At 59.2% G+C, this 114,063-nt stretch carries 106 protein-coding genes, 1 pseudogene and 1 riboswitch (2 of these 108 cut by a window edge); of the genes and pseudogenes, 55 read left to right on the top strand and 52 right to left on the bottom strand.

The features are described 5' to 3' along the window. The 3 genes from macB to ACLH1U_RS15380 all read right to left on the bottom strand — a co-directional run. Positions 1-923: the start of a macrolide ABC transporter ATP-binding protein/permease MacB gene (gene macB, locus ACLH1U_RS15390; protein ID WP_023289005.1), read on the bottom strand. The gene continues 1,018 nt to the left of window position 1, outside the view; the window shows 923 of its 1,941 coding nt (coding positions 1-923); it begins with the start codon at positions 921-923; its stop codon lies off the left edge, out of view. After that, positions 920-2,035, bottom strand: a complete 1,116-nt coding sequence (macA, locus tag ACLH1U_RS15385) for a macrolide transporter subunit MacA (RefSeq protein WP_023289004.1) — start codon at positions 2,033-2,035, stop codon at positions 920-922. Before macA ends, macB begins: the two co-directional genes overlap by 4 nt. Before the next feature lie 146 nt (positions 2,036-2,181). Beyond that, the gene (locus tag ACLH1U_RS15380) at positions 2,182-3,840 is read right to left on the bottom strand and encodes an ATP-dependent endonuclease (protein WP_023289003.1); all 1,659 of its coding nucleotides are present in this window, start codon (positions 3,838-3,840) and stop codon (positions 2,182-2,184) included. Positions 3,841-4,258: 418 nt separating this feature from the next. On the opposite strand from ACLH1U_RS15380, the gene aqpZ reads away from it, so the two are divergent. From aqpZ to hcr, 4 genes are all read left to right on the top strand, one after another. Then, positions 4,259-4,954, top strand: coding sequence for an aquaporin Z (gene aqpZ / locus ACLH1U_RS15375; RefSeq protein WP_004201355.1), 696 nt, complete (start codon positions 4,259-4,261; stop codon positions 4,952-4,954). A gap of 115 nt (positions 4,955-5,069) precedes the next feature. Beyond that, a complete protein-coding gene (locus ACLH1U_RS15370; RefSeq protein WP_023289001.1) occupies positions 5,070-5,969 on the top strand; it encodes a lysine exporter LysO family protein in 900 nt (299 codons plus the stop codon). 143 nt (positions 5,970-6,112) lie between these two features. Beyond that, positions 6,113-7,765 carry a hydroxylamine reductase gene (gene hcp, locus ACLH1U_RS15365; RefSeq protein WP_032455260.1) on the top strand — a complete coding sequence of 551 codons (1,653 nt, stop codon included), beginning with the start codon at positions 6,113-6,115 and terminating at the stop codon, positions 7,763-7,765. Positions 7,766-7,775: 10 nt separating this feature from the next. Continuing rightward, positions 7,776-8,744, top strand: coding sequence for an NADH oxidoreductase (hcr, locus tag ACLH1U_RS15360; protein WP_032455254.1), 969 nt, complete (start codon positions 7,776-7,778; stop codon positions 8,742-8,744). 86 nt (positions 8,745-8,830) lie between these two features. Here the strand turns inward: hcr and ACLH1U_RS15355 are convergent, their stop codons facing one another. Next, complete coding sequence (locus ACLH1U_RS15355) at positions 8,831-9,265, bottom strand: DoxX family protein (protein ID WP_032455253.1); 435 nt, start codon at positions 9,263-9,265, stop codon at positions 8,831-8,833. Positions 9,266-9,416: 151 nt separating this feature from the next. Here ACLH1U_RS15355 and poxB point away from each other — a divergent pair, with 151 nt between their 5' ends. The 4 genes from poxB (at position 9,417) to ACLH1U_RS15335 (ending at position 14,729) form a co-directional block, all read left to right on the top strand. Beyond that, positions 9,417-11,135 (top strand): ubiquinone-dependent pyruvate dehydrogenase, encoded by a 1,719-nt coding sequence (poxB, locus tag ACLH1U_RS15350; RefSeq protein ID WP_023288997.1) that lies wholly within the window; start codon positions 9,417-9,419, stop codon positions 11,133-11,135. A 38-nt stretch (positions 11,136-11,173) separates the two neighbouring features. Then, complete coding sequence (ltaE, locus tag ACLH1U_RS15345) at positions 11,174-12,175, top strand: low-specificity L-threonine aldolase (RefSeq protein ID WP_023288996.1); 1,002 nt, start codon at positions 11,174-11,176, stop codon at positions 12,173-12,175. A gap of 10 nt (positions 12,176-12,185) precedes the next feature. Beyond that, positions 12,186-13,628, top strand: a complete 1,443-nt coding sequence (locus ACLH1U_RS15340) for an SDR family oxidoreductase (protein ID WP_072421365.1) — start codon at positions 12,186-12,188, stop codon at positions 13,626-13,628. An 87-nt stretch (positions 13,629-13,715) separates the two neighbouring features. Further along, positions 13,716-14,729: an NAD-dependent epimerase/dehydratase family protein gene (locus tag ACLH1U_RS15335; protein WP_065881864.1), complete on the top strand. Its 1,014-nt coding sequence runs from the start codon at positions 13,716-13,718 to the stop codon at positions 14,727-14,729. On the opposite strand, the gene ACLH1U_RS15330 is transcribed toward ACLH1U_RS15335, so the two are convergent. Next, on the bottom strand, positions 14,726-15,556 hold the full coding sequence (locus ACLH1U_RS15330; protein WP_049014687.1) for an N-acetylmuramoyl-L-alanine amidase: 831 nt from the start codon (positions 15,554-15,556) through the stop codon (positions 14,726-14,728). The two genes, ACLH1U_RS15335 and ACLH1U_RS15330, sit on opposite strands and share 4 nt — an antisense overlap. Before the next feature lie 31 nt (positions 15,557-15,587). Continuing rightward, positions 15,588-16,727: a GGDEF domain-containing protein gene (locus tag ACLH1U_RS15325; protein WP_023288993.1), complete on the bottom strand. Its 1,140-nt coding sequence runs from the start codon at positions 16,725-16,727 to the stop codon at positions 15,588-15,590. Positions 16,728-17,088: 361 nt separating this feature from the next. Between ACLH1U_RS15325 and yahO the strand changes: the two genes are divergently transcribed. From yahO to artJ, 7 genes are all read left to right on the top strand, one after another. Then, positions 17,089-17,361 carry a DUF1471 family periplasmic protein YahO gene (gene yahO / locus ACLH1U_RS15320; RefSeq protein WP_023288992.1) on the top strand — a complete coding sequence of 91 codons (273 nt, stop codon included), beginning with the start codon at positions 17,089-17,091 and terminating at the stop codon, positions 17,359-17,361. Between the two features lie 254 nt (positions 17,362-17,615). Beyond that, a complete protein-coding gene (locus tag ACLH1U_RS15315) occupies positions 17,616-18,131 on the top strand; it encodes a lipoprotein (protein WP_023288991.1) in 516 nt (171 codons plus the stop codon). A gap of 226 nt (positions 18,132-18,357) precedes the next feature. Continuing rightward, positions 18,358-19,086: an arginine ABC transporter ATP-binding protein ArtP gene (gene artP, locus ACLH1U_RS15310; RefSeq protein WP_032428704.1), complete on the top strand. Its 729-nt coding sequence runs from the start codon at positions 18,358-18,360 to the stop codon at positions 19,084-19,086. A 20-nt stretch (positions 19,087-19,106) separates the two neighbouring features. Beyond that, a complete protein-coding gene (gene artI, locus ACLH1U_RS15305) occupies positions 19,107-19,838 on the top strand; it encodes an arginine ABC transporter substrate-binding protein ArtI (protein WP_002896390.1) in 732 nt (243 codons plus the stop codon). 6 nt (positions 19,839-19,844) lie between these two features. Then, entirely contained in the window at positions 19,845-20,561 is a 717-nt protein-coding gene (artQ, locus tag ACLH1U_RS15300) for an arginine ABC transporter permease ArtQ (protein WP_023288989.1), read from the top strand. Then, positions 20,561-21,229, top strand: a complete 669-nt coding sequence (gene artM / locus ACLH1U_RS15295; protein WP_004201338.1) for an arginine ABC transporter permease ArtM — start codon at positions 20,561-20,563, stop codon at positions 21,227-21,229. The genes artQ and artM overlap by 1 nt, the downstream gene beginning before the upstream one ends. A 183-nt stretch (positions 21,230-21,412) precedes the next feature. Further along, on the top strand, positions 21,413-22,144 hold the full coding sequence (gene artJ / locus ACLH1U_RS15290) for an arginine ABC transporter substrate-binding protein ArtJ (RefSeq protein WP_032455247.1): 732 nt from the start codon (positions 21,413-21,415) through the stop codon (positions 22,142-22,144). A gap of 84 nt (positions 22,145-22,228) precedes the next feature. On the opposite strand, the gene ACLH1U_RS15285 is transcribed toward artJ, so the two are convergent. The 12 genes from ACLH1U_RS15285 to ACLH1U_RS15230 form a co-directional block, all read right to left on the bottom strand. Then, entirely contained in the window at positions 22,229-23,701 is a 1,473-nt protein-coding gene (locus tag ACLH1U_RS15285; RefSeq protein ID WP_411299330.1) for a sensor histidine kinase, read from the bottom strand. Then, positions 23,698-24,414: a response regulator transcription factor gene (locus ACLH1U_RS15280; protein ID WP_335893743.1), complete on the bottom strand. Its 717-nt coding sequence runs from the start codon at positions 24,412-24,414 to the stop codon at positions 23,698-23,700. Before ACLH1U_RS15280 ends, ACLH1U_RS15285 begins: the two co-directional genes overlap by 4 nt. Positions 24,415-24,492: 78 nt before the next feature. Further along, complete coding sequence (rlmC, locus tag ACLH1U_RS15275; protein ID WP_411299329.1) at positions 24,493-25,620, bottom strand: 23S rRNA (uracil(747)-C(5))-methyltransferase RlmC; 1,128 nt, start codon at positions 25,618-25,620, stop codon at positions 24,493-24,495. Between the two features lie 41 nt (positions 25,621-25,661). Continuing rightward, positions 25,662-26,150, bottom strand: coding sequence for a YbjO family protein (locus tag ACLH1U_RS15270; protein ID WP_023288985.1), 489 nt, complete (start codon positions 26,148-26,150; stop codon positions 25,662-25,664). Positions 26,151-26,207: 57 nt separating this feature from the next. Further along, positions 26,208-27,053 carry a putrescine ABC transporter permease PotI gene (gene potI, locus ACLH1U_RS15265; RefSeq protein WP_023288984.1) on the bottom strand — a complete coding sequence of 282 codons (846 nt, stop codon included), beginning with the start codon at positions 27,051-27,053 and terminating at the stop codon, positions 26,208-26,210. Further along, complete coding sequence (gene potH, locus ACLH1U_RS15260) at positions 27,050-28,003, bottom strand: putrescine ABC transporter permease PotH (protein WP_004201331.1); 954 nt, start codon at positions 28,001-28,003, stop codon at positions 27,050-27,052. Before potH ends, potI begins: the two co-directional genes overlap by 4 nt. 10 nt (positions 28,004-28,013) lie before the next feature. Then, the gene (gene potG / locus ACLH1U_RS15255) at positions 28,014-29,147 is read right to left on the bottom strand and encodes a putrescine ABC transporter ATP-binding subunit PotG (RefSeq protein WP_044521950.1); all 1,134 of its coding nucleotides are present in this window, start codon (positions 29,145-29,147) and stop codon (positions 28,014-28,016) included. A 161-nt stretch (positions 29,148-29,308) separates the two neighbouring features. Further along, complete coding sequence (gene potF / locus ACLH1U_RS15250; protein WP_085550636.1) at positions 29,309-30,421, bottom strand: spermidine/putrescine ABC transporter substrate-binding protein PotF; 1,113 nt, start codon at positions 30,419-30,421, stop codon at positions 29,309-29,311. 348 nt (positions 30,422-30,769) lie between these two features. Further along, positions 30,770-31,249 carry a YbjN domain-containing protein gene (locus ACLH1U_RS15245; RefSeq protein ID WP_002896365.1) on the bottom strand — a complete coding sequence of 160 codons (480 nt, stop codon included), beginning with the start codon at positions 31,247-31,249 and terminating at the stop codon, positions 30,770-30,772. Between the two features lie 88 nt (positions 31,250-31,337). After that, positions 31,338-32,240, bottom strand: coding sequence for a 30S ribosomal protein S6--L-glutamate ligase (gene rimK / locus ACLH1U_RS15240; RefSeq protein WP_023288981.1), 903 nt, complete (start codon positions 32,238-32,240; stop codon positions 31,338-31,340). 114 nt (positions 32,241-32,354) lie between these two features. Continuing rightward, complete coding sequence (nfsA, locus tag ACLH1U_RS15235; RefSeq protein WP_032455244.1) at positions 32,355-33,077, bottom strand: nitroreductase NfsA; 723 nt, start codon at positions 33,075-33,077, stop codon at positions 32,355-32,357. Further along, positions 33,061-33,348 carry a YbjC family protein gene (locus tag ACLH1U_RS15230; protein ID WP_032455259.1) on the bottom strand — a complete coding sequence of 96 codons (288 nt, stop codon included), beginning with the start codon at positions 33,346-33,348 and terminating at the stop codon, positions 33,061-33,063. Before ACLH1U_RS15230 ends, nfsA begins: the two co-directional genes overlap by 17 nt. A 202-nt stretch (positions 33,349-33,550) precedes the next feature. On the opposite strand from ACLH1U_RS15230, the gene ACLH1U_RS15225 reads away from it, so the two are divergent. Continuing rightward, positions 33,551-33,814 (top strand): GrxA family glutaredoxin, encoded by a 264-nt coding sequence (locus ACLH1U_RS15225; RefSeq protein ID WP_002896352.1) that lies wholly within the window; start codon positions 33,551-33,553, stop codon positions 33,812-33,814. Positions 33,815-33,820: 6 nt separating this feature from the next. Here ACLH1U_RS15225 and ybjM read toward each other — a convergent pair whose 3' ends face one another. Further along, positions 33,821-34,204 carry an inner membrane protein YbjM gene (ybjM, locus tag ACLH1U_RS15220; RefSeq protein ID WP_002896351.1) on the bottom strand — a complete coding sequence of 128 codons (384 nt, stop codon included), beginning with the start codon at positions 34,202-34,204 and terminating at the stop codon, positions 33,821-33,823. A gap of 267 nt (positions 34,205-34,471) precedes the next feature. Between ybjM and ACLH1U_RS15215 the strand changes: the two genes are divergently transcribed. Beyond that, positions 34,472-36,157 carry an aspartate:alanine antiporter gene (locus ACLH1U_RS15215; RefSeq protein ID WP_004179131.1) on the top strand — a complete coding sequence of 562 codons (1,686 nt, stop codon included), beginning with the start codon at positions 34,472-34,474 and terminating at the stop codon, positions 36,155-36,157. Positions 36,158-36,335: 178 nt separating this feature from the next. Here the strand turns inward: ACLH1U_RS15215 and ACLH1U_RS15210 are convergent, their stop codons facing one another. Further along, entirely contained in the window at positions 36,336-36,899 is a 564-nt protein-coding gene (locus ACLH1U_RS15210) for a TetR/AcrR family transcriptional regulator (RefSeq protein ID WP_044521890.1), read from the bottom strand. Between the two features lie 82 nt (positions 36,900-36,981). Here ACLH1U_RS15210 and ACLH1U_RS15205 point away from each other — a divergent pair, with 82 nt between their 5' ends. Both ACLH1U_RS15205 and ACLH1U_RS15200 read left to right on the top strand, forming a co-directional pair. Next, positions 36,982-38,184, top strand: coding sequence for an MFS transporter (locus tag ACLH1U_RS15205; protein WP_044521889.1), 1,203 nt, complete (start codon positions 36,982-36,984; stop codon positions 38,182-38,184). Next, positions 38,184-38,996 (top strand): Cof-type HAD-IIB family hydrolase, encoded by an 813-nt coding sequence (locus ACLH1U_RS15200; RefSeq protein ID WP_023288977.1) that lies wholly within the window; start codon positions 38,184-38,186, stop codon positions 38,994-38,996. The genes ACLH1U_RS15205 and ACLH1U_RS15200 overlap by 1 nt, the downstream gene beginning before the upstream one ends. A gap of 38 nt (positions 38,997-39,034) precedes the next feature. Here ACLH1U_RS15200 and kdeA read toward each other — a convergent pair whose 3' ends face one another. Continuing rightward, a complete protein-coding gene (gene kdeA, locus ACLH1U_RS15195; protein WP_004201293.1) occupies positions 39,035-40,267 on the bottom strand; it encodes a multidrug efflux MFS transporter KdeA in 1,233 nt (410 codons plus the stop codon). Between the two features lie 326 nt (positions 40,268-40,593). On the opposite strand from kdeA, the gene ybjG reads away from it, so the two are divergent. Next, positions 40,594-41,187 (top strand): undecaprenyl-diphosphate phosphatase, encoded by a 594-nt coding sequence (ybjG, locus tag ACLH1U_RS15190; RefSeq protein ID WP_032455240.1) that lies wholly within the window; start codon positions 40,594-40,596, stop codon positions 41,185-41,187. Positions 41,188-41,289: 102 nt separating this feature from the next. Then, positions 41,290-42,048 (top strand): DNA-binding transcriptional repressor DeoR, encoded by a 759-nt coding sequence (gene deoR / locus ACLH1U_RS15185; RefSeq protein WP_023288975.1) that lies wholly within the window; start codon positions 41,290-41,292, stop codon positions 42,046-42,048. 39 nt (positions 42,049-42,087) lie between these two features. Here deoR and dacC read toward each other — a convergent pair whose 3' ends face one another. Continuing rightward, the gene (dacC, locus tag ACLH1U_RS15180; RefSeq protein WP_004201290.1) at positions 42,088-43,290 is read right to left on the bottom strand and encodes a serine-type D-Ala-D-Ala carboxypeptidase; all 1,203 of its coding nucleotides are present in this window, start codon (positions 43,288-43,290) and stop codon (positions 42,088-42,090) included. 255 nt (positions 43,291-43,545) lie between these two features. Between dacC and ACLH1U_RS15175 the strand changes: the two genes are divergently transcribed. Continuing rightward, the gene (locus ACLH1U_RS15175) at positions 43,546-44,172 is read left to right on the top strand and encodes a glutathione S-transferase family protein (RefSeq protein ID WP_032455238.1); all 627 of its coding nucleotides are present in this window, start codon (positions 43,546-43,548) and stop codon (positions 44,170-44,172) included. Positions 44,173-44,174: 2 nt separating this feature from the next. On the opposite strand, the gene ACLH1U_RS15170 is transcribed toward ACLH1U_RS15175, so the two are convergent. Both ACLH1U_RS15170 and bssR read right to left on the bottom strand, forming a co-directional pair. Continuing rightward, positions 44,175-45,284 carry a PQQ-dependent sugar dehydrogenase gene (locus tag ACLH1U_RS15170; RefSeq protein ID WP_411299328.1) on the bottom strand — a complete coding sequence of 370 codons (1,110 nt, stop codon included), beginning with the start codon at positions 45,282-45,284 and terminating at the stop codon, positions 44,175-44,177. 115 nt (positions 45,285-45,399) lie between these two features. Further along, entirely contained in the window at positions 45,400-45,783 is a 384-nt protein-coding gene (bssR, locus tag ACLH1U_RS15165; RefSeq protein WP_023288972.1) for a biofilm formation regulator BssR, read from the bottom strand. Between the two features lie 371 nt (positions 45,784-46,154). On the opposite strand from bssR, the gene ACLH1U_RS15160 reads away from it, so the two are divergent. Further along, positions 46,155-47,396, top strand: a complete 1,242-nt coding sequence (locus ACLH1U_RS15160; protein WP_032455236.1) for an oligosaccharide MFS transporter — start codon at positions 46,155-46,157, stop codon at positions 47,394-47,396. A gap of 235 nt (positions 47,397-47,631) precedes the next feature. Next, positions 47,632-48,957 carry a 30S ribosomal protein S12 methylthiotransferase RimO gene (gene rimO / locus ACLH1U_RS15155; RefSeq protein WP_023288970.1) on the top strand — a complete coding sequence of 442 codons (1,326 nt, stop codon included), beginning with the start codon at positions 47,632-47,634 and terminating at the stop codon, positions 48,955-48,957. Between the two features lie 1,034 nt (positions 48,958-49,991). Here rimO and gsiD read toward each other — a convergent pair. From gsiD to iaaA, 5 genes are all read right to left on the bottom strand, one after another. Further along, entirely contained in the window at positions 49,992-50,903 is a 912-nt protein-coding gene (gene gsiD / locus ACLH1U_RS15150) for a glutathione ABC transporter permease GsiD (protein ID WP_023288969.1), read from the bottom strand. 1 nt (position 50,904) lies between these two features. After that, on the bottom strand, positions 50,905-51,825 hold the full coding sequence (gene gsiC, locus ACLH1U_RS15145; RefSeq protein ID WP_004886274.1) for a glutathione ABC transporter permease GsiC: 921 nt from the start codon (positions 51,823-51,825) through the stop codon (positions 50,905-50,907). Between the two features lie 72 nt (positions 51,826-51,897). Next, a complete protein-coding gene (gsiB, locus tag ACLH1U_RS15140) occupies positions 51,898-53,439 on the bottom strand; it encodes a glutathione ABC transporter substrate-binding protein GsiB (RefSeq protein ID WP_023288968.1) in 1,542 nt (513 codons plus the stop codon). 32 nt (positions 53,440-53,471) lie between these two features. Then, positions 53,472-55,331, bottom strand: a complete 1,860-nt coding sequence (gene gsiA / locus ACLH1U_RS15135) for a glutathione ABC transporter ATP-binding protein GsiA (RefSeq protein ID WP_411299327.1) — start codon at positions 55,329-55,331, stop codon at positions 53,472-53,474. A gap of 16 nt (positions 55,332-55,347) precedes the next feature. Next, complete coding sequence (iaaA, locus tag ACLH1U_RS15130; protein ID WP_023288966.1) at positions 55,348-56,289, bottom strand: beta-aspartyl-peptidase; 942 nt, start codon at positions 56,287-56,289, stop codon at positions 55,348-55,350. Between the two features lie 235 nt (positions 56,290-56,524). On the opposite strand from iaaA, the gene moeA reads away from it, so the two are divergent. The 6 genes from moeA to ACLH1U_RS15100 all read left to right on the top strand — a co-directional run bounded on the left by moeA (position 56,525) and on the right by ACLH1U_RS15100 (position 64,410). Beyond that, positions 56,525-57,760 (top strand): molybdopterin molybdotransferase MoeA, encoded by a 1,236-nt coding sequence (moeA, locus tag ACLH1U_RS15125; protein ID WP_050532939.1) that lies wholly within the window; start codon positions 56,525-56,527, stop codon positions 57,758-57,760. Further along, positions 57,760-58,515 carry a molybdopterin-synthase adenylyltransferase MoeB gene (gene moeB, locus ACLH1U_RS15120; RefSeq protein ID WP_411299326.1) on the top strand — a complete coding sequence of 252 codons (756 nt, stop codon included), beginning with the start codon at positions 57,760-57,762 and terminating at the stop codon, positions 58,513-58,515. The genes moeA and moeB overlap by 1 nt, the downstream gene beginning before the upstream one ends. 156 nt (positions 58,516-58,671) lie before the next feature. After that, a complete protein-coding gene (locus ACLH1U_RS15115) occupies positions 58,672-59,571 on the top strand; it encodes a glycyl-radical enzyme activating protein (RefSeq protein WP_032455231.1) in 900 nt (299 codons plus the stop codon). Positions 59,572-59,576: 5 nt separating this feature from the next. After that, positions 59,577-62,009, top strand: coding sequence for a formate C-acetyltransferase/glycerol dehydratase family glycyl radical enzyme (locus ACLH1U_RS15110; RefSeq protein WP_117132617.1), 2,433 nt, complete (start codon positions 59,577-59,579; stop codon positions 62,007-62,009). Positions 62,010-62,188: 179 nt separating this feature from the next. Further along, entirely contained in the window at positions 62,189-63,004 is an 816-nt protein-coding gene (locus ACLH1U_RS15105) for a Cof-type HAD-IIB family hydrolase (protein WP_023288961.1), read from the top strand. A 140-nt stretch (positions 63,005-63,144) separates the two neighbouring features. After that, complete coding sequence (locus ACLH1U_RS15100; RefSeq protein WP_032455228.1) at positions 63,145-64,410, top strand: DUF1479 domain-containing protein; 1,266 nt, start codon at positions 63,145-63,147, stop codon at positions 64,408-64,410. On the opposite strand, the gene ACLH1U_RS15095 is transcribed toward ACLH1U_RS15100, so the two are convergent. Beyond that, complete coding sequence (locus tag ACLH1U_RS15095) at positions 64,407-65,480, bottom strand: LacI family DNA-binding transcriptional regulator (RefSeq protein WP_032455235.1); 1,074 nt, start codon at positions 65,478-65,480, stop codon at positions 64,407-64,409. The two genes, ACLH1U_RS15100 and ACLH1U_RS15095, sit on opposite strands and share 4 nt — an antisense overlap. Positions 65,481-65,779: 299 nt before the next feature. On the opposite strand from ACLH1U_RS15095, the gene ACLH1U_RS15090 reads away from it, so the two are divergent. Beyond that, on the top strand, positions 65,780-67,081 hold the full coding sequence (locus ACLH1U_RS15090) for an MFS transporter (RefSeq protein WP_032455227.1): 1,302 nt from the start codon (positions 65,780-65,782) through the stop codon (positions 67,079-67,081). A 15-nt stretch (positions 67,082-67,096) separates the two neighbouring features. Beyond that, complete coding sequence (locus ACLH1U_RS15085; RefSeq protein WP_048297124.1) at positions 67,097-69,460, top strand: glycoside hydrolase family 31 protein; 2,364 nt, start codon at positions 67,097-67,099, stop codon at positions 69,458-69,460. Positions 69,461-69,835: 375 nt separating this feature from the next. Here the strand turns inward: ACLH1U_RS15085 and ACLH1U_RS15080 are convergent, their stop codons facing one another. Beyond that, positions 69,836-71,428 carry an ABC-F family ATPase gene (locus ACLH1U_RS15080; RefSeq protein WP_023288955.1) on the bottom strand — a complete coding sequence of 531 codons (1,593 nt, stop codon included), beginning with the start codon at positions 71,426-71,428 and terminating at the stop codon, positions 69,836-69,838. A 48-nt stretch (positions 71,429-71,476) separates the two neighbouring features. Here ACLH1U_RS15080 and ACLH1U_RS15075 point away from each other — a divergent pair. Together ACLH1U_RS15075 and ldtB are read left to right on the top strand one after the other, a co-directional pair. Continuing rightward, a pseudogene (locus ACLH1U_RS15075) lies at positions 71,477-72,392 on the top strand (tyrosine-protein phosphatase). Positions 72,393-72,569: 177 nt separating this feature from the next. Then, on the top strand, positions 72,570-73,484 hold the full coding sequence (gene ldtB / locus ACLH1U_RS15070; RefSeq protein WP_032428696.1) for a L,D-transpeptidase: 915 nt from the start codon (positions 72,570-72,572) through the stop codon (positions 73,482-73,484). A gap of 147 nt (positions 73,485-73,631) precedes the next feature. Here the strand turns inward: ldtB and ACLH1U_RS15065 are convergent, their stop codons facing one another. The 4 genes from ACLH1U_RS15065 to mntR all read right to left on the bottom strand — a co-directional run bounded on the left by ACLH1U_RS15065 (position 73,632) and on the right by mntR (position 77,546). Then, a complete protein-coding gene (locus tag ACLH1U_RS15065; protein ID WP_044521840.1) occupies positions 73,632-74,348 on the bottom strand; it encodes a GntR family transcriptional regulator in 717 nt (238 codons plus the stop codon). A 68-nt stretch (positions 74,349-74,416) separates the two neighbouring features. Continuing rightward, a complete protein-coding gene (locus ACLH1U_RS15060; RefSeq protein ID WP_032455223.1) occupies positions 74,417-75,793 on the bottom strand; it encodes a glycoside hydrolase family 1 protein in 1,377 nt (458 codons plus the stop codon). A gap of 170 nt (positions 75,794-75,963) precedes the next feature. Then, positions 75,964-77,076 carry an anion transporter gene (locus ACLH1U_RS15055; RefSeq protein ID WP_275257142.1) on the bottom strand — a complete coding sequence of 371 codons (1,113 nt, stop codon included), beginning with the start codon at positions 77,074-77,076 and terminating at the stop codon, positions 75,964-75,966. Continuing rightward, on the bottom strand, positions 77,073-77,546 hold the full coding sequence (mntR, locus tag ACLH1U_RS15050) for a manganese-binding transcriptional regulator MntR (RefSeq protein WP_004886216.1): 474 nt from the start codon (positions 77,544-77,546) through the stop codon (positions 77,073-77,075). The genes ACLH1U_RS15055 and mntR overlap by 4 nt, the downstream gene beginning before the upstream one ends. A 185-nt stretch (positions 77,547-77,731) precedes the next feature. On the opposite strand from mntR, the gene mntS reads away from it, so the two are divergent. Then, positions 77,732-77,857: a manganase accumulation protein MntS gene (gene mntS, locus ACLH1U_RS15045; RefSeq protein ID WP_023288948.1), complete on the top strand. Its 126-nt coding sequence runs from the start codon at positions 77,732-77,734 to the stop codon at positions 77,855-77,857. Positions 77,858-78,125: 268 nt separating this feature from the next. Then, positions 78,126-79,706 (top strand): phosphoethanolamine transferase, encoded by a 1,581-nt coding sequence (locus ACLH1U_RS15040; RefSeq protein ID WP_048334498.1) that lies wholly within the window; start codon positions 78,126-78,128, stop codon positions 79,704-79,706. Between the two features lie 97 nt (positions 79,707-79,803). Here the strand turns inward: ACLH1U_RS15040 and ompX are convergent, their stop codons facing one another. Beyond that, positions 79,804-80,316: an outer membrane protein OmpX gene (gene ompX, locus ACLH1U_RS15035; RefSeq protein ID WP_004886207.1), complete on the bottom strand. Its 513-nt coding sequence runs from the start codon at positions 80,314-80,316 to the stop codon at positions 79,804-79,806. A gap of 351 nt (positions 80,317-80,667) precedes the next feature. Here ompX and rhtA point away from each other — a divergent pair, with 351 nt between their 5' ends. The 6 genes from rhtA (at position 80,668) to ybiO (ending at position 87,269) form a co-directional block, all read left to right on the top strand. Continuing rightward, entirely contained in the window at positions 80,668-81,555 is an 888-nt protein-coding gene (rhtA, locus tag ACLH1U_RS15030) for a threonine/homoserine exporter RhtA (protein ID WP_411299325.1), read from the top strand. Positions 81,556-81,792: 237 nt separating this feature from the next. Further along, positions 81,793-82,296: a DNA starvation/stationary phase protection protein Dps gene (gene dps, locus ACLH1U_RS15025; RefSeq protein WP_004886200.1), complete on the top strand. Its 504-nt coding sequence runs from the start codon at positions 81,793-81,795 to the stop codon at positions 82,294-82,296. A gap of 416 nt (positions 82,297-82,712) precedes the next feature. Continuing rightward, positions 82,713-83,459 carry a glutamine ABC transporter substrate-binding protein GlnH gene (glnH, locus tag ACLH1U_RS15020; protein ID WP_411299324.1) on the top strand — a complete coding sequence of 249 codons (747 nt, stop codon included), beginning with the start codon at positions 82,713-82,715 and terminating at the stop codon, positions 83,457-83,459. A gap of 125 nt (positions 83,460-83,584) precedes the next feature. Next, positions 83,585-84,244 carry a glutamine ABC transporter permease GlnP gene (gene glnP, locus ACLH1U_RS15015; protein WP_002895837.1) on the top strand — a complete coding sequence of 220 codons (660 nt, stop codon included), beginning with the start codon at positions 83,585-83,587 and terminating at the stop codon, positions 84,242-84,244. Next, the gene (gene glnQ, locus ACLH1U_RS15010) at positions 84,241-84,963 is read left to right on the top strand and encodes a glutamine ABC transporter ATP-binding protein GlnQ (protein ID WP_004212183.1); all 723 of its coding nucleotides are present in this window, start codon (positions 84,241-84,243) and stop codon (positions 84,961-84,963) included. Before glnP ends, glnQ begins: the two co-directional genes overlap by 4 nt. Positions 84,964-85,073: 110 nt before the next feature. After that, entirely contained in the window at positions 85,074-87,269 is a 2,196-nt protein-coding gene (ybiO, locus tag ACLH1U_RS15005; protein WP_255893427.1) for a mechanosensitive channel protein, read from the top strand. Here ybiO and rlmF read toward each other — a convergent pair whose 3' ends face one another. Then, complete coding sequence (rlmF, locus tag ACLH1U_RS15000; protein ID WP_044521825.1) at positions 87,270-88,184, bottom strand: 23S rRNA (adenine(1618)-N(6))-methyltransferase RlmF; 915 nt, start codon at positions 88,182-88,184, stop codon at positions 87,270-87,272. It abuts the gene before it with no gap. Positions 88,185-88,280: 96 nt separating this feature from the next. Here rlmF and ACLH1U_RS14995 point away from each other — a divergent pair, with 96 nt between their 5' ends. From ACLH1U_RS14995 to ybiJ, 4 genes are all read left to right on the top strand, one after another. Beyond that, positions 88,281-88,895 (top strand): flavin reductase family protein, encoded by a 615-nt coding sequence (locus ACLH1U_RS14995; protein ID WP_023288943.1) that lies wholly within the window; start codon positions 88,281-88,283, stop codon positions 88,893-88,895. A gap of 141 nt (positions 88,896-89,036) precedes the next feature. Beyond that, positions 89,037-89,297, top strand: a complete 261-nt coding sequence (locus tag ACLH1U_RS14990; protein WP_032455234.1) for a DUF1471 domain-containing protein — start codon at positions 89,037-89,039, stop codon at positions 89,295-89,297. A gap of 21 nt (positions 89,298-89,318) precedes the next feature. Next, entirely contained in the window at positions 89,319-89,585 is a 267-nt protein-coding gene (locus ACLH1U_RS14985) for a DksA/TraR family C4-type zinc finger protein (protein WP_023288941.1), read from the top strand. Positions 89,586-89,870: 285 nt separating this feature from the next. Beyond that, complete coding sequence (gene ybiJ / locus ACLH1U_RS14980) at positions 89,871-90,131, top strand: DUF1471 family protein YbiJ (protein ID WP_411299323.1); 261 nt, start codon at positions 89,871-89,873, stop codon at positions 90,129-90,131. A 109-nt stretch (positions 90,132-90,240) separates the two neighbouring features. On the opposite strand, the gene ybiB is transcribed toward ybiJ, so the two are convergent. The 8 genes from ybiB to ACLH1U_RS14940 all read right to left on the bottom strand — a co-directional run bounded on the left by ybiB (position 90,241) and on the right by ACLH1U_RS14940 (position 99,570). Beyond that, positions 90,241-91,209 (bottom strand): DNA-binding protein YbiB, encoded by a 969-nt coding sequence (ybiB, locus tag ACLH1U_RS14975; protein ID WP_032455217.1) that lies wholly within the window; start codon positions 91,207-91,209, stop codon positions 90,241-90,243. Positions 91,210-91,238: 29 nt separating this feature from the next. Continuing rightward, on the bottom strand, positions 91,239-93,395 hold the full coding sequence (gene dinG, locus ACLH1U_RS14970) for an ATP-dependent DNA helicase DinG (protein WP_411299322.1): 2,157 nt from the start codon (positions 93,393-93,395) through the stop codon (positions 91,239-91,241). Between the two features lie 192 nt (positions 93,396-93,587). Next, positions 93,588-94,943: an ATP-dependent RNA helicase RhlE gene (rhlE, locus tag ACLH1U_RS14965; RefSeq protein ID WP_044521817.1), complete on the bottom strand. Its 1,356-nt coding sequence runs from the start codon at positions 94,941-94,943 to the stop codon at positions 93,588-93,590. Between the two features lie 215 nt (positions 94,944-95,158). After that, positions 95,159-96,151 carry a transketolase family protein gene (locus ACLH1U_RS14960; RefSeq protein ID WP_032455214.1) on the bottom strand — a complete coding sequence of 331 codons (993 nt, stop codon included), beginning with the start codon at positions 96,149-96,151 and terminating at the stop codon, positions 95,159-95,161. After that, positions 96,151-96,996, bottom strand: coding sequence for a transketolase (locus ACLH1U_RS14955; RefSeq protein WP_023288936.1), 846 nt, complete (start codon positions 96,994-96,996; stop codon positions 96,151-96,153). Before ACLH1U_RS14955 ends, ACLH1U_RS14960 begins: the two co-directional genes overlap by 1 nt. 13 nt (positions 96,997-97,009) lie before the next feature. Further along, complete coding sequence (locus tag ACLH1U_RS14950) at positions 97,010-97,759, bottom strand: SDR family NAD(P)-dependent oxidoreductase (protein ID WP_411299321.1); 750 nt, start codon at positions 97,757-97,759, stop codon at positions 97,010-97,012. Positions 97,760-97,809: 50 nt separating this feature from the next. Continuing rightward, positions 97,810-99,144 carry an MFS transporter gene (locus tag ACLH1U_RS14945; protein WP_048297113.1) on the bottom strand — a complete coding sequence of 445 codons (1,335 nt, stop codon included), beginning with the start codon at positions 99,142-99,144 and terminating at the stop codon, positions 97,810-97,812. 288 nt (positions 99,145-99,432) lie between these two features. Continuing rightward, positions 99,433-99,570 carry a hypothetical protein gene (locus tag ACLH1U_RS14940; protein WP_032428692.1) on the bottom strand — a complete coding sequence of 46 codons (138 nt, stop codon included), beginning with the start codon at positions 99,568-99,570 and terminating at the stop codon, positions 99,433-99,435. Between ACLH1U_RS14940 and ACLH1U_RS14935 the strand changes: the two genes are divergently transcribed. From ACLH1U_RS14935 to ACLH1U_RS14910, 6 genes are all read left to right on the top strand, one after another. Continuing rightward, positions 99,562-100,485, top strand: a complete 924-nt coding sequence (locus ACLH1U_RS14935; RefSeq protein WP_065804727.1) for a LysR substrate-binding domain-containing protein — start codon at positions 99,562-99,564, stop codon at positions 100,483-100,485. The genes ACLH1U_RS14940 and ACLH1U_RS14935 overlap by 9 nt on opposite strands. Before the next feature lie 73 nt (positions 100,486-100,558). Further along, positions 100,559-101,218: a transcriptional regulator CecR gene (gene cecR, locus ACLH1U_RS14930; protein WP_101861845.1), complete on the top strand. Its 660-nt coding sequence runs from the start codon at positions 100,559-100,561 to the stop codon at positions 101,216-101,218. Continuing rightward, positions 101,218-102,213 carry a secretion protein HlyD gene (gene hlyD, locus ACLH1U_RS14925; protein WP_023288931.1) on the top strand — a complete coding sequence of 332 codons (996 nt, stop codon included), beginning with the start codon at positions 101,218-101,220 and terminating at the stop codon, positions 102,211-102,213. Before cecR ends, hlyD begins: the two co-directional genes overlap by 1 nt. Next, positions 102,206-103,945: an ATP-binding cassette domain-containing protein gene (locus ACLH1U_RS14920; RefSeq protein ID WP_032455211.1), complete on the top strand. Its 1,740-nt coding sequence runs from the start codon at positions 102,206-102,208 to the stop codon at positions 103,943-103,945. The genes hlyD and ACLH1U_RS14920 overlap by 8 nt, the downstream gene beginning before the upstream one ends. Next, positions 103,935-105,068 (top strand): ABC transporter permease, encoded by a 1,134-nt coding sequence (locus tag ACLH1U_RS14915; protein WP_411299320.1) that lies wholly within the window; start codon positions 103,935-103,937, stop codon positions 105,066-105,068. Before ACLH1U_RS14920 ends, ACLH1U_RS14915 begins: the two co-directional genes overlap by 11 nt. A gap of 129 nt (positions 105,069-105,197) precedes the next feature. Further along, the gene (locus tag ACLH1U_RS14910) at positions 105,198-106,304 is read left to right on the top strand and encodes an ABC transporter permease (protein WP_023288928.1); all 1,107 of its coding nucleotides are present in this window, start codon (positions 105,198-105,200) and stop codon (positions 106,302-106,304) included. Here the strand turns inward: ACLH1U_RS14910 and ACLH1U_RS14905 are convergent. Next, positions 106,266-106,676, bottom strand: coding sequence for a YbhQ family protein (locus ACLH1U_RS14905; RefSeq protein WP_012542390.1), 411 nt, complete (start codon positions 106,674-106,676; stop codon positions 106,266-106,268). The genes ACLH1U_RS14910 and ACLH1U_RS14905 overlap by 39 nt on opposite strands. Before the next feature lie 131 nt (positions 106,677-106,807). Here ACLH1U_RS14905 and ACLH1U_RS14900 point away from each other — a divergent pair, with 131 nt between their 5' ends. From ACLH1U_RS14900 to ACLH1U_RS14890, 3 genes are read left to right on the top strand one after another with little or no spacing between them, the layout of a single operon-like run. Then, on the top strand, positions 106,808-107,569 hold the full coding sequence (locus tag ACLH1U_RS14900; protein ID WP_023288927.1) for an endonuclease/exonuclease/phosphatase family protein: 762 nt from the start codon (positions 106,808-106,810) through the stop codon (positions 107,567-107,569). Beyond that, the gene (gene clsB, locus ACLH1U_RS14895; protein ID WP_023288926.1) at positions 107,566-108,810 is read left to right on the top strand and encodes a cardiolipin synthase ClsB; all 1,245 of its coding nucleotides are present in this window, start codon (positions 107,566-107,568) and stop codon (positions 108,808-108,810) included. The genes ACLH1U_RS14900 and clsB overlap by 4 nt, the downstream gene beginning before the upstream one ends. Continuing rightward, positions 108,807-109,772 carry a lysylphosphatidylglycerol synthase domain-containing protein gene (locus ACLH1U_RS14890; protein WP_085550615.1) on the top strand — a complete coding sequence of 322 codons (966 nt, stop codon included), beginning with the start codon at positions 108,807-108,809 and terminating at the stop codon, positions 109,770-109,772. The genes clsB and ACLH1U_RS14890 overlap by 4 nt, the downstream gene beginning before the upstream one ends. 789 nt (positions 109,773-110,561) lie before the next feature. On the opposite strand, the gene ACLH1U_RS14885 is transcribed toward ACLH1U_RS14890, so the two are convergent. From ACLH1U_RS14885 to moaA, 6 genes are all read right to left on the bottom strand, one after another. Further along, positions 110,562-111,266 carry a Bax inhibitor-1 family protein gene (locus tag ACLH1U_RS14885; RefSeq protein ID WP_032455204.1) on the bottom strand — a complete coding sequence of 235 codons (705 nt, stop codon included), beginning with the start codon at positions 111,264-111,266 and terminating at the stop codon, positions 110,562-110,564. A 45-nt stretch (positions 111,267-111,311) separates the two neighbouring features. Continuing rightward, entirely contained in the window at positions 111,312-111,764 is a 453-nt protein-coding gene (moaE, locus tag ACLH1U_RS14880) for a molybdopterin synthase catalytic subunit MoaE (protein WP_023288923.1), read from the bottom strand. 1 nt (position 111,765) lies between these two features. Continuing rightward, positions 111,766-112,014 carry a molybdopterin synthase sulfur carrier subunit gene (gene moaD, locus ACLH1U_RS14875; protein ID WP_023288922.1) on the bottom strand — a complete coding sequence of 83 codons (249 nt, stop codon included), beginning with the start codon at positions 112,012-112,014 and terminating at the stop codon, positions 111,766-111,768. Continuing rightward, positions 112,007-112,495, bottom strand: a complete 489-nt coding sequence (gene moaC / locus ACLH1U_RS14870) for a cyclic pyranopterin monophosphate synthase MoaC (protein WP_004886142.1) — start codon at positions 112,493-112,495, stop codon at positions 112,007-112,009. The genes moaD and moaC overlap by 8 nt, the downstream gene beginning before the upstream one ends. Positions 112,496-112,498: 3 nt before the next feature. Then, positions 112,499-113,011, bottom strand: coding sequence for a molybdenum cofactor biosynthesis protein B (gene moaB / locus ACLH1U_RS14865; RefSeq protein ID WP_023288921.1), 513 nt, complete (start codon positions 113,009-113,011; stop codon positions 112,499-112,501). A gap of 23 nt (positions 113,012-113,034) precedes the next feature. Further along, complete coding sequence (moaA, locus tag ACLH1U_RS14860) at positions 113,035-114,024, bottom strand: GTP 3',8-cyclase MoaA (RefSeq protein WP_117132624.1); 990 nt, start codon at positions 114,022-114,024, stop codon at positions 113,035-113,037. Next, positions 114,012-114,063: riboswitch (molybdenum cofactor riboswitch) on the bottom strand (it continues 87 nt past the right edge of the window). It overlaps the preceding gene by 13 nt.

Raw genomic sequence — 114,063 nt, 5'->3', positions numbered from 1 at the left:
TTGGTGCCTATCGCGCGAATATCTGCCAGCACCATCTGTTTGGCGGCATCGCCCACCACGACGATCGACACCACCGAGGCAATCCCAATAATAATGCCGAGCATGGTCAGCAGGGTGCGCATTTTATTCGCCGCCATCGCCCGCCAGGCCATGACCAGCGCCTCGCGAAAGCCGCTGGTGAACTGACGCCACGCCGAGGGCTCCTCCTGCTGACGGGCGCGCAGCCCACCGCCCTGGCGGCTGGCGGAGGGGTTGCGGACGATTTCGCCATCGCGGATCTCGACGATCCGCTCCGCCTGAGCGGCGACCTGCGGATCGTGAGTGACAATGATGACCGTGTGCCCCTGCGCTTTCAGCTGGTGCAGGATCGCCATCACCTCTTCGCCGGAATGGCTGTCCAGCGCGCCGGTCGGCTCATCGGCGAGGATCACTTCCCCACCGTTCATCAGGGCGCGGGCGATACTGACCCGCTGCTGTTGGCCGCCGGACAGCTGCGACGGCTGATAGTCGGCGCGATCGCCAAGCCCCAGGCGCACCAGCAGCTCATGAGCGCGCGCCAGGCGCGCCCGCCGTTCACTGCCGGCATACACCGCCGGCACTTCGACGTTCTGCGCGGCGGTCAGATGCGACAGCAGGTGATAGCGTTGAAAGATAAAACCAAAGTGTTCCCGCCGCAGACGGGCCAGCGCATCGCCATCCAGCTGCGCAATATCGGTTCCCGCCACCCGATAGGTGCCGCTGGTGGGTTTATCAAGGCAGCCAAGGATGTTCATCAGTGTTGATTTACCCGAGCCGGAGGCGCCCACGATCGCCACCATCTCCCCGGCATGGATACTGAGGGTGATCCCCTTGAGGACCTCAACGCTGCCGTCGCCGGAAGGATAGCTGCGACGAATATCACGCAGCTCGAGCAGGGCCGTCATTTTGCCGCCCCGCTCGCGCTCTCGCCGACGATCACCTCATCCCCCTCTTCAAGTCCCTGCACCACCGCGACGTCGGTATCATTGCGCGCGCCAATGACAATCTCACGCTCTTTGACCTCGCCGGTACGCAACAGCCGGACGTGGTAGCGGTTATCACCGACCGCATCGCCCAGGGCGCTCAGCGGGATGGTGATCACGTTCTTCACCTCGGCCAGTTGAATATGCACCTGCGCGGTCATGTCGAGGCGCAGGATCCCCTGCGGGTTCGGGACCTCGAAGCGGGCATAATAGAAGATGGCGTCGTTGACTTTTTCCGGCGTCGGCAGAATGTCCTTCAGCTTGCCTTCATAGCGGGTTAACGGGTCGCCCAGCACGGTAAACCACGCCTTTTGACCCGGTCTGAGATGGATGACATCCGCTTCGGAGACCTGCGCTTTAACCAGCATGGTGCTGAGGTCCGCCAGGGTCAGAATGTTCGGCGCCTGCTGGGCAGCGATCACCGTCTGTCCCTGCAGGGTGGTAATTTGCGTCACTTCGCCAGCCATCGGCGCCAGGATCCGCGTGTAGTCGAGGTTGGTCTTCGCGGTGTCGAGCGTCGCCTGGTTGCGCTTAATTTGCGCTTCAATGGTGCCGATTTGCGCCTGTTTCACCGCCAGGTCGGTGGCCGCGGTATCGAGGTCCTGTCGCGAGACCAGCTGGCGCTGCGCCAGCTGCTGCTGACGGGCCAGGGTCACCTGCGCCAGCTTACTCTCCGCGCGCGCCTGATTGAGCTGGGCGCGCAGTTCCATCAACGTCGCTTCCACCTCTTTGATCTGGTTTTGCGCCTGCTCAGGATCGATAACCCCCAGCAGTTGGTCCTTTTTGACCTTATCGCCGATATTCACGTGCAGCGTCTTCAGCTGTCCGCTGACCTGGGCGCCGACGTCAACTTTTCGCAGGGCATCCAGCTTGCCGGTAGCCAGCACGCTCTGCTGGAGATCGCCTTTGCGCACCACCAGTGTCTGGTAGTGCGGCAGCGGCGCGTTGAGGATCCGCCATCCCCAGACAGCCAGACCCAGCACCACGATCGCCAACAGCCACCAGACGGTCCTGCGTTTTCCCTTCAATTTCATATTCCGATTCCTGCTGTTTCCCTGCCGATCCAGGCGGTGATTCTATCGAAACCCGTTGGCAACAGAACATCCATTTTTCGCGCCAATGACGTTTTGTTTAGCTGCCGGAGAGCTTTGCGCCGCCGAGCCCCCCGACGGCGAAGAGATTAATCGGCGCGACCGCGGGCCAGCCACAGTACCCGCGAGAACATTTTTTTCAGCAGCGTCGGCACTGCGTCCACCCCACGGCGGCCGGCTTCCATTGCCACCTCAATCGCCAGGTCCGGCTTGGATGAACGATGAATGGCCTTGGTGATCACCCGCCGCATATTCATGGGCACATTATCCGGGATCTGCGCCACCCGGTGGTAAACGTCATCAAATCCCTGACGATACATAAAGTGTTCCATATCCAGCGCCGGCAGAGTGGTCAGATGGTCGCGCTCCAGCTCGCGATCGTTATTCAGCAGGCCGCGTACGGTCGCAGCATATTTTTTCCCTGCCTCATCGCCGTCCACCAGCACGTGCCACTGGATCCCCATCCGGCGGGCGAATTTGATCAACGGCTTCAGGCCCGACTGGGCGAATTCAATGACTTTCACCCCTTCAGCATCAAAATGATGGCCGCACTGGCGGGCCAGTTCGTTGATAACCCAGGTTTCCGTCTCCCCCTCCACCAGCAGCCAACAGCGGGCGAAGAGCGATGAGGCGCGATTGAAGCGGATATGAAAGGCAATGCGCCGACTCTCTTCGGCATTCATTCCGCCGGGCCCCAGCCGCCATGCCGACACCCGCGCCGATTCACGCACCAGCCGACACACCTGCTCCACCGGCGTCAGGGACAGCAGCTCTCCGGAGTTGGTGGTGGTCACCCGCTGCAACGGCAGCAAATTCAGCAGATGCCAGGCGACGGAGAGCATGATCGGATGCAGGCGGGTCTCGGGATCTTCAATCAACAGCAGCGGCCGCGCGTCGCGATCGAGGCGCACCGTCCCTTTCGCCTGCAGCAGGGTGGCGAACAGCCCCAGCAGGATCACCCGATGGCTGCGCCCGCCGGGCTTGTCGATCATCCGGTTGATAATATCCAGATAACGCCAGCTACGCTGTTCATCATGGGAACGCCGCCGCATCAGGCGATGTCGCGTCTGGGCGCTGCTTTGCTCGGCAAAATAATGCTCCAGCAGCTGCACCATGGCCGACAACCCCTCGCGGATCTGACCGTCGGATAAATTTTGCGGGTGGCTGACCAGTTCGCGGGACAGAAAATCCAGCTGGCGGGCGGTGATCTCTATCTGCGGCGAGTGCGGTACCGTTCCGTTATGAATGCGCCGCATAAAGCGCGCGTCGCGCAGACGCAGCACCGGCATCAAACGCACCAGGTGTCTGGCCAGCTCATCGATATCCTCCAGCGCCAGCGCTTCGCCTTCGCCATCGATAAAACTGCGCAGGGTCATCACGCTGTCATCATCGGCGAGTTCGCCTTCCAGGCGGTAGAACACCCGGTGATACCCGTCATCACAGGGCACCCAACAGCGCTGAAGCGGACGGAAACGCCGCACCCGATGGCGTCCCGGCTCCGTTTCGCGGAAGGTCAGAATAATATGCAAATGGTGCTCGCGCCCCTGGATGTCGCCCGCGGGGAACCAAAAGTCATCGCGAACAAAGTGATAAAGATCGAACTCTGGCGACAAAAGCAGGGTCAGCGCATCAAGCAGACTGGACTTCCCCCACGCGTTCTCCCCGATCAGGACGTTATTTTGCTCGAGCATCAACGACAGACGATTGATACCGCGAAAACCGACGATTTCTACGCGCTCAAGAAGCATATCCCCTCCGCTACACCACCACTCTCCTTCAGTAATCAACAGTATAGCGAGGGCGGCGGCAAGATGACACTCCGCTTAGTCACCTCGCGCATCCTATTCAGGAGGTTAAATATATTCATAAAATTACACACTTACCGCCTATTAACCGCTGTTGATTATTCATCGAACAAAATAGTTTTATTTCAGACGTTATGTTCTACACTATTGATAATCTTGGATGGATATAGGAATAGTTAAACTGGCAAAAGCAATCCCTTCACCTTGCCCTAAATCAAATAATATCAATATATTTAACTGGCTCTGGGATGGCGATTATCTCTAGAATAACGCCGCTTTATTTTTATCGTCGTCCCTTATCACGATAAATAAAGAACGGCACGGTCCGCTCGTGCGCGTAAACATTTAAATTGAGGTGGTTATGTTCAGAAAATTAGCAGCCGAATGCTTCGGCACCTTCTGGCTTGTATTTGGCGGCTGCGGTAGCGCCGTCCTTGCCGCAGCATTTCCCGAGCTGGGTATCGGTTTTGCCGGCGTGGCGCTGGCATTTGGTTTAACCGTATTAACCATGGCGTATGCGGTTGGCCATATTTCCGGCGGTCATTTCAACCCGGCGGTGACCTTAGGCCTGTGGGCCGGCGGTCGTTTCCCGGCGAAAGAGGTCATTGGCTATATTATCGCCCAGGTGGTCGGCGGAATTATTGCCGCCGCGGTGCTGTACGTGGTGGCCAGCGGTAAAGCCGGCTTTGATGCCGCCGCCAGCGGTTTTGCCTCCAACGGCTATGGCGAACACTCCCCGGGCGGCTTCTCTATGCTGTCGGCTATCGTTATTGAAATCGTACTGACCTGCGGCTTCCTGCTGGTTATCCATGGCGCTACCGACAAACACGCGCCTGCGGGCTTCGCGCCGATCGCTATCGGCCTGGCGCTGACCCTCATCCATTTGATCAGCATTCCGGTCACCAACACCTCGGTCAACCCGGCGCGCAGCACCGCGGTGGCGATTTTCCAGGGCGGTTGGGCGCTGCAGCAGCTGTGGCTGTTCTGGGTCATGCCGATCGTCGGCGGGATCCTCGGCGGCGTGCTGTACCGCACTCTGCTGGAAAAACGCGATTAATCTTTTCTAAAGCCCGGGTCCCCGGGCTTTTTCTTTCTGGCGACAGCTTTACTCTGCCCGGCTATTTGGATAGTGTCATGAGCGCTATTCTCATCATGCAAGGGTTGCATCGTTCATGTTCTCGGGACTGTTCATCATTCTGTTGCCGCTGGTCGTCGGCTATTTACTGCCTCTTCGTCACTCCTCCGCGTTAAAACTGATTAACCGGATGCTGAGCTGGATTGTCTATGTGATCCTCTTTTTTATGGGTATCAGCCTGGCGTTTCTCGACAATCTGGCCAGCAATCTGCTGGCGATATTGCATTACGCCGCGGTGAGCGTGGTCATCATTTTACTGTGTAATATTACCGCTCTGCTGTGGCTGGAAAGAAAAATGCCCTGGCGCAGTCTGCATCGTCAGGAGAAATTACCCTCGCGCCTGGCCATGGCCCTGGAATCACTCCAGCTGTGCGGTGTGGTGGTGCTCGGTTTCTTGCTTGGCCTGACCGGCCTGTCTTTTTTACAACACGCCACCGAAGCCAGCGAATATACGCTGATCTTTCTCCTGTTCCTCGTCGGTATTCAATTACGCAATAATGGAATGAGTCTGCGACAAATAGTCCTTAACCGGCGGGGAATGATCGTCGCCGTGGTGGTCACGGCCAGTTCATTACTCGGCGGCATCCTCAACGCCTTTATTCTGGATTTGCCGCTAAAGACCGGTCTGGCGATGGCCAGCGGCTTCGGCTGGTATTCACTCTCCGGTATTTTACTGACCGAATCCTTTGGCCCGGTGATCGGCAGCGCGGCGTTCTTTAACGACCTGTGCCGCGAGCTGCTGGCCATCATGTTAATTCCGGGCCTGATTCGCCGTAGCCGCTCCACGGCGCTGGGGCTGTGCGGCGCCACCTCCATGGACTTCACCTTACCGGTGCTGCAGCGTTCCGGCGGCGTGGAGATCGTCCCTGCCGCCATCGTGCACGGTTTTCTGCTGAGCCTGCTGGTCCCGATCCTGATCGCCTTTTTTGCCGCCTGAGCAGGCGCTGGCGGCAGACTTCCTGCCGCCAATTTTGCGCTAAATCAATCTCCCTTTAAGTTGTATCAGAAATACCTTTTCTCCTCACGCGCTCGGGCATAACCTTAAACATGTATATCAAATATAACTTTAAAGGTGTGACCATGTTTTGTGTGCAATGTGAACAAACCATTCGTACCCCGGCCGGCAACGGCTGCTCATACGCGCAGGGGATGTGCGGTAAAACAGCGGAAACCTCCGATCTACAGGATCTGCTGATTGCGTCACTGCAAGGCCTCTCCGCCTGGGCGCTCAAGGCCCGCGAATATGGCATTATCGACCACGACGTCGATGGCTTTGCGCCGCGCGCTTTTTTCTCTACGCTGACTAACGTTAACTTCGACTCCCCGCGTATCGTTGGCTATGCGCGCCAGGCTATCGCCATGCGTGAAGCGCTTAAAGCGCAGTGCCTGAACATTGATGCCCACGCGACGGTTAACAATCCGATGGCCGCTCTGCAACTGGCTAGCGACGATCTCGGCGACCTGCAGCGTCAGGCGGCGGAATTTACTCCGAACAAAGACAAAGCGGCCATCGGCGACAACATTCTCGGCCTGCGCCTGCTGTGCCTGTACGGCCTGAAAGGCGCTGCGGCTTATATGGAGCACGCGCACGTTCTCGGCCAGTACGACAACGACATCTACGCCCAGTACCATAAAATCATGGCATGGCTGGGTACCTGGCCTGCCGATATGAACGCGCTGCTGGAGTGCTCAATGGAGATCGGCCAGATGAACTTCAAAGTCATGAGCATTCTGGACGCCGGTGAGACCAGCAAATACGGTCATCCGACCCCAACCCAGGTCAACGTTAAAGCGACCGAGGGCAAGTGCATCCTGATCTCCGGCCATGACCTGAAAGATCTCTATAACCTGCTGGAGCAGACCGAAGGCACCGGCGTTAACGTCTATACCCACGGGGAAATGCTGCCGGCGCACGGCTATCCGGAGCTGCGTAAATTCAAACACCTGATTGGGAACTACGGCAGCGGCTGGCAGAACCAGCAGGTGGAGTTCGCCCGCTTCCCGGGCCCCATCGTCATGACCTCTAACTGCATCATCGACCCCACCGTCGGCGCCTACGACGATCGTATCTGGACCCGCAGCATCGTCGGCTGGCCGGGCGTGAACCACCTGGAAGGTGAAGACTTCGCGCCGGTTATCGCCCAGGCGCAGCAGATGGCTGGCTTCCCGTACAGCGAAATCCCGCATCTGATCACCGTCGGCTTTGGCCGTCAGACCCTGCTCGGCGCGGCGGACACACTGATCGATCTGGTCAGCCGGGAAAAACTGCGTCACATTTTCCTCGTCGGCGGCTGCGATGGCGCCCGCGGGGAACGTAACTATTTCACCGATTTCGCCACCAGCGTGCCGGACGACTGCCTGATCCTGACCCTGGCCTGCGGTAAATACCGCTTCAACAAGCTGGACTTCGGCGATATCGAAGGCCTGCCGCGTCTGGTGGATGCCGGGCAGTGCAACGATGCCTACTCGGCGATTATTCTGGCGGTCACGCTGGCGGAAAAACTGGGCTGCGGCGTCAACGATCTGCCGCTGTCGCTGGTGCTTTCCTGGTTCGAGCAGAAAGCGATCGTCATCCTGCTGACGCTGCTGTCTCTCGGCGTGAAAAACATTGTCACCGGCCCGACGGCGCCTGGCTTCTTCACTCCGGATCTGCTGGCTATCCTCAATGAGAAGTTTGGTCTGCGTTCCGTGACCACCGTGGAACAAGATATGCAGCAGCTGCTGAGCGCGTAAGGAGTCCCTGATGACCATGCCAACCTCACAATGCCCGTGGCGAATGCAGGTGCATCACATCCATCAGGAAACGCCGGATGTGTGGACCGTTTCATTGCTCTGCCATGACTATTATCCGTACCGTGCCGGGCAGTACGCCCTGGTCAGCGTGCGTCATTCGGCAGAGACCCTGCGCGCTTACACTATTTCGTCCACGCCGGGCGTCAGCGAATATATTACGTTGACCGTTCGCCGTATTGACGATGGCGCGGGCTCACAGTGGCTCACCCGCGACGTAAAGCGCGGCGACTATATCTGGCTGTCCGACGCGATGGGGGATTTCACCTGCGAGGATAAAGCGGATGATAAGTTCCTGCTGCTGGCCGCTGGCTGCGGCGTCACGCCGATCATGTCGATGCGCCGCTGGCTGGCGAAGTACCGTCCGCAGGCCGACGTGCAGGTGATCTATAGCGTTCGTTCGCCGGAGGATGTGATCTTTGCCGAAGAGTGGCGCAACTATCCGGTTACCCTGGTGGCGGAGCACCACGCGACGCACGGTTTTGTCGCCGGCCGTCTGACCCCGGAACTACTGCAGAGCGTACCGGATATCGCCAGCCGCACCGTGATGACCTGCGGGCCAGCGCCGTATATGGAGAAAGTTGAACAGGACGTTGCCGCCCTGGGTGTTACCCGCTTCTTTAAGGAGAAGTTCTTCACCCCGGTGGCGGAGGCCGCCACCAGCGGGCTGAAATTCACCAAACTGCAGCCGGCGCGAGAATTTTACGCGCCGGTGGGCACCACCCTGCTCGATGCGCTGGAGAGCAATCAGGTGCCGGTGACCGTCGCCTGCCGCGCCGGCGTCTGCGGCTGCTGCAAAACCAGAGTCGTTTCCGGGGAGTATAGCGTCACCAGCACCATGACGCTGACCGACGGCGAAATCGCCGACGGCTATGTGCTGGCCTGCTCCTGTCACCCGCTGGGCGATCTGGTTCTGGCCTGACCTTAAAAGGCCGGATGACGCTATGCTTATCCGGCCTCTGTTTCTGCTTTACGTCGTACGCAGTTGTTCCGCCTTTCGGCGCATGGCTATCGCCAGACCGACTGACCGGCCAGCGAGTAACGCCCGGCGCCCAAAAGCGCAATCGCCAGCGCGCCAACAAAGAAATAGACCAGATTCTCAATCGCCCACGCGCCCACCGCATCAAGCGCAAACGTCTTGCCGAGACCGACCATCAGCCACGCCACTACCATGGTGAAAGCCAACACCAGCGCCGCTGGGCGCGTCAGGATGCCGACAATCAACAAACAGGGGGCAACCACTTCCCCCACCAGCACACCGTAGGCGATAAACCCCGGCAACCCCTTCGCCACCAGCATCCCGCTGATGCCGTCCACGCCATCCAGCAGCTTGTGCAAACCGTGAAACAGCATTAACCCGCCGACGGCGAGTCGTAACAAGAGTTTACCGGCATCTTCATGCGACAGCGTTCTGTTTACTGTGTTTAACAATCCCTTAACCATTTGATGTGCTTCCTGTTTTACACCCTGTGAGACCCCAGAGTATGCCCAATACTTCAGCAATAAAACCAGCGAAAAATTGAGGGAAATCGGCAACGTACGCTGCAGTTTCATCTAAGCTTGAAGGCGTTATCAAAAAAAGGAGATGGAGATCATGAAACAAACCGTGGCCGCATACATTGCCAAAACGCTGGAACAGGCCGGCGTGAAACGTATCTGGGGCGTCACCGGCGATTCCCTCAATGGATTGAGCGATAGCCTGAACCGCATGGGCACCATCGACTGGATGGCCACCCGGCACGAAGAGGTCGCTGCTTTCGCCGCCGGCGCGGAGGCGCAACTGACCGGCGAACTGGCGGTCTGCGCCGGTTCCTGCGGTCCGGGTAACCTGCACCTGATCAACGGTCTGTTTGACTGTCACCGCAACCATGTCCCGGTGTTGGCGATTGCCGCCCACATCCCTTCCAGCGAGATTGGCAGCGGCTATTTCCAGGAGACCCATCCCCAGGAGCTGTTCCGCGAATGCAGCCACTACTGCGAGCTGGTCTCCACCCCGGAGCAGATCCCGCAGGTGCTGGCGGTGGCGATGCGTAAGGCGGTGATTAACCGCGGCGTATCGGTGGTGGTTCTGCCCGGCGACGTGGCGCTGAAAGCCGCCCCGGAGAGCGCCAGCAGCCACTGGTACCATGCGCCGTTGCCGACGGTCTCCCCGGCCGACGAGGAGCTGCGCAAGCTGGCGCAGCTTATCCGCTACTCCAGCAATATCGCGCTCATGTGCGGTAGCGGCTGCGCCGGCGCCCACCAGGAGCTGGTGGAGTTCGCAGCAAAAATTAAAGCCCCCATCGTCCATGCGCTGCGCGGTAAAGAGCATGTGGAGTATGACAACCCGTATGATGTGGGCATGACCGGGCTGATTGGCTTCTCTTCTGGCTTCCACACCATGATGAATGCCGACACTCTGATCCTGCTCGGCACCCAGTTCCCCTATCGCGCCTTCTATCCGACCGACGCCAAAATTATTCAGATCGACATTAACCCCGGCAGCATCGGCGCGCACAGTAAGGTTGATATGGCGCTGGTGGGCGACATCAAATCAACGTTAAAGGCGCTGCTGCCGCTGCTGGAAGAGAAAACCGATCGCCGCTTCCTCGATAAGGCGCTGGAGCACTATCGCGACGCGCGAAAAGGACTCGACGATCTGGCGAAGCCCAGCGAGAAGGCGATCCACCCGCAATATCTGGCGCAGCAGATCAGCCATTTTGCCGATGAAGACGCCATTTTCACCTGCGATGTCGGCACCCCGACCGTCTGGGCGGCACGCTATCTCAAGATGAACGGCAAACGCCGCCTGCTGGGTTCATTCAACCACGGCTCCATGGCCAACGCCATGCCGCAGGCCATTGGCGCCAAGGCCACCGCGCCGGAGCGTCAGGTGGTGGCCATGTGCGGCGACGGCGGGTTTAGCATGCTGATGGGGGATTTTCTGTCGCTGGCGCAGATGAAGCTGCCGGTGAAAATTATCATCTTTAACAACAGCGTGCTGGGTTTCGTGGCGATGGAGATGAAGGCCGGGGGCTATCTCACCGACGGCACAGAGCTGCACGACACCAACTTCGCCCGCATCGCCGAAGCCTGCGGTATTAAAGGTATTCGCGTTGAGAAAGCCGCCGAGGTGGATGAAGCGCTGCAGACCGCCTTCCGCACCGACGGTCCGGTGCTGGTCGACGTCGTGGTCGCCAAAGAGGAGCTGGCGATCCCGCCGCAGATCAAGCTGGAGCAGGCGAAAGGCTTTAGCCTGTATATGCTGCGGGCGATCATCAGCGGGCGCGGCGATGAAGTCATCGAACTGGCGAAAACCAACTGGCTCAGGTAAAACAGAAGCAATACTCTGAACCAGAACAAGGAAAAGCCGTGATCGATCTGCGCAGTGATACCGTTACCCGTCCCGGGCGCGCCATGTTGGAAGCCATGATGGCCGCCCCGGTCGGGGACGATGTGTATGGCGACGACCCTACCGTCAATGAACTTCAGCGCTACGCCGCCGACCTGGCCGGCAAAGAGGCGGCGCTGTTTCTGCCCACCGGCACCCAGGCCAACCTCGTCGGCCTGCTCAGCCACTGCCAGCGCGGCGAAGAGTATATCGTCGGCCAGGGGGCGCATAACTATCTGTACGAAGCCGGCGGGGCGGCGGTTCTCGGCAGTATTCAGCCGCAGCCGATTGACGCCGCGGCGGACGGCTCGCTGCCGCTGGATAAAGTCGCAGCGAAAATCAAACCTGACGATATCCATTTTGCCCCGACCCGCCTGCTGAGCCTGGAAAACACCCATAACGGTAAGGTGCTGCCGCGCGACTATCTCCAGGAAGCCTGGGCGTTTACCCGCCAGCGCGATCTGGCGCTGCACGTCGACGGCGCGCGCATCTTTAACGCCGTGGTCGCCTACGGCTGTGAGCTGCGCGATATCGCCCAGTACTGCGACTCCTTCACCATCTGCCTGTCAAAGGGGCTTGGCGCCCCGGTTGGCTCGCTGCTGGTCGGCAGTGAGGCGTACATTCGCCGCGCCGTTCGCTGGCGGAAAATGGTCGGCGGCGGGATGCGCCAGGCGGGCATTCTGGCCGCCGCCGGGCTGTACGCGCTGAAAAATAACGTGCAGCGCCTGCAGGAGGATCATGATAACGCCGCGTGGATGGCGGATCAGCTGCGCGCCATCGGCGCCGACGTCACCCGTCACGATACCAACATGCTGTTCGTTCGCGTCGGTGATGAACAGGCCCGGGCGCTCGGCGAGTTTATGCAGGCGCGCGGCGTGCTGATCAACGCCTCGCCCATCGTCCGTCTGGTCACTCACCTGGATGTCAATCGTCAGCAGTTGAGCGAAGTGGTCGCCCACTGGCAGGCTTTTTTACAACGCTAAGGAGTCAGGCGTGTCGCAATCGGTTTTGGTGCTCGGCGCCAGCGGCTATATTGGTCAGCATTTAGTCCGCGAATTAAGCGCACGGGGTTATCCGGTGCTGGCGGCGGCGCGCCATACCGACCGACTGCAAAAACTCGCTTTGCCCGGCGTCACCTGCCGGTCAGTCGATCTCAATCAGCCGCAGGCTCTGCCTGCGCTGCTCACAGGTATCGATACCCTTTACTATCTGGTACACGGCATGGGCGAAGGCGGCGATTTTATCGCCCATGAGCGTCGGGTGGCGACGCATGTTCGCGATGCCCTGCGCCAGACGCCGGTGCGTCAGATTATCTTTCTCAGCTCGCTGCAGGCTCCAGCGCAGGAGCAGTCCGACCATCTGCGCGCTCGTCAGGTCACCGGCGATCTCCTGCGCGAGTCGGGCGTGCCGGTAACCGAGCTGAGGGCCGGAATTATCGTCGGCGCCGGCTCCGCCGCCTTCGAGGTGATGCGCGACATGGTCTATAACCTGCCGGTGCTGACCCCCCCGCGCTGGGTGCGTTCGCGTACCACCCCTGTCGCGCTGGAAAACCTGCTCGTTGACCTCGTTGAGCTACTGAATCACCCTTCCGACGCGCACCGCGTCTTCGAAGCCGCCGGTCCGGAGGTGTTAAGCTATCAGCAGCAGTTCATTCGCTTTATGGCCGTCAGCGGCAAACACCGCCCGCTCATTCCGATTCCCCTGCCGACGCGCTGGATCTCGGTGTGGTTCCTCAATGTCATCACCTCGGTGCCGCCGACCATCGCCAAAGCGCTAATTCAAGGGTTGAAGCACGATCTGATCGCCGATGACCGGGCGCTGCGGGCGCTGATCCCGCAAACGCTGGTCCCCTTCGATCAGGCGGTTCGCCGCACCCTGAAAGAAGAAGAGCAGCTGGTAAACTCCAGCGACTGGGGCTACGACGCCCAGGCTTTCGCCCGCTGGCGACCGGAGTATGGCTATTATCCGAAACAGGCAGGCTGCACCATCACCACTCAGGCGAGCCGCAAAGCCCTGTGGCAGGTCGTTAACCAAATCGGCGGTAAAGAGGGATATTTTTTCGGCAATCTGCTGTGGAAAACCCGCGGCGCGATGGATCTGCTGGTCGGCCACCGGCTGGCCAAAGGGCGACCGCAGCGCGACTATCTGCAGACCGGCGATACGGTCGACAGCTGGAAGGTGATTATCGTGGAGGAAGAAAAACAGCTCACTCTGCTGTTCGGCATGAAAGCGCCGGGACTGGGCCGGTTAAGCTTTACCATTAACGATAAAGGCGATCGTCGTGAACTGGACGTCCGCGCCTGGTGGCACCCGCACGGTATGCCGGGCCTGGTCTACTGGCTGCTGATGATCCCGGCGCACCTGTTTATTTTCCGCGGTATGGCGCAACGCATCGCCCGGTTGGCCGAACAAATCTCAGGCAGAGTCGAAGGATAAGCATTATTCTTTCATGATTCTCATTGCATAGTCGGGAGAATCACGGAAAAATGCGCACGAAATTCTTTTCTGGGACAGTAGAGTAATATGAAGGTACTGGTTACCGGTGCGACCAGCGGATTAGGCCGCAACGCAGTGGAATATCTGCGCAACAAGGGCATCAGCGTGCGAGCGACCGGGCGCAACGAAGCGATGGGTAAGCTTCTGAGCAAAATGGGGGCGGAATTCATCCCGGCAGATTTAACCGAGCTGGTCTCTTCGCAGGCTAAAGTGATGCTCGCCGGTATCGATACCCTGTGGCACTGCTCAAGTTTCACCTCGCCCTGGGGCACGCAACAGGCTTTCGATCTCGCTAACGTCCGCGCCACGCGCCGCCTCGGCGAATGGTCGGTAGCATGGGGCGTACGCAATTTCGTCCATATCTCTTCGCCCTCGCTCTATTTTGATTATCACCACCATCGCGATATTCAGGAAGATTTCCGCCCGCACCGCTTCGCCAATGAGTTTGCCCGCAGCAAGGCGGCCAGCGAAGAGGTGATCAACCTGCTGGCGCAGGCCAACCCGCACACCCGTTTTACCATTTTGCGCCCGCAGAGCCTGTTCGGGCCGCACGATAAAGTCTTTATTCCCCGGCTGGCGCAAATGATGCAGCACTACGGCAGCGTCCTGTTGCCGCGGGGCGGCAGCGCGCTGGTCGATATGACCTATTATGAAAATGCCGTCCACGCGATGTGGCTGGCGAGCCAGCCGACCTGCGATCATCTTCCCTCCGCCCGCGCGTGGAATATCAGCAATGGCGAACCGCGCACTCTGCGCAGCATCGTGCAGAAACTGATCGATGAGCTGGGCATCAAATGCCGGATCCGTTCAGTTCCCTACCCGATGCTGGATATTATCGCCCGCAGCATGGAGCGTTTTGGCGATAAAACGGCCAAAGAGCCGGCCTTTACCCACTACGGCGTCTCTAAACTTAATTTTGATTTTACGCTCGATATCACGCGCGCGCAGGATGAGCTGGGCTATCAGCCGGTGGTGACGCTGGACGACGGGATTGTGCGTACCGCCGCCTGGTTACGCGACCACGGTAAACTTCACCGCTAACCCTGGCCATATTTCTCTAACAGCGCCTCGGCTATCGCTTCGGTTTGCGCATCCGCTACGCCATCCCAGCGCTGGGGGCGGAAGTGCATCTGGAAGGCGATAATTACCCGTTTCTTCTGCGCGGGAGTCATCTCCGGCGTGACCTGATAGCCGTAGCGCGCCAGCAAATCCAGCACCTCCTCAGGGTCCACTGGCTCACTGGGCGGCCGCCCGTTCAGATAAAAAGCCACCCGCTGCTCGTCCGGCCAGGCGCCAATCCCCTGCTGCGCCAGCTGTTGCCAGGGGAACAACGGCCCCGGATCGTCTTTGCGCTGCGGGGCGATATCGGCATGGGCCACCACGTTCTGCGGCGCGATGTGGTAGCGGGTGATAATATCGCGCGCCAGCGGGATCAGGGCCGCGATCTGTTCCGGGTGAAAGGGGGTAAAGCTTTTACCTCCCGCGGTCTTCTGCCAGCCGCGGTTTTCCAGTTCAATACCGATGGAAGTATCGTTGATGCGCGTGCTGCCGCGCCAGTAGCTGACACCGGCATGCCAGGCCAGATCCTCTTCCGGCACCAGCTGCCAGATCCGCGGTTTATCATGGTGGCGCGGCGGCTGTTCAGGAATTAAATAGTGGGAGCTGACCTCTTTATCGGTCAGGGTCGCCAGAGAAGTATCAAAGTTGTCTGCCGTATAGTGGATCACCAGCACTTTTATTCGCGGATAGGCCGCCTGCGCCGGATGGCGGGTGTCCAGCTGGTATCCATCGCGATCGATAATCCCTTTTTCGCCGGCACAGCCGCTTAGCAGTAACGCCAGCAGCGCGATCAGCGCAATCCGTGTCATTCTTTCATCCTTGCCCGGCAGCGTCTCCGGGTTAATAAGACCATCGATTTCGTCCTTTATTTTTCGCCTGGTACAGCGCGCTGTCCGCCCGGGCGATCAGCGTCTCCATCGGAACCGTGCCGTCGGAGGCGACGACCCCCATACTGACGGTCACCACCGAGGCCACCGCCGAAGCCTCATGGGGGATCGCCGCCTCGCTAATTTTCTGCTGAATGCGCTCGGCAATGGAGGTGGCTCGCGCTAAGGAAACCCCCGGCAGGGCGATGACAAACTCTTCGCCGCCGTAGCGGGCGACCAGATCGCCCTCGGCCCGTACCGCCATTTTAAGCACCTGGGCGACAGTCGATAAGCAATCGTCGCCAGCCTGATGGCCATAGTGGTCGTTGTAACGCTTAAAGTAATCGACGTCGATCATCATCAGCGCCAACGGCGTTTTTTGCTGCCAAATCTCCGCCAGATAGGCATTCAGCGCCCGGCGATTCGCGGTCCCGGTTAATGCATCCTGGTTGGCAATGCTTTCCAGCCGCTGAATAAGCCGCATATTTTCCTGATGCGTATTCCAGGCCTCATCATACCAGCGCTTAAGAATACGCCTGCCATAGAGTAAAATCGCCGTAAAAATGCCCCACAGGATCAAAAAGCGGACCTCAGTGTGAGGGTGGATCTGTAGTCCCGCCAGCAGGGCGGTTCCCCATAGCGGAAGCAAAAAAGCGATAATGCCGGGCCAATGGTGATACAGCGCGGCGAGGCCGGTGGTCATTAATATCACCAGCAGCGGCCAGGCGAAGGGCAGTGTCCAGAAAAAGATGAAACAGTAATTACTCAGGGACCAGCACAGGCTGAGTGCCAGCTGCAGGCCGGTGATAATGCTCAACGTATAGCGCCCCTGCGCCAGGCGCGGCGTGACGGCAATAATGGCTAAAATTACCGAAATAATAATAACCGCGATCAGCGCGACTTCGACATAAGGAATAACCGCCTGGTGCGTTAACAGCTTCTTATCAAAATGAGTAAAGATAAAATTGCGGAAGAAAACCATTAACGCAAAAGCGATATTGACAAAGGCCAGCCAGGGCATACTCATGGATAGCGCATGGCGCTGGACATTATCTCTGGTGGCCCACAGCTCGGTTCGCAGCTGGCGGACGCCCTCTTGCTTATTTGTTAACATCTTATCTCCCTGGTGACCTGCATGACCATGGGCGCAGACCCTGCTTTGCTTTATGATAAACCATGTTTCCGGGAATGTCTGTCAACGCTGCCCCCCTTTCTGCCCCGGCGCCTTAAGCTGATTTTCTGCTAACGTCAGATGAAAAGGGTCTGGTCCTCTCCCTATGTGTATCCGGCAAAAAAAAGCAAGCATTATCAATGCGAAATACGTCATCTTTTCTTTAAAAAAGAGTTAACTAACCGTCATAAAATTGCAGTATTCCACTTGAAAAAAAAACGGTGTTAGTACAATCTGAAACCGCTCATTGGTGAGATAAAACAAGAGCATGATGATAGCAAGATAAACAATGGAGTCTAAAAATATGAAATATGCAGCTTTAGTGGCAGGTGCAGCATTGTTTTTAACGGCGAACGCCTTCTCTGCAGAAATTTTAACGAAAGAAGCCTTCGATAAGGTCCATACGCAATATACTAAAATCGGTACCATTTCTTCTACCGGTCAGACTGCACCCAGCGATGCCCGTGAAGAACTGATTAAAAAGGCCGATGAGAAAGGCGCAGACGTTATCGTGCTCTCTTCCGGTAATACCGATAAAAAACTGCACATCTCCGCTAACATCTATAAGAAGAAGTAATTAATCTTATATTTCAAGAAACATTATCATATTGCCCGGGTAATGTTTCTTGTTTGCCCAAAAAGTCTGTTTATTTTTAAACGGCCCCCAGATTTACCTGCCTTAATATCATACAGCGATCTTCCCTGTCGATGTCCTGCCCTAAGGCCGTAGTCACATCAAGGTCTTAGCTCTTTGCGTCAAGTACAATCCGCACGCTATACGCTATGCTTTAACGGAAACTGAAAACGTAGTTCGCTTATAAGGAAATCATCATGCGCTACAAACTTCTTGCAGCACTTCTCCCTTGCGCGCTGGCGCTCAGCGCCTGTACGACCGTCACCCCGGCCTATAAAGATAATGGCACCCGCAGCGGCCCCTGTGTCGAAGGCGGCCCTGACGACGTAGCGCAAAAATTCTACGACACCCAGCTCCAGAACCGTACGCAGGATCCGGCGGCGCTGCGCCCCTATCTCAGCGACGGCCTGGCGAAGTTACTCAATGACGCCCGTCAGGATCCGGCCAACAGCAAACTGCTGCAGGCTAACCTGTTCTCCAGCAGCAGCACCCCGGCGGACAGCGCCGTCGTCGCCAGCGCCTCAACCATCCCTAATCGCGATGCGCGCAACATTCCGCTGCGCGTGGAGCTGAAGCAGGGAACCCAGAGCTGGAAAGACGAAGTGCTGATGATCCAGGAAGGCCAGTGCTGGGCCGTCGATGACGTTCGCTATCTCGGCAACAACAGCCACGCGCCGGCCGGGACGTTGCGACAGAGTCTGGAGAAACGTTAGTTCCGGAGTTGAAGCGACGTCGCTGAAACGATAACCCCGGTAAAATGTCGGTATTCGCCCCGAGAATGCCGACATTTACTCCCCCCTCACCCACCAGGCAATATTTTGTGCTAACTTTAAAGCTAAACGTGGTTTAGATTTAACTTTTAACGCATAAATATTGCATAACTATTCTGCCAAAGGTAGTATTTGCGGCCTCAATAGCTATTCGTATCAGACTGCCCAGATGAGTATTAAACTAAACGGCATTAATTGCTTCTACGGCGCGCACCAGGCGCTGTTCGACATCACGCTGGATTGCCCGCAGGGGGAAACGCTGGTGCTGCTCGGCCCCAGCGGTGCCGGGAAGAGCTCGCTGCTGCGCGTACTCAACCTGCTGGAGATGCCGCGTTCCGGTTCATTAACCATCGCCGGTAACCATTTCGACTTCACCAGAGCGCCGTCCGATAAAGCGATTCGCGAACTGCGGCAGAACGTCGGCATGGTCTTTCAGCAGTACAACCTGTGGCCGCACCTGACGGTACAGCAGAACCTGATCGAGGCCCCCTGTCGCGTACTGGGGTTAAGCAAGGATCAGGCGCTGGCTCGCGCAGAGAAGCTGCTGGAGCGCCTGCGTCTGAAGCCCTACAGCGATCGTTACCCGCTGCATTTATCCGGCGGTCAGCAGCAGCGTGTGGCGATCGCCCGCGCGCTGATGATGGAGCCGCAGGTTCTGCTGTTCGATGAGCCTACCGCGGCGCTCGACCCGGAAATCACCGCCCAGATCGTTAGTATCATCCGCGAGCTGGCTGAAACCGGCATCACCCAGGTTATCGTCACCCATGAAGTTGAAGTGGCGCGCAAGACGGCCAGCCGGGTGGTGTATATGGAAAATGGCCATATCGTCGAGCAAGGGGATGCCTCCTGCTTCACGCATCCGCAAACTGACGCGTTTAAAAACTATCTTTCACACTGATGTTTTTCGGGGAAATGACGATGAAAAAAGTACTGATTGCCGCCCTGCTCGCAGGCATGAGCCTCTCCGCTTCCGCCGCGCAAACCATTCGTTTCGCCACCGAGGCCTCCTACCCTCCGTTTGAGCTGGTGGATGCCAACAACCAGATCGTCGGTTTCGATGTGGATCTGGCTAACGCGCTGTGTAAAGAGATCGACGCCACCTGTACCTTTACCAACCAGGCCTTTGACAGCCTGATCCCGGGCCTGAAATTCCGCCGTTTCGACGCGGTCATGGCCGGGATGGACATCACGCCTGAGCGTGAAAAGCAGGTCCTGTTCTCCACCCCGTATTATGACAACTCGGCGCTGTTCGTCGGTCAGCAGGGCAAGTTCACCAGCATTGACCAGCTGAAGGGCAAAAAAGTGGGCGTACAGAACGGCACCACCCACCAGAAATTTATCACGGATAAACATCCGGAAATCACCACCGTGCCTTACGACAGCTACCAGAATGCGAAGCTGGATCTGCAGAACGGTCGTATTGACGCGGTCTTCGGTGATACCGCCGTGGTCACCGAATGGCTGAAGAGCAATCCGAAGCTGGCGGCCGTGGGCGATAAAGTGACCGACAAAGCCTATTTCGGCACCGGGCTGGGCATTGCCGTGCGTCAGGGCAACACCGACCTGCAGCAGAAATTTAACGCTGCGCTGGAAAAAGTGAAGAAAGACGGCACTTACCAGACCATCTATAACAAATGGTTCCAGAAGTAAGACTGAATGAACGAAATTTTTCCATTAGCAAGCGCCGCCGGGATGACCGTCGGCCTTGCCGTTTGCGCGCTCGCCATCGGCCTCGTCCTGGCGATGCTCTTCGCGGTACTGGAGTCAGTGAAATGGCGCCCGGTAGCCTGGCTTGCAACCGGCATTGTGACCATTCTGCGCGGCCTACCGGAAATTCTGGTGGTGCTGTTTATCTATTTCGGCTCGTCCCAGCTGCTGCTGACGCTCTCTGACGGTTTCACCATCCCGCTCGGGTTCACGCAGATCCCGGTGCAGATGCAGATTGAGAACTTTGACGTCAGTCCGTTCCTCTGCGGGGCGATCGCCCTGTCGCTGCTGTATGCCGCCTACGCCTCGCAAACGCTGCGCGGCGCGCTGAAAGCCGTTCCGCAGGGTCAGTGGGAGTCCGGCCAGGCGCTGGGGCTGTCGAAAGCGGCCATTTTCTTCCGCCTGGTGATGCCGCAGATGTGGCGCCATGCCCTGCCCGGTCTCGGCAACCAGTGGCTGGTGCTGCTGAAGGACACCGCGCTGGTGAGCCTGATCAGCGTCAACGATCTGATGCTGCAGACCAAAAGCATCGCCACCCGCACTCAGGAGCCCTTTAACTGGTATATCATTGCCGCAGCAATCTATCTCGTCATCACCCTGTTGAGTCAATACATCCTTAAGCGGATTGACCAGCGTGCGACGCGCTTCGAACGGAGACCAGGCTGATGCTCGACTACTTACCCGAACTGCTGAAAGGCCTGCATACCAGCCTGACGCTGACCGTGGCGTCGATTATCGTGGCGCTGATCCTGTCGCTGATCTTTACCATTATCCTGACGCTGAAGACGCCGGGGCTGGTGTGGATAGTGCGCGGCTACATCACCCTGTTTACCGGTACGCCACTGCTGGTGCAGATCTTCCTGATCTACTATGGCCCCGGGCAGTTTCCTTCGCTGCAGGAATATCCATGGCTGTGGCATCTTATCTCCGAGCCGTGGCTGTGCGCCCTGATCGCCCTGTCGCTTAACAGCGCCGCCTATACCACCCAGCTGTTTTACGGCGCCATCCGGGCGATCCCCGACGGGCAATGGCAGTCGTGCAGCGCGCTGGGGATGAGTAAAAAGGATACCCTGGCGATCCTGCTGCCGTACGCCTTTAAACGCGCGCTGTCGTCCTACTCCAACGAAGTGGTGCTGGTGTTCAAAAGTACCTCTCTGGCCTACACCATCACCCTGATGGAAGTGATGGGTCACGGCCAGCTGCTGTACGGACGGACCTACGACGTGATGGTGTTCGGCGCCGCCGGGATTATTTATCTCATCGTCAACGGGTTGCTGACCCTGTTGATGCGCCTGGTGGAGCGCAAAGCGCTAGCTTTCGAACGACGTAACTAGCGCCTGGCGTATTTGCATAATAAGCGAACAACAAGACGGACAAGTCTAATACCTGTCCGTCTTTTTTTATATCAAATAAAATAGTTAATCATTTTTATTGAATACAAATTCATTTAATGGCATTGTCACCCTATGCCGCAGACACGGCGAATAATCATAAGATTGACAGACGGGAGTTCCACGATGAAAAAGTTAGTTCTGGCTGCACTGCTCACCACGTTCACCTTCGGCGCCGCCGCCGCGGAGAAAATCAGCTTCGGCGTGTCCGCGACCTATCCGCCGTTTGAATCGATGGACGCGAATAACCAGATTGTCGGCTTTGATATCGATCTGGCCCATGCGCTGTGCAAACAAATGCAGGCAGACTGCACCTTTACCAACCACGCGTTTGACAGCCTGATCCCGGCGCTGAAGTTTAAGAAGTATGACGCGGTGATTTCCGGAATGGATATTACGCCAGAACGCAGCAAGCAGGTGGCCTTCACCGACCCGTACTACGCCAACTCCGCGCTGGTGATCGCCAAAAAAGACGCGTTCCACTCGTTCGATGATTTGAAAGGCAAACGGATCGGCATGGAAAACGGCACCACCCACCAGAAATATCTGCAGGATAAACATCCTGAGGTGAAGACCGTCGCCTATGACAGCTACCAGAACGCGATTATCGACCTGAAAAATGGCCGTATCGACGGCGTGTTCGGCGACACGGCGGTGGTCAACGAGTGGCTGAAAACCAACCCGCAGCTGGGGGCAGCCACGCCGAAAGTAACCGATCCGCAATACTTTGGCACCGGCCTTGGGATTGCCGTGCGCCCGGATAACAAGGCGCTGCTGGAGAAACTGAACGCCGCGCTGAAGGCGATTAAAGCCGACGGTACCTACCAGAAAATCAGCAACCAGTGGTTCCCGGAGTAACTTTTTTGCCGGGGGGGCGCTGCGCTTACCCGGCCTGCTCCGTCCCCGTAGCCGGGTAAGGCGTAGCCGCCACCCGGCAATTTCTCAAAGTGGCACGAAGAACCTGAACCGCGCCCCGCTTACCGATTCCACCAGCCGGATCCCGCCCCCGTGCAGCTCCAGCATCCGTTTCACAATCAGCAGCCCTAACCCACCGCGATCCTCCCGCGACGCCTGGGTAGACAACGCCGACGGCCGCTGGAACAGATCATCGCGCAGCGCGGCATCGACGCCCGTTCCGTTGTCTGCCACTTCAACCTGGAGCTGTTGATTCTCCTGCCAGACCGCCAGACGGATCTCCCCGCCGACGGGAGTATGCCGCATCGCGTTATCGAGCAGGTTGGTCACCACCCTCTCAATCATCGACACATCGGCGTTGATCAGCGGCAACGGCCCCGGCACATCAATTTGCAGGTTCACCTCGCGCGTGCGGGCGGTGAGTTCAAACTTCTGCGCCACGTCGGAAATCAGCTCCGCCATCGCGAAACGCTCGCGCTGCGGCTTAATGCTCCCGTGCTCCAGTCGCGCCAGCTCAAACAGCTGCTGTGAAAGATGGCGCACCTTGTTGCCCTGGCGCAGGGCGATGGTGAGATACTGCCTGCGCTCCTCGGCGGTCAGCCTTTCGTCCTTCAGGGTCAGCGTTTCCAGATACCCCAGCAGCGAAGTCAGCGGTGTGCGCAAATCGTGGGAAATATTGGCCACAAATTCGCGGCGCTGGCGGTCGCTGTCGGCCAGCCGATCCCACTGACCGGCTATCTGCCGGGCAAGGTCAATAAAGCGGTTCTCAAGAACCGCTACCTCGTTACCGGGCTGTGGCTCCGGCGTGCGGGCCGCCAGGGTTTTGATGGCGCTGATGCTGTCCCGATCGTTCGCCGCCACCTGGGCGGTGAGCTGGCGGACAGGTCGGGTAACCCAGAACCATGCCAGGCCTCCCGCCAGCAGACCAAACAGGGCCACCAGCAGCAGGGTCCACAGAACAATGCTCCACAGCGTTTTTTGCCAGGCGTCGGCCGCCAGCTGATTAAAGGTCTCCCCCTGCAAAATGATATACAGGTAGCCGCGCAGCTGGCCGTCGACGCGCAGCGGGGCGGCGCTGAAGACTTTTCGCCCGTCGAGGCTGCGGGGATCGTCGCCATACACCGGCGACGTACTGCCGGTGAGAAAAACCTGTACCGGCGCCATGTCGATCCGCTGGCGCTGGATATGGCCCGGCGGCGCCGCATCGGCCAGCAGGTCGCCATCCGGCGACAGCAGATAGAGCTCCACGCTGGGATTAAAGGTCATCAGGCGGTCAAACAGCGACTTCAGGATTTGCCGGTTGACCTCGCCGTGGGCGTCCAGCAGCGGTTCGCGGGCCACAATTTGCTGAGCCAGCCCGGCGGAGAGGCGCTGCACCATGGCGTTGCCATACTGCGCGCTGCTGTGTAACTGAACGGCGCACACCGCCGCCGCGCACAGCATCAGCAGGGAGACCACCACCAGCGCCAGCCGCTGGCTGAGGCTCAGTCGGCGGATCACGGGGCGGCCTCCTGGGTCACCGGGGCGAACTTATAGCCTTTTCCCCAGACGGTCAGAATGATGTCCGGCTCGGCCGGGTCACGTTCGATTTTGCTGCGCAGGCGGTTGATATGGGTATTGACCGTGTGCTCATAGCCCTCATGCTGATATCCCCAAACCTGCTCCAGCAGCGCCAGCCGGGAAAACACCTCCCCGGGATGGCGGGCAAAGTAATACAGCAGCTCGAATTCGCGCGGCGTGAGGTCCACCATCTCGCCGTGCAGCCTCACTTCGCGGGACAGCGGATCGATGCTCAGACCATGGCAGGACAGCCGCCCGGCGTCCATCAGCAGGTTCTGCCCCATCGCCTCCTGGCGACGAAACAGCGCTTTAACGCGGGCGATAAGTTCCAGTAACGAAAAGGGTTTCGCCAGATAGTCGTCGGCGCCCATCTCCAGGCCCAGCACACGGTGCATTTCGCTGGTGCGAGCGCTGATGATGATCACCGGCAGATAGCGGGTCATCTGGCGGATGCGCCGGCAGATCTCCAGGCCATCGACGCCGGGCAGCATCAAATCGAGGATCACCGCATCCCAGACCCGCGTTTCCAGTCGGGCGAGGGCCTGGCCGCCATCGGCCTCATGCACAATCTGATAGCCCTCATCCTGCAGATTGAGCCGCAGCAGCGTGGCTATATCCTCATCATCTTCCACCAGCAGAATGGTTTTGGCCATTAGATTCCCCCCACCAATAACAAAACATGCTGCGTCAAGCTTACCCGATTTCGGCGGCGCAAAGCCTTCACATTTTGTTTAAACTTCGCGGACCAGCAGGGTCAGCACTTCGTAGTGGGCGGTATGAGGGAACATATCAAACAGCTGGACCCGCTCGACGCGATAGCCGCTAAGACGGGCAATGTCGGTCGCCATGGTGCGGGCGTTACAGCTGGAATAGATAATGTAGGGCGGCGCCATGCGGCTTAAATAGTCGCACAGTTCAGCGCCAATGCCGCGTCGCGGCGGGTTGACCAGCACCAGCTGCGGGATATCCGCTTCATGCGTGGCGAACCGCGTGGAGTCCAGCGCCTGAAAATGCAGATTGCCGAGCCCCAGCTGCGCGGCAGACTGCCTGGCGCAGGCGATCGCTTCCGGGGCTATCTCTATCCCGGTCAGGCGCATCGCCGGCGTCGCGCAGTGCAGGCCAAAACCGCCGACGCCGCAAAACAGATCCCACATATGCTGGACCGGCAGCGCGCGCACCCAGTCGCGGGCGGTGGCGTACAGCCGGCTGGCTACCGTCGGGTTAGTCTGAAAGAAGCTTTGCGGACGTATCCACAGCGGCACCTCATTAAAGACCTCGCCCAGCGCCTGCTGTTCGGTGAAGAAGATCTCCTGCTCGCCTTCCATGATTGCCATATGCACCGGCTGGATATTCGCCGTGATCACCTTGAGCTGCGGGAGCTGTGCCTGCAGCCAGAGCAGCGCGGCGCGCAGCTGGGCCACCTTGGCCTCTGAGCGCAGCACAAAGCGCAGCATCATCTCCCCCTGCTGGCTGGCGGTCAGCAGCAGATATTTCAGCTCCCCGCGCTTGCGCGCGACGTTGTAGGGAGTTAACCCGGCGCGGGCGATAAAGGGCTTCAGGCCGGCAAACACCGGCGCAAACTCGGCGGGATAGAGCGGGCAGTCGGTGAGGTCCACCGGGGTGCCATCGCGGTGCAGCATCCCCAGCAGCGGACGCTCCACGCTGCCGCTGACCACCATTTTGGCCTTGTTACGGAAAGCCGCCTCCGGCCCGCTGACCGGCTCGCCCCAGTCGGCGACGGGGATTGCCGCCAGCAGCGTGCGCAGGTCGGCCATTTTATCGGCGAGCTGTTGCGGAACCGACCGTTCCAGCCATTGACAGGAACGGCAGCGGCCGGCGTCGTAGAGTGCGCAATGCATAATTGACCTTCAAAATTCCAGGGGCGGGGATTGTATCACCGTTATTGCAGGCGGAAAAACCGACGGCAGGTCGCTGGCACAAACAGCAGCGTCAGGACCAGTAGATCCGGCAGTTTTTGCATCACCAGCGAGTGGAAGATCTCCCGTTTGGATTCGCCGGGAATACTGAACAGCTCCGGATACCCGTAGCCCAGCGACGCCGCCCACAGGTAGCCGGCGGCTATCATCTGCGTCAGCAGATAAACCCAGCGCGCCCAGTTGCGCCCTTTCACCAGCGAGAAGGCGCACCAGATTTCGATAAACACCAGCGCCAGGCTGCCGAGGAAGACCAGCGTCAGGTTCCAGGTCTGGACGCTACGGTGTATGAATTCGTTCAGCCCCTGCAGGCCCAACAGATTGAGGATCATCAGCAGATCCAGACCGCGAATCAAAATAATCGCAAAGGCCGCCACCTGCACCAGCGCAGGGACGTTAAGGCGGGCATGCGATGAGCGAGTTTTCGTAAACAATCCCAACGTAATGTCTTCCATGAAAACGGCGCCACAGAGTGGCGCCGACCGGAGGCTGCTGTATCGATTTTAGGTGGTTCAGCCTTGTCTTGCACGCTGGATATCGCGCACTCGCTGCTTTTCTGCGCGGGCCATCAAATACCAGGCGATAAAACCAACAACGCCGACCACGCCGAGGATGAGCGTCGCCAGGGCGTTAATCTCCGGGTTGACCCCCATGCGCACGCTGGAGAAAACCAGCATCGGCAAGGTCGTGGCCCCGGGACCGGAGACAAAGCTGGCGATCACCAGGTCATCCAGCGACAGCGTGAAGGCCAGCAGCCAGCCGGAGATCACCGCTGGCATAATCATCGGCAGCGTGATGACGAAGAAGACCTTCAGCGGCGCGGCGCCCAGATCCATCGCCGCCTCTTCGATCGAGTGGTCCAGCTCACGCAGGCGCGAGGAGATCACCACCGCCACGTAGGCGGTACAGAAGGTGACGTGCGCCAGCCAGATGGTCAGCATCCCGCGATCCGAAGGCCAGCCGATGGCATGTCCCAGCGCCACGAACAGCAGCAGCAGCGAGAGCCCGGTGATCACGTCCGGCATGACCAGCGGCGCGGTGATCATAAACGCGAAGCCGTTGGAGCCGCGAAAACGTCCAAAGCGCACCATCACCACCGCGGCGATGGTGCCAAGGATCGCCGCCGCCGTCGCCGCGCAGGCGGCGATAGTCAGGCTGAGCCCCACCGCGCTCATCATCGCGTCATCGTGGAACAGCTCGCTATACCAGCGCGTTGACCACCCGGCCCAGACCGTCACCAGCTTTGAGCTATTGAAGGAGTAGATCACCAGCATCAGCATCGGGGCATAGAGGAAGGTGAACCCGAGCACGAGGATCAGAATGCGCCACGGCGAGCGTACTACCGGCAAGTCGTTCATCCCTGCTCTCCCATCTGTTTTTGCTGGTGCTTATGGAACCACATGATCGGCACGATCAGCAGCAGCAGCATGACAATCGCCACCGCCGAAGCCACCGGCCAGTCACGGTTGTTAAAGAACTCCTGCCACAGCACGCGGCCAATCATAATGCTGTCCGGCCCGCCCAGCAGCTCCGGGATCACGAACTCCCCCACCGCCGGGATAAACACCAGCATGGAGCCAGCGATAATCCCCCCTTTGGTGAGCGGAACGATCACCTGAAAGAAGGTCTTCAGCGGCCGGGCGCCGAGATCCAGCGAGGCCTCCACCAGCGAATAGTCGATGCGGGTCAGCGCGGTGTAGATAGGCAGCACCATAAACGGCAGATAGGCATAGACGATACCGATATATACCGCCAGGTTGGTGTGCAGGATCTCCAGCGGCTGATCGATAACCCCTAGCCACAGCAGGAAGTTATTCAACACCCCGTTGCTTTTCAGCAGTCCCATCCAGGCATAGACGCGGATCAAAAACGACGTCCACGACGGGAGGATCACCAGCAACAGCAGAATATTGCGCGTCGACGGCTTGCTGTGCGCCACCGCCCAGGCCAGCGGATAGCCCAGCAGCAGGCAGCAGAGCGTCGAGATGCCCGCCACCTGCAGCGACTGCAGATAAGCCTCAAAATAGAGCGGATCGTCGGTCAGCTGCAGGAAGTTGGCAAAGTTAAGGGTCAGCGTCAGCTGACCATCCGCCCACTCCATCAGATCGGTGTAGGGAGGGATCGCCCGCGCCATCTCGGCAAGACTTATCTTGAACACGATCAGGAACGGCAGCATAAACAACAGGATCAGCCACAGATAGGGCAGCGCGATCACCAGCTTGCGGCCATGCGCCATCTGCAGGCGCGCCGCCCACAGCGCGAAGCCGCCCGGTTTTTTCGCCCCTGACGGGGATTCAACGGTACTCATCGCCCTCTCCTTACACCGTCAGTACAACGCAGCTGTCCGCATCCCAGCATAAACGCACCTCGTCACCCCAGGTGGGCGTCCCTTTCCGATGGCGGTGCTCATTCTGCAGCTGGGCGCTGATCATCTGCCCGCTTTGCAGGCGCACATGGTAGATGGAGAGATCCCCCAGATAGGCGATATGAATCACCTCGCCGACGGCAAAATTGTAGCCATCCGCCGGCGGCTCATCGCACAGCATGATCTTCTCCGGACGCAGCGCCACCCACACCGGCACGTTGTCCACCACCGAGGCGTCGGGGTCGACCTTCAGCGGATGCACCAGTCCCGGCGAGCGCAGCACCAGGCCATCTTCCAAACGCTCTTTCACCAGCCCTTCAAAGACGTTCACCGAGCCGATGAACTCGGCGCTGTAGCGGGTGGTCGGGTGCTCGTAAATCTCTTCCGGTTCGCCAATCTGCACAAACTTGCCGCGGTTCATGATGGCGATACGGCCCGCCATGGTCATGGCCTCTTCCTGATCGTGAGTCACCATCACGCAGGTCACGCCAACGCGCTCAAGAATATCCACCACCTCCAGCTGCATGCGATCGCGCAGCTTTTTATCCAGCGCCCCCATCGGCTCGTCGAGCAGCAGCAGCTTTGGTCGTTTCGCCAGGCTGCGCGCCAACGCGACGCGCTGGCGCTGACCGCCAGAGAGCTGGTGCGGCTTACGTTTAGCGAACTCCTGCATGTGCACCAGAGCCAGCATCTCCTGCACCCGGGCGGTGATTTCCGCCTTAGGCAGACGATCCTGCTTCAGACCGAAAGCGATATTCTGCTCAACGGTCATATGGGGAAACAGGGCGTAGGACTGGAACATCATATTGATAGGCCGCTGATAGGGCGGTACGCGCGCCAGATCCACGCCGTCGAGCATAATCTGTCCGGCGGTCGGTTGCTCAAAGCCCGCCAGCATGCGCAGCAGGGTCGATTTCCCGCAGCCTGATGCGCCCAGCAGAGCAAAAATTTCGCCTTTATAAATAGTGAGACTGACATCGTCGACAGCGTGCTGGCCATCAAACGACTTGGTTAAGTTACGGATTTCCAGCAGCGGGGTCAGCGCTTTGGGGGCTTTCGCCTGTGGGCGGGGCATTACGTCGTTCAATCGGGTGCTCTCCGGCAAAAAAACGATCACCATATGGTCCGGTGCCATACTTCGTGCTTAACAGTGCAGGTGCACCATCCTGGTGCTTCTGCTCGCCGGGCGCGCTGCCATTTCCCGGCGAGTGCCGTTCTGATACGGCCCGCTTACCGGGCCGTCAGAGTTTATTTACCGCTCTTCACTTTGGTCCACGCGCGGGTGCGCACGCGGTCGATCTTCGGATCCTGCACCTTCAGCGTGAACAGTTTGGCGAACACATCCGCTGGCGGATAAATCGCCGGGTTGTTACGGATAGTCTCGCTGACCAGCGGCGTAGAGGCCTTGTTGCCGTTGGCGTAGAACACCTGGTCGCTGATTTTGGCGATCACATCCGGGCGCATCAGATAGTTAAGGAACTGATAGGCCTCATCTTTATTCTTAGCGTCGGTCGGCATCGCAAAGACGTCAAAGAACGCCAGGGCGCCTTCCTTCGGAATAAAGTAGGAGACGTTGACGCCGTTCTTCGCCTCTTTCGCGCGGTTCGCCGCCTGCCAGACGTCCCCTGCCCAGCCGATCGCCACGCAGATGTCGCCATTGGCGAGGTCGTTAATATATTGCGAAGAGTGGAAGTAGCGGATGTTCGGCCGCAGCTTCAGCAGCAGATCGGTGGCCGGACCGGTGTAATCATTCGCTTTGCTGCTGTTCGGATCCTTGCCAAGGTAGTTCAGCACGGTGGCGAAAATCTCTTCCGGCGCGTCGAGGAAGGAGACGCCGCAGCTTTTCAGTTTTTCAAGGTTCTCCGGCTTCAGCACCAGATCCCAGCTGTCCACCGGCGCATCTTTGCCGAGGACGGCTTTCACTTTATCAACGTTGTAGCCAATGCCCGTCGTCGCCCACAGGTAAGGCATGGCGTATTTATTCTCCGGGTCATGCTTGGCGACCAGCTTCAGCACTTCGGGGTCGAGATTCTTCCAGTTAGGCAGCTTGCTCTTATCCAGCGGCTGGAACACGCCCGCCGCCAGCTGGCGCTCAAGGAAGCTGGCCGATGGCACCACCAGATCGAAACCGGTGCTGCCGGCCATTAATTTACCTTCCAGCACTTCATTGGAATCAAAAACGTCATACACGACTTTAATCCCGGTCTCTTTTTCGAAATTGGCCACGGTGTCCGGCGCAATATAATCAGACCAGTTATAGACATGCAGAGTTTTTTGTTCGGCGGCGAGCGAACCGGCAGAGACGGCCATCAGCGCACCCGTAACCAGACCTGTTAACCATTTTTTACCAAAGGCGGTCATATCTCTTTTCCTTCTCAACGCCCGTTAACTTACGGGCTCAAATATACGCATTTCTACGCATGCAAAAATCATGCATATTTTTTCATTGCCTGAGAAAAGGAGAGCGGATCTCTCCCGGAGTGGTTGCTCGCGACTGGAAGCATCGCCAGAATAACTGTAGCCAGAATAAGAGGCTATAGCCCAGGTAAAAAAACGCCTTTTATCAAATTTTTATGCAATAACGGTCTACGTGATAAGCCAAAACGGCCTGAATGGCGGTGAATAATGCTTTAAAGAAAGGTTAAATGCAGAATAAAAGCGGGTAATACGCAGCCGCTGCGGTAGTGGCTGCGCTAATTTTAGGCAGGTTTAGTGAAGAAAATGGTATTGCACGTTTTCTGCAGCCGGCTCTTCTTCTTCGCCTTTGTACAGCAGCTGATTGGCGCCGGCTTCGAGGATCACCATCGAGATCTGCTCCTCGCTTTGGCGGAAGAACCAGGCGAACTGCTCCATCGTCACCCCGGGGCCGATAGACAGCGACTGGCAGACCACCAGCTTGGGCAAATTATCGTCCTGAATGTCGATAAACGCCTTCACGGTTAACGAACTGGCGTTGATGGCCGAGAGATCCGCCGACAGCGCCAGCAAAGCAGACGGCTTCACCTCCGCCAGGGCGGAAAAGAGCACCACGTTATCCACCAGGTCAATTTTGGCATCAAAAATACCGTCGAAATTCTGCATATGCGGCAGGTGCAATGCCTGACAGGAATCGCACTCAAAAAAGCTGATGCCGATCTCATCCAGCCAGCGACGTAGCGTATCCAGACCTGGAACGACCAGTGAATCCATAGTGCCTGTGACCTCTTACAGTGGAAAAACGACGCCATAGCTTACGCAAAAAAAGCGCCGCATACCATGACAGTCTTGCATCCGGCGGTTAGCCGCCTATTTTCAAACAGAATTCCGGTGTCGCCTGGCGCTCGATCCAGGCGATCATCCTGCTGGCGATGTCCACGCCGGAGGTGGTTTCCACGCCTTCCAGTCCGGGCGAGGCATTCACCTCCATCACCAGCGGCCCGCGGGTGGCGCGTAAAATATCGACACCGGCGACGTCCAGGCCCAGGGTTTGCGTCGCCTTGATGGCAATGGCGCGCTCCTCATCGCTAATCTGCGCCACCGTAGCCATGCCGCCACGGTGCAGGTTAGAGCGAAAATCGCCCTCTTTCGCCCGCCGTTCGATCGCCGCCACCACCTCATTGCCGACCACCAGGCAGCGAATATCGCAGCCTTTCGCCTCGGCAATGTACTCCTGCACCAGGATGTGGGCGTTCAGCCCGCGAAAGGCGTCGATCACGCTCTCCGCCGCCTGGCGGGTCTCCGCCAGCACCACGCCGATCCCCTGGGTGCCCTCCACCAGCTTCACCACCAGCGGCGCGCCGCCGACCATGGCGATCAGATCGCTGGTGTCATCGGGGGAATGAGCGATGCCGGTCAGCGGCAGATCGATGCCCTGGCGCGCCAGCAGCTGCAGCGAGCGCAGCTTATCGCGAGCGCGGGTGATGGCGACCGATTCGTTCAGCGGATAGCTTCCCAGGAGCTCAAACTGACGCAGGGCCGCGGTGCCATAGTAGGTAATCGCCGAGCCAATGCGCGGGATCACCGCATCAAAGTGCGGCAGCTGGCGCCCTTTATAGTGGATCGAAGAGGCCACCGGGCTGACGTTCATATAACAGGAAAGCGGATCGAGGATCTCGACCTGATGCCCGCGCTGTTGCGCCGCTTCGCGCAGGCGTCGACATGAATAAAGCGTTCCATCCCGGGATAATATGGCAATTTTCATCCTGCACCTCTGCAAAAAGACCCGCACTGGCGGGCCTCAGCTATCGAACACACTTCCACCTTTCCTGCCGCCAGCGTCGGATACCGCCTGGCCGGAGCAGCAGTGTACACGTAATCAGCGCGTTGCCCACCCCTGCTTATGCAGATAGTCGAGAATAAACGGACGACTCTCTTTCACGATAGTGCGACGGATATGATCGCTCCAGGTATCGCGGCGGGCGTTGCTGCCGCGCGACAGATAATAGTGCGCCAGCTGTTCGTCATACTCCGCCAGCAGCGCGTTATCCAGCGGCTGATAGCGGTTCTCATGCACCAGCATGGCGGCCGGCATCCGCGGCTTGATGTCCGGATTATCCGCCGGCCAGCCAAGGCAAAGACCGAACAGCGGCAGGACGTGCTGCGGCAGCTCCAGCAGCTCGGTCACCGCCTCGATGCTGTTGCGCAACCCGCCGATATAGACGCCACCCAGCCCGAGGGACTCGGCGGCGGTCAGCGCGTTTTGCGCCAGCAGCGCCGTATCGACAACGCCGATCAGCAGCTGTTCCGCCAGCCCCAGCTCCGCCTGCGGGCAGATCTGCAGGTGGCGGTTAAAGTCGGCGCAGAAGACCCAAAACTCCGCCGCCTGAGCGACGTGCTGCTGGCCGCCGGTCAGCGGGACCAGACGTTCACGCAGGGCCGGGTCGGTAATACGGATGATGGAGGTGCACTGTAAAAAACTCGAGGTAGATGCCGCTTGCGCGCTGGCGATAATCGCCGCGCGCTGTTCGTCGCTCACGGGCGCATCGGTGAAGTGGCGGATAGAACGGTGGCTGCGCAGCAGCTCAATGGTCGGCGTCATTTCGTTTTTCTCTGTCAGACAAGGATTCAGGCTCAGGAGAGTGGGTTAACTGCGGGGCCACGATCTGCGCCATCCGCCACATCACGACGATGGCGGCGGGGATCATCAGCACGATCCCGGCAAAGAGCATCACCAGCGCCGCGGTCGGGCTGGCAATGGGCGCAGGCAGCTGGACATACTGGTTAAGCGAGAGCCAGGCGAGGGTTAACAGCCCTATCCCGAGGATCTCAACCAGCAGTATGCTTTTTGGCAACGGGGCAAATTTTCGCATCACGCCTCTCCGGTTGATAAACGCGGCGCGCCAGCCAATGCTACCGCGCCGCCGGGTCAGTATACGGGTTTTGATAGTACGACATTTATCAAACATAGCCGTAAACCATCGAAGCAAAAGGCAGAACCTTCTTTCCCTCACCGGCCAATGCAGGCATCATAAGCGCCATTCGCCATCCGGCTGAGGTTTAAGGAGAGAAGCAATGTTTACCGTTATTTTTGGTCGTCCAGGCTGCCCTTACTGCGTTCGCGCCAAAGAGCTGGCAGAAAAACTGACCAACGAGCGTGATGACTTTAACTACCGTTACGTGGATATTCACGCCGAAGGCATCAGCAAAGCTGATCTGGAAAAAACCGTCGGCAAACCGGTTGAAACCGTACCGCAGATTTTCGTCGACCAGAAACACATCGGCGGTTGCACCGATTTCGAAGCCTGGGCGAAAGAGAACCTTGGCCTGTTTGCCTGAGTAAATTTATTTACTCGATGAATGACTGCGCCAGGTATCAAGCCAGGCGCAGATAAACAAAAAGCACAACGCCCCGAGCGCACACCAGAACACCGCGCTCAGTACCCACGCCATCTCCTGCCAGAACGTCCGGTGCGTGACGAAAAACAGCCGCATCGTCACCATACAGACCGGCGCCGCCAGTATCGCGCCGAGCAAAGGACGCAGCACCCGCCGTCCGGGAGAGAGACAGCTCGCCGCCGCCCCTGGCAGCAAAAAGAAGAGCAGGCCCAGCTCCGGGTTGCCGCTGGCGCGAAAGGCCCCTTTCATATGTAACAACAACGATAAGCACACCACAATGAACAGAACGAAGCCACAGATAATGCCGGCCCAACTACGCTCAGATTTCACCGTATCCTCCTGATGTTGCCTCTAACTCACGTCCACGTCGCCCAGTCAGATAAAGCATTTCGGCAATCCATGCCAATAACTCCCCTACCAGCCTAAAAACGATTGTCACTAGCCGCCGCATCCAGGAAGGATTAAACTAGCGGGTATATTTTTGCTGGTTATAACAGGGTGCCAGAATAGGTTCGCGACAACGCGAACGCCTGAGCAACCTTAGACCAAATAACCATTTCCTTCAACAACTTACTAGTAAACGAGAAGTTGGCTTTCGTGAATATAAACGTCGCAGATTTGTTAAACGGGAATTACATCCTGTTATTATTCGTTGTACTTGCATTAGGACTATGCCTGGGAAAACTGCGTCTCGGCTCAGTACAACTTGGTAATTCCATTGGCGTTTTAGTCGTTTCTCTATTATTAGGTCAGCAGCATTTCGCGATTAACACCGATGCCCTTAATCTCGGCTTTATGTTGTTTATTTTTTGCGTCGGCGTGGAAGCCGGTCCTAACTTTTTTTCGATTTTTTTCCGCGACGGGAAAAACTATCTGATGCTGGCCCTGGTGATGGTCGGCAGCGCGATGCTGATCGCCATGGTGCTGGGTAAAGTGTTCGGCTGGGATATCGGGCTCACCGCCGGTATGCTGGCGGGGGCGATGACCTCCACCCCGGTGCTGGTGGGCGCGGGGGACACCCTGCGCCATTTCGGCCTGCCCAGCGATCAGCTGGCGCAGTCGCTTGACCACCTGAGCCTCGGCTATGCCCTGACCTACCTGGTTGGTCTGGTGAGCCTGATCGTCGGCGCCCGCTATATGCCCAAGCTGCAGCATCAGGATCTGCAGACCAGCGCCCAGCAAATCGCCCGCGAGCGCGGCCTCGATACCGATTCCAAACGTAAAGTCTACCTGCCGGTGATCCGCGCCTATCGCGTCGGTCCGGAGCTGGTGGCATGGGCGGATGGCAAAAATCTGCGTGAGCTGGGCATTTATCGCCAGACCGGCTGCTATATCGAACGCATCCGTCGCAACGGCATTCTGGCCAACCCGGACGGCGACGCGGTGCTGCAGATGGGCGACGATATTGCGCTGGTGGGCTACCCGGACGCGCACGCCCGCCTCGACCCGAGCTTCCGCAACGGTAAAGAGGTGTTCGACCGCGACCTGCTCGACATGCGCATCGTCACCGAAGAGATTGTGGTCAAAAACCACAACGCCGTCGGCCGCCGCCTGGCGCAGCTCAAGCTCACCGATCACGGCTGCTTCCTGAACCGGGTCATTCGCAGCCAGATCGAGATGCCTATCGACGACAACGTGGTGCTGAACAAAGGCGACGTGCTGCAGGTCAGCGGCGACGCCCGCCGCGTGAAGACCGTAGCCGACCGCATCGGCTTTATCTCCATTCACAGCCAGGTGACCGACCTCCTCGCCTTCTGCGCCTTCTTTATCGTCGGCCTGATGATCGGCATGATCACCTTCCAGTTCAGCTCCTTCAGCTTCGGCATCGGCAACGCCGCCGGCCTGCTGTTCGCCGGCATCATGCTTGGCTTCCTGCGCGCCAACCACCCAACCTTCGGCTATATCCCGCAGGGGGCGCTGAACATGGTAAAAGAGTTTGGCCTGATGGTGTTTATGGCCGGGGTCGGGCTCAGCGCCGGGGCCGGGATCAATAACGGGCTGGGCGCCGTCGGCGGCCAGATGCTGGCGGCCGGGCTTATCGTCAGCCTGGTGCCGGTGGTGATCTGCTTCCTGTTCGGCGCCTACGTGCTGCGCATGAACCGGGCGATGCTGTTCGGCGCCATGATGGGGGCCCGCACCTGCGCCCCGGCGATGGAGATCATCAGCGATACCGCGCGCAGCAACATCCCGGCGCTCGGCTATGCGGGCACCTACGCCATCGCCAACGTGCTGCTCACCCTCGCCGGGACGCTCATCGTGATCATCTGGCCAGGGCTACAATAAATTTTTTGCGAAAAAAGGCGCCACAGGCAGAACTTTTTCTCAGGGCATCAGTCATAAGTAATGCCACTGCTTTTCTTTGATGTCCCCATTTTGTGGAGCCCATCAACCCCGCCACTTCGGTTCAAGGTTGATGGGTTTTTTGTTGCCTGCGTTTAGCCATTCCGGCTGAAACACCGCCTCAGCGCCCCTCTTCCTGCGCCCTCTCCCCCGCCAGTTGCCCGACCATCATGCGGATCGCCGCCTTCGACAGCGGCGCGCGGTCGGTGACAAAGTGCAGGGTCATCCCTTCAATAAAGGCGTCAAGGCCGCGGGCGGTGTCCGGGGCAAACCACTGCTCCAGCGTCTGCTGGCTGCGCCGCATCCAGTTCTGCATCACCGCCTTCAGCGCTGGCTGGCTGCTGCAGAATGCGTACAGCTGGTACATCAGCTCCATATTGCGCGCCGTGGTCACCTGGGCGCTGAAGATCAGCTCCGCGATGGCATCGCAGGCTTGTTGCCGGTTCGTTACCCCGGCGAAGCTTTGCTGATACTGCGCCGACATCTCGGCGGTAAACAGATTGAACGCCTCCGCGATCAGCGCCTCGATGCCGCTGAAATAGTAGGTCAGCGACCCCAGCGGCACATTCGCGCAGGTGGCGATTTTACGGTGCGTCACCGCATGGACGCCGTGCGCCGCGATGGTGTCCAGCGTCGCCTGCAGGATGCGCTCGCGGCGCTGCGGATCGTTCGGTCTACGGGCCATGATTTTCCTTTTCCGGTTTATGTACAAATGTACACATGCTTGCTACTGTTGTCTTCACTCTTCTCCTTTAAGGCGTTTACGGATGACGACGCAATCTTCGCGCAGAGCGCTCCAGCTTCGACTGTGGGCGCTGTTTATGTTCTTTTTCATCCCCGGCTTATTAATGGCTTCCTGGGCCACCCGCACGCCGGCGATCCGCGATCTGCTGGCGCTTTCTACCGCAGAGATGGGCGTCGTGCTGTTTGGCCTGTCGGTGGGATCGATGAGCGGTATTCTCTGCTCGGCGTGGCTGGTGAAGCGCTTTGGCACCCGCAAGGTCATCCGCACCACCATGTCCTTCGCCGTACTCGGCATGCTGGTGCTCAGCCTGGCGCTGTGGGTCACCTCCGCCCCGCTGTTCGCCTTTGGTCTGGCCATCTTTGGCGCCAGCTTTGGCTCGGCAGAGGTCGCCATTAACGTCGAGGGGGCGGCGGTTGAGCGGGAGATGAATAAAACGGTGCTACCGATGATGCACGGCTTCTACAGCTTTGGCACCCTGTTCGGCGCCGGGGTGGGCATGGCGGTGACCGGGTTCGGTCTGCCCGCCGCCCCGCATATCCTGGCGGCCGCGCTGGTGGCCATTCTGCCCATCGCCATTGCCATCCGCGCCATTCCGGAGGGTACCGGTAAAAATGCCGCCGAAGCCGCCCACGGCGAGGCGAAAGGTCTGCCGGTATGGCGCGACGCGCAGTTGCTGCTTATCGGGGTCATCGTCCTGGCGATGGCCTTTGCCGAAGGCTCGGCCAATGACTGGCTGCCGCTGCTGATGGTGGACGGCCACGGCTTTAGCCCCACCTCCGGCTCGCTGATCTATGCCGGCTTCACCCTCGGCATGACGCTGGGCCGCTTTACCGGCGGCTGGTTTATCGATCGCTACAGCCGGGTGACGGTGGTTCGCGGCAGCGCAGTGATGGGCGCCCTGGGTATCGGCCTGATTATCTTCGTCGATAACCCCTGGGTGGCGGGCATCTCGGTGCTGCTGTGGGGCATCGGCGCCTCGCTCGGCTTCCCGCTGACTATTTCCGCCGCCAGCGATACCGGTCCGGATGCCCCTAAGCGCGTCAGCGTGGTGGCGATTACCGGGTATCTTGCTTTCCTCGTCGGGCCGCCGCTGTTGGGCTTCCTGGGCGAGCACTTCGGCCTGCGCAGCGCGATGCTGGTGGTGCTGGGCCTGGTGATGGTGGCGGCGCTGGTCGCCCGCGCGGTGGCTAAGCCACAGTCTGAACCCGTTATGGAGAACAGCTAATGAGCATCAAACTGATTGCGGTGGATATGGACGGCACCTTTTTAAGCGATGCCAAAACCTACAACCGGCCGCGCTTCCTCGCCCAGTATCAACGAATGCGCGAGCAGAACATTCGCTTCGTGGTCGCCAGCGGCAACCAGTACTACCAGCTGATCTCCTTCTTTCCGGAGATCGCCCACCAGATCGCCTTCGTGGCGGAAAACGGCGGCTGGGTAGTGAGCGGCAATGAAGATGTCTTCAACTGCCAGCTGCCGGTTCACCATTTCAACGCCGTGGTCGATCATCTGCAGACGCTGCCGAATATCGAAATCATCGCCTGCGGGAAGCGCAGCGCCTACACCCTCAACCGCTACAACGACGCGCTGAAGACGGTGGCGGCGAAGTATTATCACCGCCTTGAACTGGTAGATGATTTTAACCATCTCGATGACACCATCCTCAAATTTGGTCTCAACGTGCCGGACCGCCTGATCCCGGAAATTCAGCCGAGGCTGCACGCGGCGCTGGGGGACATGGTGACCGCAGTGGCCACCGGCTACGGCAGCATCGACTTAATTATCCCGGGGGTGCACAAAGCCAACGGCCTGCGTATTTTGCAGCAGCGCTGGGGCATCGAGGATCATGAGGTGGTAGCGTTCGGCGACAGCGGCAACGATATCGAAATGCTGCAGCACGCCGGGTTTGGCTTCGCCATGGCCAACGCCCGGGAAGACGTCAAAGCCGTCGCCCGCTATCATGCGCCGCACAACAACGAAGAGGGGGTTCTGCAGATTATCGATAAGGTGTTGGATCGCGAAGCGCCGTTCGCCTGATAAGGCCCGGATGCAAGCGCATCCGGGTTAAAAACCGGTTACCCCTGCTGCGAATTGCCGACGCTTTTATCTTTCAGGAAGTAGATCATCAGCCCCAGCCACAGCACCCCGCCCAGCAGGTTAAACAGGCTGAACAGCCCATTGCCGCCCAGCTCGTAAGCATGTTTGCTGAGCTCAATGCCGACGGTGAAGATCAGCATCTGCAGCATTCCCATCGCCGCCGAAACCGTGCCTTTGCTCATCTCGCTGGCGAACAGGGTTAAGCGCACCAGGCCGGCGTTCGCCAGGCCAATCCCGAAGGCGTAGAAGCTCAGGCCGGCGGTCATCCACAGATAGGCGTGGGAAGAGACTACCGTCGCCGCCGCGGAGAGGAGCAGGCCAAACACGATCGGCCAGCCGCCCATGATAATCAGCGAGCGCACGGTACGGCGCGAAGTCAGGCGCGCCAGCACCAGGTTGCCGGCAATCAGCGCGCCGAAAATCGGCACCTGCAGCATGCCATACTCATAGCTGGTGGCTTGTTCGCCGCTGATAATAATGACCGGCGACTGGGCAATCCACGCCAGCAGCGGCAGGCTGACAAAGCCGGTGGCCAGCGCGCCGGCGACGAAGCGCAGGTTCTTCAGCACCAGCCGATAGTCGCGGCCCAGCTCTTTGACCGACAGCTTTTCACCCAGCCGCGTCGCGGTCTCCGGCATCGCTCGCTGCAGGCCGACAAACGAGATAGCAGCCAGCACGGCGAACAGCACGAACATCATCTCCCACGGCAGGATATGCACCCAGGCGGCGCCCACCAGCGGCCCCAGCAGCGGAGCAATCAGCGCCACGTTGGCCATCAGGGCAGTGATTTTAATACACACCGCCTCCTCAAAGGACTCCTGGATCGCCGCGTAGCCGACCGCGCCGATAAAGCACAGGCTGATCCCCTGCAGGAAGCGCAGCAGGGTGAACTGCTCAATGGTCTGCGCCAGCAGCGTCGCCAGGCAGGTAACGATAAACCACACCACCCCGGTCAACATCACCGGACGGCGGCCAATACGGTCCGACAGAGGCCCCAGCAGCCACTGTAAAAACATGCCGCCGGCCAGATAGGCGGTCATCGAGGTGGGTACCCACTCGTTGCCCACCTGGAATTCCTGAACCACGGCCAGCATACCCGGCTGGATCATATCGTTGCCGATATAGGTGGAAAACTCGTACAGCACCAGACATAGCGGGAACAGCAGCGCCTGCCTTCCGAGGCGGCGGCCTGAAAGCGAATAATTTTGCATGAAATCTCTTATCTATCAAAAATCGCGCAAAGTGTAATGAAACTCCCGGCGCGGAGATAGTGAATTGTGGGTGACACCGCACAATATTGCGAGTTGCGCGCCCCCGTCAGGCTTCTTCTTTGCAATTCACTCTGCGTATATATTCCGTTTATGTTTCAGCAATGTGACAAAGGATATACTGACCCTTTTCAGGGGGTTAGCGCCGCGCCTCAGGAGGCGACATTTCATAACAACCTGATCTTTAAGACAATGCTGCTTTATCTCCGCAACGCTTTTATTTAGGGTAGGCGGCTTATTTGCTATCGGACCAACGAGCCTGGAAGTCTATGCTGGAAAATATTAACTACGCGCTGTTCGCCCTGCTCAACGCGACCCCGGCCTCGCCGCAGTGGGCCATTGAGGTGGCGATTTTCATCGCTAAAGATCTGATTCTGATCGTGCCCCTGCTGGTGGTGGCCTTGTGGCTGTGGGGGCCTGCCCAGCGGCAGATGGTGTTTAAGCTGATGCTGGCGCTGACGATCAGCCTGACCGTCTCATGGGCGATCGGCCACCTCTATCCGCACGATCGGCCGTTTGTCGCCGGCGTGGGCTATAACTTCCTGCACCATGCGGCGGACGACTCCTTCCCCAGCGACCATGGCACCGTCAGCTTTACCTTTGCCCTGGCCTTTCTGTTCTGGCATCGCCTGTGGTCCGGCGCCCTGCTGATGGCCCTTGCCGCCGCCATCGCCTGGTCCCGCGTCTATCTCGGCGTCCACTGGCCGCTGGACATGGTTGGCGGCCTGCTGGCCGGGATGTGCGGCTGCCTTGGCGCGGCGCTAATCTGGCATACTGTCGGCCCGGCGCTGTACCGTCAGCTGCAGCGCCTCTATCGCCTCTGCTTCTCCCTGCCGATCCGCAAAGGCTGGGTGCGCGGCTAAACGCCGACCGTCGCGGCGGCCACCGCGTGACTAACCCGCAAGCGACAGGTAAAATCCCGCTAACGCCCTGCCTCCGCAGGGCGATTTTAGCGCAGAGGGAATATGGAAACTCGCCGTGACGAACGCATCAGTCAACTCATTCAGGCACTCAAGCGCAGCGATAAGCTGCATCTGAAAGAAGCGGCCTCCCTGCTTGGGGTGTCGGAAATGACCATTCGTCGCGACCTCAACGGCCACAGCGGTCCGGTCGTGCTGCTCGGCGGATACATTGTGCTGGAGCCGCGCAGCGCCACCCATTACCTGCTCAGCGACCAAAAGACCCGGCTGGTCGAGGAGAAACGCCGCGCCGCCCGCCATGCGGCCGCGCTGCTGGAGCCCCATCAGATGGCCTTCTTCGACTGCGGGACCACCACCCCGTGGATCATCGACGCCATTGACGATGCCCTGCCCTTCACCGGCGTCTGCTACTCCCTGAACACCTTTCTGGCCCTGCAGGAAAAGCCCCAGTGCCGCGCGGTCCTGTGTGGTGGAGAATTTCATGCCAGCAACGCGATTTTTATGCCGCTGAGCCTTGAGGATACCCTCAGCCATCTGAGCCCTGACATCGCCTTTTACTCGGCGGCGGGCATTGACTGCGAACAGGGGGCGACCTGCTATAACCTGGAGGAACTGCCGGTCAAACACTGGGCGATGCGACACGCGCGCTACCACGTGCTGGTGGTCGACCACAGCAAGTTTGGCAAAGTGCGTCCGGCGCGCATGGGGGCGTTAGCGAAGTTTGACGTGATCGCCAGCGATATCTGCCCGGATGATGAGCTGGTGGCGCTGGCGAAGGCACAGCAGATCTCCCTGCTGTATTGAAGCGTAACTGACCGCGCCCCGCCGGGCGCGGTCATGGCATCAGGAGAACCAGCTGCCGAACCAGCCGTGCAGTTTCATCAGTACGAAGTCGATCATCCGGCTGAAGAAGCCGCCCTCTTTCACCGGCTCCATGACGATCAGCGGGCGCTGCTCGATGGTTTTATCATTCAGCTTAAAGTCGATAGTCCCGACCACCTGCCCCTTCTCCAGCGGCGCGGTAAGCTGCGGCTGGTTTAAGGTGTAGCTGGCTTTCAGGTTTTTCAGCTGGCCCTTCGGCAGGGTGATAGAGCCCGCTTCGCCGGCCCCCAGTTTCGCTTCGCTGCTATCGCCAAACCACACGCGCTGGGTGACGAAGGTGGCATCCGGTTTAATCGGCGTCACGGTTTCATAGAAGCGGAAGCCCCAGGTCAGCAGTTTTTCCGACTCGTTAAAGCGAATGCGGTCGGTTTTGGTCCCCAGCACCACGGCAATCAGACGCATATCGCCCTGAGTGGCCGAAGATACCAGGTTATAGCCGGCCCCGGCGGTGGTCCCGGTTTTCACGCCATCGGCGTTGAGGTTGGTGCTCCACAGCAAGCGGTTACGGTTTGGCTGGCGAATTTTATTAAAGGTAAACTCTTTCTCTTTATGTACCGCGTACTCTTCCGGTACGTCGTGGATCATCGCTTTGGTCAGTAACGCCATATCGCGGGCGGTACTGAACTGCCCCGGCGCATCGAGGCCGTGGACGGTCATAAAGGTGGTGTTGGTCAGCCCCATTTTTTTGGCGTAGCCGTTCATCAGGCTGACGAAAGCGTCCTGGCTGCCCGCCACGTAGTCCGCAATGGCAATGCTGGCGTCGTTACCGGACTGAATGATGACCCCTTTGTTCAGATCTTCTACTGAAACCTGCATGCCGGGCTTGAGGAACATCACCGATGAACCGCGCAGCGCTGGGTTGCCGGTCGCCCAGGCATCGCGCCCGACGGTCACCATATCGGTCAGTTTAATTTTTCCCGCTTTTATCGCCTGCCCCACCACGTAGCTGGTCATGATCTTCGTCAGACTGGCCGGGTCGAGTTTTTCATCGGCATTGCCTTCGCTCAGCACCTTCCCGCTGGCGTAGTCCATCAGGATCCAGGCGCGAGCGTCAATCGAAGGGGCGTCGGGGAGTTGTTCTGCAGCCTGCACCGCAGGTGCGACAAGAAATAACAGCGCGCAACCTGCCGCGAGGCCGCGAAGGGAAAAAGCGTCATGCATCATAAGAGCCACCCAAGTATCCTTTCCAAACAAAATATGCCGCGCCACTCTGACCGCGCCGCAGCAACCGGTGAGTAAAGCGTACAAATGACCTTAAAGAAACAGCGAGTTGGTAAAGTTTTTAAAGTTTACGCAATAACATGCCGCTGTGCTTTAATCAGAACAATTTTTTTGATCGTGATTGCCTAAATATTAACTTTATCCCAACATGATCGCCGATCGCGCTGCAACGGCAGTGAAACAAACTCAGGAGCGAAAATGATTACACTGTGGGGACGTAATAACTCGACCAACGTGAAGAAAGTGCGCTGGGTGCTGGAGGAGCTGGATCTGCCGTATGAGCAGATCCTCGCCGGGCTGGAGTTTGGTCTCAATCATGACCCGGAATATCTGGCGATGAACCCCAATGGGCTGGTGCCGCTGTTAAAGGACGATGCCACCGGGGTGGTGTTGTGGGAATCAAATACGATTATTCGCTACCTTGCCGCCCAGTATGGCGCTGACCGTCTGTGGCTGGCCGCGCCGGCGCAGCGCGCGCAAGGCGATAAGTGGATGGACTGGTCCAACGGCACGCTCTCTCCCGCCCATCGCCCGGTATTAATGGGTCTGGTGAGGACGCCGCCGGAGCAACGCGACCCGGCGGCCATCGCCGCGGGGATCAGCGCCTGCGAAGCGCTGTTCGCCATGCTGGATGACGAGCTGGCGAAAACGCCGTGGCTCTCCGGCGAGCAGTTCGGCCTTGGCGATATTGCCGTCGCCCCCTTCGTCTACAACCTGCTGTCGATCCTCGACAGCTGGCAACCGCGTCCCCATCTGCAGCGCTGGTATCAGCAGATTAGCCAGCGTCCGGCCTGGCGCGAAGTGGTGCAGATCCCGGTCACCTGAAATTAACTCTCCGGACTCAGCCGCAATAGCTCGCCGTTAGACTCGTCGGTTAACACATACAGATAGCCGTCGGGTCCCACGCGGACGTCGCGGATCCGTTTCCCGCGCGCCTCCAGCAGGCGCCCCTCCTCACGGACCTGATTGCCGTCCACCGCCAGAACAATCAGCGATGTCTCCTTCAGCGCGCCGATAAACAGCTTATGTTGCCACTGGGGAAAGGTCTGCGCCGCGTAAAAGGCCATCCCGCTCACTCCCGGTGAGACCGGCCAGACATACAGGGGAGGCTCGGTCCCCGGCACCGTCTTGCCCCTGGCCTCCGGAATGGGCAGGCCGCTGTAGTTAATGCCGTGCGTCGCCAGCGGCCAGCCATAGTTTTTTCCCGCCTGTGGGATATTAATTTCATCCCCGCCGCGCGGGCCATGCTCGTTCAGCCACAGCGCCCCGCTCCACGGATTCATCGCCATACCCTGCGGATTGCGGATGCCGTAGGCCCAGATCTCCGGCCTCACGTCGGTCCGGCCAACAAAGGGGTTATCCGGCGGAACGCCCCCGGTCTCCGTCAGACGGACCACTTTTCCCTGTAGCTTGCCGAGATCCTGAGCGGTGGGACGCTGATTGTTCTCCCCGAGGCCAATAAACAGATGCCCTTTGCCGTCGAACACCAGCCGGCCGCCAAAATGATTGCCGACGGAGAGTTTCGGCTGCTGGCGAAACACCACGGTGAAGTTCGTCAGCTGCGTGGCATCCTGGCTCAACTGCCCGTAGCCCACCGCGGTGCCCGCTTTGCCGCTGGCGTCGCTCTCCGCATAGCTTAGCCACACCCGCCGAGACTGCGCGAAATCCGGGGCCAGCGCCACGTCCAGTAAGCCTCCCTGGCCGTTGGCCCACACCTGCGGCACGCCGGCTATCGGCGCCGACAGGCCTTTACCTGGCTGCCAGCGCTTGAACTCGCCGCCGCGCAGAGTAATCAACATGCCCTGGTCGCCGGGGAGAAACGCCAGGCTCCACGGATGGGCCAGCCGGTTCTGCAATACTTCCACCCGCACCGCGGCCTGGCTCAGGGCCGGCAGCGACAGGGCGCTCAATAGCAACAGCAGCGGGATCGGACGCATGGCATTCTCCTTTCGTGAGCTCTGCGCTAAAGGGTAGCCAGCGGGGAAATTTGCGCGGGGATTTTTACATAACCTTTAACAGGGGAAGCGTCCACTTCCCCTGGGTTTCAGCCGATCAGGCATGAGGGATTGGCGACAATTTATTCAATTTATGAATATTTGAAGTCAATCCTGTCAGACAGCGTTCTAGCTTCTCTACGTTAACAGCGATGTACAGCGGACAATCATGATGTCCGCTCATCAGGCATACTGCAGCGGCGGCGACGGACTCGCCGGCCAAACGAAGGGCATCCCTCTCCTCCGGTGAAATGACATTCTGCAGGCGCGGCGCCTGGGCACGCATTTCACGGCAAAGCTCAAACAAGTTTTCACGCAGATGGTCATTTTCGCTGACTGACATGTAGCCTTTGGCCTTTCGCAGCTGCAGATAGGCGTCAATATCGATATTGGCGTTAATGAGCTTCTGCAAAAGGTGGCGGTATAGTCTGTCAACGGTCATCACGGTTCCTCCTCTGTCGTCCTTTACCTCATCCATAATACGGTTATTTTTTGTACAAAATGATGCGCCAGGTCAATTATTCCCAAGCCTTTAACACCCTTTACAATGTAACAACCTTGCCGCATTGTCAGGTATATAACAAAGATAAAGTTATACGATCACATTTAATTTCAAAAAGAAATTAATTCGCATTCGCCGCTATAAAAAGGCCAAAATAGTGCTGAAATGATCACATTATATTGCTGGCGCTATTGCACGATCGCCAGTCAGGATGCCATAACAAATCATTAATGTAATACGTATAACATTTAATAAAAACAGCGACCGCGGTTCGCTGATAATCTCTCTGCCCATTTGCAAGGAACTGAACCATGACGCCCGGTAAAAGAAACTACCTTCTGTTGAGTCTTTTCGATTTCCTCTACCTGTTCGCCTGGTCGTCGACCATGGCTTTCTTTGTCATCTGGACCACCCAGCATCTTGGCATCAGCGCCACGAAAACCGGCCTGCTCTATTCGGTCAACGCCTTTATCGCCCTGCTGATGCAGCCTTTCTTCGGCTTTATCTCCGATAAGTTCGGCCTGAAAAAACGCCTTATCTGGCTGCTGGTGGCACTGCTTCTGCCGGTAGGCCCCTTCTTTATCTACGTTTACGCGCCGCTGCTGATGCACAGCTTCTGGATTGGCGCGCTGCTGGGGGGCATCTATCTGGGGATCATCTTTAACTCCGGCTGCGGGGTGATCGACTCTTATATCGATAAGATTTCCCGCCGCTACCAGTTCGAATACGGTCGGGTGCGGATGTGGGGCTCGTTAGGCTGGGCGGCCGCGGCCTGGATCGTCGGTAAATATATCGACAGCAATCCCAATCTGGCCTTCTGGCTCGCCAGCCTCGCCATCGTCATCGCCGCCGTCTGCTTTATGCTGACCAAAATCGAATTAACTGACGCCGATGTGGCGCGAAGCGAATCGCTGAAGGTCTCCCATGCCCTTGAGCTGGCGAAGAACAGCCAGTTCTGGATGCTGCTGATCTTTACCCTGTTCGTCACGCAGATTTATGACACCTACGATCAGCAATTTGCCCAGTACTTCTCGCTGCAGTTCCCGACGCCGGAGGAAGGCAACCGCTGGTATGGGATCCTCGCCTCCATTCAGGTGTGCGGCGAAACGCTGTTCTTATGCCTGATGCCGTGGTTTGTTAACCGGACCGGCGCCAAATGGGCGCTGATCATTGCCGGGCTGATCATGTCGGTACGTATTGCTGGCTCGGCGGTGCCTCTCGGCCCAGTGTGGATTGGCGCAGTAAAAATGATGCATGCCCTGGAGAAACCGTTAATTCTGGTGTCGGTCTTTAAATTCATCGCCGCCAACTTCGACCACAAGCTCTCTTCAACAGTCTATTTACTGGTGCTGTTTGTCGCCTCGATCGCCACCGCCATCTACTCACCGCTGGCAGGCTATCTGTACGATACCATTGGCTTCGCCGACACCTATCTGATCCTCGGCGGCATCGCCGGGCTCTTTACTCTGATCTCTGTCTTCACGCTGCAGGATAAGCGCGAGCCGAAAAAGCCCGGCGTCGCCCCCTCCGGAGCCGTCACCCCGGCGCAATAAGTCTCTGCCCGGCAGCAACGCCGGGCATGAATCGCCGCCCGCGCGCACGGCGTGCCGGAAGCGTTTCCCGCACCTCTGCCCCGGGGCGTGCGGGATCCGCTGTAGCGGCAGGGGCGTGAAAGGCAGGGTTGGGTGCGCTTTTTCACCATTAACCGTGACGGAGCTATACTCTTTTTCACAAAGATCTGTAGAATTCCTGCCCTGACCATTCCAATAATTGAACACTTTTTAAGCTATGAGCAATGTCACGCACCAGCCGAAAATCGGCTTCGTCTCCCTGGGCTGCCCGAAAAACCTCGTGGACTCAGAGCGTATCCTGACCGAACTGCGCACCGAAGGTTATGACGTCGTACCTACCTACGACAACGCCGATATGGTGATCGTTAACACCTGCGGCTTTATCGACAGCGCTGTGCAGGAATCGCTGGAAGCGATCGGCGAAGCGTTGAAAGAGAACGGTAAGGTGATCGTCACCGGCTGTCTCGGCGCAAAAGAGGATCAGATCCGCGAAGTGCACCCGAAGGTGCTGGAGATCACCGGTCCGCACAGCTATGAGCAGGTGCTGGAGCACGTCCACCACTATACGCCAAAGCCGAAGCACAACCCGTTCCTGAGCCTGGTGCCGGAACAGGGCGTGAAGCTGACGCCGCGCCACTACGCCTACTTAAAAATTTCCGAAGGCTGCAACCATCGCTGCACCTTCTGCATTATTCCGTCCATGCGCGGCGATCTGGTGAGCCGTCCGATTGGCGAAGTGCTGGCGGAAGCCAAACGCCTCGCTGACGCTGGCGTGAAAGAGCTGCTGGTGATTTCGCAGGACACCTCCGCCTACGGCGTCGACGTCAAGCACCGCACCGGTTTCCACAACGGTATGCCGGTGAAGACCAGCATGGTCAGCCTGTGCGAAGAGCTGGCGAAGCTCGGCATCTGGGTGCGCCTGCACTATGTCTACCCGTACCCGCACGTCGACGATGTGATCCCGCTGATGGCGGAAGGCAAAATTCTGCCGTACCTCGATATTCCGCTGCAGCACGCCAGCCCGCGTATCCTGAAGCTGATGAAGCGTCCAGGATCCGCGGACCGTCAGCTGGCGCGCATCAAGCAGTGGCGTGAAATCTGCCCGGATCTGACCCTGCGCTCCACCTTTATCGTGGGCTTCCCGGGCGAAACGGAAGAAGATTTCCAGATGCTGCTCGACTTTCTGAAAGAGGCGCGTCTCGACCGCGTCGGCTGCTTCAAGTACAGCCCGGTTGAAGGCGCCACCGCCAATGAGCTGGCGGACCAGGTGCCGGAAGAGGTGAAAGAGGAGCGCTGGAACCGCTTTATGCAGCTGCAGCAGCAGATCTCTGCCGAGCGTCTGCAGGAAAAAGTGGGCCGCGAAATCCTGGTGCTGGTGGATGAAGTGGATGAAGAAGGCGCCATTGGCCGCAGCATGGCCGACGCCCCGGAAATCGACGGCGCGGTCTACCTGAACGGCGAAACCCGCGTTAAGCCGGGCGACGTGGTGCGGGTGAAAGTCGAGCACGCCGACGAATACGATCTGTGGGGAACCCGGATCTAGTCCAGCTTCCCGGATAGCGGCTTATCGCATTCCCCTGCCTGGGGGGTCCTCCCGTAGGCTCCCCCCAGGCCCGGCAAGCGCAGCATTGATTACCTTCCAGGCAACCCTGTGGCACCGTTATTTTGCCGGGTGACGGCTACGCCTTACCCGGCCTACGGGGTCCTCTCACAGGCATATACCTCGCAGGCCCGGCAAGCGCAGCATTGATTACCTTCCAGGCAATCCTGTTGCGCCGTTATTTTGCCGGGTGGCGGCTACGCCTTATCCGGCCTGGAGGGTCCTCTCACAGGCTGACACATCGTAGGCCCGGTAAGCGCAGCGCCACCGGGCGATGACAGCAGGCACGGAGCCACTTTTATGCCGGGTGGCGGCTGCGCCTTACCCGGCCTACGGGGTCCTCTTACAGGCTCATACCTCGTAGGCCAGTAAGCACAGCGCCACCGGGCGATGACAGCAGGCACAGAGCCACTTTTATGCCGGGTGGCGGCTCCGCCTTACCCGGCCTACAGTTCCCTCTCACAGGCTCATACCTCGTAGGCCCGGTAAGCGCAGCGCCACCGGGCGATGACAGCGGGCACGGAGCCGTTTTTATGCCGGGTGGCGGCTGCGCCTGACCCGGCCTGGGGTTCGTGCGACCTGTCGTTAATTTATTCACCAGCCTTGCTGAAACTGCCGGTGCTGGCGGCCTCAAAATCGCTGAGACGTTCCCGCAAGGCCGGGGCAGCCCGCATGGATGCGGGCTGAGGGCCGTGTTTTGCACGGACGCTGCCTCGGCCCGACCCGAAGCCTGCAGGGAAAAGTCGAAGGGACCACGCAGTGGCGATTTTGCTGGCCGGAGCCCGGGGGTACAGGGGGCGGCGGCGACTGGCCGCCCCCTGTGCGCTCCCTGCGCCGTAAGAGACATAACGCAGAAAATTAACCGGGAGCGCAATGTGCGCTGAAGCCACACGTGATAAACGCTTTTCCCGGATGAGAAAGGGGCAACCGATGCAGCTTATCCCCCCGTCGTGCGCCAGACCGTCACCCGACGTCCCCTACCCCTTTAACTTCGGATCCAGCGCATCGCGCAGGCCATCTCCCAGCAGATTAAACGCCAGCACGGTCAAGAAAATCGCCACCGCCGGAAACAGCGCCACATGCGGAGACATCACCATATCCGCCCGCGCCTCGTTGAGCATGGCACCCCACTCCGGCGTGGGCGGCTGCGCGCCGAGACCGAGAAACGACAGACTGGCCGCCGAAATAATCGATACCCCAATGCGCATGGTGAAATAAACCACGATTGACGACACCGTCCCCGGCAGGATGTGGTGGAAGAGGATGGTGGCATCGCTGGCGCCAATGCTGCGCGCCGATTCAATAAAGGTCTGCTGCTTTAATACCAGGGTGTTGCCGCGCACCAGCCGGGCGAACGCCGGGATCGAGAAGATCGCCACGGCGATAATCACGTTGGCCATCCCGCTGCCCATGACGGCGACCACCGCGATCGCCAGCAGGATCCCCGGAAAGGCGAACAGCACGTCGCACAGACGCATAATCAGCCGGTCCCACCAGCCCTCATAGTAGCCGGCCAGCAGCCCAAGCACCGTACCGATGGCCGCGCCAATCAGCACCGCCAGCACCCCGGCGGCCAGCGAGATCTGCGCGCCCACCAGCACCCGGCTGAAAATATCGCGCCCCAGCGAGTCGACGCCGAACCAGTGCACAAGCGAAGGCCCCTCGTTAAGCCGGTCATAGTCAAAATAATTTTCCGCATCGTACGGCGCTATCCATGGGGCGACGATGGCCACCGCAATCAGCAACAGCACAAAAATACCGGCGCCCATGGCCACCGGCTGACGCCGAAAGCGCCGCCAGAACTCATGCCAGGGGGTATGGATCTCGCCGGGCCTGATGCCCGGCATGGCGTTCAGCGCCGCCTGCCTTCTCCAGTTAAGCAATCGCACCTTACTTATACCTGATAGCCGGGTTTATGGCCGCGTACAGCACATCCACCACTAAATTGATAAGAATAAACTCCAGCGAAAAGAGCAGCACTTCCGCCTGAATCACCGGGTAATCGCGCATTTCTACCGAATCGACCAGCAGTCGCCCCAGCCCCGGCCAGTTGAAGACCTTCTCCACGACGATCGAGCCGCCGAGCAGAAAGCCGAACTGCAGCCCCATCATGGTGACGACCGGGATCATCGCATTGCGCAGACCATGCTTGAGCACCACCCGCGTTTCGCTCACCCCTTTCGCCCGGGCGGTACGCATATAGTCTTCATGCAGCACATCGACGAACGACGCGCGGGTAAAGCGCGCCATCACCGCCGCCACCGCCGCGCCAAGGGTCAACGACGGCAAAATATAGTGCCGCCAGCTGTCGGCGCCCACCGTCGGCAGCCAGCCCAGCTCAACCGAAAACACCTGCATCAGCAGCATACCGAGGGCAAAGGCCGGAAACGAAATGCCGCTCACCGCCAGCGCCATTCCCAGACGGTCAGGCCAGCGATTGCGCCACACCGCCGCCGCGATCCCCGCCGCCATGCCAAACAGCACCGCCCAGCTCATGCTGGCCAGCGTCAGCCACAGGGTGGGCATAAAGCGGCTGGCTATCTCACTGGCAACGGGACGCCGCGAGGCCATGGACATGCCAAAATCGCCGCGCAGCACGTTGGTGATGTAGTGCCAAAACTGGACATGCAGCGGCTGGTCAAGCCCCAGCTGCTGGCGCACCATCGCCACCACCTGGGCGTCGGCTTCCGGTCCGGCAATCAGCCGCGCCGGATCGCCGGGCAGCATATGGACGAAGAGAAACACCAGCACCGCGACGATTAGCAGGGTGGGGATCAGCCCCAGCAGGCGCTTAATCACATAGTTGAGCATCGTACCTCCACCACCCGCCCCGCGGAAAAACCGCCCTCCTCCCGCCCGTGCCGGAGGGCATCATCTCGACCTTCACGGTGTTAAATCTGCCTGTTCGAAGCTGAAGCCGGTGTCCGGCTGGATATAGAAGCCAGTGAGATTCTTGCTGTGGGCAGAGACCAGTTTCTCCACCACCAGCGGCACCCACGGCGACTCTTTCCAGATAATATCCTGCGCCGCTTTATAGAGTTTGGTTTTCTCTTGCGGATCGGTGGTTTTCAGCGCCTCGCTCAGCGCGCTATCCACCTGCGGGTTGCTGTAAAAGGCGGTGTTGAACAGAGTCGGCGGCCAGTTTTGGGAAGCAAACAGCGGCGACAGCGCCCAGTCGGCTTCGCCAGTGGAGGCGGACCAGCCGGTATAGAACATCCGTACCCCGCTCTCTTTCTGCCCTTTACCTTCCACTTCCGCCGCCCGCTGACCGGCGTCCATCGCCGTCACCTGCGCCTTAATGCCCACCTGCGCCAGCTGCTGCTGGGTAAACTGCAGCACTTTCTGCGCGGTGCTGTGGTTATGTGACGACCACAGCGTCGTGCTAAACCCGTTGGGGTAGCCGGCCTCTTTCAGCAGCTGGCGCGCTTTCGCCGGATCGTAAGGCCACGCGGGGTAGCTCTGGGCGTAGGCAATCGACGGCGGCACCACGCCGGTCGCCGGGGTGGCATAGCCGGCAAACGCCACCTTGACCAGCGCCTGGCGATTGATGGCGTAGTTGATCGCTTCGCGCACCTTCGGATTATCGAACGGCTTCTGCGTCACGTTCATGCTGATGTAACGCTGCATGATCGACGGACTGGCCACCAGCTCCAGTTTGCTGTTTTTCGCCAGCAGCGGCGCCTGCTCATAGGGGATCGGGAAGGCGAACTGCGCCTCGCCGGTCTGCAGCATCGCCGCCCGGGTATTGTTATCGACCACCGGTCGCCAGGTAATGGAATCCAGCTTCGGCAGCCCCGGCTGCCAGTAGCCATCGAACTTGCTGACCTTCACGAAGTCGGTCTGGTTCCAGGTATCGAGCTTATACGGCCCGGTGCCCACCGGGTGGAAGCCGATATCTTTGCCATATTTTTTCAGCGCCGCCGGCGAAATCATCGCCGTCGCCGGATGGGCGAGAATATTAATAAACGCCGAGAACGGCTGCTTGAGGGTAATTTTCACCGTGGTCGGATCGACCGCCTCGGTGCTGGCGATATTTTTATACAGGTTATAGCGCTTAAGATGGTTTTCCGGGTTGCTGGCGCGGTCGAGGTTAGCCTTGACCGCCTCGGCGTTAAAGTCGGTGCCATCCTGGAATTTCACCCCGCTGTGCAGCTTGATGGTGTACACCAGGCCATCCGGCGACACGGTGTAGCTCTCGGCAAGGACATTTTGCAGCTTCATCTCTTTATCAAGGCCGAACAGGCCTTGATAAAAGGACTTCGCCACCGCCTGCGACAGGGTATCGTTGGCATCATAGGGGTCGAGCGTCGTGAAGTTAGACCCGACCGCCACCACCACATCTTTGGCGGCAAAAGCGGGGGCGCTCGCCAGGGCCGCCGCGATACTCAGCGCCAGCCACCATTTGCGTGAAACAGGTTGTGTCATCGTGTTCTCCTGAAAAGGTGCGTTATGTGTTGTTATGCTCTGCCCAGCACATCGGCGGCGTCGCGGGCGACGAAGTGGCCCGGCCCAACCTGCTGCAATGGCGAGCTGGCGATCTCCTCGCCCCGCTTATAAATATTGCCCGGAACGTCATCTGACAGCAGGACCCGTTGCGGATGACGGTAGGCCGGGTCGGCCACAGGTACGGCGGCCATGAGCTTACGGGTATAGGGGTGCTGCGGGTTTTCAAACACCGCGCGGCGCGGGCCGATTTCGACAATCCGGCCGCGATACATCACCGCCACGCGGTGGCTGATGCGCTCCACCACCGCCATATCATGGGAAATAAACAGAAACGCGATGCCCATTTCGCGCTGCAGGTCGAGCATCAGATTGATAATCTGCGCCCGAATGGAGACATCCAGGGCCGACACCGACTCATCGGCAATCACCACCTTCGGATTAAGCGCCAGCGCGCGGGCAATGCAGATCCGCTGCCGCTGGCCGCCGGAAAAGGCGTGGGGGTAGCGCCAGGCATGCTCCGGCTGCAGCCCCACGCGCTTTAGCAGCCAGGCGACCCGCTCGCGCGCCGCCTCCCTGTCCAGCAGGCCATGCACCCGCAGCGGCTCCATAATCGAATCGCCGACCGTCTGGCGCGGATCGAGCGAGGCGTAAGGGTCCTGAAAAATAAACTGAATATTGCGCCGCAGGGACTGCAGCTTGCTGCCGGAGAGGGTATCGATCCGCTGACCATCGAAGGTAATGGTGCCCCCCTGGGTCTCAACCAGCCTCAGCAGCGCCCGGCCGGTAGTCGACTTGCCGCAGCCGGACTCCCCCACCAGCGACAGGGTCTCTCCCGGCCAGAGATCAAAACTCACCTTCTCCACCGCATGCACTTCGCGCGTCACGCGATTGAGCAGTCCGCCGCGCACCGGGAAACGGGCCACCAGATCGCGCACCTGCAGAATAGGCTCCCCCGCCACCACCGTGTCTGGCGTGTCTGTCTCCGCCAGCGGCTGCCCCGGTAGCGGAAAGCGGCGAGGCAGATCCTGACCGCGCATCTCCCCCAGCCGGGGGACCGCCGCCAACAGCGACTGCGTATAAGGGTGCTGCGGGGAACGGAAAATCTCCTCGACGCTGCCGGTCTCCACCGCCTCGCCGCGATACATGACCAGCACCCGATCGGCGATATCGGCCACCACCCCCATGTCGTGGGTGATAAAGATTACCCCCATCGCCATCTCCTTTTGCAGGACGGCGATAAGTTGCAAAATTTGCGCCTGAATGGTGACATCCAGCGCCGTGGTCGGCTCGTCGGCAATCAGCACCGCCGGCCGACAGGAGAGCGCCATGGCGATCATCACCCGCTGGCGCATGCCGCCGGAGAGCTGGTGCGGATAGCGTGAGAGCATCTCTTCCGCCTGGGGAATACGCACCTGGTCGAGCATCTTTTTCGCCGCGCGCAGCGCCTCTTCGCGCCCCAGCCCCTGGTGCAGGCGCAGGGATTCGGCGATCTGCTCGCCGATGGTGAATACCGGGTTCAGCGAGGTCATCGGCTCCTGAAAAATCATCGCCAGATCCGCGCCGCGTACCCGGCGCATTTCGGCCTCCGATTGCTCATTGAGCGCGATCACCTGCCGGTTGCGCCGTCGCAGCCACAGCCCCTCGCTGCTCACCTCGCTGCTGGCGGCGTCAAGCAGACGCATCAGCGCCAGCGCGGTGACCGATTTTCCCGAACCGGACTCCCCGACAATCGCCAGCGTCTCGCCGCGGCGCAGGCTGAAGGAAAGCTGACGCACGGCCTGCACCTCTGGCGCATCCTGCTGGCGGAACGCCACGTTCAGGTTGCGCACCACCAGTACTTCGCAGGTATCCGTTTCGTGAGTTTGCGGCACTCTCCTCTCCCTTGTTCTATTCGCGATAAATGCCAATGGTCGGCGTATCGCCGGCATAGCACCAGGCGCGGTACATGCCTTCGCTGTTAAACGGTAAAACGACGTTGCCTTCGCGATCGACGGCAATCAGCCCGCCGCTGCCGCCGAGGGCCGGCAGCTTCTCCATCACCACCCGCTCGCAGGCGGAATAGAGACTGAGCTGACCGTACTCCATCAGGGCGGCGATATCGTAGGCCGCCAGGGTACGCATAAAGACTTCGCCGGTGCCGGTGCAGGAGACCGCCACGCTGGCGTTGTTGGCGTAGCACCCCGCGCCCGGCAGCGGGCTGTCGCCGACGCGTCCGGGCAGTTTGTTGGTCATGCCGCCGGTGGAGGTCGCCGCCGCCAGATTGCCGGCCAGATCGAGCGCCACCGCCCCGACGGTGCCCATTTTCTGCCGTTCGTCGAGCGGAGCGGCGTGATGGTCAAGGATGATCTCCCCGCCCGCTTTCGCCTCCTGCAGCTGCAGCAGACGCTCGGGGGTGGAAAAGAGATCGTTATCGACGCGCGCCATTCCGTGGGAGAAGGCGAAATTTTCCGCCCCCTCGCCGATCAGCAGCACGTGCGGGCTCTCCTCCAGCACCAGACGCGCCGCCAGCACCGGATTACGTAGATGTTTGACCCCGGCCACCGCCCCCGCCTGCAGGCTGTAGCCGTCCATCACGCAGGCGTCCAGCTCGTGGGTTTGATCGTGGGTAAATACCGAGCCCATCCCGGCGTTAAACAGCGGACACTCCTCCAGCAGACGGACGGCCTCGGTCACGGCATCCAGCGCACTGGCGCCTGCAGCCAACATTTTCTGCCCGCTTTCGACGATAGCCGACAGCGCCGCCACGTACTCCCGCTCCCGCTCCGGCGTCATCTGCGCGCGAGAAATCGCCCCTGCGCCGCCGTGAATTGCTATAACCGCCTTGCCCATTTCGCCAGTCCTTAACGATGAAGTGGATAGCCCCCGCCCTGTCGTACCGCGTCGCGGCGCCGGTCACGTCAGGAATAAGGGTATTGATATCATTATATTGCTGAATGCCTTATACAATTTTTGAATATAGAAAGAGCGGCGGTCGATGTAAAGCCTCGTACCCAGGTGGCATACAGCCCGCGCCGCTTTTCTGCCATAATAGGCGTTTTCGCCGTTTTGCCCGCAGGAGTGACCCATGGATTTTACCGCCGGACTGATGCCGCTCGACACAGCCCTCACCCAGATGCTCGATCGTATTACGCCGCTGAGCGCGACGGAAACTGTACCGCTGTTGCAGGCCTTCGCGCGCGTCACCGCCCATGACATTATATCCCCGCTGGATGTCCCCGGCTTTGATAACGCGGCGATGGATGGCTATGCCGTCCGGTTGAGCGACCTCAACGACGGCGCGGCCCTGCCGGTCGCCGGGAAGGCCTTTGCCGGCCAGCCGTTTCACGACGCCTGGCCCACCGGCACCTGTATCCGCATCATGACCGGCGCGCCGGTGCCTGCAGGCTGCGACGCGGTGGTCATGCAGGAAGAGACCGAACAGACCGACGTCGGCGTGCGCTTTACCGCGCCGGTGAAAGCCGGGCAGCATATTCGCCGCCGCGGGGAAGATATCGCCCACGGCGCGGTGGTCTTCCCGGCGGGAACGCCGCTGACGGTAGCCGAGCTGCCGGTGCTGGCCTCGCTGGGCATTGCCGACGTCGAGGTGGTGCGCAAGGTTCGCGTCGCGGTCTTCTCGACCGGCGATGAGCTGCAGCTGCCGGGTCAACCGCTCGGCGACGGCCAGATTTACGATACCAACCGCCTGGCGGTGCATCTGATGCTCGAACAGCTGGGCTGCGAGGTCATTAACCTCGGCATTATTCCTGACGATCCGACGCAACTGCGTGAGGCCTTTATCGCCGCCGACCAGCAGGCCGACGTGGTCATCAGCTCCGGTGGCGTCTCGGTGGGCGAAGCCGACTACACCAAAACCATTCTTGAAGAGCTGGGGGAGATCGGCTTCTGGAAACTGGCGATCAAGCCGGGCAAACCCTTCGCCTTCGGCAAGCTCAGCAGCAGCTGGTTCTGCGGCCTGCCGGGCAACCCGGTTTCCGCCACCGTCACCTTCTGTCAGCTGGTACAGCCGCTGCTGGCGAAGCTCTCCGGTAAGCACGGCCCGCTTCAGGCGACCCGCCTGCGGGTGCGGGCCGCCGCGCGGCTGAAAAAGTCCCCGGGCCGCCTCGATTTTCAGCGCGGTATTCTGCAGCGCAACCCGGACGGCGAGCTGGTGGTGACCACCACCGGTCATCAGGGCTCGCACATTTTCAGCTCTTTCAGCCTCGGCAACTGCTTTATCGTGCTGGAGCGCGAACGCGGCCACGTTGAAGCGGGCGAATGGGTCGACGTCGAACCGTTCAGCCATCTGTTTGGGGGGCTGTAATGGCCGTGGAGCTGAGCGATGAAGAGATGCTGCGCTATAACCGGCAGATTGTTTTGCGCGGTTTTGATTTTGACGGCCAGGAGCGGCTAAAGGCCGCTCGCGTGCTGGTGGTCGGCCTCGGCGGACTTGGCTGCGCCGCCGCGCAGTATCTGGCCGCCGCCGGGGTGGGACAGCTCACCCTGCTCGATTTCGACACCGTCTCGCTCTCTAATCTGCAACGCCAGACGCTGCACAGCGACGCCGCCATCGGCCAGCCGAAGGTGGACTCCGCCCGCGAGGCGCTGGCGCGCATTAATCCGCACGTTCATCTGGTGCCGCTCAATGCCTTACTGGACGAAGCGGCGCTGGCGGGGCAGATTGCCGGGCACGATCTGGTGCTCGACTGCACCGACAACGTCGCCATTCGTAACCAGCTCAACGCCGGCTGCTTCCGCCACCAAACCCCGCTGGTTTCCGGGGCGGCGATCCGTATGGAGGGGCAGATCAGCGTCTTCACGTATCAGGAGGGCAAACCCTGCTACCGCTGCCTGAGCCGCCTGTTTGGCGAAAACGCCCTCACCTGCGTCGAAGCCGGCGTGATGGCCCCGCTGGTGGGCACTATCGGTTCCCTGCAGGCGATGGAGGCCATTAAGCTGTTGACCGGCTACGGCACGCCCGCCAGCGGGAAAATCGTGATGTACGACGCCATGACCTGCCAGTTTCGTGAAATGAAGCTGATGCGCCACCCGCAGTGCGAGGTATGCGGTACGCGCTAACGTTCAGCCGTCGGCGAGGGTCGTCGCCGGTGAAGTTGTGACCTCTGCCGTTGTTCTATCCCCTGGCGATTATCTCCATCCCGCTTGTTGATTTGCGTCAATATAACTTTCATTCGAAAGTGTTTTTATATTCATACGCAAACAAGAGGGTAAGCCATGATCTTCAATATCCAGCGCTATTCCACCCATGACGGCCCAGGGATCCGCACCGTCGTCTTCCTGAAAGGCTGCTCGCTGGGCTGCCGCTGGTGCCAGAACCCGGAGAGCCGCGCCCGCAGCGAAGACCTGCTGTATGACCCGCGCCTGTGCCTGGCCGGCTGCGAGCTGTGCCAGCAGGCGGCGCCGGCGGTTATCACCCGCACCCTCGAGGGTCTGATCATTCACCGGCAACACGTTAACGACAGCCATATCGCCGCGCTGCGCGACTGCTGCCCCACCACCGCGCTCACGGTGTGCGGCGAGGAGAAGAGCGTCGAGGAGATCATGGCGACGGTGCTGCGCGATAAACCCTTTTACGATCGCAGCGGCGGCGGCATCACCCTTTCCGGCGGCGAACCCTTTATGAACCCGGCCCTGGCGCAGGCGCTGTTGGAGGCCAGCCATCAGGCGGGTATCCATACCGCTGTGGAAACCTGCCTGCACGTACCGTGGAAATACATTGAGCCGGCTTTACCCTTCATCGATCTGTTTCTCGCCGACCTGAAGCACGTCGACGAGGCCGTTTTCCGGCAGTGGACCGACGGCAGCGCCCGCCGGGTGCTGGACAACCTGCAGCGCCTGGCGCAGGCGGGGAAAAACATCATTATTCGCGTGCCGTTAATCCAGGGATTCAACGCCAGCGAAGCCGACATTACCGCCATCACTGATTTTGCCGCCGACCGCCTGCGGGTCAGCGAAATCCATTTCCTGCCCTACCACACGCTGGGAATGAATAAATACCAGTTACTCAGTCAGCCCTACACCGCACCGGATAAACCGCTGGATGCTCCCGAGCTGCTCGCCTTTGCGCAGGATTATGCGCGGAGCAAGGGGCTAACGGCGATCTTACGAGGATAACCCCTATGACTACCCTGAAACTCAACACCCTCAGCGCCCGTATCCAGGCCCATAAAATGGCGCTGGTGCATATCGTCAAGCCGCCGGTCTGTACCGAACGCGCCCGACACTATACCGAGATGTATCAGCAGCATCTTGATAAGCCGATCCCGGTGCGCCGCGCCCTGGCCCTGGCTCACCACCTGGCCGAGCGCACCATCTGGATCAAGCACGATGAGCTGATCGTCGGCAACCAGGCCAGCGAAGTGCGCGCCGCGCCGATCTTCCCGGAATACACCGTCAACTGGATCGAGAAAGAGATCGACGATCTCGCCGACCGCCCCGGCGCCGGCTTCGCGGTCAGCGAAGAGAACAAGCGCGTACTGCACGAAGTGTGCCCGTGGTGGCGCGGCCAGACCGTGCAGGACCGCTGCTACGGCATGTTTACCGATGAGCAGAAAGCGCTCCTCGCCACCGGCATTATTAAGGCCGAGGGCAACATGACCTCCGGCGACGCTCACCTGGCGGTCAACTACCCGCTGCTGCTGGAGAAAGGACTGGACGGCATGCGCGCGAAAGTCGCCGAACGCCGGTCGCGCATCAACCTGACGGTGCTGGAAGACCTGCACGGCGAACAGTTCCTGAAAGCGATTGATATTGTGCTGGCGGCGGTCAGCGACCACAGCAAACGCTTTGCCGCGCTGGCGCGCGAGATGGCGACGGCAGAATCCCGTGACGCACGCCGCGATGAGCTGCTGGCGATTGCCGAAAACTGCGACATCATCGCCCATGAGCCGCCGAAGACCTTCTGGCAGGCGCTGCAGCTGTGCTACTTCATTCAGCTGATCCTGCAGATTGAATCCAATGGCCACTCGGTCTCCTTTGGCCGCATGGACCAGTACCTCTATCCGTACTACCGCCGCGACGTTGAGCTGCAGCAATCGTTGGATCGCGAACAGGCCATTGAGCTGCTGCACAGCTGCTGGCTGAAGCTGCTGGAGGTCAACAAGATCCGCTCTGGCTCGCACTCCAAGGCCTCGGCCGGCAGCCCGCTGTACCAGAACGTCACCATCGGCGGCCAGAACCTGGTGGACGGCCAGCCGCAGGACGCGGTCAACCCGCTGTCGTACGCCATTCTGGAATCCTGCGGTCGTCTGCGCTCGACCCAGCCGAACCTCAGCGTGCGCTACCACGCCGGAATGAGCAACGACTTCCTCGACGCCTGCGTCCAGGTGATCCGCTGCGGCTTCGGCATGCCGGCGTTTAATAACGACGAGATCGTGATCCCGGAATTTATCAAGCTAGGAATCGAGCCGCAGGATGCCTACGATTATGCGGCCATCGGCTGCATCGAAACCGCGGTCGGCGGCAAGTGGGGTTATCGCTGCACCGGCATGAGCTTTATCAACTTCGCGCGGGTGATGCTGGCGACGCTGGAAGGCGGCCGCGATGCCACCAGCGGCCAGGTGTTCCTGCCGCAGGAGCACGCCCTGTCGAAAGGCAACTTCGCTAACTTCGACGAGGTGCTGGCCGACTGGGACCGCCAGATCCGCTACTACACCCGTAAGTCGATTGAGATTGAGTATGTGGTCGATACTATGCTGGAAGAGAACGTCCACGATATTCTCTGTTCGGCGCTGGTGGACGACTGCATCGAACGGGCGAAGAGCATTAAGCAGGGCGGCGCAAAGTATGACTGGGTGTCCGGCCTGCAGGTGGGCATCGCCAACCTCGGCAACAGCCTGGCGGCGGTGAAAAAGCTGGTCTTCGATCAGGGCGTTATCGGCCAGCAGGAACTGGCGAAGGCGCTGGCGGAAGATTTTGACGGCCTGACCCACGAGCAGCTGCGCCAGCGGTTGATCAACGGCGCGCCGAAGTACGGTAACGATGATGACAGCGTGGACGCGTTGCTGGCGCGGGCCTACCAGACCTATATCGACGAGCTGAAGCAGTATCACAACCCGCGCTATGGCCGCGGCCCGATCGGCGGCAACTATTACGCCGGCACGTCCTCTATCTCCGCCAACGTTCCGTTCGGCGCGCAGACCATGGCGACGCCGGATGGCCGTAAAGCGCACACTCCGCTGGCGGAAGGGGCCAGCCCGGCCTCCGGAACCGACCATCTGGGGCCGACGGCGGTCATCAGTTCGGTAGGTAAACTGCCCACCGGGGCGATCCTTGGCGGCGTTCTGCTAAACCAGAAGCTGAATCCGTCCACCCTGGAAAACGCGTCCGACAAGCAGAAGCTGATGGTGCTGCTGCGCACCTTCTTCGAGGTGCATAAAGGCTGGCATATCCAGTACAACATTGTCTCGCGCGACACGCTGCTGGAGGCGAAGAAACATCCTGATCAGTACCGCGATTTGGTGGTGCGCGTCGCCGGGTACTCGGCGTTCTTTACCGCTCTGTCGCCGGATACCCAGGACGATATCATCGCCCGTACCGAGCATACGCTGTAGCCCTTCAGGCCCGCTGGCGCGACGCTTAGCGGGCCTCCCCTGTCCTGCTGGCCGGGAAAGGCAAGGCCGCCTCCCGGCATTTTCTGAATGCGTGAACTTTCATTCGAAATAAATTTGTGCTCCCCATCACATTGTAATTAGAATGTTACTGGTCGAAGTTAAGCCAGGAGCATCCCCTTATGACCGTTAAAGTTATCGTCACCGATATGGACGGAACTTTTCTCAATGACGCCAAAACCTACGACCGCTCACGGTTTCTGGCGCAATTCGCCCAGCTGCAGCAGCGCGGCATTGAATTCGTTGTCGCCAGCGGCAACCAGTACTATCAGCTGATCTCCTTCTTCCCGGAGATCCGCGAGCAGATCTCGTTCGTCGCCGAAAACGGCGCGCTGGTCTTTGAGCATGGTAAGCAGCTGTTCCACGGCGAACTGACCCGCCACGAATCGCAGGTGGTGATTGGCGAATTACTCAAAGATCCGCAGCTGAACTTCGTCGCCTGCGGCCTGCACAGCGCCTACGTGAGCGATAACGCCCCGGACGCCTTCGTCGACCTGATGTCAAAGCACTACCACCGTCTGCAGCGGGTAAGCGACTATCACGCCATCGACGATACGCTATTCAAATTTTCTCTGAACCTGCCGGACAGCGAGATCCCGCAGCTGATCGATAAACTGCACGTCTCGCTCGACGGCATTATGAAGCCGGTCACCAGCGGCTTTGGCTTTGTCGATTTGATTATTCCCGGTCTGCATAAAGCCAACGGCATCAGCCGCCTGCTCAAGCGCTGGAACCTGTCGCCGCAGCAGTGCGTGGCCATCGGCGACAGCGGCAACGACGCTGAAATGCTGAAGCTGGTGAAATACGCTTTCGCCATGGGTAACGCCGCCGACAGCATCAAAGCTATCGCCGGATACGCGACCGACGATAATAATCATGACGGCGCGCTGAACGTCATTCAGGCCGTCCTCGATAACCGCGCTCCCTTCAACGCCTGACCGCTCTCCGGGGCTGCGCGCCCCGGCTTGTCCATTTTGTGCGCCGCAGCAAGATTTTAAACTTGCATTAACTCCATTTTAACTTAAATTAACGTTTGTAAGATTTAATACTTTCGAATGAAAGATACAACGAGGTTATTATGGCTGCTCTCCCGACCCACGAAACACTCCCCGCCGACCACAAAGCGGCGATTCGCCAGATGAAGCAGGCGCTGCGGGCGCAAATCGGCGACGTCCAGGCGGTGTTCGATAAGCTCTCAGCGCGCATCAGCGAGCGCCTGCAGGAGATTGAGACGCTGAAAGCCGCAGGCCAGGAGGTCTGGCCAACCATTCCGTTCCGCGATATCGCCGAGGGAACCGTGAGCGATGCCCAGCGCGCGGCCATTAAGCGCCGGGGCTGCGCGGTGATCAAAGGCCACTTTCCGCGCGAACAGGCGCTGGCGTGGGATACCGCGATGCTGGAATATCTGGATCTGAACCATTTCGACGAGGTCTACAAAGGGCCAGGCGACAGCTTCTTCGGTACGCTTGAGGCTTCGCGGCCGGAAATCTATCCCATCTACTGGTCGCCCTCGCAAATGCAGGCCCGCCAGAGCGATAAAATGGCGGCGGCGCAGTCCTTCCTTAACCGCCTGTGGCGCTTTGAGCAGGACGGCAAGCGCTGGTTCGATCCGGACGTCAGCGTCATTTACCCCGACCGCATTCGCCGCCGTCCGCCGGGAACCACCTCGAAAGGGCTGGGCGCGCATACCGATTCCGGTGCGCTGGAGCGCTGGCTGCTCCCCGCCTACCAGCAGGTCTTCGCCAACGTCTTTAACGGTCATGTTGACGCTTACGATCCGTGGGACGCCGCGCACCGTACTGAAGTGGAAGAGTACACTGTCGACAACACCACCAAGTGCTCGGTGTTCCGCACTTTCCAGGGCTGGACCGCGCTGTCGGATATGATCCCGGGTCAGGGACTGCTGCACGTGGTGCCGATCCCCGAGGCGATGGCCTATGTGCTGCTGCGCCCGCTGCTTGACGATGTGCCGGAGGATGAGCTGTGCGGCGTCGCGCCGGGCAGAGTGCTGCCGATCTCTGAGCAGTGGCACCCGCTGCTGATCAAAGCCCTCAGTTCGATCCCGGCGCTGAACGCTGGCGATTCCGTCTGGTGGCACTGCGACGTCATTCACTCGGTGGCGCCGGTGGAAAATCAGCAGGGCTGGGGCAATGTGATGTACATCCCGGCGGCGCCGATGTGCGAGAAGAACCTCGCCTACGCGCAGAAAGTGAAAATCGCTCTGGAAAAAGGGGCCTCGCCGGGTGATTTCCCGCGCGAGGACTATGAGGCCAGCTGGCAGGGGCGCTTCACCCTGGAGGATCTGAACATCCACGGCAAACGGGCGCTGGGTATCGCGGTTTAATCGTCATACAGCCCCTGCGGCTCCACGGCGGTATGGCCTTTGCCCGGCCGGATCCGCCGTACCGAATCGCGCACCACCAGCGTGCCGTGCAGCAGCAGCGAACCGTGCGGCGCCTCCGGGCGCAGCAGGCGCTGCTGCAGGAGATGCACCGCCTCGCTGCCCAGCTCATCCCGCGGCACATGCACCGCGGTCAGCGGCACCTCCTGGATCGCCGCCAGATTAAACCCGTCGATGCTCATCACCGAGACATCCTGCGGCACCCGCAGGCCGCGCTTTTGCAATGCGCTGACCGTGCCGGCGGCCATAAAATCGCCGCCCACCAGGAAAGCGGTGGGCAACGGCTTGCCCTGTAAGCCATCAAGCCAGGCCCCCACCTGCTCTTCGGTCTCTCTGGCGCTAAAGTTGGCGACGCTGATGAGATCCCGGCTGGCGGTAAAGCGCAAATTGCGCGCGCGCCACGCCTCCTGGATCCCCCCCAGCCGCAGCTCCATGGTATAGCGGCGCAGGCACATGACGTTCATCACCACGCGATGCCCCATATCAAACAGATAGCGGGCGGCGCACAGGCCAATCAGACGATGATCGGGGGCAATGGACGGCAGCCGCATCCCTTCATCCCGACAGTTGATCAATACGCAGGGTTTGCCCAGGTCCGCCGCCAGGCCATGAATATGCGAATCGTCGATCCCCAGCAGCACCGCGGCCTGGGTCTCCGCTTCGTTCATGCGGGCAAGAAACAGATTGGCGTCGCTGTCGTTCTCGTCCAGCGCGCAGTAGCGCAGGCGCACTTCATGCGCCGCCAGCGCGTTATTGATGCTCTGGATCACCCGGTAGTAGAAGATATCCGACCGCTCATCGAAGGCGCGCTGTGGGGCAAACACCAGCAGATTATTGAGCAACAGACGTCCGGCGGCCAGTCCCTGCATGACCCCCAGCTCGCGGGCGCACTCCAGCACCGCCCGGCGCGCCTTGTCGCTGGTATTCGCCTTCCCGGCCAGGACGCGCGAAACGGTACTGGCCGACAGCCCGGTGCGGGCGGCGATTTCGGCGACGCGCAGCTTTTTATCCATTTTGTGATCCAGCTCCGATTGGAAAATGAAAGAATTTTCATAATCGCCAAAGCGCTCCCTGTAAGCAAATGACAGCGCAAAATTTGAGATCCCGGTCATTTCATGAAAAAACTTGCATAAATAGCGCTTTGCCCGACGTTTTTTCTCCCTTAGCCTGAATTGGTCCAACATCTCCCATACTAGTTATACCAATGGTGTTGAGATAAAAAAATAGACTATTCAAATAGTTAACAACACTACGTGACCGCTCACGGATTGAGAACGTCACTTTCCCCTACTAACGTCATGTGGAGTGTGCTATGAGTCAAGGCCTCAACAATGATATCGCGGTCAGCAAAACGCGCCGGGTGGTAAAAAACCTGCGCTGGTGGGTGCTGGTCCTGTTTTTACTTGGCGTCACTGTCAACTACATCACACGCAACTCGCTGGGGATTATCGCCCCGGAACTGAAAGCGACGCTCGGTATCACCACCGAACAATATTCCTGGATCGTCGGCGCGTTTCAGTTGGCTTACACGATTTTCCAACCGCTCTGTGGCTGGCTTATCGACGTCATCGGCCTGAAGCTCGGGTTTATGATCTGCGCCACCCTGTGGGCGCTGGCCTGCATCGCCCACGCCGGGGCCGGCAGCTGGCTGCACCTGGCTATATTGCGCTTCTTTATGGGCGGGGCCGAGGCGGCCGCCACCCCGGCCAACGCCAAGACCATCGGCGAGTGGTTCCCGAAGTCTGAACGGCCAATCGCCGCCGGCTGGGCTGGCGTCGGGTTCTCCATCGGCGCCATGCTCGCCCCGCCGATCATCTACTTCGCCCATGCCTCCTTCGGCTGGCAGGGGGCGTTTATGTTTACCGGCGCGCTGGCCCTGCTGTGGGTGGTGCTGTGGTGGGCCTTCTATCAGAACCCGGAAAAGCACCCCAATCTCAGCAAAAGCGAGCTCGAGTACATCAAGCAGGATAACGAAGCGCCGCCGGTGAAACAGCCCTTCTTTTCCGCACTCAAAACCGTCTCGAAGAATAAACGTTTCTACGGGATCGCCATTCCCGCGTTTATGGCCGAGCCCGCCTGGGCGGTGCTGAGCTTCTGGGTACCGCTGTACCTGGCCAAAGAGCACGGCATGGATCTCAAGCAGATTGCCATGTTCGCCTGGCTGCCGTTCCTTGCCGCCGACCTCGGCAGCGTGGTCAGCGGCTACCTCACCCGCCTGTACGTTCGCTGGTTCGGCTGTACGCGAGTCAACTCGGTGATCGCCAGCTCGGTGACCGGCGCGTTTCTGATGATCTCCCTGGCCCTCGTCGCTATCACCCGCGATCCCTATATCACCATCGTCCTGATCTCCATTGGCGGCTTCGGGCATCAGATCATCTCATGCATGCTCAGCGCGCTGGTGGTGGAGTCGTTCGACAAGGGACAAATGGCGACGGTGAACGGTATGCGCGGATCCGCGGCGTGGATCGCCAGCTTCCTGTTCTCGTTATTAATCGGGGTGACCGCCGACAAAATTGGCTTCAACCCGCTGTTCATCGCCATGGGTTTCTTTGACCTGATTGGCGCCGTTTTCCTGGTGGCATTTATTGCTGAACGTCGCGCCAAGCGCGCCTGAGAGTGGATGTAAGATATGAAGACGTTGAAACACTGGAGTTTACATCAACAGCTGGAGCATCACGTTGAACTGACGGTCGATGGCCAGCACACCCTGTGCCTGTACGTACTGGAAGAGAATCTATTCCGCGTGCTGCTGAAACGCCAGGGCCAGCTGGCGCTGGATCGCACCTGGAGCATCGCTCCGCAGCAGGATGTGCCGTGGGAAGGCCGCGCCCGGGATGACCTCAGCGGTTTTAGTCTCCCGGCCTGGCAGCTGACCCAGGAGGGCGATACGCTGACCATCGCCACCCGCCAGCTGCGCGTCACCGTCCATCAGCCGCTGTGGCTGGAGTGGAGCTATCGCGACGATGCCGGGGAATGGCAGCAGCTTGCCAACGACCGTCCCACCAGCGCCTATCTGGCCAATGCCCACGGCGACGGCGTCGCCCACTATCTGAGCCGCCGCAAAGACGAGCGTTTCTATGGCCTGGGCGAAAAGGCCGGCGACCTGCAGCGCACCGGTAAGCGTTATGAAATGCGCAACCTTGATGCCATGGGCTACAACGCCGCCAGCACCGACCCGCTGTATAAACATATTCCGTTCACCATCACGCAACGCAGCGACGTTAGCTATGGCCTGTTTTACGACAACCTGAGCAGCTGCTGGCTGGATTTGGGTAACGAAATCGACAACTATCATACCGCCTATCGCCGTTGGCAGGCGGAAGCCGGCGATATCGATTACTACCTGTTCACCGGTAAACAGGTGCTGGATGTGACCAAGGCCTTCGTCCGTCTGACCGGTAAAACCCTGTTCGGGCCAAAATGGAGCCTCGGCTACAGCGGCTCGACCATGCACTATACCGACGCGCCGGATGCGCAAAATCAGCTGATGAACTTCATCCGCCTGTGCGATGAGCACGCTATTCCGTGCGATTCGTTCCAGCTCTCTTCCGGCTATACCTCGATCAACGGCAAGCGCTACGTCTTTAACTGGAACCACGACAAGGTGCCGCAGCCGAAAGTGATGAGCCAGTCGTTCCACGACGCCGGGCTGAAGCTGGCCGCCAATATCAAACCCTGCCTGCTGCAGGACCATCCGCGCTATGGCGAGGTGGCGGAGCGCGGTCTCTTCGTGCGCGATTCGCAAACCGACGCTCCGGAGCGCTCCAGCTTCTGGGACGATGAAGGATCGCATCTCGACTTTACCAATCCGCAAACCGTGGCCTGGTGGCAGGAAGGGGTCACCAGCCAGCTGCTGGAGATGGGCATTGATTCGACCTGGAACGATAATAACGAGTATGAGGTGTGGGACGGCGAAGCGCGCTGCTACGGCTTTGGCCGCGAAATCGCCATCAAGCATATTCGCCCGGTGATGCCGCTGCTGATGATGCGCGCCTCGATGGAGGCCCAGCAGCGCTTTGCGCCGCAAAAGCGCCCGTATCTCATCTCCCGCTCCGGCTGCGCCGGGATGCAGCGCTACGTCCAGACCTGGAGCGGCGATAACCGCACCAACTGGGATACGCTGCGCTATAACATCCGCATGGGGCTGGGCATGAGCCTTTCCGGGCTGTTTAACGTCGGCCACGACGTCGGCGGTTTCTCCGGCGATAAACCTGAGCCGGAGCTGTTCGTGCGCTGGGTACAAAACGGCGTGATGCACCCGCGCTTTACTATTCATTCGTGGAATGACGACCAGACGGTCAACGAAGCCTGGATGTATCCGGCCGTCACCCCGGCCATTCGTTCCGCTATTGAGCTGCGCTACCGCCTGCTGCCCTATCTGTACACCCTGCTGTGGCAGGCGCATGCTGACGACGAGCCGATGCTGCGCCCGACCTTCCTCGATCATCAGCACGACGCGCAGACCTTCGCCGAATGCGATGACTTCCTGCTGGGGCGCGATCTGCTGGTGGCCAGCGTGGTCGAGCCTGGCGCCCGCCAGCGTGAGGTGTGGCTGCCGGATAATCAGGCCGGATGGTACGATTTCTACAGCCACCAGTGGTTCGCCGGCGGCCAGTGGGTCACCCTCGACGCGCCGCTGGAAACGCTGCCGCTGCTGGTACGCGCCGGGGCCGGACTGCCGCTCAGCGAGCGCATCCGTCATGTTGCTGCGCAACAGGACGATCGCCGCGAACTGCAGCTGTTCCCGCTGAAAGGCGTCGGGACCACTTCGGGTCTGCTGTTTGAGGATGACGGCGAAAGCTGGGGCTATAAACAGGGCGATGCGCTGTGGCTGGAGTGGGAAATGGCGTGCGACAGCAGCACTATCAACCTGAAGGTCAACGCCCGCGGCAATTATCGCCCGGCGTGGAAAGCGCTGAAGCTGTCATTACCGGCGGGAGAAAAACGCAAACTGCTGGTGAATGGCGTCGAAGGAACGGAGTGGAGGCTCTGAGCATATGCCGGGCGGCGGCTTACGCCTCGCCCGGCCTGGATTTAATAATGTTCCCGGATGGCGCTACGCTAATCCGGGCTACAAACTGGTGGCCTCAAAATCCCCGGTGGCGCTACCGCTTACCGGGGCTACAGCACTGTGCGGTTTGGTAGCCCGGGTAACGGACAGTTTCAGTAACCATGGGTACAAGATAGAGCTCTTAAGCTCACAATGGCACGGACCGTAGGCCGGATAAGGCGCAGCCGCCATCCGGCGCGAAAGTGGCTCTTTACCCGCGGTTATTGCCCGGCGGCGCTACGCTTGCGCGGGCCTACAGATCACATGCCAGGCGTAGCCCGGGTAAGGCGTAGCCGCAACCCGGGTAACGAAGCGGGATTACTCGATACCTTTGCTGCGCAGGTAGTCTTCGTAGTTGCCGCTGAAGTCGATCACCCGTTCCGGGGTAATCTCCAGCACGCGGGTGGCCAGCGAGCTGACGAACTCACGGTCGTGGGAAACGAAGATCAGGGTGCCCTGATACATCTCCAGCGCCATGTTCAGCGATTCGATGGATTCCATATCCAGGTGGTTGGTCGGTTCATCCATTATCAGGATGTTTGGCTTCTGCATCATCAGCTTACCAAACAGCATGCGGCCCTTCTCACCACCGGACAATACTTTCGCCGGCTTCTTGATGTCATCCTGGCTAAACAGCAGTCGACCAAGGATACTGCGCACCGCCTGCTCGTCGTCGCCTTCCTGTTTCCACTGGCTCATCCACTCGAAGACCGTCAGGTCGTTTTCGAACTCGTACTCATGATCCTGCGCGTAGTAGCCGAGTTGAGCGTTTTCAGACCATTTCACGGTGCCGTTGTCCGGCTGCAGTTCACCCACCAGGGTTTTCAGCATCGTGGATTTACCCACGCCGTTGGCGCCCAGAATGGCAATCTTCTCGCCCACTTCCAGCAGCAGGTTGACGTTTTTGAACAGCGGACCGTCTTCAAAGCCTTTGGTGAGGGCTTCCACTTCCAGCGCGTTACGGAACAGTTTCTTGTCCTGCTCGAAGCGGATAAACGGGTTCTGACGGCTGGAGGCTTTAACCTCTTCCAGCTTGATTTTGTCAATCTGACGCGCGCGCGAGGTGGCCTGACGCGATTTAGAGGCGTTGGCGCTGAAGCGGCTAACGAAGGACTGCAGGTCGGCAATCTGCGCTTTTTTCTTGGCGTTGTCTGCCAGCAGACGTTCACGCGCCTGGGTGGCCGCCGTCATGTATTCATCGTAGTTGCCCGGATAGACGCGCAGCTCGCCGTAGTCCAGATCCGCCATGTGGGTGCAAACCATGTTCAGGAAGTGACGGTCGTGCGAGATGATAATCATGGTGCTGTCGCGGTCGTTCAGCGTCTGCTCCAGCCAGCGAATGGTGTCGATGTCCAGGTTGTTGGTCGGTTCATCGAGCAGCAGAATGTCCGGGTTAGAGAACAGCGCCTGCGCCAGCAGGACACGCAGCTTCCAGCCTGGGGCGACTTCGCTCATCGGGCCGTAATGCTGTTCAACCGGAATGCCCACGCCCAGCAGCAGTTCGCCCGCGCGCGCTTCAGCAGAGTAGCCATCCATTTCGCCATATTTCACTTCCAGGTCGGCCACTTTATAGCCATCTTCTTCGCTCATCTCGGCGAGGGAATAGATGCGATCGCGCTCCTGCTTCACTTCCCACAGCTCGCCGTGGCCCATGATGACCGTATCCAGCACGGTGAACGCTTCAAAGGCGAACTGATCCTGACGCAGCTTACCGATGCGCTCGTTCGGGTCGAGAGAAACGTTGCCCAGCGTCGGTTCGAGATCGCCGCCGAGGATCTTCATAAAGGTCGATTTACCGCTGCCGTTGGCGCCGATCAGACCATAACGGTTGCCGCCGCCAAATTTAACGGAGATATTTTCGAACAGCGGCTTACTGCCAAACTGCATGGTAACGTTGCTGGATACTAGCACGGGGATATCCTGAAAAAAGAGTATGAGGGGTGTGATACAGCAGACATTATGCCAGTAAATGACGCACTTTTCACGGTCTGCGGTAAATTCCGCCGCGGCGCTTGTGCTAAGGTCTTTGTCAGATGCGCCAGAGACCTGCGCGCAAACCGTTATTCTGTACGTGATGATGAGGAGTCCCATGACCACCAGCCAACCGCGACATCCGGCCTTTTTATCCCTGCAGGGCGGCATTAATTTTCGCGACCTGGGCGGCCAGCGCGCCGCCGACGGACGCCGGGTACGCAGCGGCAAGCTGCTACGCTCCGGTGCGCTAAACCGGCTAACGGCAGAGGATCTCGACCACCTGGATACCCTGCCGCTCAGCCGGGTGCTCGACTACCGCGACCCCGGTGAAGTACAGCGCACGCCGGACAAACTGAGCCCGCTCACTCACTATCTCAACGCGCCGGCCAATCCGCCGATCGGCGAGGTCAACGCGAAGGTCACCGAGCTGAATGCCGCCACCCTTAATGCGCTGAACGGCGAGCAGTTTATGCTGCAACTCTATCGCCAGCTGCCGTTTAACAATCCGGCCTATCGCCAGCTCGCCGCATGGCTGACGACCCCTTTCGACGGCGCCTTGCTGCAACACTGCGCGGTCGGTAAAGATCGCACCGGCGTCGGCTGCGCGTTAACCCTGTTCGCCGTCGGATGCGACAGCGAGACGGTGATGGAGGAGTATCTCCTTACCCATGGCATGCTGACGCAGGTGGAGGCCTGGATGCTGGAGATGCTCGGCAACGACCTGACGGCCCAGGGGCGCCAGAGCCTGGCGGACATCCTGACGGTGAAAGAGTCCTATCTCGCCGCCGCGCTGTCGGCTATTCAGCAGCGCTATGGCAATGTCGACGCCTGGCTGGCGGAAGAGTACCAACTGACCGCCCCGGTCCGCGCGGCGCTGCAGGCCCGGCTGCTGGAAGACTAACCCTCGTCGCCCCGAACGCCAGGGCGCGGCAGCCGAGGCGACAGGGAAAAAAATGTGATTTCGTACACATCTGATTTACCTGTTCAGCGGAATGCACATATAATGCGCTCCCATCTACTGTCTCAATCATTAACAAAGGCCTGTGTGGCGTTGATTTCGCACACGACATTAAAAACTATGAAATTATCTACACTCTTAGCGGCAGCCTTCGCCATCGTAGGCTTTTGCAATACAGCGTCTGCTGTCACCTATCCTTTGCCAACCGATGGCAGCCGTTTGGTTGGTCAGAACCAGGTCATCACCATTCCGGATGATAACAAGCAGCCGCTGGAATACTTCGCGGCGAAATATCAGATGGGGCTTTCCAACATGCTGGAAGCCAACCCGGGGGTGGATACCTATCTGCCGAAGGGCGGTAGCGTCCTGAACATCCCTCAGCAGCTGATCCTGCCGGATACCGTCCATGAAGGGATCATCATCAACAGCGCCGAAATGCGTCTGTACTACTACCCGAAAGGCACTAACACCGTGATTGTTCTGCCGATCGGTATCGGCCAGTTAGGCAAAGACACGCCAATCAACTGGACCACCAAAGTCGAACGTAAGAAGGCTGGCCCGACCTGGACGCCGACCGCCAAGATGCATGCGGAATACGCTGCCGCCGGCAACCCGCTGCCAGCCGTCGTACCGGCCGGTCCGGATAACCCGATGGGCCTGTACGCGCTGTATATCGGCCGTCTGTACGCCATCCACGGTACCAACGCTAACTTCGGCATCGGCCTGCGCGTGAGCCATGGCTGCGTACGTCTGCGCAACGATGACATCAAATTCCTGTTTGAGAACGTGCCGGTCGGCACCCGCGTGCAGTTTATCGATGAGCCGGTAAAAGCCACCACCGAGCCGGACGGCAGCCGTTACATCGAGGTTCACAACCCGCTGTCGACCACCGAAGCGCAGTTCCAGGGCGGCGAGATCGTGCCGATCACCCTGACTCAGCCGGTACAGGCGATCACCAGCCAGTCTGATGTCGATCAGAACGTGGTCGAGCAGGCTATCCAGAACCGCTCCGGTATGCCGGTGCGTCTGAACTAAGTTCTGCATGACAAGAAAAACGGCGGGCCTGATGCCCGCCGTTTTTTTTATCGGTGTTGTGCCGGGCTGCGGCTGACGCCTTGCCTGGCGACTGAACCTGACAACACCCTGGCCCTGCTAAGCGCTGCGCCAACCGGGGCCCCCGGTCTAGCCGTTATTCACCAGAATAATCCCGCCGTGGTCGTAGCGATAGTGGCAGTGGGCGTACTCCAGCGGCGTGCCGTCTTCCAGATAGATAACCTGCTCCACCTCCAGCACCGGATCGGTGGGCTCGCAGTGAAGATGCTGTTTATCCAGTTCATCCGGCTTCATCGCCCGCACCACGCGGTAAGATCCCATCAGCTTCAGCCCCAGCGTCTCCTGGATATAGCGAAACACCGAGCTTTCCAGATGGCTTTTATTGAGCCCCGGCACCAGCCCCACCGGCATGACCGTCAGATCCAGCGACACCGGTTCCCCGTTGAGCAACCGCAGGCGAACAAAGTCATACACCGGGGCATCGGCGTCGATCAGCAGCGAACTCTGCTCCTTGTCAGTGGGAAAACGCACCTCAAAGCGCACCACTTCGCTTTGTACCTCGCCAAGATGCTCCCAGGTTTTGGTGGCGCCGAAATAGTCGCTGCCGGGCAGCTCCCACTGCGACAGCTGAAGGAAATTTTTCCGCACAAAGGTGCCCTGCCCTTTGCGGGTATAGATCAGCCCTTCGACGATTAACTGGCGCATCGCCTGCTGGATGGTCATCCGGCTGGTGCTGAACTCTGCCGCCAGCGCAAACTGGTCAGGTAACGGCGCGCTGGCAGGATACTGCTGGCTGATGATCCGTTTTTTTATTTCCCGCGCGATTTGCAGATACTTCGCCGTCATTCCCCGGTCCTTATACATTCAGTGAGTGGCTGGCGGGCAGGATCTACGGCCTGACCGCCAGAACACCATTACATCACGTCGCCATTGCTGTGGATCACCTGCTTCAGCCACGCATAGCTCTTCTTCGGCACCCGCCGCAGATCCTTGAGGTCATGGTTCTCGCGATTGACGTAGACCACGCCGTAGCGCTTACGCATATCGCCCTGTGAGCTGAGGATGTCGATTAATCCCCAGCCGAGATAGCCGATCACCTGCGCCCCATCCTCAAACATGGCCGCTTTCATGGCGTTGATATGGTCGCGATGGTAGGCGATGCGGTAATCGTCGGCAACCGGATGTTCACCGTCCCACGACTCAATCACCCCGATGCCGTTTTCAATCGGGAAAACCGGCAGGCGCCAGTCGTTATAATAGCGGGTGATAATGGTCCGGAAGCCCAGCGGATCGATCTGCCAGTTCCATTCTGTCGCGTTCAGGAACGGGTTATCCTGATTGCCAAACAGCATATAGTTGTTGACCGCCGTTCCCGGCGGGATCGCGTCGCTGTTCAGCGTCCGGCTGGCGTAATAGCTGAACGCCAGATAATCGACCTTCACCGTCGCCATCAGCGCGAGATCCTCCGGACGATAGATATCATCGAACCCTTCTGTGGCGACAAAATGCATCACCTCCGGGCTGTAGCCCTCCCCGGCGTAAGCCCGCAGCAGGTTCTGGTTTAAAAACTCGTCCAGCTGCTGGGCGCACAGGATATCGCGTGGTTTGCAGGTCGCCGGATAAACCAGGGCGTGGGCCAGCATCCCGCCCATCAGACACTGCGGCTTCGTCTGATGCAGGTGATCGGTCAGATGGACGTGCGCCATCATCACATGATGCTGGATCAGGTACAGCTCGCGCAGGGTCTTCTCCCCCTGCAGGTAGCCGGAAATCAGAAACGCTTCCGGCGAATGGTACAGATTCTGTTCATTAAAGGTGAGCCAGTATTTCACCTTGTCGCCATAGCAGGCGATCATCTTCTGGCCATAGCGAATAAAGGCGTCCATCACCCGGCGGTCGGTAAATCCGTTGTAGCGCTCCGCCAGCGAGAGCGGCATATCGAAGTGGTACAGGCAGATCATCGGCTCGATGCCGCGGGCGATCAGTTCATCAATAAACTGATGGTAGAAGGCGATGCCCTCTTCATTGAACTCGCCGTCTCCCTCAGGGCACACCCGGCTCCAGGCGATCTGAAAACGGTAGCAGTTCATGCCCAGATCCTGCATCAGATCGAAATCTTCCCTAAAGCGATGATAGGAGTCGGTCGCCACCTTCCAGTCGGAAGCGAATTCTGCCGGTTGCCGGATATCGTACACCGACATCCCCTTGCCGCCCTCGTTCCACGCCCCCTCCGTCTGCATGCTGGAGACGGAATTACCCCATAAGAAATCTGCCGGTAGTCTGTTCTTCATCCTGCGCCTCGATATATGACTAGTCATTTAAACTTCATGACTAGTCATATATCGAAAAGCGAACGGATGCGCAAAGCCAGGGATCGTTTTCTGTGAGCCGGGCAAAAAAAAGATCGCCCCGGAGAGCGATCCTGTCGAACGACGTGGAGGGCGGCGGACTGCGGCGGAAATCAGGCGCAGAGTTTGAAGAGCCAATAGCCGGTGAGGGCCGCCCACAGCAGCATGGGAATGGAGTAGAGATGGAAACGCCACCAGATCCGCCGATCGCCAGCCATGCGCAGGGCGATGATATTGGCCAGCGAGCCCGGCAGCAGACCAAAGCCCCCCACGTTAACCGCCCAGGCGAGCAGGATCGACGGTGGGACATAGTTGAGCAGCAGAATGGTCGAGGGCACATTGCTGATCACCTGCGACAGGCCGATGGCGGTCAGCCACAGCCCACCGCCGGAGAGCGTCCCGACCCCGCTCAGCACCTGGTGCAGCGCCGGAAGCTGGGTCAGCAGATGGACGTCGATAAACATCACCATAAACACCAGCAGCAGCGACCAGTCAACATGGACGATCACCGCCCGGGCCAGCGCCAGAAAGCCCAGCAGCACCAGCGCCAGTCCCCACAGCGCCTGATTCATCTCCAGCGCCGTCAGGAACACCAGATAGAGCCCCAGACAGCTCCAGACGAGCTTAGGCTGCCACGATGGCGCTATATCGCTGCTCTGGTAGGTAAGCCGCTTTGCCGGGAAACAGAACCAGCACAGCGCCAGCAGGGTCAGCATCATTGCCGCCGCCAGGGGCAGCATCTGGCCGATAAACCCAGGGAAAGAGAGACCGGAGCGTCCCCACAGCAAGATGTTCTGCGGGTTGCCGATCGGCGTCAGCAGCGACCCGGCGTTCACCGCCAGCGCTTCGAAAATAATCAGCCGGTTTACCGGGATGGCGCACCACTTCTTCAGGGTCAGGGTCAGGGGCACCACAATAAACAGCGCGACGTCGTTGGTGAGGAAGGTGGACAGCAGCGCCGCCGCCAGCACCATAAACATAGCCAGCTGACGCTCGGTGACAAAGCGGCGGGCCATTTTACGCCCCAGCACGTCAAAATAGCCGCTCAGTTCAATCCCCTTGGTCAACAACATCAGGCCGCTGAGGGTGATGATGGTATGCCAGTCAATGGCCGCCGGCCAGCTTGCCGGGACAAACGGCACCATCACGCTGAGCACGCAGGCGATAATCAGCAGCAGATGGAGAAAACGATCGCGCAGCAGCGACTGGACGAAGGGAAGAGTCATGCTTCCTGAGATCCCTGTGTTTGGGTAAATTTCAGGAACATCGCCAGCGTCTCTTCGCTCACGTGATGCTCCATCCCTTCGGCATCACGACGGGCGATCTCCGGACTGACGCCGATCGCCAGCAGGAAGTTCTCCACGATTTGATGGCGCTCGCGGCTCTCCTGGGCCAGCTTCTCACCCTCCGCGGTTAAGAATATGCCGCGCCACGGGATCTGTTCGATAAGGCCGACGCTGGCCAGCCGTTTGAGCATCTTGGCGACGGTGGGCTGCGAGACTCCCAGCCGGGCGGCCATATCCACCTGACGCGCCTCGCCCACCTCGCGGATGAGGTCGGAAATCAGTTCAACATAGTCGTCAATCAGCTCGCGCCGATGCGCTTCCCGCACCTGGCGGAACCCTTCAACGTGCTCTTCAACATTTACTAACTGCGTCACTTTTTTTGTTATTGGCTTACCTGCGCGACGGTTCATTGTGCTTCCTCATTCGTGTGACGCGTCAAGCATCATATAAAAAGATCCACATTGTAATGGATTGCGCCAAGAGCACAAAAATTTAACGTTTTAGCCATAGCTATAAAATATAGCCTGTGCTATATCTGTATATAATGCAAACATCCATCAGGGAATGATGGAGCGAACAGGCAGGAGGAGAGCAGATGAACGAATTCAAGAGGTGCTTAAACGTGTTCAGCCATTCACCCTTTAAAGTACGCTTAATGCTGCTCGGTATGCTGTGCGAGATGATCAACGGTAAACCGCAGCAGGACAAACCCCATCGCTAAGGCGGCGTCGCGGTACGCCGCTTCATTTTTCCGTCATCATCTGCCGCTAAACTGACCGGTTTATCCCGTTTCCCCCACCTTTTTTCAAGTTTTGTAAGCGTCCTCGCAAAACAATCTGTTATGTCTGGTTGACCTTACCATTTACAAGCCCTATCTTTGCACAGCCCTGCCACATTCGCGGCTCGCAGAGACCCTCTTCACGCACTGTCCAGCAGGTTTTACCCCTTGAAGCCAGGGGATGCGCATGGCCTCTTTTTGATTGTTTACTATGAATGTCACCACCCTGAAAGATACGCTGGTCGCCCGCCGACTGGCACTGAACCCATGGACAGGATTCTACTTTTTACAATCGCTGTTGATTAACCTGGCGCTGGGCTATGAATTTAGCCTGCTCTATACCGTGGCATTTACCTGCGTGTTACATCTTCTGTGGCGTGCCTTTCCGCGCGTGCAGAAAGCAGTGGTCGGCGCTTATTCTCTGCTGGCGGCCCTCTACTACCCGTTTGGCCAGGCTTACGGCGCGCCCAACTTCAATACCTTGCTGGCGCTGCACGCCACCAACGTGGAAGAGTCCACGGAAATCCTCACCATCTTCCCGTGGTACAACTATCTGCTGGCGGTATTTATCTTCGCGCTGGGGATCATCGCGGTCCGCCGCAGGATCGTCGAGCAGACCCGCTGGGGAAAAATGGAGACCCTGGGCCTGCTGTTCAGCATCGGGATCTTCTTTCTTCAGCCGGTGCAAAATCTCGCCTGGGGCGGTGTATTCAAGGTGATCGATACTGGTTACCCGGCCTTCCGTTTTGTCAAAGACGTGGTGGTGAATAATAACGAGGTGCTGGACGAGCAGGCGCGGATGGCGCAGCTGGCCGGCATGAAAGATAGCTGGCACGTGCTGGCGGTGAAGCCGAAGTACCATCTTTATGTGGTGGTGATCGGTGAAAGCGCCCGCCGCGACGCCCTCGGCGCCTTCGGCGGCCACTGGGACAACACGCCGTTTGCCAGCTCGGTGAACGGGTATCTGTTTAACAATTACGTCGCCGCCAGCGGCTCGACGCAAAAATCCCTCGGCCTGACCCTTAACCGGGTGGTCGATGGCAAACCGCAGTTTCAGGATAACTTTGTCACCCTCGCCAACCGCGCCGGTTTCCAGACCTGGTGGTTCTCCAACCAGGGGCAGATCGGCGAGTACGACACCGCTATCGCCAGTATCGCCAAACGGGCGGATGAAGTGCAGTTCCTGAAAAACGGCGATTTCGAAGCCAATAAAAACACCCAGGACGAGCAGTTACTGAAGCTGACCGAGCAGGTGCTCTCCACCCAGCGCACCCAGCCGCAGCTGATTGTTCTGCATCTGATGGGCTCGCACCCGCAGGCCTGCGACCGGACCAAAGGCAAATATACGGTTTTCGTCCAGTCGAAAGAGACCTCCTGCTATCTCTACAGCATGACGCAAACCGATACCCTGCTGGCTAAGCTCTACAGCCAGTTGCAAAATTCCGGCGACACCTTTTCCCTGACCTACTTTTCCGATCATGGTCTGGCGTTCAAGGAGCGAGGCAAAGAGGTGCAGTATCTGGCGCACGACGATAAGTTCCAGCAGAACTTCCAGGTGCCGTTTATGGTGCTCTCCAGCGATGACAAAGCGCATAAAGTCATTAAGGCGCAGCGCTCGGCGAATGATTTCCTCAGCTTCTTCTCGCAATGGACCGGCATCAAGGCGGCGGAAATCGCCCCGCGCTATCGGTTTATCTCTGAGCAGAAGGCCGGCCCGGTGTATATCACCAACTTCCAGCTGCAGAAGGTGGACTATTCACACCTCGGCAGCGATGAGTTCACCATCAACTAAAACGACGCGGTCAGCGCCGGCCAACCGGCCGGGCTGGCGGTCAGCAGGCAAAAAAAAATCCGCCCCAGGAGGCGGATTTTTTATATCACCGGAGTGATTAGAAGCGGTAACCCACGCCAGCGATCCAGGTGCCGACGTCAACGTTACGAATACGAGACTGCTCGTAGGAGAAGTCCAGAGCAACGTTTTCGATCGGGTTGAACTGCAGACCAGCACCGTAGGAGAAACCGTAGTCGCTCATATCGGATTTATTAGGGAAGTTGTTGTTCTGGAATTTACCGTAACCAACACCCACTACGCCGTAGATGCTTGCCCAGTCGTTCAGACGGTAAGCCGGACCAGCGGTGATGCCGTAGTACTGACCTTTGTTGTAAGTACCGTTGCTGTTATTATCCTTTTCGGTGTAGGTGAAGGAACCGATAACGCCCAGCGGGTTGTTATCTTGCTCGTAACGGTATTTCAGGTTGAAACCGCCAGCTTTGTTCGCTTTACCCTGCATGTCGCTCTGCGCGTAACCGCCGGTTACGGTAGAGGTTGCAGCAAATGCAGTAGTACCTACGGATGCAGCCAGAACAACGGCCAGTGCTGAAAGACGTGCAATTTTATTCATAACCACCTCAAATGTGTTTCTAATAAGTCCTAAGCTTTAAATATATCAAAAACTTTTGGGAAACTCTTTGGAGTTTACATTGTCTAACATACTTTTTCATGTAACCAAAAGTTTCCATATTTCTATAACAATATGGAAAACAACAGTTTTTGGCGTTAACTTACAGTTTAACGCTCATTAAGAAATTCGCAAGCATCCAGATTAATCCTAATCACCTGGTGAATTTCTCAGCAACTTTCGCCATTGTACTGTTTTTGCCCCTGTTTTTTTCAACATTAGCTCAACCGCCAGCAGCTAATTCCAGTACACTGGAACTTTTACCCCTTTTGACAAAAATTGACAGGAGAAAGGATGCCCGGTCCATCCCGAAAAGCGGCGGCATGGTTGCCGATAGTGGTGATTTTAATCGCTATGACCTCGATTCAGAGCGGCGCATCGCTCGCCAAATCGCTGTTCCCGGTGGTCGGCGCCCCGGGAGTTACCGCCCTGCGCCTGGCGCTCGGGACGCTGATCCTGGTGGTGGTGTTCAAGCCCTGGCGGCTACGTTTCTCTCCGGCGCAGCGCGTACCGCTGCTGCTGTACGGCCTGGCGCTCGGGGCGATGAACTATCTGTTTTATTTATCCCTGCAGCGTATTCCGCTCGGCGTGGCGGTGGCCCTCGAGTTTACCGGCCCGCTGGCGGTGGCGCTTTTCGGTTCGCGCCGCCCGCTGGATTTTGTCTGGGTGGCGCTGGCGATCCTCGGGCTGTGGTATCTCCTGCCGCTGGGGCAGAACGTGGCGCAGGTGGATTTAACCGGCGCGCTGTTCGCTCTCGGCGCCGGGGCCTGTTGGGCGGTCTATATTCTGACCGGCCAGCGCGCGGGCGAGGAGCATGGTCCAGCCACGGTGGCGATGGGGTCGCTTATCGCCTCGCTGGTCTTTGTCCCGTTAGGTATGGCGCAAGCCACCGATACGCTGTTGCAATGGTCGCTGCTGCCCCTGGGGCTGGGGATTGCCATTCTCTCCACCGCACTCCCCTACTCCCTGGAGATGATGGCCCTGACGCGCCTGCCGACGCGCACCTTCGGTACGCTGATGAGCCTCGAGCCGGCGCTAGCCGCCCTGTCCGGTATGATCTTCCTTGGCGAAACCCTGAACCTCTCCCAGACGCTGGCGCTGGGCGCGATTATCATCGCCTCAATGGGCGCCACGCTGACCATGCAGCGGCAGAGCAAAATCAAGCAAGTCGATATCAATTAACATTCTGTTACGGCGGCGGCCCGCGCCAGTTGCGGGCCTGCCAGCCTTCTCTAACCTTCTGATTGGACTTGTTTTTTCAAATAGCCAACCATTTTGCGCTATCGGAGTGATATGGCCTGCCGATGCCTCATACTTTAAAACCCTTGCTATACTTAGTCCCGAAGTTACCTGGGACAACGCTCCACATCATTCAGTTTTGAAGTGTGACGAGCATCAATATCAAGAGGATATGAAACGATGAGTACCGCTAAACTGGTTAAATCAAAAGCATCTAATCTGGTCTATACCCGCAACGATGTCGCTGACAGCGAAAAGAAAGCGACCATTGAGCTGTTGAATCGCCAGGTGATCCAGTTCATTGACCTGTCCCTTATCACCAAGCAGGCACACTGGAATATGCGCGGTGCGAACTTTATCGCCGTGCACGAAATGCTGGACGGTTTCCGTACTGCGCTCACTGAGCATCTGGATACCATGGCGGAGCGCGCCGTGCAGCTGGGCGGCGTCGCCCTGGGCACCACTCAGGTGATCAACAGCAAAACCCCGCTGCAGAGCTACCCACTGGATATTCATCATGTTCAGGATCACCTGAAAGCGCTGGCTGACCGCTACGCAGTAGTGGCTAACGATGTGCGCAAAGCGATCGGCGAAGCTAAAGACGAAGATACCGCAGATATCTTCACCGCCGCTTCCCGCGACCTGGATAAATTCCTGTGGTTTATTGAAGCGAATATCGAGTAAGGCTTTGCCGTCGGCCGCAGCGCGGTCGACGGCGCCTTTGCTTTCCCCACCCAGCCCTTGTTGTTTTTCCCTCCTCCGTTTTCCCTCACCCGCTGGCCTTGCACCATTTCAGGGCGTCAAATTGATGAAAATGCGCACAAAGGTAAAACAATTGTAATAATCACCTCACACAATCGTTACGGCGAGATTGTTTTCCCATCAGGGTTTGCGCTAAAAATGGGCTCGTTATTCAGCGACCTCAGGATGCACCAAAATAACGCCCCGTTATGGTGCACTCTTTGCCTGAAACGATCGATATTGTGCAACGGCTACCGCTTCGTTTGTTGAAAAACAACAGCTTGTAAAAGTGGCACGATTTTTTCATTAGGCTAGTCGTTCTCGCAGGGGATCGTCCCGTGGATATAAAAGGAAATGCTATGAAGTCTGTATTTAAAGTTTCACTGGCTGCACTGACCCTGGCTTTTGCGGTTTCTTCCCATGCCGCCAATAAGACCCTGGTTGTCGCCACCGATACGGCGTTCGTCCCGTTCGAATTTAAGCAAGGCGATAAGTATGTGGGTTTTGACGTTGACCTGTGGGCGGCCATCGCCAAAGAGCTGAAGCTCGACTACACCCTGAAGCCAATGGACTTCAGCGGCATTATCCCGGCGCTGCAAACCAAAAATATCGATCTGGCGCTGGCGGGGATCACCATTACCGACGAGCGTAAAAAAGCCATCGACTTCTCTGTCGGCTACTACAAGAGCGGCCTGCTGGTGATGGTCAACGCAAATAATAACGACATCAAAGATGTGAAAGATCTGAACGGCAAAGTGGTCGCGGTGAAGAGCGGCACCGGCTCCGTTGACTACGCGAAAGCCAATATCAAAACCAAAGATCTGCGTCAGTTCCCGAATATCGATAACGCCTACATGGAGCTGGGTACCGGCCGCGCGGATGCCGTCCTGCACGATACGCCGAACATCCTCTACTTCATCAAAACCGCGGGCAACGGCAAATTCAAAGCGGTAGGTGAATCACTGGAAGCGCAAAACTACGGTATCGCCTTCCCGAAAGGCAGCGACGAGCTGCGTGAGAAAGTGAACGGTGCGCTGAAAACGCTGCGCGAGAACGGCACCTACAACGAAATTTATAAAAAATGGTTCGGCACTGAACCAAAATAATAAAAACGTACATCGCCGGGCGCAGTCCCGGCGACATCACAACGGTCTTCCGGCACAGACGTTGCGGGAGACAGTATTTTGGCGGAGGCTTTCCTCTGCTCTCGACACGGTAACAGGAACGTATTATGCAGTTTGACTGGAGTGCCATCTGGCCTGCCATTCCGATTTTGTTGGAAGGCGCCAAAATGACGCTGTGGATTTCCGTCCTCGGCCTGGCCGGCGGCCTGATCATCGGTCTGGTGGCCGGTTTCGCCCGCTGCTTCGGCGGCTGGATCGCCAACCACATCGCGCTGGTGTTTATTGAAATCATTCGCGGCACCCCGATTGTGGTGCAGGTTATGTTCATCTACTTTGCGCTGCCGATGGCCTTTAGCGATCTGCGCATTGACCCCTTCTCCGCGGCGGTAGTGACCATCATGATTAACTCGGGCGCCTATATCGCGGAAATTACCCGCGGCGCGGTGCTCTCCATTCATAAAGGCTTCCGCGAAGCGGGCCTGGCGCTGGGCCTGTCGCGTCGCGAAACCATTCGCCACGTGATCCTGCCGCTGGCGCTGCGCCGCATGCTGCCGCCGCTGGGCAACCAGTGGATCATCAGCATCAAGGACACCTCGCTGTTCATCGTCATCGGCGTCGCCGAACTGACCCGTCAGGGACAGGAGATCATCGCCGGCAACTTCCGCGCGCTGGAAATCTGGAGCGCCGTTGCCGTGATCTACCTGATCATCACCCTGGTCCTGAGCTTTATTCTGCGTCGTCTTGAAAGAAGGATGAAAATCCTGTGATTGAATTTAAAAACGTCTCCAAGCACTTTGGCCCGACCCAGGTGCTGCACGATATCTCTCTGAAAATCAATCAGGGTGAAGTGGTGGTCATTATCGGCCCGTCCGGCTCCGGTAAATCGACGATGCTGCGCTGCATCAATAAACTGGAAGAGATCACCAGCGGCGATCTGATTGTCGATGGCCTGAAGGTCAACGATCCGAAGGTGGACGAACGTCTGATTCGTCAGGAAGCCGGGATGGTGTTCCAGCAGTTTTACCTGTTCCCGCACCTCACGGCGCTGGAAAACGTGATGTTTGGCCCGCTGCGGGTACGCGGCGCCAGCAAGCAGGCGGCGGAGAAGCTGGCGAAAGATCTGCTGGCGAAAGTCGGTCTGGCAGAGCGCGCGCATCACTATCCGTCTGAACTCTCCGGCGGCCAGCAGCAGCGTGTGGCCATCGCCCGCGCGCTGGCGGTGAAGCCGAAGATGATGCTGTTTGATGAGCCCACCTCCGCGCTCGACCCGGAACTGCGTCATGAAGTGCTCAAGGTGATGCAGGATCTGGCGGAAGAGGGCATGACGATGGTGATTGTGACCCACGAAATCGGCTTTGCCGAAAAAGTGGCCTCGCGACTGATCTTTATCGACAAGGGACGAATTGCCGAAGACGGCAACCCACAGGAGCTGGTGAACAACCCGCCAAGCCCGCGTCTGCGGGAATTCCTGCAGCACGTCGCCTGACCCACAACGGCTCTCTCCGTCGCGGAGAGAGCCGCTTTCCAGATTCCTCTTCCCTCCCCTTCCGCCATCGGCTTCTATACTTACCCGTTTACGTTGCAACGGAGGTGCCCATGCCGTGGATCCTGCTTTTGCTCGCTGCGCTGTTTATTCCCCCGCTTTCCGCCGCCGCCCTGCCCGGCGTGCCGACCGCTAATGCCGATAAAACCAGCGCCAGCGAACCCGATGTAGAACAGAAAAGAGCGGCCTATGCCGCGCTGGCCGACGTGCTGGCCAACGACTCCGCCCGCCAGGAGCTCATTGACCAGCTGCGTAAAGCGGCCGCCACGCCGCCGCCCGACAGCACCCCGACGCTGACGCCGCCGGCGGTGAAAGAAGAGACCACGGTGCTGGAGAACGTCACGCAGATCAGCCGGGAATATGGCGATGAGTTCTCATCGCGCTTCTCCCAGCTGTGGCGCAATATTACCGGCTCGCCGCATAAGCCCTTTAATCCGCAAACCTTTACCAGCGCCGCCTGGCATTTTTTACTGCTGGCCGGGCTGGTGTTTGCCTTCTGGTGGCTGGTACGCCTCGCGGCGCTGCCGCTGTATCGTAAAATGGGCGAATGGGGACGGCATAAAAACCGCGATCGCGGAAACTGGCTCCAGCTGCCGTTGACCATCGCCGGGGCGTTTATCATCGATCTGCTGCTGCTGGCGCTGACCCTGTTTATCGGTCAGCTGTTGAGCGATCGCCTGAATGGCGACAACCCTACTATCGCCTTCCAGCAGAGCCTTTTCCTCAACGCCTTCGCGCTGATCGAATTCTTTAAAGCCATCCTGCGGCTCATTTTCTGCCCGCGCATCCCGGCGCTCAGGCCCTTTAACCTCAGCGACGAGGCCGCCTCCTACTGGAGCCTGCGCCTGAGCGCCCTCAGCAGCCTGATCGGCTACGGCCTGATCGTCGCGGTGCCGATTATCTCCAACCAGGTGAATGTTCAGGTCGGCGCGCTGGCTAACGTCGTCATCATGCTGTGCATTACGCTGTGGGCGCTGTATCTGATTTTCCATAACAAAGCGGTGATTACGCAGGGGCTGATCCATCTGGCTGACCGCTCGCTCTCCTTCTTTAGCCTGTTTATCCGCGCCTTCGCTCTGATCTGGCACTGGCTGGCCTGCACCTACTTTGTGGTGCTCTTTTTCTTTTCCCTGTTCGACCCAGGCAACAGCCTGAAATTTATGATGGGCGCCACCCTGCGCAGCCTGGCGATTATCGGCGGCGCGGCGCTGGTGTCCGGCATTCTGTCGCGCTGGATAGCCAAAACCATCACCCTCTCCCCTGCCACTCAGCGCAACTATCCTGAGCTGCAAAAGCGGCTGAACGGCTGGATCTCCGCGTCGCTGAAGGCAGCGCGTATTCTCACCGTCTGCGTCGCCATCATGCTGCTCCTGAGCGCCTGGGGGCTGTTTGACTTCCGCGAATGGCTGCACAACGATGCCGGGCAAAAAACGGTGGATGTGCTGATCCGTATCGCCCTTATCCTCTTCTTCTCCGCTATCGGCTGGACGGTGCTGGCCAGCCTGATCGAAAACCGGCTGGCCTCGGATATCCATGGCCGCCCGCTGCCCAGCGCGCGGGCCCGGACGCTGCTGACGCTGTTTCGCAACGCGCTGGCGGTGGTGATCAGCACCATCACGGTGATGATTTTGCTCTCGGAGATTGGGGTCAATATCGCGCCGCTGCTGGCCGGCGCCGGGGCGTTGGGGCTGGCCATCTCGTTTGGCGCGCAAACCCTGGTCAAAGACATTATCACCGGCATTTTTATCCAGTTTGAGAACGGGATGAATACCGGCGATCTGGTCACCATCGGTCCCTTGACCGGCACGGTGGAACGGATGTCGATTCGCTCAGTGGGGGTGCGCCAGGATACCGGCGCTTATCACATTATCCCCTGGTCCTCGATCACCACCTTTGCCAACTTCGTGCGCGGCATTGGCTCGGTGGTGGCCAACTATGACGTCGACCGCCATGAGGATCTGGATAAAGCCAGTCAGGCGCTGAAGGCGGCGGTGGACGATCTGCTGGCCCAGGAGGAGATCCGCGGCCTGATCATTGGCGAACCGTCGTTCGCCGGGCTGGTGGGGCTGAGCAATACCGCCTTTACGCTGCGCGTCAGCTTCACCACCCTGCCGCTGAAGCAGTGGACGGTGCGTTTTGCCCTCGACACCCAGGTGAAAAAGCACTTCGACCGCGCCGGGGTTCGCGCCCCGGTACAAACCTGGCAGCAGCTGCCGATGCCGGGCGCCGACAGCCCGGCCGCGGAGTAGTTAGAACGGACGGCGGCGTTTGGCGTCGTCCATAAAGCTCCAGGCAATAAAGCGGCTCTGCTTTTGCCCCTGGGCCATCTCTTTTTTCACCACTTTCACTGCCCCGACCTCGGTCAGCAGGCGGTAGAGCGGCGGCAGATTGTCGCCGCGCGACACCAGCGAGGTAAACCATTTCACCTGGCGGGCGAAGGCCTGACTTTCGCGGATCATCTGCGAGATAAAGGCCACTTCGCCCCCTTCGCACCACAGCTCCTGCTGCTGACCGCCAAAGTTAAGCCCGCTGTCGGCGCCGAGTCCGAGATTGCGGCGCTTGCGCTCACCGCCCGCCCGGGCGCTCTCTGCGGAGTCATGGAACGGCGGATTACACAGCGTGGCGTCATAGGTCTCGTTTTTGTGGATCACGCCGTGGAAGATAGCCTGGCTCTCTTTTTGCCGACGCAGACGGATCTGCCGGGTCAATCCCGGGTTGCCATTGACAATCGCCTGCGCGCTGGCGAAGGCTTCCGGGCTGATTTCGCTGCCGGTAAAGCGCCAGCCGTACTCGTGAACGCCGATCAGGGGATAAATGAGGTTGGCGCCGGTGCCAATATCAAGGATCGTGGCTTGCTTCGGCACTTCGCCGCTGTCCCCGGCCAGCAAATCCGCCAGATGATGAATATAATCGGCCCGCCCGGGCACCGGCGGACAGAGAAAACCATCAGGAATGTCCCAGTGTTTGACCGCGTAGAAATGCGCCAGCAGCGCTTTATTCAACGCCTTTACCGCCTGCGGATTGGCAAAATCAATGGTCTGCTCACCCAGCGGATTGAGCGTAATGTATCCCTGCAGGTCAGGATGCGCCTGGCAGAGCGCGGGCAGGTCGTAGCGTTGATGGTGGCGGTTACGCGGGTGTAACCCCGGTTTCTGGGCTTTCATGACAATCTCCTTTGAACAGCCGCGTAAGATACCCGTTGACGGCCGCTCGGTAAATAAGGGAGTCTGGATATCTCCTTTATCCGTGACAGGTGCAGCATGTACTTTTATCAACCTTCGCAGGGCCACGGCCTGCCGCATGACCCGCTCAACGCAATAATCGGGCCTCGCCCGATTGGCTGGATCGCCTCGCAGGACGCCGAGGGCCAGCGTAATCTGGCGCCATACAGCTTTTTTAACTGCTTTAACTATCGCCCGCCGATCATTGGTTTCGCCAGCAGCGGCTGGAAAGACAGCGTGCGAAATATCGTCGAAACGAAGGAGTTCGTCTGGAACCTGGCGACGCGCCCACTGGCCGCCGCGATGAACGAAACCTCCGCCTCGATCCCGCACCATGAGGATGAATTCGTGCGCGCCGGACTCACCGCCGCCGCCAGCCGCCTGGTCAAGGCCCCCCGGGTGGCGGAGAGCCCGGTGAACTTTGAGTGCCGCCTGTCGCAATGTATTCAGCTCACCACCGCCGACGGCAACCTTGTCGATACATGGCTGGTGCTCGGCGAAGTGGTCGCCGTGCATATCGATGAATCACTGCTGGAGAACGGCATCTATCAAACCGCCCGCGCTCAGCCGATCCTGCGTGCCGGGGGGCCGAGCGCCTATTACAGTATTGATGACAGCCTGCGTTTTGACATGATCCGCCCGGATGCCCGCTAAATAATATCCCTGGCGCGGGGACCGCTACCCTGCGCCGGTTGCGGGCTAAACGCCTTGTTTTTGCATAAAAAATTCCCTACCGCGCGGTCTGGAAAGACCTACACTTAAGCTATGTCCCATGCTGTTTATGAGGATATGCTGATGAAAATCACCTCGCTGCTGTTTGCCGCTGCGCTTGCCGCTCAGGCCGACGCGGCCTCTTCCCTGCCGCCGCCCCCCGTACTGCCCTATGACGGGCCGCTGCGTCCTGTCGGCACCGTCTCCGCCTCCGGCGCCCGCACCCTTGACGACCTGGTGGCCGCCCTCGCGGATAAGGCCCACCGTCGTGGGGCGATAGCCTGGCGGGTCAATGCCGCCAGCAGCGGTAACCGGCTGTACGGTTCAGCTATAATTTATCAATAATCTTTTTACAGGAGGCAGACAATGGCATCAGGTTGGGCAGGCGACGGCGCCGTACAGGATCAGATCGACAGCACCATTGACGATGCGGTGGCTCGCGCCCGCCGCGAGCTTCCGCACGGCGAAAGCAACAAATTTTGTGATGAATGCGGAGAGCCGATTCCGGAGGCGCGCCGACAGGCGATACCCGGGGTGAGATACTGCGTGAAGTGCCAGCAGGAGAAAGATTTACATAACAATACATTTTCAGGATATAATCGCCGTGGTTCCAAGGATAGCCAGCTACGCTGACTTTCCTTTACCGTTCATGACAGCCTTTCGCATTATCTTTTCGCGCACACTTTTTGGCGATAAATGTCGCAATATGTGCCCTTAAGCGTGCCGGTCCCCCTCGCTCCGCCATCAGACGAAAAGAATGAGAAATAATTTATTAATAATCAGTAAATTATTAATCATTCAAAAAATTAGATGAAGACTGTGAATTTCCTTCGATTTTATCTCCCGCAAAAAAGCGTGATACTTATCACATCGACGGAACATCGTCCCCTGAACAGAACAACCTGCGAGAGATTAACTATGAAAAACATCAAATATGCTGCCGCTGCCATCGCTCTGACCGCCCTTTCCTTCGGCGCCTTTGCCGCCGAGCCGGTTACCCCCGATCAGGCTGAAAGCATGAATAAGATCGGCGTGGTGTCTGCGCAAGGCGCAACCACGTTAGATGGTCTGGAAGCGAAACTGGCTGCTAAAGCCGAAGCCGCTGGCGCAACCGGCTATAGCATCACTTCCGCTAACACCAACAACAAACTGAGCGGTACCGCGGTTATCTATAAATAATCGCAGCTCAATCCTGTAAGCCACTGAATTAACCCTGAAAAGACCTTTAATACCCTTGCCTTGCCCGTCCGAGCCACCGGACGGGCTTTTTTTTATTCTGCCGAGCCAATCACCAGCAGTCGTTGACGCGGCTGAGCCCCTGCTCCAGGGTTGAGACCTCCCCGCAGGCCAGCAGACAGCAGGCAAGCTGGATCTTCAGCGAGTGGGGTACCGGTTCGACGCCGGCGACGCAGCGCTCGATCCAGCGCGCGGTCACTTCGGGATCTTTCGAGGCCGGCAGAATGACTTCCTCCGCCGCGGCCTCGGTCTGACGGTCGCACAGCGCCCGCACGCCCTGGTCATCGATCAGGCTGATCTGCGGGCAGCGCTGCGGGTTGGCGTACACTTCGCCTTCGGTACCGTGCATCAGCAGCGCGCGGCCACCGGTCTCGCGAAAGAAGCTCGCCACCCTGGGAACATATTCCGGATGCGATACGCTGGAGAGACGTAACGCCTCCCCTTCGCCAAACGGCGTGGCCAGTTTGGCCAACGTATGGGCGCTGTTGCGCACGCCCATCCGCCAGCGCATCGCCAGCTGTTTCTCCAGCGGCGGGCAGAAGGCGCCCACCGGGATATATACCGGTTCATGCCCCTCCAGCTGCGCCTGAGCCTGGCCGGCATGCCGGGTAGCCGGAATGTCCAGCAGGGTAAAAATGGTCTCGGTCAGCACCCGGGTCGGATCGTGACTGACGCCGTGAACCACGACCGGAAACCCCAGCTTGTGCAGGAGCATCGCCAGCAGAGGCGTCAGGTTCGCCTGCTTGCGCGCGCCGTTGTAGCTGGGGATAACGATCGGCATCGGCTTGCCTGCCGGCGGGGTCAGGCGCAGAGTATGCTGCTGCATCGCGGCGTAAAAGCCTTTCATCTCCGCTTCGCCTTCGCCTTTGATGCGCAGGGCGATTAATATTCCCCCCAGCTCCAGCTCCGGCACCTCGCCGTTCAGCATCCGCGCGTAGAGCGCACGGGCGGTCTCTTCATCCAGGTCGCGGGCATGATTCTTACCGCGGCCCACCTCTTTTATAATTTTGCTGTACTCCATGGCTCCCCCTGTTGCGTCACGCGCCGGCGTCAACGACGTTTGCGGCCTGTCTGTTTTGCTGTCTGTTTTGCTTTACGTTTTACTATAACCTCCGGGACGCCCGGCTGCTCTATGGGAAAAACAGGTAACGCGTTCAGTAGACGCGCGCCGTAGTTTTTGGTCAACAGACGCTTATCGTAAATCACCACCTCTCCCCAGCAGTGATGGCTACGGATAAGACGCCCCACCTGCTGAATAAGATTAAAGGAGGCGCTGGGCAAACTCTGTACCTCGAAGGGATAACGATTGAGGCTTTTCAGCCATTCGCCTTCGGTGATCACTACCGGGCTGTCGATGGGCGGAAAGGCGATTTTATGGATATGCACCTGGCTTAACAGATCGCCTTTTAAATCGAGACCTTCGGCGAAGGACTGCAGACCCACCAGCACGCTGCGCTCGCCGCTTTCCACCCGTTTACGATGCAGCTCCACCAGCCGGTAGCGCGGCTGGTCGCCCTGCACCAGCAGCATCAGGCGCAGATCGGTCACATGCTCCAGGAAGCGATTCATTGCTCGCCCGCTGGCGAACAGCACCAGCATCCCGAGATGTTTCTTGCTCTCCACCTGCTGGCGAAAATAGGCCTCCATCTCGGCGATGTGCTGCTCTTCGTTATCCATCAGCGGTTCATAGCGCATTTGAGGAATAATAATTTTCCCCTGCTCTACGTGGTTGAACGGCGAATCCAGCGCCACGAAGCGGTCGCCCGCTTTCTCCTTCAGGCCGCTCATCTCCTGCAGGCGCGAGAAGCTGTTTAGAGAGCGCAGCGTCGCTGACGTCACCACGATATGCGGCACGCTGCGCCACAGCAGTCGTTCAAGCTGATCGCTGACACGGATGCCGACGCAGTGGAACCAGACGTGGATCTGGCCGTCGCGCACCACCCGCGTCGCCCATTTGGTCACCGGCGCGCCAGAGGACTGCGCCAGCGATGCCAGACGCCACAGCTTGCTTTGGCTTTCAAACATGCCGAGGGCGCGGTTCATCTGCAGCAGCACCCGATGCAGGCGCACCACGTCATGGCTGCCGGTCTTTTCGCTGAGATCGTTAAGGAACAGCTCCGCCAGCCCGCGCAGCGTCTCGGTGAGCTTCGCCAGCCGCTGGCAGATCTCCATCACCTCCTGCGGCAGTTCGCCCATCGGGAAGCGATGCTCCGCGTCCTGACCGGCGGGCATATAGAGATTGAGAATATTATTCAACGACGCAATCAGCTCGAACAGCTCTTCGCAATGGCCGGCGAGCCGCTCCGCATTGGCCAGCGGCGGCGTGGTTTTCGGGCGGAACTGCTCCATGCAGGTAGCCACCAGCTTGCAGAACAGATCCAGCTGCAGGCGAAACCAGGGGGCGGTGATCTCGGCGCTCATCTCCAGCGCGTCGCGGGCGACGTCCGGCAGATGATGGCCTTCATCGAGGACCAGCAGCAGGTTTTTCGGCTCCGGCAGCACCGCCTCGCTCTCCATCGCCGCCATCACCAGCGCATGGTTGGCCACCACCACTTCCGCCTCCTGAATTTCCCGCCGCGCCACAAAGAACGGACACTCCCGATAGTAGTGGCAGTTGCGGTTCAGGCAGCTGGCCTTATCGGTGCTCAACCGGCTCCACAGCCCATCGTCGATGGCTTTGTCGGTATGGTCGCGCAGGCCGTCCCAGCGGTAGCTGTCGAGATCCTGCTTCAGCGTCGCGCACAGCTTCTGCTCGGCCTGGTTGTTTGGGGTGAGATCGTCGTCGAGGAAGGCCAGCAGATCCTGCTGCGTCGGCTCGGTGCTGGCCAGCGCCGTCAGATTGCGCGGGCAGACGTAGCGTCCGCGACCGAAGGCGGCGGTGAAGCGCAGGTCGGGGATAATCTTGCGCAGCAGCGGCAGGTCTTTACTGTAGATTTGATCCTGCAGGGCGACGTTGGCGGTGCTGACCACCAGCGTTTTTTGTTCCTCACGGGCGATGGCAATGCCGGGGATCAGATATGACAGCGTTTTACCAACGCCGGTCGGCGCTTCGATAGCCAGATGCCGGCCCTCATCCCCGGCGAGGGTTTTCGCCACATCAGCGATCATCTGCCGCTGCGGGGGGCGGGGAATAAAGTCCGGGATCTGTTCCTGAAGCGCCTTATACCAGGCGGCGATTTGCGCTTTCAGCGCAGCGGTCAAAGCCATGAGAAAACCTGAATACTGTATAAACAGCCACTATTGTGCCATTTTTGCCCGCCCGGAGGTATTGCTTTCTGCTCAGTGTGGAAGCGTGCTCGACAAATAGTGTAATGGAAAGAAAAAGGCCCGCCGCCGCGTAGCGGACAGACGGGCCTGAGCCGTGCTTAACCGCATTCTCGCGGTCCGGGCATCAGCCTGTTATTCGCCAGCCGGTTTACGCGGGCGACGGCGGCGCGGCGGTTTGCCGTCCTGAGTGCGCGCTTTCGGCGCCTCGCCGTCCTGACGACGCGGGGCGCTGCTCTGGCTGCGCGGCTGTCCGCTGCGCCCCTGACCCTGGCCGCCGCGTCCCTGACCCTGACCACGACCGCCGCCGCGCTGCTGGCGACCGTTCTGGATAGGCTCGGCTTTAATGGACGGATCCGGCTCATAGCCGGCAATCGCAATGCGCGGGATCTCTTTCTTCAGCAGGCGCTCGATATCGCGCAGCAGCTTGTGCTCATCCACGCACACCAGCGACAAGGCTTCGCCAGTGGCCGCGGCGCGACCGGTACGGCCGATACGGTGGACATAATCTTCCGGCACGTTCGGCAGCTCGTAGTTCACCACGTGCGGCAGCTCTTCGATATCCAGGCCGCGGGCAGCGATATCGGTGGCCACCAGCACGCGAATGCCGCCGGATTTAAAGTCGGCTAGCGCGCGGGTACGCGCCCCCTGGCTCTTGTTGCCATGGATCGCCGCGCTGCGGATGCCGTCTTTGTTGAGCTGCTCCGCGAGGTGGTTGGCGCCATGCTTGGTGCGGGTAAAGACCAGCACCTGCTGCCAGTTGCCTTCGCCGATAAGCTGCGACAGCAGCTCGCGCTTACGGTTTTTGTCAACAAAATGGACGTGCTGGGTGATCTGCTCGGAGGCCGTGTTGCGACGCGCCACTTCCACTTCCAGCGGGTTGTGCAGCAGTTTCTCAGCCAGGCCTTTGATCTCGTCGGAGAAGGTCGCCGAGAACAGCAGGTTCTGCCGACGCGGCGGCAGTTTAGCCAGTACGCGGCGGATGTCATGGATAAAGCCCATATCCAGCATGCGGTCCGCTTCATCCAGTACGAGGATTTCCACTTTATCGAGGCTGACGGCGTTCTGGTGTTCCAGGTCCAGCAGACGGCCCGGGGTGGCGACGAGGATATCGACGCCGCCGCGCAGCTTCATCATCTGCGGGTTGATGCTCACGCCGCCGAACACCACCAGCGAGCGAACATTCAGATATTTGCTGTAATCCCGCACGTTCTCGCCCACCTGCGCCGCCAGCTCGCGGGTCGGGGTCAGGATCAGCGCGCGCACCGGGCGACGACCCTTCGCGTGCGGCTCGTTCTGGATCAGGCGCTGCAGCAGCGGCAGAGTAAAGCCCGCCGTTTTACCGGTGCCGGTCTGGGCGCTGGCCATCAGGTCGCGGCCCTGCAGTACCGCCGGGATCGCCTGCTGCTGGATAGGGGTCGGCTCAACGTAGCCCTGCTCAGCGACAGCGCGCAGGATATCGGGATTCAGGCCAAGGGAATCAAAAGACATAACAACTCCGAACCGCCCCGGCCCGGTGAAGGGCGTAGTTTTCAGGGAGATTATTGCGATAAGAGATGGCAAAAACCACAATGCCATGAAGGGGCGCAGTCTAGCAGATTTTGTGACAGGCCGCATAAAATCTGCAAAAGAATGCCGCCCCTGGCTGGCGGGGGGAAGAAGGCCGCTGAGGGCGCTCAGCGGCCAGGCGGGTCGCCGCAGCGCGGTTAACGCAGACGATACTTAATTTTTTCAACGATCTTCGCGGTGGAGATGCCGTAGCGATCGTGGAGGGTCGGCAGCGCGCCGGCTAACAGGAACGCGTCAGGCAGCCCTACGGTATCCAGCTCGCAGCGAACCCCTTTGCGCATCAGCAGGGCGGCCACCGCCTCTCCTAACCCGCCGACCGCGGTGTGGTTTTCGGCGGTGACCACCAGGCGACCCGGCTTCGACGCCTGTTCAATAATCGCTTGTTCATCCAGCGGTTTGATGGTCGGCACGTGCAGGACCGCCACGCTGATATTATCGTCCCGCAGCTTTTCAACCGCCTCCAGCGCGCGCATGGTCATTAGCCCGGAGGAGATAATCAACACGTCGTTGCCGTCCTCCAGCAGCTTCGCTTTGCCCAGTTCGAACTGATAGTCGTATTTATCCAGCACCAGCGGCACTTTCCCGCGCAGCAGGCGCATATAAACCGGGCCATGGTGATCGGCAATGGCCGGTACCGCCTGCTCAATCTCCAGCGCATCGCAGGGATCGACGATGACCATTCCGGGGATACCACGCATGATCGCCAGATCTTCGGTGGCCTGATGACTGGGGCCATAGCCGGTCGTCAGGCCCGGTAGCGCCGCGCATATCTTGACGTTCAGATGCTCTTCAGCGATCACCTGATGAATAAAATCATAGGCGCGACGGGTCGCAAAGGCGGCATAGGTGGTGGCGAAGGGAATAAATCCCTCCTTCGCCATGCCTCCCGCCGCCGCCATCAGCAGTTGCTCCGCCATTCCCATCTGGAAAAAGCGATCCGGGAAGGCCTGGGCGAAAATATGCAGGTCAGTATATTTTGACAGGTCCGCTGTCATACCGACGATCGCCGGGCGCTGCGCCGCGAGTTTCGACAGCGCGACGCCGAAGGGCGCAGAGACGGTGGCCTGGCCTTCATCGGCAATCGAAGCGATCATCGCCGACGTTTTTAAACGGGGTTTACTCTGGCTCATTACAGCACTCCTTCCGGTTTGTTAGCGTCCAGCACCGCAATCGCTTTTTGCCATTCGTCGGCATCGACGCGAATAAAATGGTTCTTATCGCGGGTTTCGAGGAACGGCACCCCTTTGCCCATCAGCGTGTCGCATAAAATGACCCGCGGCTGGTTGCCGGAATAACTTTTCGCGTTGTCAAAGGCGGCCATCACCGCCGACAGATCGTTACCGTCTACGCGCTGCACGTACCAGCCGAAGGCGGCCCATTTATCCTGCAGCGGCTCAAAGCCGAGGATTTTGCGTGAATCGCCGTCGGCCTGCTGTTTGTTGACGTCAACAAGGTTAATCAGGTTGGTCAGGCCATAGTGAGCCGCCGACATCGCCGCTTCCCAGGTCGAACCTTCATCCAGCTCCCCATCGGACATCGAGTTATAGACCCAGGCCTTGCTCTGTTTCTGCCGCAGGCCGAGCGCCATGCCGACGGCGATAGACAGCCCCTGCCCCAGCGAGCCGCCGGACATCTCCATCCCCGGGGTGTAGGTCGCCATGCCGGACATCGGCAGGCGGCTGTCGTCGGAGCCGTAAGTTTCCAGTTCCGCTTCCGGAATAATGCCCGCCTCCAGCAACGCGGCATAATAAGCGATAGCGTAATGGCCATGAGAAAGCAGGAAGCGATCGCGCCCCTCCCACTCAGGATCTTCCGGGCGATAGGTCATGGCGTAACTGAAGGCGGTAGCCAGCACATCGGCATACCCCAGCGCCTGGCCAATATAGCCCTGCCCCTGAACTTCCCCCATTTGCAGGGCATAGCGGCGGATACGCCACGCCGCCGCGGCGACTTTTTGTGATTCGGTGATGTTCATCTCTGTGCCTCGCTTAGTGAATTAACATGCCGCCGTTAACGTCCAGGGTGATACCGGTGGAGTAGGAAGAGAGGTCGCTGCCGAGGAACAGCGCGGCGCGGGCGATGTCCACCGCGTCGCCGAGGCGGTTCATCGGAATGCCGGCAAGGATATTGGCCGTCATGTCGTCCGTCAGCTTGCCGGCGGTAATGTCGGTCTGAATTAGCCCCGGGGTGATGCAGTTAACGCGGACGTTGTCCGGGCCAAGCTCGCGCGCCATCGCCCGCGCCAGGCCGAGCACGCCGGCTTTTGCCGCGCTGTAGTGCGGACCGCCGAAGATACCGCCGCCGCGCTGGGCGGAAACGGACGAGATGCAGACGATGCTGCCGGATTTTTGCGACCGCATCGTGGGGATCACCGCCTGTGACATCAGCAGCGTGCCGCGCAGGCTGACATCGAGCACCGCGTCATAGTTGACGCGCTTGATGTCCATTAGCTTCAGCGGCTGGGTGATGCCGGCGTTATTGACCAGCACATCGACCCGGCCGTATTTCGCCAAAATCTGTTCGATGGCCGCCTGCACCTGCACTTCGTCGGCGACGTTCGCCGCCAGGCCGAGATGGCCTTCGCCCAGCGCCGCCGCGGCGGTTTTACTGGCTTCGCCATTGAGATCGATAATGACCACTTTCGCGCCGTTTTCGGCGAATAATTTCGCGGTCGCAAAACCCAAACCGCGTGCGGAGGCCGCGCCAGTAATAATGGCGACTTTATCTTTTAATAACATAGTTTCACTCCATGACATTACGTCATATTAATTAACAGGATCTATTTTCGTTATTGTGGCTCATCGAGGAAAAGAATCACCACCAAACCGATTGCGGCGCAGATACCAAAATAGGTAAAGACAGAATTAAAGCTCCCCGTTTTATCCAGTAAGAAACCGGCCACCATCGGCGCCACAAATCCGCCGAGGTTGCCGCCGCTATTAATAATGGAAGAGGCGATCGGATAGGTTTTGCTGTCCGAAACGGCCATACCGTAGGCGGTAAAAGCCGGCCAGCCGATATTCAAACAGAAACCGACAAAGAATAAACCAATACAGACCGCCAGGGTGCTTGCCGGTATATTCAGCATAATTAACATCATGACGACGGTTGATACCGCTGTGAATATCATGGTTGGTTTACGCCGACGGCCTAATAATTTATCCGAAATCCATCCGCCGCCAATCGCGCCAATAAAGCCGCCGATGCACGGCATACTGGCCACGAACCCCATACTCATCACATCGAAACCGCGCTCTTTCACTAAATACAGCGGGATCCAGGTTAATAATCCATATAACACGCTGACCATCATAAAATATGCGAGGCAGTCTCCGAGAATATTTTTTGAGGTAAATAATCCCTTCGCCGTATCCACAGGCGGCATTTTTTTCACCCGGATAATTTTATCCAGCCAGGTGAAGCGATCGGCGATTAATATATTTTCACGTACACCGTCATTATGATGGCTGTCCCGCCCGGCATTAATCTCTGCCAGTTCGCTTGGAGATACGAATCCGCTTTCCGCGGGCTTTGACTTCACCAACAGGTACCACGCTATCGCTGCTACGATCCCGGGAATAGCAAAGGAGAAAAAGACCCACCGCCAGCCCCAGGTCACCGCAATCCACACCGCCAGCGGCGGCACGATAATCGGGGCAAACATGGTCGCCGCGATGTAAACGCCGGTTGCCGTGGCTTTCTCTTTCGGCGGAAACCAGTTGTTTATCGTCGACGCCAGCCCCACCGGGCAGGGACCTTCGCTTAGCCCCAAGCCCAGCCGCACCAGCTTCAGGCCAAATACGGAGCTCACCGTGCCCATCAGCCAGGTAAAAGCGGAGAAACCGAAAATAGATAGCGAAACCAGCCCTCGAGTGCCGCGTCTGGCGATGAAAAAGCCTGCCGGGATCTGGCTGACCGCATAGCCGAGGAAAAACATACTGGCAATCGCTCCGGCCTCAAAATTATTGATATGAAATTCATCAATGATAAACGGCAGTACCGCGCCGATATTCGTTCTGTCGGCGTAATTGATGGCATACACCAGGAAAATCATCGTCAAAACCACAAAACGATATTTTGTTTTCCTGGCGTCAGTACAGACCAGCGTATCTATACGTGACATAGGGTTTCCTCATCTTATACCTCATCCACTTCGCCGTAGGTTGCCGCCTGGGTTCGCCGCGTTTCACGCGCCCTGGCGCAACAAGAGAGACATGTCTTTTCGCACAGCGAAACAGGTGGTTAGGTGTTTTATTATTGCGACCCAAGCGCATCGCAGTTTGTGATCAGGCCTGTGAGGGGAATATAACAACCCAAAAATGAAAAGGTATTCAAAAAAGCTCAATTATGATTGAGAAAAATTGAGTTAGTGACTCCCCGCAAATTTTAGCGTTTACTGAGAGGCGCGATTTTAACGAGATAAATTGTTAAGCCCATCACAAATTAAAAGGTTATTTTCGCTTTTCCCTATGCTGTTCATCACGGCTGCGCCACGCTGTTCGCCATTTTCTTTTATTCGCGCCCCGCGCAGGATGCCGCCATGAGTCAACCGCTGCCCAATAAAAATCTGCCGATGCCCTCTTTACGCAATATCCAGGCTTTTATTGAAGTCGCCGCAACCGGCAGCCTCAACCTGGCCGCAGAGAACCTCAACATTACCGCCTCGGCGGTCAGCCACCAGATAGCCAGTCTGGAGCACTTGCTGGGAAAAAAACTGTTCTCCCGCAGCAGCAAAGGCGTGATGTTAACCGCAGTGGGAGAAAAATATCTCAAAGAGGTCTCCGGAGCGCTGAATATGATTGGCCAGGCCACCAGCCAGGTGATCAACGATATTCATCAGGATTATTTACGCATTCACTCAGCGCCGAGCTTCGGCCTGCTGTGGCTGATGCCGCGGCTGGATAAATTCCGTCAGGCATGGCCGGAGCTAAAAATTAGCCTGACCTGCTCTTACGAAAGCATTCAGTTCTCCCGGGATAATATTGATATCGATATTCGCCACGGGCTGTCGCAGTGGCCGACGCTGCTGGTCAGGACCATTAAAAATGAGTGCGTCCTGCCCTACAGCGCCTCCTCTTATTTAGCCCGCCATGCGGTTCGCGCCCCGGAAGATCTGCTGGCCTGCGATCTGATCCATTCCGACAGCACCTTAATTAACTGGAGCAACTGGCTGTCGTGGCACAAGGTCCGCGGCTGGCACAAAAACTTTATCTTTAATTTCGACCGGTCGTACATGAGCATCGAGGCGGCCCGGATGGGGATGGGGGTGATCCTGGAAAGCAATCTGCTGGCCGGCGGCCACGTGCGTCAGGGGCAGCTGACGCCGGTGTTTGCCGACGAGCGGAGTATGTCGGTCGGCGCGCACCACTTCGTCCTTCCCCACGCCAATGAACAGAAGGAAAAGGTCCAGCGCTTCTTCGCCTGGGTCGCCGGGGAGCTACAGGAAGACGGTTTTCATATTTAGTCCCGGCAGGTGGACAAACCGCCAGTCGGCGCCTAAAGTTAATCAATCGATTGATTAATTTTTTCAGAGCGCGATGACCAGTAAAGGCGAACAGGCAAAAAGCCAGCTTATCGCGGCCGCTATCGCCCAGTTTGGCGAGTACGGCCAGCATGCCACCACCCGCGATATTGCCGCCCAGGCCGGGCAGAATATCGCCGCTATCACCTACTATTTTGGCTCGAAAGACGACCTGTATCTCACCTGCGGCCAGTGGATCGCCGATTTTATCGGTGACAATTTTCGCCCGCACGCCGAAGCGGCGGAGGCCCTGCTCGCCGGAGAGTCGCCGGATCGCCAGGCGATCCGCGCCCTCATCCTCAGCGCCTGCCATAACATGATCCTGCTGCTGACCCAGGATGATACGGTCAACTTGAGCAAATTTATTTCCCGGGAACAGCTGGCGCCCACCGCCGCGTACCATCTGATCCATCAGCAGGTGATCGCCCCCCTGCACCACTATCTCACCCGACTGATCGCCGCCTGGACGGGTCGCGATGCCGGTGATACGCAAATGATCCTCCATACCCACGCCCTGCTGGGCGAGGTGCTCGCTTTCCGTCTCGGGCGTGAAACTATCCTGCTGCGCACCGGCTGGACGCAGTTTGACGCGCAAAAAACCGAACAGATTTTTGAGGTCATTACCTGTCATATCGATTTCATTCTGCATGGGTTATCGCAAAGGAGTTTGGGCTGATGAAAAAACCCGTCGTCGTCATTCTGCTGATCGTGATTCTTCTCGCCGCGCTGGGCGGCGGCTGGTGGTGGTACCAGAGCAGCCGGCAGCAGCCGCTGACTCTGTATGGCAATGTCGATATCCGCACCGTCAATATGAGCTTTCGCGTCGGCGGCAGACTGGCCTCGCTGACCGTCGACGAAGGCGACAGCATCCGCGCGGGGCAAACCCTCGGCGAGCTTGACCGTGCCCCCTATGAAAACGCCCTGCTGCAGGCGCAGGCCAACGTCTCCACCGCCCAGGCGCAGTATGACCTGATGATGGCCGGCTACCGCTCGGAAGAGATTGCCCAGGCCGCGGCGGCAGTGAATCAGGCGCAGGCCGCTTACGACTACGCGCAAAACTTTTATCAGCGCCAGCTGGGTTTACGCGCCAGCAGCGCCATTTCCGCCAACGATCTGGAGAACGCCCGCTCCTCGCGCGACCAGGCGCAGGCAACGCTGAAGTCAGCGCAGGATAAACTGCGTCAATACCGCGCCGGCAATCGTCCGCAGGAGATAGCCCAGGCCAAAGCCAGCCTCGAACAGGCGCAGGCGGCGCTGGCCCAGGCTAAACTGGACCTGCACGATACCGTGCTGACCGCCCCTTCCGACGGCACGCTGATGACCCGCGCCGTCGAGCCCGGCACTATGCTCAACGCCGGCGGCACCGTGCTAACCCTCTCCCTGACCCATCCAGTATGGGTCCGCGCCTACGTTGACGAGAAAAACCTCGGCCAGGCGCAGCCGGGACAAGCAGTGCTGCTCTATACCGACAGCCGGCCGGATAAGCCCTATCACGGCAAAATCGGCTTTGTCTCGCCGAGCGCTGAGTTCACGCCGAAGACTGTCGAGACGCCGGACCTGCGCACCGATCTGGTCTACCGTCTGCGCATCGTGGTAACCGACGCCGACGGCGCGCTGCGCCAGGGGATGCCGGTGACCGTCTCCTTTGACAACGGGAACGGACATGAGTGAGGCCGTCATCGCCTTAAACGGCCTGAGCCGCCGTTTCCCCGGGATGGACAGGCCAGCGGTGGCCCCGCTGACCTGTACGATCCGCGCCGGCTACGTCACGGGGCTGGTAGGCCCCGACGGCGCAGGGAAAACCACCCTCATGCGGATGCTCGCCGGGTTGCTTAAGCCTGATGAGGGCAGCGCCAGGGTGATTGGCTTTGATCCGCTAAAAGACGACAGCGCTCTGCACGCGGTGCTCGGCTATATGCCGCAGAAGTTCGGCCTGTATGAAGATCTGACGGTGATGGAAAACCTCACCCTGTACGCCGATCTACGCAGCGTCACCGGCGAGGCGCGGAAGAAAATTTTCGACCGCCTGCTGGAATTCACCGCCCTTGGCCCGTTCACCGGGCGGCTGGCGGGCAAGCTCTCCGGTGGCATGAAGCAAAAGCTGGGGCTCGCCTGTACCCTGGTGGGTGACCCGAAGGTGCTGCTGCTGGATGAGCCCGGCGTCGGCGTCGATCCGATCTCCCGCCGCGAGCTATGGCAGATGGTGCACGAGCTGGCCGGCGACGGCATGCTGATCCTGTGGAGCACCTCTTATCTCGATGAAGCCGAGCAGTGTCGCGATGTGCTGCTGATGAACGAAGGTAAACTGCTCTATCAAGGGGAGCCGACGGCCCTGACGCAAACCATGGCCGGGCGCAGCTTTCTGGTCTCCAGCCCGCAGGAGAACAACCGCCGCCTGCTGCAGCGGGCGCTGAAGCTGCCGCAGGTTAGCGACGGCGTGATTCAGGGCAAATCGGTGCGTCTGATCCTGAAAAAGGAGGCGCGCATCGATGAGGTTCAGCAACATGACGATATGCCGTCGCTGCAGGTGACCGACACCGCGCCGCGCTTTGAAGACGCCTTTATCGACCTGCTCGGCGGCGCCGGGACCGCCGAATCGCCGCTGGGGGCAATTATCCATCGCGTTGACGGCAGCAAAGACGAAACGGTGATTGAGGCGCAGTCGCTGACTAAAAAATTTGGCGATTTCGCCGCCACCGACCACGTCGATTTCCAGGTCAAGCGCGGCGAGATCTTCGGCCTGCTCGGCCCCAACGGCGCAGGGAAATCCACCACCTTCAAAATGATGTGCGGCCTGCTGGTGCCCACCTCCGGCAAAGCGCTGGTGCTGGGGATGGATCTCAAGGTCAGCTCCGGCAAGGCGCGTCAGCATCTGGGCTATATGGCGCAAAAATTTTCGCTGTACGGCAACCTCAGCGTCGAACAGAACCTGCGCTTTTTCTCCGGGGTCTACGGCCTGCGCGGCCGGGCGCAAAATGACAAAATTGCCCGCATGAGCGATGCCTTCGGTCTGAACGGCATCGCCCGCCACGCCGCCGACGAGCTGCCGCTCGGCTATAAGCAGCGGCTGGCGCTGGCCTGCTCCTTGATGCATGAACCCGACATTCTTTTTCTCGACGAACCCACCTCCGGGGTCGATCCCCTCACCCGTCGCGAGTTCTGGCTGCATATCAACAGCATGGTGGATAAAGGGGTGACGGTGATGGTCACCACTCACTTTATGGATGAGGCGGAGTATTGCGACCGCATTGGGCTGGTCTATCACGGCAAGCTTATCGCCAGCGGCACCCCGGACGCGCTGAAGGCCCAGGCGGCGGATGACAACCAGACGGACCCGACCATGGAGCAGGCGTTTATTACCCTGATTAACCGTTGGGATAAGGAGAATGACCATGAGCAGTAATCTCCTCTCCTGGCGGCGGGTCCGCGCCCTGTGCGTCAAAGAGACCCGGCAGATCGTCCGCGATCCCAGCAGCTGGCTGATTGCGGTGGTGATCCCTCTGCTGCTGCTGTTTATCTTCGGCTACGGCATTAACCTCGACTCCAGCAAGCTGCGGGTGGGGGTTCTGCTGGAGCAGCAGAGCGAAGAGGCGCTGGACTTCGTCCATACCATGACCGGCTCGCCCTATATCGACGCCACCGTCAGTGACAATCGCCAGCGGCTAATTGAGCTGATGCAGGCCGGTCGCATCCGCGCGATGGTGGTCATTCCGGTGGACTTCGACCGCCAGATGGCCCGCCCCGGCGCCACTGCGCCGCTCCAGCTCATCACCGACGGCAGCGAGCCCAATACCGCTAACTTCGCCCAGGGCTACGTGGAGGGTATCTGGCAGATCTGGCAGCAGCAGCGGGCGGAAGACCGCGGCGAGGCCTTTGAACCGCTGATCGACGTGCAGATGCGCTACTGGTTTAACCCGGCGGCCATCAGCCAGCACTTTATTATCCCCGGAGCGATCACCATTATCATGACCGTGGTCGGCGCGATACTGACCTCGCTGGTGGTGGCCCGCGAATGGGAGCGCGGCACCATGGAGGCGCTGCTGTCGACAGAGATCACCCGCGCTGAACTGCTGTTGTGCAAGCTCATCCCCTATTACTTCCTCGGCATGCTGGCGATGCTGCTGTGTATGCTGGTGTCGGTGTTTATTCTCGGCGTGCCCTATCGCGGTTCGCTGCCGATCCTGTTAGTCATCACCAGTCTGTTTTTGCTCAGTACCCTGGGGATGGGACTGCTGATCTCGACGATCACCCGCAACCAGTTTAACGCCGCGCAGGTGGCGCTGAACGCCGCCTTTTTACCGTCGATAATGCTGTCCGGGTTTATTTTCCAGATAGACAGCATGCCGGCGGTGATCCGCGCGGTGACCTATGTGATCCCGGCGCGCTATTTCGTCAACACCCTGCAAAGCCTGTTTCTGGCGGGCAATATTCCGGTGGTGCTGCTGGTGAATGTGCTGTTTTTGATTGCTTCGGCGGTGATGTTTATCGGCCTGACGTGGCTGAAAACCAAACGGCGTCTGGATTAGGTTTTGCCCGGTGGCGCTGCGCTGACCGGGCCTACGGTTTAACCAACATCGATTATACGGTTCGCCGAACCCGTACGCCGGGCGAACGCAGTACCGCCCGGCGTTGTTGAATGGGCCAAAGGAGCTAATATGTTTCACCGTTTATGGACATTGATCCGCAAAGAGCTGCAGTCGCTGCTGCGCGAACCGCAGACGCGGGCGATTTTAATAATGCCCGTGCTGATTCAGGTGCTGCTGTTTCCCTTTGCCGCGACGCTGGAGGTGACCAACGCCACCATCGCCATCTATAACGAGGACAGCGGTCGCCACGCGGTGGAACTCACTCAGCGCTTTGCCCGCGCCAAAGCCTTTACCCACGTCCTGCTGCTGAAAAGCCCGCAGGCGATCCAGCCGACCATCGATGAACAAAAAGCCCTGCTGGTGGTGCGCTTCCCGGCGGATTTCTCACGCAACCTCGACAACTATCAAACCGCCCCGCTGCAGCTCCTGCTCGACGGGCGCAACTCCAACAGCGCGCAAATCGCCGCCAACTATCTGCAGCAGGTCGTGAAAAATTACCAGCAGGAACTGCTGGAGGACAAAGCGAAGCCGAACAATAGCGAACTGGTGGTGCGCAACTGGTATAACCCGAATCTCGACTACAAGTGGTTCGTGGTGCCGTCGCTCATCGCCATGATCACCACCATCGGAGTGATGATCGTCACCTCGCTGTCGGTGGCCCGCGAGCGCGAGCAGGGCACCCTCGATCAGCTGCTGGTCTCGCCTCTCGCCACCTGGCAAATCTTTGTCGGTAAAGCGGTGCCGGCGCTGATCGTCGCCACCCTGCAGGCGACTATCGTGCTGGCGATTGGTATCTGGGCCTATCAGATCCCGTTTGCCGGCTCGCTGCTGCTGTTCTATTTCACCATGGTGATTTACGGTCTATCGCTGGTGGGCTTTGGCTTATTAATCTCATCGCTGTGCGCCACGCAGCAGCAGGCGTTTATCGGCGTGTTCGTCTTTATGATGCCGGCGATTCTTCTCTCCGGCTACGTTTCACCGGTGGAAAACATGCCGCAGTGGCTGCAGGATCTGACGTGGATAAACCCGATCCGCCACTTTACCGATATCACCAAGCAAATTTATCTGAAGGATGCGAGTCTGGAGATTGTGTGGGGAAGTTTGTGGCCGCTACTGGTCATAGCGGCCACCACCGGCTCAGCGGCGTATGCGATGTTCCGAAGAAAGATTGCGTAATTTTTTATCTTTCGCCAGCAGCGAGACCACCGCCGGGCCTGCCAGTATCACCAGCCCGGCGAGGGCCAGCAGCAGGTTGTTGTGCAGCACGCGCGACAGCAGCCACAGCGCTATCATGGCGGCGCCGAAGTACCAGGTGGTGGTGAGCTCCTCAAGGAAGTCTCCCACATCGCGCCAGCGCGCCTCGTGATGACGCTGCAGAAACAGCATCGCCAGCAGCGTGACGCTGTAGAGGACGCACAGCCCTAATCCGACGCGCACCAGCGCGCCGCTCATCCATCCCATCACCAGCACTGCCACGACCAGTAGATGCAACATAATCTGCCAGCAACTAAGACCTGTTGCGACGCGTACACGTTGTTGCCACTTCATGGCTTCTCTCCTGAAGGATTTTTCTCTGCTACTCAGAGTACCGCACTTTACGGAAAATTCCGTAACACCGCATCTTTTTGTGACGTCTACTACACTATTTTATTCAGGAAAGTGACATTTACTGGAGAATTATGGCTGAGCCAACGTCGGGATTTTCGTTGAACGTGCTGACAATTAACACCCATAAAGGCTTTACGGCGTTTAATCGGCGTTTTATTTTGCCCGAGCTGCGCGAAGCCGTTCGCAGCGTCAGCGCTGACATAGTTTGCCTGCAGGAAGTGATGGGCGCTCACGAAGTTCACCCGCTGCATATCGAAAACTGGCCAGATACGACCCATTACGAATTTCTCGCCGACACCATGTGGAGCGACTACGCCTATGGGCGCAACGCGGTCTATCCGGAAGGTCACCATGGCAATGCCGTGCTGTCGCGCTTCCCGATTGAATACTATGAGAATCGCGATATCTCGGTCGGCAACGGGGAGAAACGCGGCCTGCTGTACTGCCGCATCGTGCCGCCTCAGAGCGGCGTCACGATTCACGTCATTTGCGTCCATCTCGGACTGCGTGCCGACCAGCGGCAGGCGCAGCTGGGGATGCTGACGGAATGGGTCAACACCCTGCCCGCCGGCGAGCCGGTGGTGGTGGCCGGGGATTTTAACGACTGGCGTCAGCAGGCTAACCAGCCGTTAAAAGCCCAGGCGGGGCTGGAAGAGATTTTTACCCGCGCCCGCGGACGCCCGGCGCGCACCTTTCCGGTCAGTTTTCCGCTGCTGCGCCTCGATCGCATTTACGTCAAGAACGCCCACGCCAGCCGCCCGAAGGCGCTGGCCCTCAAACAGTGGCGGCATCTGTCCGATCATGCACCCCTTAGCGTGGAGATTCATTTGTGAAATGTCGTTGGCAGGAAGGCAACCGCATTACGCTACTGGAGAACGGCGACCAGTACTATCCGGCGCTGTTTGCGGCCATCGGTCGCGCCAGCCGGCGGGTGATCCTCGAATCCTTTATCTGGTTTGAAGATGAGGTCGGCCGACAGCTGCACGCGGTTCTGCTGAAGGCCGCCCGCCGCGGCATCCAGGTGGAAGTGCTGCTTGACGGCTACGGCTCGCCGGATCTTAGCGATGAGTTTGTCGGCGAACTGACCGCCGCCGGGGTGATTTTCCGCTATTACGACCCGCGCCCTAAGCTGATGGGAATGCGCACTAACCTGTTCCGTCGCATGCACCGTAAAATCGTGGTGATCGACGACACCACCGCCTTTGTCGGCGGCATCAACTACTCCGCAGAACATATGAGCGACTATGGCCCGGAGGCTAAACAGGATTACACGGTGCAGGTCGAGGGGCCGGTGGTGCTGGATATTCTGCAGTTCGAACTGGAGAATCTGCCCAACAGCGAAACCGCCCGCCGCTGGTGGCGCCGTCGTCGCCATCAGCCGGAGATCAACCAGACCCCCGGCGAGGCGCAGGCGCTGTTCGTCTGGCGCGATAATCAGGATCACCGCGACGATATCGAACGCCACTACCTGAAGATGCTGACCAGCGCCCGCCGGGAGGTGATAATCGCGAACGCCTATTTTTTCCCCGGCTATCGTCTGCTGCATGCGATGCGCAATGCCGCGCGGCGCGGGGTGCGGGTGAAGCTGATCGTCCAGGGCGAACCGGATATTCCAATTGTGAAATTTGGCGCCCACCTGCTCTATCACTACCTCGTCAAAGGCGGCGTGCAGATCTACGAATATCGCCGCCGTCCGCTGCATGGCAAAGTCGCCCTGGCGGACGACCACTGGGCCACCGTCGGGTCGAGCAACCTGGATCCGCTCAGCCTGTCGCTGAATCTGGAAGCCAATCTGATCATCCACGACCGGGTGTTTAACCAGACGCTGCGCGATAACCTTAACGGGCTTATCGCCCGGGATTGCCAGCGGATCGATAAAGCAATGCTGCCGAAACGCAACTGGTGGCGGCTGGGGGTGAGCGTGATGGCCTTCCACTTTCTGCGCCACTTTCCGGCGTGGGTCGGCTGGCTGCCGGCCCATACTCCGCGGCTGGCCAGGGTTAGCCCGCCGGTGCAACCGGAAATTGAAACGCAGGATCGCGTCGAGTCACCGACCAGGGATAATCCACTATGAGCAAATCGCACCCGCGCTGGCGGATGGCAAAAAGAGTGCTCACCGTGCTCTTTTTTATCGCCGTGATCGTCCTGCTGGTGATTTACGCGCAGAAGGTCGACTGGCAGGAAGTGTGGAAGGTGATCCGCGGCTACGATCGGCTGGCCTTGTTCAGCGCCATTGCGCTGGTCATCGTCAGCTATCTGATCTATGGCTGCTACGATCTGCTTGGCCGCGCCTGGTGCGGACACAAGCTGGCGAAACGCCAGGTAATGCTGGTGTCGTTTATCTGCTATGCCTTCAACCTGACCCTCAGCACCTGGGTCGGCGGCATCGGCATGCGCTACCGGCTGTACTCCCGGCTGGGGCTGAACAATAGCACCATCACCCGTATTTTTTCCTTAAGCATCACCACCAACTGGCTGGGCTATATCCTGCTCGGTGGGGTGATCTTTACGGCGGATCTGGTGAAGCTGCCGTCGCACTGGTACATCAGCCAGACCACCCTGCGGATTATCGGCGGAGCGATGCTATTTCTCACGCTGTGCTATCTCTTCGGCTGCGCGTTCGCCAAACGCCGTCACCTGACGATCAAAGGCCAGCGGCTGGTGCTGCCCTCCTGGCGATTCGCGCTGCTGCAGATGGGGGTCTCGGCGGCGAACTGGATGGCGATGGGGGCGATCATCTGGCTGCTGTTGGGCAGCGAGATTAACTATTTCCTGGTATTGGGAGTGCTGCTGGTGAGCAGTATCGCCGGGGTGATTATCCACATCCCGGCCGGGATTGGCGTGCTGGAGGCGGTGTTTATCGCCATGCTCTCCGGGGAAGAGATTTCGAAGGGGGCGATCATCGCCGCCCTCCTCGCCTGGCGCACGCTCTATTATTTCCTGCCGCTGCTGCTGGCGACGGTGGCCTATCTGCTGCTGGAGAGTCGGGCGAAAAAGCTGCGGCAAAAGAACCAGCGCAAGCTGGCCCGCGAGTGAAATCGCCCGGCGGCGCTGCGCTTGCACGGGCCTACGGGGTGTGAGCCTGTGAGGGGGGTCCTCCAGGCCGGGTAAGGCGCAGCCGTCACCCGGCAACATCCCGGGTACCGCGCCTGGCGTCTCGCCCGGCGGCGCTGCGCTTGCGCGGGCCTACGGGGTGTGAGCCTGTGAGAGGGTCCTCCAGGCCGGGTAAGGCGCAGCCGTCACCCGGAAACATCACGGGTACCGCGCCTGGCGTCTCGCCCGGCGGCGCTGCGCTTGCATGGGCCTGAACGCCAGCCGGACTGTTTCCGGGAGAGGGGAAGCACTGCCGTGGGGTTGTTTATGTTATCTGTGGCTTCACCGTAGTTTGCGCTCCCGGCTAGTCTTCTGCGTTATGTCTCTTACGGCGCGGGGAGCGCACAGGGGGCGGCCAGTCGCCGCCGCCCCCTGTACCCCCGGGCTCCGGCCAGCAAAATCGCCACTGCGTGGTCCCTTCGACTTATCCCTGCAGGCTTCGGGTCGGGCCGAGGCAGCGTCCGTGCAAAACACGGCCCTCAGCCCGCATCCATGCGGGCTGCCCCGGCCTTCCGGGAACGTCTCAGCGATTTTGAGGCCGTCAGCACCGGCAGTTTCAGCAACAATGGTGAATAAATTAACGGCAGGTCGTACGAACGTAGGCCGGGTAAGGCGCAGCCGCCACCCGGCAAAAAAACGGCGCAACAGGGTTGCCTGGAAGGTAATCAATGCTTGCCCGGCGGCGCTGCGCTTGCCGGGCGTTCTGAGATGCAACCCCTTGATATAAAGAGGTTAGCGGCGATTGCCCATAATACGCAGCAGCATCAGGAACAGGTTGATGAAATCCAGATACAGCGTTAAGGCGCCGAGGATCGAGTATTTACGCAGCGTGGCGCTGTCGCGGGTATCAATCTGCTCGCCGATATTTTTCAGCTTCTGGGTGTCGTAGGCGGTCAAGCCGACAAACAGCACCACCCCAATGTAGGTCACGGCCCACATCAGCGCCTCGCTCTTCAGCCACAGGTTTACCAGCGACGCCAGCACGATGCCAATCAGCCCCATAAACAGCATGCTGCCGAAGCCGCTCAGGTCGCGTTTAGTGGTGTAGCCGTAAAGGCTCATCGCCCCGAACATCCCGCCAGTGACCACAAAGGTGCTGGCGATGGAGGAGTAGGTATAAGCGATAAAAATGCTCGACAGCGTCAGCCCGGTGAGCGCCGAATAGAGCATAAACAGGGTGGTCGCCATCCCGGCGCTCAGCCGCTGTACCATCCCCGACAGCACAAACACCAGCGCCAGCTGGGCGATGATCAGCCCGAAGAAGGTGATTTTGCTCGAAAAGACGAACATCATCACCGCCGGGGTGTTAGCCGCAAACCACGCGATAAACGCCGTCAGCAGCAGGCCAACCGTCATCCAGCCGTACACCTGCGCCATATAAGTCTGCAGGCCGCTGCGGCCCTGCACTATTGAATCGGAACGCGGATATCTGTCCATGACTCTCTCCTGATTAACAAAGTTTCACTCTGTAAGCGTATCACACTACCAGCGCTCTGCCGCCTGGCGATCGCTGTCGCGGGCGTCGACCCAGCGCTCGCCCTCCGGCGTCGCCTCGCGTTTCCAGAACGGCGCGCGGGTTTTCAGGTAGTCCATCATAAACTCGCCGGCGGCGAAGGCGCTGCCGCGGTGGGCGCTGGTGACGCCGACAAACACAATCTCTTCCCCCGGCCACATTTCGCCGATGCGATGGATAATGGTCACCCGGCCCAGCGGCCAGCGCTCGCGCGCCTGGTCGACGATCTCCGCCAGCGATTTCTCGGTCATCCCCGGATAGTGCTCGAGGGTCAGCGCTTTCACGCTGTCGCCGAGGTTGTGATTGCGCACTTTGCCGGTGAAGGTGACCACCGCGCCGTCTTCATCGCGTTCGGCCAGCCAGGGATACTCCTCGCCGACGCTAAAGCGCGCCGGGCTAACGACGATACGAGTTTGCGTCATGTCAGCCTCCGGTGACCGGCGGGAAGAACGCCACTTCATCCCCGCTGGCGACAGGATGGTCAAAGGCGGTCAGCGTCTGGTTAACCGCCGCCAGCAGTTTGCCCTCCTCCAGGGCCAGCGCCCAGCGATCGCCGCGAGCGGCAAGCTGCTGACGCACAGCCTCAACGGTGGCCAGGTCGCTGGCGTCGAGAGTCAGCGAATCAGTACCCACCAGCTCGCGCACCTGGGCAAAAAACAGAACCTTAATCATGGCGTTCGTCCACCTTAAAATCGCCGGATTTGCCGCCGCTTTTCGCCAGCAGACGCACCGGGCCAATCACCATATCCTTCTGCACCGCTTTGCACATATCGTAAATGGTCAGCGCGGCAACCGAGGCGGCGGTAAGGGCTTCCATCTCAACGCCGGTTTTGCCGGTCAGGCGGCAGAGCGATTCGATGCGCACCCGGTTATGTTCCGGCTGCGCCTGCAGATTGACTTCCACTTTGCTGAGCATCAGCGGATGGCACAGCGGGATCAGCTCCCAGGTGCGCTTGGCCGCCTGGATCCCGGCGATACGCGCAGTGGCGAAAACGTCGCCTTTATGGTGGCTGCCGTCGATAATCATCGCCAGGGTCGTCGCCTGCATCTCGACATAAGCCTCAGCGCGCGCTTCGCGCACCGTTTCCGCTTTGCCGGAGACATCCACCATATGGGCTTCGCCCGCGGCGTTAATATGGGTCAGTTGTGACATAAATTATTTCTTCAGGTGAGGAATAAAATTACAAGGACGGGTGCGGGCATCCAGCTGCGGGGCAATAATGTTGTCCCACGCGGTGCGGCAGGCTTTCGTCGAGCCCGGCATGGCGAAGATCAGCGTGTGGTTGGCGACGCCGGCCACCGCCCGGGACTGCAGCGTCGAGGTACCGATCTCTTCGAACGACAGCATGCGGAACACTTCGCCAAAACCTTCCACCTCACGGTCAAACAGCGGCAGCAGCGCTTCCGGCGCCTGGTCCCCTTCGGTGAACCCGGTCCCGCCGGTGATCAGCACCACCTGCACCTCATCGCTGGCGATCCACGCCGATACCTGGGCGCGGATGGCGTAGCGGTTCTCTTTGACTATCGCCTTATCGACGACATGGTGCCCCGCCTCCTGCGCCGCCTCACGCAGCCAGTGGCCGGAAGTGTCGTCTTCTTCGCCGCGACGACTGGAAACGGTAAGAATAGCAATACGGGTCGGAATAAACTCAGCGCTAGCCTGGCTCATCTGAATGCTCCTTTCGAATACGATTATCCGCCAATATAGGACAGGTTCTGCGTAATGCCGGTGTTGCCCTGATGCAGGAAATGGGTCTGCTTTTTGTGGGTTAAGGCTTCGGCGATCCGCGCTTCCAGCGCCGCCTGCTGCCGATCATCGGCCATCAGGTCGCGCAGGTCGACGCCGCCTTCGCCAAACAGGCACAGGTGCAGTTTGCCGACGGAGGAGACGCGCAGACGGTTGCAGGTGGCGCAGAAGTCTTTTTCGTACGGCATGATGAGGCCGATCTCGCCGGCGTAATCCGGATGACAAAAGACCTGCGCCGGACCATCGCTGCGCTGGCGGATCTGGTGGATCCAGCCGCGGCGCAGCAGTTCGTCGCGCAGCACCATGCCGGAGAGATGGTGACGGCGGAACAGGTCGCTGCCCTCGCCGGTTTCCATCAGCTCAATAAACCGCAGCTGAATTCGACGCGGCTGGATCCACGCGAGGAAGGTATCAAGCTGGTGATGGTTAACATCGCGCATCAGCACGGTATTCACCTTCACCTTGTCAAAGCCCGCGGCGAAAGCGGCGTCAATCCCGTCCATCACCTGGTGGAATTTGTCCTGGCCCGTGATGGCATGGAACTGGCGGGCGTCGAGGCTATCGACGCTGACGTTGATCGCCGTCAGCCCGGCATCGCGCCAGCGTTCGACATCGCGCGCCAGGCGGTAACCGTTGGTGGTGACGGCAATCTGACGGATCGCCGGGTTTTCACGCACGGCGGCGACGATCTCGGTGAAGTCACGGCGCAGGGAGGGTTCCCCACCGGTGAGGCGCACTTTTTCAGTGCCCAGCGCGGAGAAAGCGCGCGTAACCCGGCGCACTTCGTCTACGCTGAGAAAGCCGTTGTTATTGACGGCGCCGGGCTTGTAGCCATCCGGCAGGCAGTAGGTGCAACGGAAATTGCACACATCGGTAATCGACAGACGCAGGTAATAAAACTTACGCGCGAATGCATCGGTAAGCTGTGAGGCCATATACACCTTTCCAAATACGGGAGACGCGGTCATTTCTTC

Source organism: Klebsiella sp. 1SOBk5mer (assembly GCF_046603115.1).
In the GTDB taxonomy this organism is placed as follows: Bacteria; Pseudomonadota; Gammaproteobacteria; order Enterobacterales; family Enterobacteriaceae; genus Klebsiella; species Klebsiella quasipneumoniae.
This window is presented reverse-complemented; position numbering and strand designations above follow the sequence as displayed.

Excerpts from the sequence above, each read along its gene's own strand:
- macA (WP_023289004.1), bottom strand. The coding sequence starts at position 2,035 with ATGAAATTGAAGGGAAAACGCAGGACCGTCTGGTGGCTGTTGGCGATC.
- ACLH1U_RS15380 (WP_023289003.1), bottom strand. The coding sequence starts at position 3,840 with ATGCTTCTTGAGCGCGTAGAAATCGTCGGTTTTCGCGGTATCAATCGT.
- aqpZ (WP_004201355.1), top strand. The coding sequence starts at position 4,259 with ATGTTCAGAAAATTAGCAGCCGAATGCTTCGGCACCTTCTGGCTTGTA.
- ACLH1U_RS15370 (WP_023289001.1), top strand. The coding sequence starts at position 5,070 with ATGTTCTCGGGACTGTTCATCATTCTGTTGCCGCTGGTCGTCGGCTAT.
- hcp (WP_032455260.1), top strand. The coding sequence starts at position 6,113 with ATGTTTTGTGTGCAATGTGAACAAACCATTCGTACCCCGGCCGGCAAC.
- hcr (WP_032455254.1), top strand. The coding sequence starts at position 7,776 with ATGACCATGCCAACCTCACAATGCCCGTGGCGAATGCAGGTGCATCAC.
- ACLH1U_RS15355 (WP_032455253.1), bottom strand. The coding sequence starts at position 9,265 with ATGGTTAAGGGATTGTTAAACACAGTAAACAGAACGCTGTCGCATGAA.
- poxB (WP_023288997.1), top strand. The coding sequence starts at position 9,417 with ATGAAACAAACCGTGGCCGCATACATTGCCAAAACGCTGGAACAGGCC.
- ACLH1U_RS15335 (WP_065881864.1), top strand. The coding sequence starts at position 13,716 with ATGAAGGTACTGGTTACCGGTGCGACCAGCGGATTAGGCCGCAACGCA.
- ACLH1U_RS15330 (WP_049014687.1), bottom strand. The coding sequence starts at position 15,556 with ATGACACGGATTGCGCTGATCGCGCTGCTGGCGTTACTGCTAAGCGGC.
- ACLH1U_RS15325 (WP_023288993.1), bottom strand. The coding sequence starts at position 16,727 with ATGTTAACAAATAAGCAAGAGGGCGTCCGCCAGCTGCGAACCGAGCTG.
- yahO (WP_023288992.1), top strand. The coding sequence starts at position 17,089 with ATGAAATATGCAGCTTTAGTGGCAGGTGCAGCATTGTTTTTAACGGCG.
- ACLH1U_RS15315 (WP_023288991.1), top strand. The coding sequence starts at position 17,616 with ATGCGCTACAAACTTCTTGCAGCACTTCTCCCTTGCGCGCTGGCGCTC.
- artP (WP_032428704.1), top strand. The coding sequence starts at position 18,358 with ATGAGTATTAAACTAAACGGCATTAATTGCTTCTACGGCGCGCACCAG.
- artI (WP_002896390.1), top strand. The coding sequence starts at position 19,107 with ATGAAAAAAGTACTGATTGCCGCCCTGCTCGCAGGCATGAGCCTCTCC.
- artQ (WP_023288989.1), top strand. The coding sequence starts at position 19,845 with ATGAACGAAATTTTTCCATTAGCAAGCGCCGCCGGGATGACCGTCGGC.
- artM (WP_004201338.1), top strand. The coding sequence starts at position 20,561 with ATGCTCGACTACTTACCCGAACTGCTGAAAGGCCTGCATACCAGCCTG.
- artJ (WP_032455247.1), top strand. The coding sequence starts at position 21,413 with ATGAAAAAGTTAGTTCTGGCTGCACTGCTCACCACGTTCACCTTCGGC.
- ACLH1U_RS15280 (WP_335893743.1), bottom strand. The coding sequence starts at position 24,414 with ATGGCCAAAACCATTCTGCTGGTGGAAGATGATGAGGATATAGCCACG.
- rlmC (WP_411299329.1), bottom strand. The coding sequence starts at position 25,620 with ATGCATTGCGCACTCTACGACGCCGGCCGCTGCCGTTCCTGTCAATGG.
- ACLH1U_RS15270 (WP_023288985.1), bottom strand. The coding sequence starts at position 26,150 with ATGGAAGACATTACGTTGGGATTGTTTACGAAAACTCGCTCATCGCAT.
- potI (WP_023288984.1), bottom strand. The coding sequence starts at position 27,053 with ATGAACGACTTGCCGGTAGTACGCTCGCCGTGGCGCATTCTGATCCTC.
- potH (WP_004201331.1), bottom strand. The coding sequence starts at position 28,003 with ATGAGTACCGTTGAATCCCCGTCAGGGGCGAAAAAACCGGGCGGCTTC.
- potF (WP_085550636.1), bottom strand. The coding sequence starts at position 30,421 with ATGACCGCCTTTGGTAAAAAATGGTTAACAGGTCTGGTTACGGGTGCG.
- ACLH1U_RS15245 (WP_002896365.1), bottom strand. The coding sequence starts at position 31,249 with ATGGATTCACTGGTCGTTCCAGGTCTGGATACGCTACGTCGCTGGCTG.
- rimK (WP_023288981.1), bottom strand. The coding sequence starts at position 32,240 with ATGAAAATTGCCATATTATCCCGGGATGGAACGCTTTATTCATGTCGA.
- nfsA (WP_032455244.1), bottom strand. The coding sequence starts at position 33,077 with ATGACGCCGACCATTGAGCTGCTGCGCAGCCACCGTTCTATCCGCCAC.
- ACLH1U_RS15230 (WP_032455259.1), bottom strand. The coding sequence starts at position 33,348 with ATGCGAAAATTTGCCCCGTTGCCAAAAAGCATACTGCTGGTTGAGATC.
- ACLH1U_RS15225 (WP_002896352.1), top strand. The coding sequence starts at position 33,551 with ATGTTTACCGTTATTTTTGGTCGTCCAGGCTGCCCTTACTGCGTTCGC.
- ACLH1U_RS15210 (WP_044521890.1), bottom strand. The coding sequence starts at position 36,899 with ATGGCCCGTAGACCGAACGATCCGCAGCGCCGCGAGCGCATCCTGCAG.
- ACLH1U_RS15205 (WP_044521889.1), top strand. The coding sequence starts at position 36,982 with ATGACGACGCAATCTTCGCGCAGAGCGCTCCAGCTTCGACTGTGGGCG.
- ACLH1U_RS15200 (WP_023288977.1), top strand. The coding sequence starts at position 38,184 with ATGAGCATCAAACTGATTGCGGTGGATATGGACGGCACCTTTTTAAGC.
- kdeA (WP_004201293.1), bottom strand. The coding sequence starts at position 40,267 with ATGCAAAATTATTCGCTTTCAGGCCGCCGCCTCGGAAGGCAGGCGCTG.
- ybjG (WP_032455240.1), top strand. The coding sequence starts at position 40,594 with ATGCTGGAAAATATTAACTACGCGCTGTTCGCCCTGCTCAACGCGACC.
- deoR (WP_023288975.1), top strand. The coding sequence starts at position 41,290 with ATGGAAACTCGCCGTGACGAACGCATCAGTCAACTCATTCAGGCACTC.
- dacC (WP_004201290.1), bottom strand. The coding sequence starts at position 43,290 with ATGATGCATGACGCTTTTTCCCTTCGCGGCCTCGCGGCAGGTTGCGCG.
- ACLH1U_RS15175 (WP_032455238.1), top strand. The coding sequence starts at position 43,546 with ATGATTACACTGTGGGGACGTAATAACTCGACCAACGTGAAGAAAGTG.
- ACLH1U_RS15170 (WP_411299328.1), bottom strand. The coding sequence starts at position 45,284 with ATGCGTCCGATCCCGCTGCTGTTGCTATTGAGCGCCCTGTCGCTGCCG.
- bssR (WP_023288972.1), bottom strand. The coding sequence starts at position 45,783 with ATGACCGTTGACAGACTATACCGCCACCTTTTGCAGAAGCTCATTAAC.
- ACLH1U_RS15160 (WP_032455236.1), top strand. The coding sequence starts at position 46,155 with ATGACGCCCGGTAAAAGAAACTACCTTCTGTTGAGTCTTTTCGATTTC.
- rimO (WP_023288970.1), top strand. The coding sequence starts at position 47,632 with ATGAGCAATGTCACGCACCAGCCGAAAATCGGCTTCGTCTCCCTGGGC.
- gsiC (WP_004886274.1), bottom strand. The coding sequence starts at position 51,825 with ATGCTCAACTATGTGATTAAGCGCCTGCTGGGGCTGATCCCCACCCTG.
- gsiB (WP_023288968.1), bottom strand. The coding sequence starts at position 53,439 with ATGACACAACCTGTTTCACGCAAATGGTGGCTGGCGCTGAGTATCGCG.
- iaaA (WP_023288966.1), bottom strand. The coding sequence starts at position 56,289 with ATGGGCAAGGCGGTTATAGCAATTCACGGCGGCGCAGGGGCGATTTCT.
- moeA (WP_050532939.1), top strand. The coding sequence starts at position 56,525 with ATGGATTTTACCGCCGGACTGATGCCGCTCGACACAGCCCTCACCCAG.
- moeB (WP_411299326.1), top strand. The coding sequence starts at position 57,760 with ATGGCCGTGGAGCTGAGCGATGAAGAGATGCTGCGCTATAACCGGCAG.
- ACLH1U_RS15115 (WP_032455231.1), top strand. The coding sequence starts at position 58,672 with ATGATCTTCAATATCCAGCGCTATTCCACCCATGACGGCCCAGGGATC.
- ACLH1U_RS15110 (WP_117132617.1), top strand. The coding sequence starts at position 59,577 with ATGACTACCCTGAAACTCAACACCCTCAGCGCCCGTATCCAGGCCCAT.
- ACLH1U_RS15105 (WP_023288961.1), top strand. The coding sequence starts at position 62,189 with ATGACCGTTAAAGTTATCGTCACCGATATGGACGGAACTTTTCTCAAT.
- ACLH1U_RS15100 (WP_032455228.1), top strand. The coding sequence starts at position 63,145 with ATGGCTGCTCTCCCGACCCACGAAACACTCCCCGCCGACCACAAAGCG.
- ACLH1U_RS15095 (WP_032455235.1), bottom strand. The coding sequence starts at position 65,480 with ATGGATAAAAAGCTGCGCGTCGCCGAAATCGCCGCCCGCACCGGGCTG.
- ACLH1U_RS15090 (WP_032455227.1), top strand. The coding sequence starts at position 65,780 with ATGAGTCAAGGCCTCAACAATGATATCGCGGTCAGCAAAACGCGCCGG.
- ACLH1U_RS15085 (WP_048297124.1), top strand. The coding sequence starts at position 67,097 with ATGAAGACGTTGAAACACTGGAGTTTACATCAACAGCTGGAGCATCAC.
- ldtB (WP_032428696.1), top strand. The coding sequence starts at position 72,570 with ATGAAATTATCTACACTCTTAGCGGCAGCCTTCGCCATCGTAGGCTTT.
- ACLH1U_RS15065 (WP_044521840.1), bottom strand. The coding sequence starts at position 74,348 with ATGACGGCGAAGTATCTGCAAATCGCGCGGGAAATAAAAAAACGGATC.
- ACLH1U_RS15060 (WP_032455223.1), bottom strand. The coding sequence starts at position 75,793 with ATGAAGAACAGACTACCGGCAGATTTCTTATGGGGTAATTCCGTCTCC.
- ACLH1U_RS15055 (WP_275257142.1), bottom strand. The coding sequence starts at position 77,076 with ATGACTCTTCCCTTCGTCCAGTCGCTGCTGCGCGATCGTTTTCTCCAT.
- mntR (WP_004886216.1), bottom strand. The coding sequence starts at position 77,546 with ATGAACCGTCGCGCAGGTAAGCCAATAACAAAAAAAGTGACGCAGTTA.
- mntS (WP_023288948.1), top strand. The coding sequence starts at position 77,732 with ATGAACGAATTCAAGAGGTGCTTAAACGTGTTCAGCCATTCACCCTTT.
- ACLH1U_RS15040 (WP_048334498.1), top strand. The coding sequence starts at position 78,126 with ATGAATGTCACCACCCTGAAAGATACGCTGGTCGCCCGCCGACTGGCA.
- ompX (WP_004886207.1), bottom strand. The coding sequence starts at position 80,316 with ATGAATAAAATTGCACGTCTTTCAGCACTGGCCGTTGTTCTGGCTGCA.
- rhtA (WP_411299325.1), top strand. The coding sequence starts at position 80,668 with ATGCCCGGTCCATCCCGAAAAGCGGCGGCATGGTTGCCGATAGTGGTG.
- dps (WP_004886200.1), top strand. The coding sequence starts at position 81,793 with ATGAGTACCGCTAAACTGGTTAAATCAAAAGCATCTAATCTGGTCTAT.
- glnH (WP_411299324.1), top strand. The coding sequence starts at position 82,713 with ATGAAGTCTGTATTTAAAGTTTCACTGGCTGCACTGACCCTGGCTTTT.
- glnP (WP_002895837.1), top strand. The coding sequence starts at position 83,585 with ATGCAGTTTGACTGGAGTGCCATCTGGCCTGCCATTCCGATTTTGTTG.
- ybiO (WP_255893427.1), top strand. The coding sequence starts at position 85,074 with ATGCCGTGGATCCTGCTTTTGCTCGCTGCGCTGTTTATTCCCCCGCTT.
- rlmF (WP_044521825.1), bottom strand. The coding sequence starts at position 88,184 with ATGAAAGCCCAGAAACCGGGGTTACACCCGCGTAACCGCCACCATCAA.
- ACLH1U_RS14995 (WP_023288943.1), top strand. The coding sequence starts at position 88,281 with ATGTACTTTTATCAACCTTCGCAGGGCCACGGCCTGCCGCATGACCCG.
- ACLH1U_RS14990 (WP_032455234.1), top strand. The coding sequence starts at position 89,037 with ATGAAAATCACCTCGCTGCTGTTTGCCGCTGCGCTTGCCGCTCAGGCC.
- ACLH1U_RS14985 (WP_023288941.1), top strand. The coding sequence starts at position 89,319 with ATGGCATCAGGTTGGGCAGGCGACGGCGCCGTACAGGATCAGATCGAC.
- ybiJ (WP_411299323.1), top strand. The coding sequence starts at position 89,871 with ATGAAAAACATCAAATATGCTGCCGCTGCCATCGCTCTGACCGCCCTT.
- ybiB (WP_032455217.1), bottom strand. The coding sequence starts at position 91,209 with ATGGAGTACAGCAAAATTATAAAAGAGGTGGGCCGCGGTAAGAATCAT.
- dinG (WP_411299322.1), bottom strand. The coding sequence starts at position 93,395 with ATGGCTTTGACCGCTGCGCTGAAAGCGCAAATCGCCGCCTGGTATAAG.
- rhlE (WP_044521817.1), bottom strand. The coding sequence starts at position 94,943 with ATGTCTTTTGATTCCCTTGGCCTGAATCCCGATATCCTGCGCGCTGTC.
- ACLH1U_RS14960 (WP_032455214.1), bottom strand. The coding sequence starts at position 96,151 with ATGAGCCAGAGTAAACCCCGTTTAAAAACGTCGGCGATGATCGCTTCG.
- ACLH1U_RS14955 (WP_023288936.1), bottom strand. The coding sequence starts at position 96,996 with ATGAACATCACCGAATCACAAAAAGTCGCCGCGGCGGCGTGGCGTATC.
- ACLH1U_RS14950 (WP_411299321.1), bottom strand. The coding sequence starts at position 97,759 with ATGTTATTAAAAGATAAAGTCGCCATTATTACTGGCGCGGCCTCCGCA.
- ACLH1U_RS14945 (WP_048297113.1), bottom strand. The coding sequence starts at position 99,144 with ATGTCACGTATAGATACGCTGGTCTGTACTGACGCCAGGAAAACAAAA.
- ACLH1U_RS14935 (WP_065804727.1), top strand. The coding sequence starts at position 99,562 with ATGAGTCAACCGCTGCCCAATAAAAATCTGCCGATGCCCTCTTTACGC.
- cecR (WP_101861845.1), top strand. The coding sequence starts at position 100,559 with ATGACCAGTAAAGGCGAACAGGCAAAAAGCCAGCTTATCGCGGCCGCT.
- hlyD (WP_023288931.1), top strand. The coding sequence starts at position 101,218 with ATGAAAAAACCCGTCGTCGTCATTCTGCTGATCGTGATTCTTCTCGCC.
- ACLH1U_RS14920 (WP_032455211.1), top strand. The coding sequence starts at position 102,206 with ATGAGTGAGGCCGTCATCGCCTTAAACGGCCTGAGCCGCCGTTTCCCC.
- ACLH1U_RS14915 (WP_411299320.1), top strand. The coding sequence starts at position 103,935 with ATGAGCAGTAATCTCCTCTCCTGGCGGCGGGTCCGCGCCCTGTGCGTC.
- ACLH1U_RS14910 (WP_023288928.1), top strand. The coding sequence starts at position 105,198 with ATGTTTCACCGTTTATGGACATTGATCCGCAAAGAGCTGCAGTCGCTG.
- ACLH1U_RS14905 (WP_012542390.1), bottom strand. The coding sequence starts at position 106,676 with ATGAAGTGGCAACAACGTGTACGCGTCGCAACAGGTCTTAGTTGCTGG.
- ACLH1U_RS14900 (WP_023288927.1), top strand. The coding sequence starts at position 106,808 with ATGGCTGAGCCAACGTCGGGATTTTCGTTGAACGTGCTGACAATTAAC.
- ACLH1U_RS14890 (WP_085550615.1), top strand. The coding sequence starts at position 108,807 with ATGAGCAAATCGCACCCGCGCTGGCGGATGGCAAAAAGAGTGCTCACC.
- ACLH1U_RS14885 (WP_032455204.1), bottom strand. The coding sequence starts at position 111,266 with ATGGACAGATATCCGCGTTCCGATTCAATAGTGCAGGGCCGCAGCGGC.
- moaE (WP_023288923.1), bottom strand. The coding sequence starts at position 111,764 with ATGACGCAAACTCGTATCGTCGTTAGCCCGGCGCGCTTTAGCGTCGGC.
- moaD (WP_023288922.1), bottom strand. The coding sequence starts at position 112,014 with ATGATTAAGGTTCTGTTTTTTGCCCAGGTGCGCGAGCTGGTGGGTACT.
- moaC (WP_004886142.1), bottom strand. The coding sequence starts at position 112,495 with ATGTCACAACTGACCCATATTAACGCCGCGGGCGAAGCCCATATGGTG.
- moaB (WP_023288921.1), bottom strand. The coding sequence starts at position 113,011 with ATGAGCCAGGCTAGCGCTGAGTTTATTCCGACCCGTATTGCTATTCTT.
- moaA (WP_117132624.1), bottom strand. The coding sequence starts at position 114,024 with ATGGCCTCACAGCTTACCGATGCATTCGCGCGTAAGTTTTATTACCTG.